This window comes from Microbacterium sp. NPDC089698 (assembly GCF_044749045.1).
Taxonomy (GTDB): Bacteria; Actinomycetota; Actinomycetes; order Actinomycetales; family Microbacteriaceae; genus Microbacterium.
Map to the genome: position 1 here is coordinate 57,672 of NZ_JBIVHE010000001.1, position 111,447 is coordinate 169,118.

At 70.9% G+C, this 111,447-nt stretch carries 104 protein-coding genes, 3 tRNA genes and 1 pseudogene (2 of these 108 running past the window's edge); 61 read left to right on the forward strand and 47 right to left on the reverse strand.

Features of this window, described 5'->3' with window-relative positions; translation table 11 throughout:
* Together ACIPY5_RS00255 and ACIPY5_RS00260 are read left to right on the forward strand one after the other, a co-directional pair.
* A protein-coding gene (locus tag ACIPY5_RS00255) for a ComEC/Rec2 family competence protein (protein WP_400968410.1) crosses the window boundary here: on the forward strand, positions 1-100 show its final stretch. The gene continues 809 nt to the left of window position 1, outside the view; 100 of the gene's 909 nt are visible here — the last part of the coding sequence; the start codon falls outside the window, past its left edge; it ends in the stop codon at positions 98-100.
* A gap of 84 nt (positions 101-184) precedes the next feature.
* A complete protein-coding gene (locus ACIPY5_RS00260; RefSeq protein WP_400965317.1) occupies positions 185-649 on the forward strand; it encodes a MarR family winged helix-turn-helix transcriptional regulator in 465 nt (154 codons plus the stop codon).
* Between the two features lie 74 nt (positions 650-723).
* On the opposite strand, the gene ACIPY5_RS00265 is transcribed toward ACIPY5_RS00260, so the two are convergent.
* A complete protein-coding gene (locus tag ACIPY5_RS00265; protein ID WP_400968413.1) occupies positions 724-2,124 on the reverse strand; it encodes an aminomethyl transferase family protein in 1,401 nt (466 codons plus the stop codon).
* 233 nt (positions 2,125-2,357) lie between these two features.
* Between ACIPY5_RS00265 and ACIPY5_RS00270 the strand changes: the two genes are divergently transcribed.
* From ACIPY5_RS00270 to ACIPY5_RS00285, 4 genes are read left to right on the forward strand one after another with little or no spacing between them, the layout of a single operon-like run.
* Entirely contained in the window at positions 2,358-3,113 is a 756-nt protein-coding gene (locus ACIPY5_RS00270; protein WP_400965320.1) for a PIG-L deacetylase family protein, read from the forward strand.
* The gene (locus tag ACIPY5_RS00275) at positions 3,110-3,808 is read left to right on the forward strand and encodes a 4-carboxy-4-hydroxy-2-oxoadipate aldolase/oxaloacetate decarboxylase (RefSeq protein ID WP_400965322.1); all 699 of its coding nucleotides are present in this window, start codon (positions 3,110-3,112) and stop codon (positions 3,806-3,808) included. The genes ACIPY5_RS00270 and ACIPY5_RS00275 overlap by 4 nt, the downstream gene beginning before the upstream one ends.
* Positions 3,798-4,889, forward strand: coding sequence for a PrpF domain-containing protein (locus tag ACIPY5_RS00280; RefSeq protein ID WP_400965325.1), 1,092 nt, complete (start codon positions 3,798-3,800; stop codon positions 4,887-4,889). The genes ACIPY5_RS00275 and ACIPY5_RS00280 overlap by 11 nt, the downstream gene beginning before the upstream one ends.
* Positions 4,890-4,926: 37 nt before the next feature.
* The gene (locus ACIPY5_RS00285) at positions 4,927-5,922 is read left to right on the forward strand and encodes a VOC family protein (RefSeq protein ID WP_400965328.1); all 996 of its coding nucleotides are present in this window, start codon (positions 4,927-4,929) and stop codon (positions 5,920-5,922) included.
* Positions 5,923-5,935: 13 nt separating this feature from the next.
* Here ACIPY5_RS00285 and ACIPY5_RS00290 read toward each other — a convergent pair whose 3' ends face one another.
* From ACIPY5_RS00290 to ACIPY5_RS00305, 4 genes are read right to left on the reverse strand one after another with little or no spacing between them, the layout of a single operon-like run.
* On the reverse strand, positions 5,936-6,517 hold the full coding sequence (locus tag ACIPY5_RS00290; protein WP_400965331.1) for a PadR family transcriptional regulator: 582 nt from the start codon (positions 6,515-6,517) through the stop codon (positions 5,936-5,938).
* A gap of 42 nt (positions 6,518-6,559) precedes the next feature.
* Positions 6,560-7,960, reverse strand: coding sequence for an aminomethyl transferase family protein (locus ACIPY5_RS00295; RefSeq protein WP_400965334.1), 1,401 nt, complete (start codon positions 7,958-7,960; stop codon positions 6,560-6,562).
* Positions 7,961-7,995: 35 nt separating this feature from the next.
* A complete protein-coding gene (gene purU / locus ACIPY5_RS00300; protein ID WP_400965337.1) occupies positions 7,996-8,880 on the reverse strand; it encodes a formyltetrahydrofolate deformylase in 885 nt (294 codons plus the stop codon).
* A 10-nt stretch (positions 8,881-8,890) separates the two neighbouring features.
* The gene (locus ACIPY5_RS00305) at positions 8,891-9,697 is read right to left on the reverse strand and encodes a methylenetetrahydrofolate reductase (RefSeq protein WP_400968416.1); all 807 of its coding nucleotides are present in this window, start codon (positions 9,695-9,697) and stop codon (positions 8,891-8,893) included.
* A 286-nt stretch (positions 9,698-9,983) separates the two neighbouring features.
* Between ACIPY5_RS00305 and ACIPY5_RS00310 the strand changes: the two genes are divergently transcribed.
* Positions 9,984-10,280, forward strand: coding sequence for a hypothetical protein (locus ACIPY5_RS00310; protein ID WP_400965340.1), 297 nt, complete (start codon positions 9,984-9,986; stop codon positions 10,278-10,280).
* Positions 10,281-10,301: 21 nt separating this feature from the next.
* Here the strand turns inward: ACIPY5_RS00310 and ACIPY5_RS00315 are convergent, their stop codons facing one another.
* Positions 10,302-11,414 carry a 5-methyltetrahydropteroyltriglutamate--homocysteine S-methyltransferase gene (locus tag ACIPY5_RS00315; RefSeq protein ID WP_400965342.1) on the reverse strand — a complete coding sequence of 371 codons (1,113 nt, stop codon included), beginning with the start codon at positions 11,412-11,414 and terminating at the stop codon, positions 10,302-10,304.
* A 177-nt stretch (positions 11,415-11,591) separates the two neighbouring features.
* Between ACIPY5_RS00315 and ACIPY5_RS00320 the strand changes: the two genes are divergently transcribed.
* Together ACIPY5_RS00320 and ACIPY5_RS00325 are read left to right on the forward strand one after the other, a co-directional pair.
* On the forward strand, positions 11,592-12,002 hold the full coding sequence (locus tag ACIPY5_RS00320; RefSeq protein ID WP_309342331.1) for a DUF4383 domain-containing protein: 411 nt from the start codon (positions 11,592-11,594) through the stop codon (positions 12,000-12,002).
* Between the two features lie 7 nt (positions 12,003-12,009).
* Positions 12,010-12,534: a hypothetical protein gene (locus ACIPY5_RS00325; protein WP_400965345.1), complete on the forward strand. Its 525-nt coding sequence runs from the start codon at positions 12,010-12,012 to the stop codon at positions 12,532-12,534.
* Between the two features lie 72 nt (positions 12,535-12,606).
* Here ACIPY5_RS00325 and ACIPY5_RS00330 read toward each other — a convergent pair whose 3' ends face one another.
* Both ACIPY5_RS00330 and ACIPY5_RS00335 read right to left on the reverse strand, forming a co-directional pair.
* Positions 12,607-13,530 carry a peptidoglycan DD-metalloendopeptidase family protein gene (locus ACIPY5_RS00330; RefSeq protein ID WP_400965348.1) on the reverse strand — a complete coding sequence of 308 codons (924 nt, stop codon included), beginning with the start codon at positions 13,528-13,530 and terminating at the stop codon, positions 12,607-12,609.
* 250 nt (positions 13,531-13,780) lie between these two features.
* Positions 13,781-16,318, reverse strand: a complete 2,538-nt coding sequence (locus tag ACIPY5_RS00335; protein WP_400965350.1) for a bifunctional lysylphosphatidylglycerol flippase/synthetase MprF — start codon at positions 16,316-16,318, stop codon at positions 13,781-13,783.
* A 209-nt stretch (positions 16,319-16,527) separates the two neighbouring features.
* Between ACIPY5_RS00335 and ACIPY5_RS00340 the strand changes: the two genes are divergently transcribed.
* Positions 16,528-16,782 (forward strand): hypothetical protein, encoded by a 255-nt coding sequence (locus tag ACIPY5_RS00340; RefSeq protein WP_400965353.1) that lies wholly within the window; start codon positions 16,528-16,530, stop codon positions 16,780-16,782.
* Positions 16,783-16,796: 14 nt separating this feature from the next.
* Here the strand turns inward: ACIPY5_RS00340 and ACIPY5_RS00345 are convergent, their stop codons facing one another.
* Positions 16,797-17,273: an Lrp/AsnC family transcriptional regulator gene (locus ACIPY5_RS00345; protein ID WP_309342323.1), complete on the reverse strand. Its 477-nt coding sequence runs from the start codon at positions 17,271-17,273 to the stop codon at positions 16,797-16,799.
* A 113-nt stretch (positions 17,274-17,386) separates the two neighbouring features.
* On the opposite strand from ACIPY5_RS00345, the gene ACIPY5_RS00350 reads away from it, so the two are divergent.
* From ACIPY5_RS00350 to ACIPY5_RS00375, 6 genes are all read left to right on the forward strand, one after another.
* On the forward strand, positions 17,387-18,592 hold the full coding sequence (locus ACIPY5_RS00350; protein WP_400965356.1) for a trans-sulfuration enzyme family protein: 1,206 nt from the start codon (positions 17,387-17,389) through the stop codon (positions 18,590-18,592).
* A 70-nt stretch (positions 18,593-18,662) separates the two neighbouring features.
* The gene (locus ACIPY5_RS00355) at positions 18,663-19,928 is read left to right on the forward strand and encodes an MFS transporter (RefSeq protein ID WP_309342351.1); all 1,266 of its coding nucleotides are present in this window, start codon (positions 18,663-18,665) and stop codon (positions 19,926-19,928) included.
* Between the two features lie 99 nt (positions 19,929-20,027).
* Positions 20,028-20,192 (forward strand): hypothetical protein, encoded by a 165-nt coding sequence (locus ACIPY5_RS00360; RefSeq protein ID WP_400965359.1) that lies wholly within the window; start codon positions 20,028-20,030, stop codon positions 20,190-20,192.
* Between the two features lie 80 nt (positions 20,193-20,272).
* The gene (locus ACIPY5_RS00365) at positions 20,273-20,860 is read left to right on the forward strand and encodes a helix-turn-helix domain-containing protein (protein WP_400965362.1); all 588 of its coding nucleotides are present in this window, start codon (positions 20,273-20,275) and stop codon (positions 20,858-20,860) included.
* On the forward strand, positions 20,857-22,155 hold the full coding sequence (locus ACIPY5_RS00370) for an MFS transporter (protein ID WP_400965364.1): 1,299 nt from the start codon (positions 20,857-20,859) through the stop codon (positions 22,153-22,155). The genes ACIPY5_RS00365 and ACIPY5_RS00370 overlap by 4 nt, the downstream gene beginning before the upstream one ends.
* Positions 22,156-22,212: 57 nt before the next feature.
* Entirely contained in the window at positions 22,213-24,639 is a 2,427-nt protein-coding gene (locus tag ACIPY5_RS00375; protein WP_400965367.1) for an HAD-IC family P-type ATPase, read from the forward strand.
* 93 nt (positions 24,640-24,732) lie between these two features.
* Here the strand turns inward: ACIPY5_RS00375 and ACIPY5_RS00380 are convergent, their stop codons facing one another.
* Together ACIPY5_RS00380 and ACIPY5_RS00385 are read right to left on the reverse strand one after the other, a co-directional pair.
* Complete coding sequence (locus ACIPY5_RS00380) at positions 24,733-25,890, reverse strand: acyltransferase family protein (RefSeq protein WP_400965370.1); 1,158 nt, start codon at positions 25,888-25,890, stop codon at positions 24,733-24,735.
* A gap of 69 nt (positions 25,891-25,959) precedes the next feature.
* Positions 25,960-26,451, reverse strand: coding sequence for a YbaK/EbsC family protein (locus ACIPY5_RS00385; RefSeq protein WP_309342306.1), 492 nt, complete (start codon positions 26,449-26,451; stop codon positions 25,960-25,962).
* 121 nt (positions 26,452-26,572) lie between these two features.
* Between ACIPY5_RS00385 and pepN (ACIPY5_RS00390) the strand changes: the two genes are divergently transcribed.
* Together pepN (ACIPY5_RS00390) and ACIPY5_RS00395 are read left to right on the forward strand one after the other, a co-directional pair.
* Positions 26,573-29,074 (forward strand): aminopeptidase N, encoded by a 2,502-nt coding sequence (pepN, locus tag ACIPY5_RS00390; RefSeq protein WP_400965374.1) that lies wholly within the window; start codon positions 26,573-26,575, stop codon positions 29,072-29,074.
* 73 nt (positions 29,075-29,147) lie between these two features.
* Positions 29,148-30,320 carry a cation:proton antiporter gene (locus tag ACIPY5_RS00395; RefSeq protein WP_400965377.1) on the forward strand — a complete coding sequence of 391 codons (1,173 nt, stop codon included), beginning with the start codon at positions 29,148-29,150 and terminating at the stop codon, positions 30,318-30,320.
* Here ACIPY5_RS00395 and ACIPY5_RS00400 read toward each other — a convergent pair.
* A complete protein-coding gene (locus tag ACIPY5_RS00400) occupies positions 30,289-30,825 on the reverse strand; it encodes a GNAT family N-acetyltransferase (protein ID WP_400965380.1) in 537 nt (178 codons plus the stop codon). The genes ACIPY5_RS00395 and ACIPY5_RS00400 overlap by 32 nt on opposite strands.
* 1 nt (position 30,826) lies before the next feature.
* Positions 30,827-31,465: an MBL fold metallo-hydrolase gene (locus tag ACIPY5_RS00405; protein WP_400965383.1), complete on the reverse strand. Its 639-nt coding sequence runs from the start codon at positions 31,463-31,465 to the stop codon at positions 30,827-30,829.
* 128 nt (positions 31,466-31,593) lie between these two features.
* Here ACIPY5_RS00405 and ACIPY5_RS00410 point away from each other — a divergent pair.
* From ACIPY5_RS00410 to ACIPY5_RS00440, 7 genes are all read left to right on the forward strand, one after another.
* Positions 31,594-31,666, forward strand: a tRNA-Glu gene (locus tag ACIPY5_RS00410).
* Positions 31,667-31,833: 167 nt separating this feature from the next.
* A complete protein-coding gene (locus ACIPY5_RS00415) occupies positions 31,834-32,574 on the forward strand; it encodes a DUF1684 domain-containing protein (RefSeq protein WP_400965386.1) in 741 nt (246 codons plus the stop codon).
* Positions 32,575-32,624: 50 nt separating this feature from the next.
* Entirely contained in the window at positions 32,625-34,130 is a 1,506-nt protein-coding gene (locus tag ACIPY5_RS00420; RefSeq protein ID WP_400965389.1) for an ABC transporter substrate-binding protein, read from the forward strand.
* Between the two features lie 37 nt (positions 34,131-34,167).
* A complete protein-coding gene (locus tag ACIPY5_RS00425) occupies positions 34,168-35,139 on the forward strand; it encodes an ABC transporter permease (RefSeq protein ID WP_309342296.1) in 972 nt (323 codons plus the stop codon).
* Positions 35,136-35,963 (forward strand): ABC transporter permease, encoded by an 828-nt coding sequence (locus ACIPY5_RS00430; RefSeq protein WP_400965392.1) that lies wholly within the window; start codon positions 35,136-35,138, stop codon positions 35,961-35,963. Before ACIPY5_RS00425 ends, ACIPY5_RS00430 begins: the two co-directional genes overlap by 4 nt.
* The gene (locus ACIPY5_RS00435; RefSeq protein ID WP_400965395.1) at positions 35,963-36,784 is read left to right on the forward strand and encodes an ATP-binding cassette domain-containing protein; all 822 of its coding nucleotides are present in this window, start codon (positions 35,963-35,965) and stop codon (positions 36,782-36,784) included. The genes ACIPY5_RS00430 and ACIPY5_RS00435 overlap by 1 nt, the downstream gene beginning before the upstream one ends.
* Entirely contained in the window at positions 36,781-37,569 is a 789-nt protein-coding gene (locus ACIPY5_RS00440; RefSeq protein WP_400965398.1) for an ABC transporter ATP-binding protein, read from the forward strand. The genes ACIPY5_RS00435 and ACIPY5_RS00440 overlap by 4 nt, the downstream gene beginning before the upstream one ends.
* Here ACIPY5_RS00440 and ACIPY5_RS00445 read toward each other — a convergent pair.
* The gene (locus ACIPY5_RS00445) at positions 37,535-38,875 is read right to left on the reverse strand and encodes an acyltransferase (protein ID WP_400965401.1); all 1,341 of its coding nucleotides are present in this window, start codon (positions 38,873-38,875) and stop codon (positions 37,535-37,537) included. The genes ACIPY5_RS00440 and ACIPY5_RS00445 overlap by 35 nt on opposite strands.
* A gap of 229 nt (positions 38,876-39,104) precedes the next feature.
* Between ACIPY5_RS00445 and trpS the strand changes: the two genes are divergently transcribed.
* Complete coding sequence (trpS, locus tag ACIPY5_RS00450) at positions 39,105-40,145, forward strand: tryptophan--tRNA ligase (RefSeq protein WP_400965403.1); 1,041 nt, start codon at positions 39,105-39,107, stop codon at positions 40,143-40,145.
* Here the strand turns inward: trpS and ACIPY5_RS00455 are convergent.
* The 5 genes from ACIPY5_RS00455 to glgX all read right to left on the reverse strand — a co-directional run bounded on the left by ACIPY5_RS00455 (position 40,133) and on the right by glgX (position 48,316).
* A complete protein-coding gene (locus ACIPY5_RS00455; protein WP_400965406.1) occupies positions 40,133-41,281 on the reverse strand; it encodes a DUF4349 domain-containing protein in 1,149 nt (382 codons plus the stop codon). The genes trpS and ACIPY5_RS00455 overlap by 13 nt on opposite strands.
* Positions 41,278-41,838: an RNA polymerase sigma factor gene (locus ACIPY5_RS00460; RefSeq protein WP_400965409.1), complete on the reverse strand. Its 561-nt coding sequence runs from the start codon at positions 41,836-41,838 to the stop codon at positions 41,278-41,280. Before ACIPY5_RS00460 ends, ACIPY5_RS00455 begins: the two co-directional genes overlap by 4 nt.
* A 55-nt stretch (positions 41,839-41,893) precedes the next feature.
* Positions 41,894-44,092 carry a 1,4-alpha-glucan branching protein GlgB gene (glgB, locus tag ACIPY5_RS00465; RefSeq protein ID WP_400965412.1) on the reverse strand — a complete coding sequence of 733 codons (2,199 nt, stop codon included), beginning with the start codon at positions 44,090-44,092 and terminating at the stop codon, positions 41,894-41,896.
* Positions 44,089-46,107 carry an alpha-1,4-glucan--maltose-1-phosphate maltosyltransferase gene (locus tag ACIPY5_RS00470; RefSeq protein ID WP_400968420.1) on the reverse strand — a complete coding sequence of 673 codons (2,019 nt, stop codon included), beginning with the start codon at positions 46,105-46,107 and terminating at the stop codon, positions 44,089-44,091. The genes glgB and ACIPY5_RS00470 overlap by 4 nt, the downstream gene beginning before the upstream one ends.
* Before the next feature lie 109 nt (positions 46,108-46,216).
* On the reverse strand, positions 46,217-48,316 hold the full coding sequence (gene glgX, locus ACIPY5_RS00475; RefSeq protein ID WP_400965415.1) for a glycogen debranching protein GlgX: 2,100 nt from the start codon (positions 48,314-48,316) through the stop codon (positions 46,217-46,219).
* Between the two features lie 100 nt (positions 48,317-48,416).
* Between glgX and ACIPY5_RS00480 the strand changes: the two genes are divergently transcribed.
* From ACIPY5_RS00480 to ACIPY5_RS00490, 3 genes are all read left to right on the forward strand, one after another.
* Positions 48,417-49,589 (forward strand): cysteine desulfurase family protein, encoded by a 1,173-nt coding sequence (locus tag ACIPY5_RS00480; RefSeq protein WP_400965418.1) that lies wholly within the window; start codon positions 48,417-48,419, stop codon positions 49,587-49,589.
* Positions 49,590-49,663: 74 nt separating this feature from the next.
* A complete protein-coding gene (gene mnmA, locus ACIPY5_RS00485) occupies positions 49,664-50,761 on the forward strand; it encodes a tRNA 2-thiouridine(34) synthase MnmA (RefSeq protein ID WP_309356929.1) in 1,098 nt (365 codons plus the stop codon).
* A gap of 86 nt (positions 50,762-50,847) precedes the next feature.
* Entirely contained in the window at positions 50,848-52,119 is a 1,272-nt protein-coding gene (locus tag ACIPY5_RS00490; protein WP_400965421.1) for an ATP-binding protein, read from the forward strand.
* A gap of 56 nt (positions 52,120-52,175) precedes the next feature.
* Here ACIPY5_RS00490 and ACIPY5_RS00495 read toward each other — a convergent pair whose 3' ends face one another.
* Together ACIPY5_RS00495 and ACIPY5_RS00500 are read right to left on the reverse strand one after the other, a co-directional pair.
* Entirely contained in the window at positions 52,176-52,820 is a 645-nt protein-coding gene (locus ACIPY5_RS00495; RefSeq protein WP_400965424.1) for a response regulator transcription factor, read from the reverse strand.
* Positions 52,801-54,099 (reverse strand): sensor histidine kinase, encoded by a 1,299-nt coding sequence (locus ACIPY5_RS00500; RefSeq protein WP_400965426.1) that lies wholly within the window; start codon positions 54,097-54,099, stop codon positions 52,801-52,803. The genes ACIPY5_RS00495 and ACIPY5_RS00500 overlap by 20 nt, the downstream gene beginning before the upstream one ends.
* A 124-nt stretch (positions 54,100-54,223) precedes the next feature.
* Here ACIPY5_RS00500 and ACIPY5_RS00505 point away from each other — a divergent pair, with 124 nt between their 5' ends.
* From ACIPY5_RS00505 to ACIPY5_RS00520, 4 genes are read left to right on the forward strand one after another with little or no spacing between them, the layout of a single operon-like run.
* Entirely contained in the window at positions 54,224-55,003 is a 780-nt protein-coding gene (locus tag ACIPY5_RS00505) for an ABC transporter ATP-binding protein (protein ID WP_400965429.1), read from the forward strand.
* Positions 55,000-56,370, forward strand: a complete 1,371-nt coding sequence (locus tag ACIPY5_RS00510; protein ID WP_400965431.1) for an FtsX-like permease family protein — start codon at positions 55,000-55,002, stop codon at positions 56,368-56,370. Before ACIPY5_RS00505 ends, ACIPY5_RS00510 begins: the two co-directional genes overlap by 4 nt.
* A gap of 54 nt (positions 56,371-56,424) precedes the next feature.
* Positions 56,425-58,743 carry an NAD-dependent DNA ligase LigA gene (ligA, locus tag ACIPY5_RS00515; protein ID WP_400965433.1) on the forward strand — a complete coding sequence of 773 codons (2,319 nt, stop codon included), beginning with the start codon at positions 56,425-56,427 and terminating at the stop codon, positions 58,741-58,743.
* 27 nt (positions 58,744-58,770) lie between these two features.
* Entirely contained in the window at positions 58,771-59,520 is a 750-nt protein-coding gene (locus ACIPY5_RS00520; RefSeq protein WP_309341182.1) for an ABC transporter permease, read from the forward strand.
* A 338-nt stretch (positions 59,521-59,858) separates the two neighbouring features.
* Here the strand turns inward: ACIPY5_RS00520 and ACIPY5_RS00525 are convergent, their stop codons facing one another.
* The 6 genes from ACIPY5_RS00525 to ACIPY5_RS00550 form a co-directional block, all read right to left on the reverse strand.
* Entirely contained in the window at positions 59,859-61,772 is a 1,914-nt protein-coding gene (locus ACIPY5_RS00525) for a DEAD/DEAH box helicase (RefSeq protein ID WP_400968423.1), read from the reverse strand.
* A 144-nt stretch (positions 61,773-61,916) separates the two neighbouring features.
* Positions 61,917-63,617, reverse strand: a complete 1,701-nt coding sequence (locus tag ACIPY5_RS00530; protein ID WP_400965436.1) for a long-chain-fatty-acid--CoA ligase — start codon at positions 63,615-63,617, stop codon at positions 61,917-61,919.
* Positions 63,618-63,689: 72 nt separating this feature from the next.
* Complete coding sequence (locus ACIPY5_RS00535) at positions 63,690-64,490, reverse strand: ABC transporter permease (RefSeq protein WP_400965438.1); 801 nt, start codon at positions 64,488-64,490, stop codon at positions 63,690-63,692.
* A gap of 8 nt (positions 64,491-64,498) precedes the next feature.
* Positions 64,499-65,425: an ABC transporter permease gene (locus ACIPY5_RS00540; RefSeq protein WP_400965440.1), complete on the reverse strand. Its 927-nt coding sequence runs from the start codon at positions 65,423-65,425 to the stop codon at positions 64,499-64,501.
* Between the two features lie 64 nt (positions 65,426-65,489).
* Positions 65,490-66,668 carry an ABC transporter substrate-binding protein gene (locus ACIPY5_RS00545; RefSeq protein ID WP_309337664.1) on the reverse strand — a complete coding sequence of 393 codons (1,179 nt, stop codon included), beginning with the start codon at positions 66,666-66,668 and terminating at the stop codon, positions 65,490-65,492.
* Positions 66,669-66,715: 47 nt separating this feature from the next.
* Positions 66,716-67,798, reverse strand: coding sequence for an ABC transporter ATP-binding protein (locus tag ACIPY5_RS00550; protein WP_400965443.1), 1,083 nt, complete (start codon positions 67,796-67,798; stop codon positions 66,716-66,718).
* A gap of 120 nt (positions 67,799-67,918) precedes the next feature.
* Here ACIPY5_RS00550 and ACIPY5_RS00555 point away from each other — a divergent pair, with 120 nt between their 5' ends.
* From ACIPY5_RS00555 to gatB, 5 genes are read left to right on the forward strand one after another with little or no spacing between them, the layout of a single operon-like run.
* A complete protein-coding gene (locus tag ACIPY5_RS00555; protein ID WP_309337658.1) occupies positions 67,919-68,695 on the forward strand; it encodes a GntR family transcriptional regulator in 777 nt (258 codons plus the stop codon).
* A gap of 26 nt (positions 68,696-68,721) precedes the next feature.
* Positions 68,722-69,510, forward strand: coding sequence for a hypothetical protein (locus ACIPY5_RS00560; RefSeq protein WP_400965447.1), 789 nt, complete (start codon positions 68,722-68,724; stop codon positions 69,508-69,510).
* Positions 69,511-69,564: 54 nt separating this feature from the next.
* Positions 69,565-69,864: an Asp-tRNA(Asn)/Glu-tRNA(Gln) amidotransferase subunit GatC gene (gene gatC / locus ACIPY5_RS00565; protein WP_091735313.1), complete on the forward strand. Its 300-nt coding sequence runs from the start codon at positions 69,565-69,567 to the stop codon at positions 69,862-69,864.
* Positions 69,861-71,375 carry an Asp-tRNA(Asn)/Glu-tRNA(Gln) amidotransferase subunit GatA gene (gene gatA, locus ACIPY5_RS00570; RefSeq protein WP_309337653.1) on the forward strand — a complete coding sequence of 505 codons (1,515 nt, stop codon included), beginning with the start codon at positions 69,861-69,863 and terminating at the stop codon, positions 71,373-71,375. Before gatC ends, gatA begins: the two co-directional genes overlap by 4 nt.
* A complete protein-coding gene (gatB, locus tag ACIPY5_RS00575) occupies positions 71,375-72,889 on the forward strand; it encodes an Asp-tRNA(Asn)/Glu-tRNA(Gln) amidotransferase subunit GatB (protein ID WP_400965451.1) in 1,515 nt (504 codons plus the stop codon). Before gatA ends, gatB begins: the two co-directional genes overlap by 1 nt.
* 37 nt (positions 72,890-72,926) lie before the next feature.
* Here gatB and ACIPY5_RS00580 read toward each other — a convergent pair whose 3' ends face one another.
* The gene (locus ACIPY5_RS00580; RefSeq protein WP_400965454.1) at positions 72,927-73,547 is read right to left on the reverse strand and encodes a TetR/AcrR family transcriptional regulator; all 621 of its coding nucleotides are present in this window, start codon (positions 73,545-73,547) and stop codon (positions 72,927-72,929) included.
* 67 nt (positions 73,548-73,614) lie between these two features.
* Entirely contained in the window at positions 73,615-73,989 is a 375-nt protein-coding gene (locus tag ACIPY5_RS00585; protein WP_309337645.1) for an SPW repeat protein, read from the reverse strand.
* Between the two features lie 124 nt (positions 73,990-74,113).
* Here ACIPY5_RS00585 and dinB point away from each other — a divergent pair, with 124 nt between their 5' ends.
* From dinB to ACIPY5_RS00600, 3 genes are all read left to right on the forward strand, one after another.
* A complete protein-coding gene (gene dinB / locus ACIPY5_RS00590; protein ID WP_400965458.1) occupies positions 74,114-75,367 on the forward strand; it encodes a DNA polymerase IV in 1,254 nt (417 codons plus the stop codon).
* A 76-nt stretch (positions 75,368-75,443) separates the two neighbouring features.
* Entirely contained in the window at positions 75,444-75,776 is a 333-nt protein-coding gene (locus tag ACIPY5_RS00595) for a hypothetical protein (RefSeq protein ID WP_105688804.1), read from the forward strand.
* Positions 75,760-76,341, forward strand: coding sequence for a hypothetical protein (locus ACIPY5_RS00600; protein WP_309337639.1), 582 nt, complete (start codon positions 75,760-75,762; stop codon positions 76,339-76,341). The genes ACIPY5_RS00595 and ACIPY5_RS00600 overlap by 17 nt, the downstream gene beginning before the upstream one ends.
* A gap of 4 nt (positions 76,342-76,345) precedes the next feature.
* On the opposite strand, the gene ACIPY5_RS00605 is transcribed toward ACIPY5_RS00600, so the two are convergent.
* The 5 genes and pseudogenes from ACIPY5_RS00605 to ACIPY5_RS00625 all read right to left on the reverse strand — a co-directional run bounded on the left by ACIPY5_RS00605 (position 76,346) and on the right by ACIPY5_RS00625 (position 78,645).
* A complete protein-coding gene (locus tag ACIPY5_RS00605; RefSeq protein WP_400965461.1) occupies positions 76,346-76,816 on the reverse strand; it encodes a DUF2017 family protein in 471 nt (156 codons plus the stop codon).
* Between the two features lie 5 nt (positions 76,817-76,821).
* Positions 76,822-77,118 carry an ATP-dependent Clp protease adapter ClpS gene (gene clpS / locus ACIPY5_RS00610; RefSeq protein ID WP_400965464.1) on the reverse strand — a complete coding sequence of 99 codons (297 nt, stop codon included), beginning with the start codon at positions 77,116-77,118 and terminating at the stop codon, positions 76,822-76,824.
* Positions 77,115-77,462 carry a metallopeptidase family protein gene (locus ACIPY5_RS00615; protein ID WP_309337679.1) on the reverse strand — a complete coding sequence of 116 codons (348 nt, stop codon included), beginning with the start codon at positions 77,460-77,462 and terminating at the stop codon, positions 77,115-77,117. The genes clpS and ACIPY5_RS00615 overlap by 4 nt, the downstream gene beginning before the upstream one ends.
* Positions 77,463-77,579: 117 nt before the next feature.
* A pseudogene (locus ACIPY5_RS00620) lies at positions 77,580-77,975 on the reverse strand (GNAT family N-acetyltransferase); the annotation flags it as partial.
* Between the two features lie 73 nt (positions 77,976-78,048).
* Positions 78,049-78,645, reverse strand: a complete 597-nt coding sequence (locus ACIPY5_RS00625) for a TetR/AcrR family transcriptional regulator (RefSeq protein ID WP_400965467.1) — start codon at positions 78,643-78,645, stop codon at positions 78,049-78,051.
* 170 nt (positions 78,646-78,815) lie between these two features.
* Between ACIPY5_RS00625 and pdhA the strand changes: the two genes are divergently transcribed.
* The 4 genes from pdhA (at position 78,816) to ACIPY5_RS00645 (ending at position 83,059) form a co-directional block, all read left to right on the forward strand.
* Positions 78,816-79,943 carry a pyruvate dehydrogenase (acetyl-transferring) E1 component subunit alpha gene (gene pdhA, locus ACIPY5_RS00630; protein WP_400965470.1) on the forward strand — a complete coding sequence of 376 codons (1,128 nt, stop codon included), beginning with the start codon at positions 78,816-78,818 and terminating at the stop codon, positions 79,941-79,943.
* Positions 79,940-80,932 (forward strand): alpha-ketoacid dehydrogenase subunit beta, encoded by a 993-nt coding sequence (locus ACIPY5_RS00635; protein ID WP_400965473.1) that lies wholly within the window; start codon positions 79,940-79,942, stop codon positions 80,930-80,932. Before pdhA ends, ACIPY5_RS00635 begins: the two co-directional genes overlap by 4 nt.
* A gap of 11 nt (positions 80,933-80,943) precedes the next feature.
* Positions 80,944-82,230: a dihydrolipoamide acetyltransferase family protein gene (locus ACIPY5_RS00640; RefSeq protein ID WP_400965476.1), complete on the forward strand. Its 1,287-nt coding sequence runs from the start codon at positions 80,944-80,946 to the stop codon at positions 82,228-82,230.
* A 199-nt stretch (positions 82,231-82,429) separates the two neighbouring features.
* Positions 82,430-83,059 carry a LysE family translocator gene (locus ACIPY5_RS00645; protein WP_400965479.1) on the forward strand — a complete coding sequence of 210 codons (630 nt, stop codon included), beginning with the start codon at positions 82,430-82,432 and terminating at the stop codon, positions 83,057-83,059.
* Positions 83,060-83,074: 15 nt separating this feature from the next.
* Here ACIPY5_RS00645 and ACIPY5_RS00650 read toward each other — a convergent pair whose 3' ends face one another.
* The 3 genes from ACIPY5_RS00650 to orn all read right to left on the reverse strand — a co-directional run bounded on the left by ACIPY5_RS00650 (position 83,075) and on the right by orn (position 85,304).
* A complete protein-coding gene (locus ACIPY5_RS00650; RefSeq protein ID WP_400965482.1) occupies positions 83,075-84,451 on the reverse strand; it encodes a PLP-dependent aminotransferase family protein in 1,377 nt (458 codons plus the stop codon).
* A 114-nt stretch (positions 84,452-84,565) separates the two neighbouring features.
* Positions 84,566-84,641, reverse strand: a tRNA-His gene (locus ACIPY5_RS00655).
* Between the two features lie 36 nt (positions 84,642-84,677).
* Complete coding sequence (gene orn, locus ACIPY5_RS00660; protein WP_309337613.1) at positions 84,678-85,304, reverse strand: oligoribonuclease; 627 nt, start codon at positions 85,302-85,304, stop codon at positions 84,678-84,680.
* A gap of 45 nt (positions 85,305-85,349) precedes the next feature.
* Here orn and ACIPY5_RS00665 point away from each other — a divergent pair.
* Positions 85,350-85,422: transfer RNA gene (locus ACIPY5_RS00665), tRNA-Arg, on the forward strand.
* A 16-nt stretch (positions 85,423-85,438) separates the two neighbouring features.
* Here the strand turns inward: ACIPY5_RS00665 and ACIPY5_RS00670 are convergent.
* Positions 85,439-86,134 (reverse strand): phosphatase PAP2 family protein, encoded by a 696-nt coding sequence (locus ACIPY5_RS00670; RefSeq protein WP_400965485.1) that lies wholly within the window; start codon positions 86,132-86,134, stop codon positions 85,439-85,441.
* 149 nt (positions 86,135-86,283) lie between these two features.
* The gene (locus tag ACIPY5_RS00675) at positions 86,284-86,547 is read right to left on the reverse strand and encodes a hypothetical protein (protein WP_309337608.1); all 264 of its coding nucleotides are present in this window, start codon (positions 86,545-86,547) and stop codon (positions 86,284-86,286) included.
* Positions 86,548-86,641: 94 nt separating this feature from the next.
* Here ACIPY5_RS00675 and ACIPY5_RS00680 point away from each other — a divergent pair, with 94 nt between their 5' ends.
* The 5 genes from ACIPY5_RS00680 to ACIPY5_RS00700 all read left to right on the forward strand — a co-directional run bounded on the left by ACIPY5_RS00680 (position 86,642) and on the right by ACIPY5_RS00700 (position 90,876).
* Positions 86,642-87,268, forward strand: a complete 627-nt coding sequence (locus ACIPY5_RS00680) for a LysE family transporter (RefSeq protein WP_400965489.1) — start codon at positions 86,642-86,644, stop codon at positions 87,266-87,268.
* 182 nt (positions 87,269-87,450) lie between these two features.
* Complete coding sequence (locus ACIPY5_RS00685) at positions 87,451-87,975, forward strand: single-stranded DNA-binding protein (protein ID WP_400965492.1); 525 nt, start codon at positions 87,451-87,453, stop codon at positions 87,973-87,975.
* Positions 87,976-88,051: 76 nt separating this feature from the next.
* Positions 88,052-88,555: a DUF6993 domain-containing protein gene (locus tag ACIPY5_RS00690; protein WP_400965494.1), complete on the forward strand. Its 504-nt coding sequence runs from the start codon at positions 88,052-88,054 to the stop codon at positions 88,553-88,555.
* Positions 88,556-88,673: 118 nt separating this feature from the next.
* Complete coding sequence (gene ettA, locus ACIPY5_RS00695) at positions 88,674-90,353, forward strand: energy-dependent translational throttle protein EttA (protein ID WP_309337597.1); 1,680 nt, start codon at positions 88,674-88,676, stop codon at positions 90,351-90,353.
* A gap of 1 nt (position 90,354) precedes the next feature.
* A complete protein-coding gene (locus tag ACIPY5_RS00700) occupies positions 90,355-90,876 on the forward strand; it encodes an acyl-CoA thioesterase (protein ID WP_400968426.1) in 522 nt (173 codons plus the stop codon).
* Positions 90,877-90,922: 46 nt separating this feature from the next.
* On the opposite strand, the gene ACIPY5_RS00705 is transcribed toward ACIPY5_RS00700, so the two are convergent.
* A complete protein-coding gene (locus ACIPY5_RS00705; RefSeq protein ID WP_400965497.1) occupies positions 90,923-91,807 on the reverse strand; it encodes an acyl-CoA thioesterase in 885 nt (294 codons plus the stop codon).
* 68 nt (positions 91,808-91,875) lie between these two features.
* Between ACIPY5_RS00705 and ACIPY5_RS00710 the strand changes: the two genes are divergently transcribed.
* The gene (locus ACIPY5_RS00710) at positions 91,876-92,541 is read left to right on the forward strand and encodes a hypothetical protein (protein WP_400965500.1); all 666 of its coding nucleotides are present in this window, start codon (positions 91,876-91,878) and stop codon (positions 92,539-92,541) included.
* A gap of 25 nt (positions 92,542-92,566) precedes the next feature.
* On the opposite strand, the gene ACIPY5_RS00715 is transcribed toward ACIPY5_RS00710, so the two are convergent.
* From ACIPY5_RS00715 to pepN (ACIPY5_RS00735), 5 genes are all read right to left on the reverse strand, one after another.
* Positions 92,567-93,082: an OsmC family protein gene (locus tag ACIPY5_RS00715; protein WP_400965503.1), complete on the reverse strand. Its 516-nt coding sequence runs from the start codon at positions 93,080-93,082 to the stop codon at positions 92,567-92,569.
* 49 nt (positions 93,083-93,131) lie between these two features.
* A complete protein-coding gene (locus ACIPY5_RS00720) occupies positions 93,132-94,799 on the reverse strand; it encodes an FAD-binding dehydrogenase (RefSeq protein WP_400965506.1) in 1,668 nt (555 codons plus the stop codon).
* A gap of 37 nt (positions 94,800-94,836) precedes the next feature.
* A complete protein-coding gene (locus ACIPY5_RS00725) occupies positions 94,837-95,274 on the reverse strand; it encodes a globin (protein WP_309337580.1) in 438 nt (145 codons plus the stop codon).
* The gene (locus tag ACIPY5_RS00730; RefSeq protein ID WP_400965509.1) at positions 95,271-96,491 is read right to left on the reverse strand and encodes a mechanosensitive ion channel domain-containing protein; all 1,221 of its coding nucleotides are present in this window, start codon (positions 96,489-96,491) and stop codon (positions 95,271-95,273) included. The genes ACIPY5_RS00725 and ACIPY5_RS00730 overlap by 4 nt, the downstream gene beginning before the upstream one ends.
* Positions 96,492-96,618: 127 nt before the next feature.
* The gene (gene pepN / locus ACIPY5_RS00735) at positions 96,619-99,222 is read right to left on the reverse strand and encodes an aminopeptidase N (RefSeq protein WP_400965512.1); all 2,604 of its coding nucleotides are present in this window, start codon (positions 99,220-99,222) and stop codon (positions 96,619-96,621) included.
* A 180-nt stretch (positions 99,223-99,402) separates the two neighbouring features.
* Between pepN (ACIPY5_RS00735) and ACIPY5_RS00740 the strand changes: the two genes are divergently transcribed.
* From ACIPY5_RS00740 to ACIPY5_RS00750, 3 genes are all read left to right on the forward strand, one after another.
* Positions 99,403-100,593 carry a ferrochelatase gene (locus ACIPY5_RS00740; RefSeq protein WP_400965515.1) on the forward strand — a complete coding sequence of 397 codons (1,191 nt, stop codon included), beginning with the start codon at positions 99,403-99,405 and terminating at the stop codon, positions 100,591-100,593.
* Between the two features lie 62 nt (positions 100,594-100,655).
* On the forward strand, positions 100,656-101,141 hold the full coding sequence (locus ACIPY5_RS00745) for a ribose-5-phosphate isomerase (RefSeq protein ID WP_309337571.1): 486 nt from the start codon (positions 100,656-100,658) through the stop codon (positions 101,139-101,141).
* Positions 101,141-102,142, forward strand: a complete 1,002-nt coding sequence (locus ACIPY5_RS00750) for an Fpg/Nei family DNA glycosylase (protein WP_400965519.1) — start codon at positions 101,141-101,143, stop codon at positions 102,140-102,142. Before ACIPY5_RS00745 ends, ACIPY5_RS00750 begins: the two co-directional genes overlap by 1 nt.
* A gap of 113 nt (positions 102,143-102,255) precedes the next feature.
* Here the strand turns inward: ACIPY5_RS00750 and ACIPY5_RS00755 are convergent, their stop codons facing one another.
* Positions 102,256-103,734, reverse strand: a complete 1,479-nt coding sequence (locus ACIPY5_RS00755; RefSeq protein WP_400965522.1) for a DUF222 domain-containing protein — start codon at positions 103,732-103,734, stop codon at positions 102,256-102,258.
* 180 nt (positions 103,735-103,914) lie between these two features.
* Between ACIPY5_RS00755 and ACIPY5_RS00760 the strand changes: the two genes are divergently transcribed.
* The 4 genes from ACIPY5_RS00760 (at position 103,915) to ACIPY5_RS00775 (ending at position 108,286) form a co-directional block, all read left to right on the forward strand.
* Positions 103,915-104,565 carry an FMN-binding negative transcriptional regulator gene (locus ACIPY5_RS00760; protein WP_400965525.1) on the forward strand — a complete coding sequence of 217 codons (651 nt, stop codon included), beginning with the start codon at positions 103,915-103,917 and terminating at the stop codon, positions 104,563-104,565.
* Positions 104,565-106,070 (forward strand): amidohydrolase, encoded by a 1,506-nt coding sequence (locus tag ACIPY5_RS00765; RefSeq protein WP_400968429.1) that lies wholly within the window; start codon positions 104,565-104,567, stop codon positions 106,068-106,070. The genes ACIPY5_RS00760 and ACIPY5_RS00765 overlap by 1 nt, the downstream gene beginning before the upstream one ends.
* Positions 106,071-106,178: 108 nt before the next feature.
* Positions 106,179-107,543: a sensor histidine kinase gene (locus ACIPY5_RS00770; RefSeq protein WP_400965528.1), complete on the forward strand. Its 1,365-nt coding sequence runs from the start codon at positions 106,179-106,181 to the stop codon at positions 107,541-107,543.
* 71 nt (positions 107,544-107,614) lie between these two features.
* Positions 107,615-108,286, forward strand: coding sequence for a response regulator transcription factor (locus ACIPY5_RS00775; RefSeq protein ID WP_309340312.1), 672 nt, complete (start codon positions 107,615-107,617; stop codon positions 108,284-108,286).
* Between the two features lie 28 nt (positions 108,287-108,314).
* Here ACIPY5_RS00775 and ACIPY5_RS00780 read toward each other — a convergent pair whose 3' ends face one another.
* Positions 108,315-108,800, reverse strand: coding sequence for a DNA starvation/stationary phase protection protein (locus ACIPY5_RS00780; protein ID WP_309340311.1), 486 nt, complete (start codon positions 108,798-108,800; stop codon positions 108,315-108,317).
* Between the two features lie 205 nt (positions 108,801-109,005).
* Between ACIPY5_RS00780 and ACIPY5_RS00785 the strand changes: the two genes are divergently transcribed.
* On the forward strand, positions 109,006-111,129 hold the full coding sequence (locus ACIPY5_RS00785) for an acyltransferase family protein (protein WP_400965532.1): 2,124 nt from the start codon (positions 109,006-109,008) through the stop codon (positions 111,127-111,129).
* Positions 111,130-111,169: 40 nt separating this feature from the next.
* Positions 111,170-111,447 carry the 5' portion of a gamma carbonic anhydrase family protein gene (locus ACIPY5_RS00790; RefSeq protein ID WP_309340307.1) on the forward strand. It continues 253 nt past the right edge of the window, so 278 of the gene's 531 nt are visible here — the first part of the coding sequence; it begins with the start codon at positions 111,170-111,172; the stop codon falls past the right edge of the window.

Below are 111,447 nucleotides of genomic sequence, written 5' to 3' on the forward strand. Positions count from 1 at the left end.
CCAGCGCGGCACGATCCTGGTGACTCAAGAAGACGGCGCTCTGCACGTCTGGGCCGAGCGTGATGCTCCGGCGGATGGTCCGCCGAGCCGCCCGCCCTGATCGGCGCCCGGAGGCCCGGAGCGGCGCATGCGCGGCGGTCGCGCGAAAGCTAGCCTGTATCCGGGGTCGCGAGGAAAGGTCTTGATGGAAGGCACGAACTTCACATATGTCATCAAGCAGCTCGAGCTCGCGCTCCGTCCCTATTTCGAGGAGGTCTGCGCTCAGGCCGGCATGACGATCGCGCAGTTCACGGCGCTCACGGTGCTGGAGCGGCGTCCGGGCATCACCAGCTCCGAGCTCGCGCGACGGTCGTTCGTCCGCGCCCAGACGATGGCGCAGACCATGGATCCGCTCCTCGACGCGGGTCTGGTGCGACGGGAGCGCGATCCGGGCCACGCTCGGCGGCTGCTGCTCTTCCTCACCGAGGAGGGCGCGGCGGCGGTGGCCCGCACCGCGCCGCGGCTGGCCGAGTTGGAGCGGCTGCTGACGACGGGCTTCGCAGAAGAGGAGACCGCGGCCTTGGCGGACTACCTCCGCCGTGCGCGCCGCACGCTCGAATCGCACACCCTCTCCGAGTTCCGGGCGGGCGCCACGGACCTCGTGCCCTGAGCGGGGCGTGACTCCGCGGGCTGTATCTCTCCGGGGCCGCGATCCCCGCGCCCTCGTGATGCCGTCGCCGAAGGTCAGGTCCCGGTCGTGCGCCACCCGCCCTGGTACTCGGTGCGCGCCGTCGCCGCGTACGGCACCGGGCTGACCACGGCGCGCACGGCGAACTGCTCGTGCGGTTCGACGGTGGTCTTCTGTGAACCGCCGTCAGGTTCGCCCCAGACGACTCGCACCTCGGCGCCGATCGGGACATCGTGGTCGACGGTCGCGAGGGAGAGGCCCCGCCGCTCGTTCGCGGTGACGCCGGTGAACAGCGAGAGCCCCACGGTCCGGCCGTCCGCGTCGATCACCGCGTCGTAGTTCGAGGATCCGTAGTTCGCGTTCGGGAGGTCGAAGAACTGGTAGCCGGGACCGGTCCGGTCGATCGTGCTCGCGAGGATCTTCCCGAGATCCTCGTCGTTCCAGGCGAGCGTCACCTTCTTGCGCTGCGTCGCGGGGTCGATCTTCTCGAGCGCGTCGCGGCCGATGAAGTCGTGGTCGAACTTCACGAAGGATCCGTAACCGAGCTCCCAGGGGTTGAGGTAGTAGTCCTCGATGTCCTCGGACACGAACGACCCCGCCACGGCGTTGATGGCCTCATAGGCGGTCGCCGGCAACCACTCCCGGTAGGCGCGCTCCGCCTCACCCGTGTAGATGGCCGGAAGCGGAGAGGGGATCCATCCCGACTCCAGGGTGTTCGAGGAGTACGCACGGGATCCGCAGGGCTCGATGCCGAACTCGCGGCCGGCCTCGAGGATGGCGTCGCGGATCTTCCCGTGCTGCGCATACGGGCCCCAGAGCTCGAGGCCCGGTGCTCCCGCCATGCCGTGCCGGAGCGTGCGCACCTGCTCGCCGGCGATCGTCATGCGCCCCATCCGGAAGAAGCGCACCGGCTCCACGGGACCACCGGCGAGCTTCTCGATGATCGCCCAGGCGTTCGGCCCCTGAATCTGGAAGCGGTAGTACTCGCGATGCACGGCCTGGCCGTAGGGGCGCGACGGCGACCGGTCGTCGTAGCGGGATTCGACGTCGTAGCCGCCCGTCTCCGCATGGAACTGCAGCCAGTTGGCGCCGGGAGCGCGACCGACATACACGTAGTCCTGCTCGGCCTCGTGGAACAGGATGCCGTCGCCGATCACGCCTCCATGGGACGCGGTGGGGACGAACTGCTTCGCGGTGTCGACGGGGAAGTTCGCGAACGAGTTGATGCCGGTCTCCGAAAGCAGGCGCAGCGCGTCAGGGCCCGAGACGAAGAAGTTCACCATGTGGTGCGTCTGGTCGTAGAGCACAGCGGTCTCCCGCCACGCCTTCTGCTCGCGCCGCCAGTTCGTGAACTCGGCCGGCACGACCGGATAGATGTACGTGCCGAGGGGCGAGTCGCGCAGCATCCGGACCGCATCGCCCTTCTCGTCGAGCAGTTCCTGCAGGGTGCTGGCCATGGTGTCTCCCTTGACGTCGATCCGGCTGATCGTGGCCTTCTTCAGCCCGATCTGAGGCCCGATGGTACGGAAAACCATTCCCTCTGTCCATAGGTAAAGCGAAGAGGGAAATAATAGTCGACAAAATTGGCGACAATCCTTGACCCCAGAGGAGACGCTGTGCTTGTGTGGGGGCCGGCGCAGCGACGAGCGGCGCCGGCCGGCCCGATCCGGCGCGGAACCCGAGGAGCCCCATGTCGCAGCGCACGCCCTGTCTGGTGGTGGTCAGTGCGCACGCGGGCGACTTCGTGTGGCGGGCCGGGGGCGCGATCGCGCTCGCCGCGATGCGCGGCGAGCGCGCGGTCGTGATCTGCCTGTCCTACGGGGAGCGCGGGGAGTCCGCGAGTCAGTGGCTTGCCGGCAAGGGGCTCGATGAGATCAAGGCGATCCGGCGGGCGGAGGCCACGGAGGCCGCGCAGGCGCTCGGGGCCGAGATCGAGTTCCTCGACCTCGGCGACTATCCGCTGCGGGAGTCGGCGGAGGCGGTCACGGCTCTGGTCGACGCGTTCCGGCGCCTGCAGCCGACGGTGCTGCTGACTCATCCCCTCGCGGATCCGTACAACGGCGACCATCCGGCGGCGGCTCGGATGGCCCTGGAGGCGAGAGTCCTCGCGCAGGCGATCGGCGTCGCGAACGCGGATGGCGGCTATCCGGGACCGGGCGACGTCATCGGCGCCCCGCCGGTCTTCTTCTTCGAGCCGCATCAGAGCGAGCAGTCCGGCTTCACGCCCGGCGTGCTGCTGGACATCACCACCGCGTTCCCACGCAAGCGGGCGGCGATGGAGCGCCTTCCCGCCCAGCAGCACATGTGGGCGTACTACACCGATCTCGCCGTGCGACGCGGTGTTCAGCTGAAGCGCAACGCGGGCCCCAACCTCGGCCTCGCCCACGAGACGCTAGCCGAGGCGTACATGCGCTATTACCCCCAAGTCACGGACGTGCTGGCGTGAGCCCCGTCATCGTCACAGACATCGACCGCGCCGAGCGTGCACTCGTCGATGCACTCGCCGCATTCGGATCCGCGACGGTGCACGAAGCCCTGGGCCGGATCGGCTGCGCAGGGGCGCGGATCCGGCCGATCCAGGAGGGCGTCGTGGTCTCCGGCAGTGCGATCACCGTGCTCCCTGCCGTGGGCGACAACCTGATGGTGCATGCCGCGATCGAGCAGGCGCGGGAGGGCGACATCATCGTCGTGGCGCCGGCGTCCGAGTCGCCGCACGGCTTCATCGGTGAGCTCATGGCGACCCAGATGCAGGTTCGAGGGGTGGGCGGCTACGTCACCTCCGCCGGGGTGCGCGACGTCGCAGAGCTGCGGGCCATGCGGTTCCCCGTGTGGACGGCGCACATCACCGCGCAGGGCACCGTGAAGGAGACAGCCGGATCGGTGAACGTGCCGATCGTGCTGGACGGCGTCGTGGTCGAGCCGGGTGACATCGTGGTCGCCGACGACGACGGCGTCACGATCGTCCCGCGCGCGCGTGCGGCCGAGGCGCTGGATGCGTCGCGGCGGCGAGCGGAGCGCGAGGCGGCGGCGCGGGAGCGCTATCGGGCGGGCGAGATCTCGATGGACGTCGGGGGCCTGCGGGCGGTGCTCGACCGTCTCGGCATCGAGCGCGTCGCCCGGCGGAGCGGCGATGGGCGCTGACGAGACTGCCCGGAGCGCCCACCCCGAAGGCATCCGCTGCATGCTGTTGCGCGGCGGGACGTCGAAGGGGGCCTTCTTCCTCGCCTCCGACGTACCGGCCGATCCCGAGGAGCGTGATGACCTGATGCTCCGGCTCCTGGGCAGCCCGGATCCACGCCAGATCGACGGCCTCGGGGGCGGGCACCCGCTGACCTCCAAAGCCGCCATCGTGTCCGTCTCCGAGGATCGGGACGCGGATCTCGACTACCTCTTCCTTCAGGTCGGCGTCGACCGTGCCACGGTGGGCGCCGCGCAGACCTGCGGCAACCTCCTCGCCGCGGTGGGACCCTTCGCCGTCGAGCGCGGGCTCCTGCCGGCCGGCGTTGACGGAATGACCACGGCGCGCATCCGGCTGCGCAACACGGGCGGCGTGGCGACGGCCACGTTCGCGACGCCGGCCGGGATCTCCGATTACGACGGCGACGTGGCGATCGACGGCGTTCCCGGCACGGCAGGAGCAATCGAGCTCCGGCTCGGCGCCGGTGCAGGTCCCGTGCTCCCGACCGGCCTGGCGGCGCAGGAGCTCGCCGGACGCCGCGTGACACTGGTCGACAACGGCATGCCCGTCGTGCTCGTGGATGCCGCGTCGCTCGGTGTGTCGGGGGACGAGGATCCGGGCGCACTCGAGGCGGATGCTCGGCTGTGCGCGGCCGTCGAGGAGATCCGCCGCGAAGCCGGACCGCTGTTCGGCCTGGGCGACGTGAGGGAGCAGACCGTGCCCAAGGTGGTGCTGCTCTCGCCGCCCCGGCACGGCGGGACGATCTCCACGCAGGCGTTCATCCCCTTCCGCGTGCACGCGTCGATCGGTGTCCTGATGGCGGCCTCGGTCGCTGCGGGCATCCGGATCCCCGGCGCCGTCGGACACGACCTCGCCCGGCTGCCCGCAGGACCGGAGCACGACATCGAGCACCCCGCCGGGGTGCTCCGCACCCGCGTCGACGTCTCACGCGGGGACGACGGTGCGTGGCGGGCGTCGTCCCGGTCGATGCGCACCGCGCGCAAGATCTTCGACGGCATCGTCTTCCCGCGTCCGCGGCGCTGACGACGGACCTCACACGACCAGAGCAAGGACGGATCCCATGGCGACCAGCGACAACTTCGATCTCGCCCACCTCGGCGCGATCGAACTGCACACCCCTCGGTTCGAGGAGAGCCTGCACTTCTTCCGGGACATCTGCGCGATGCGCGAGGTCGCCCGGATCGGCGACTCCGCGTACCTGCGCTGCTGGGACGAGTACCAGCGCTACACGCTCAAGCTCACGGCATCCGACACCAACGGGGTCGGGCGCACGCTCTTCCGCACGACCAGCCAGGAGGCGCTCGAGCGCCGGGTGGCCGCGATCGAGGCGACCGGACTCGGGCACGGCTGGCGCGAACCCGAGGTCGGCGTCGGTCCCTTCTACGAGTTCGAAGATCCGGACGGGCACCTCATGGCGCTGCACTACGAGACGGAGCTCTACGTGCCGGACGACGAGGACCGGCCCGCGCTGAAGAACCAGGCCTCCGCGTATCCCGGACGCGGCATCAATGCCCGCCGCATGGACCACATCAACTACCTCGCGAGCGACGTCACCGCCGCAGGGGAGTTCTGGGCCGAGGTCATGCGCGCGCGGGAGTCCGAGCGGGTGCGCCAGGACGACGGCCGCTACGCCGCGCGATGGTTCCGGTTCCATCAGAAGTCCTACGACGTCGTCTACTCCGCGGACTGGACGGGCAGCCGAGGCCGCTTCCATCACTTCGCGTTCGCGCCGGACTCCCGCGAGGACATCCTGAAGGCCGCCGACATCTGCCTCGAGAACGGGATCCACATCGAGTACGGGCCCTACAAGCACGCGATCAACCAGACCTTCTTCCTCTACGTCTGGGAGCCGGGCGGCAACCGCATCGAGTTCGCGAACGCGCAGGCCAGGCTCCTGCTGGATCCCGACTGGCCGGTCGTCGAGTGGAGCCAGGCCGAGCGTGCCAAGGGCCAGGCCTGGGGCATGAAGACGGTCGCCACCTTCCACACGCACGGCACGCCGTACGTGGAGAACCAGGAGGAGATCGATCGCGAGGCGCTCGCCGGATCCCGGTGAGCGCGGGCGCCGGCTACTCGCCGAGCCGGTCGACGAGGTCGAGGCCGCGCCGGGCCCAGGCGATCTCAAGCCGCGCCCGCTCGACCAGGCCCTCGTAGGCGAACCTCTTGTACGCGATCGTGCGCTCGCGCTCACTGCCCGGAGTGACGTTCAGCCGGCGCGTCAGCATCGGGTTGCTGAGGTTCTCGATGTGGGTGAGCTCGCCCTCCCACTGCTCCAGCTCGCCCTCCCACTGCGCGATGTGGCGGCGCAGGAAGTCGCGCGCCGCGTCCGGCGTGGTGTTCTCCAGATAGGCGGCGCGCAGGTGCGCGGGATCGCGGACGCGCTGGTAGTCCAGGGGCGTCTGCATCCACGCGAGGTAGTCGGCGTCGCCGGCAGGGGTCACCGTGTACATGCGCCGGGTGCCGCGCTGACCACGGGCCTGCTCCTCGCCCTCGATGAGCCCGGCGGCCTCCATCTTGCGCAGCTCCGGATAGATCTGCGAGTCCGGGGCATGCCAGACGTGGCCCACGGATTGCGAGAACTGCTTCTGCAGGTCGTATCCCGACAGCGGCCCGACGCGCAGGATCGCCAGGATTGCGTAGCGCAGACTCATGCGGTTCCTCCCGCGTCGAGCCTACTGCCGGGATGACGGTCTTCAGCTCCGGTAGCCGGTGCGCCACCCGCCCTGGTAGGTCTGCCGGGCGACCGAGGAGTACGGTGTCGGGCTGACGACCGCGCGGACCGCCAGCTGCTCGTGCGGCTCGACGGTCGCCTTCGCGGTGTTCGGCCCCTCGCCCCAGAGCACACGGATCTCCGCGCCCTCGGGGACGTCCGGGGCGACGGTCGCGAGCGAGAGCGCCCGGCGCTCGTTCGCGCTGTAGCCGGTGAACATGGAGAATCCGACGACGTTGCCGTCGGCGTCCACGACCGAGTCGTAGTTGGCGGAGCCGTAGTTCGCGAGCGGCAGGTCGAAGAACTTGTAACTGGGGCCGTCCACGTCGAACAGCGAGCCGAAGATCTTGGTCATGTCCTCGGCGTCCCAGGCGAGCGTGACCTTCCGGCGCTGCGTCGCCGGGTCGATCTTCTCGAGCGCGTCGCGGCCGATGAAGTCATGATCGAACTTCACGAAGGATCCGTAGCCGAGCTCCCAGGGCGTGAGGTAGTAGTCCTCGATGTCGGAGGACGCGAACGAGCCGGCCAGCGTGCCGGTGGCCTCGTAGCTGTCCGCGCCGAGCCACTCCCGGTAGCCGCGCTCGGCCTCGCCGGTGTAGATCGCGGGGAGGGGCGAGGGGATCCAGCCCGACTCGAGGGTGTTGGACGGGTAGGCGCGGGATCCGACCGGCAGCAGTCCGAATTCGGCGCCGGCCGTGACGATCGCATCGCGGACGCGGTCATGGTCCTCGTAGGGGCCCCAGACCTCGAGGCCGGGGGCGCCGGCCATGCCATGGCGCAGCGTGCGCACCTGCGCGCCCTCGATCGCCATCGTGGACATGCTGAAGAACCGCAGCTCCTCGAGCGGGCCGCCGTTGAGCTTCTCGATGACCTGCCAGGCCTTGGGCCCCTGGATCTGGAAGCGGTAGTAACGACGCGAGACCGGATGTCCGTAGGGGCGGGAGGGCGAACGCCGGTCGACGGTCACCTCGAGGTTCGCGTAGCCGCCGGTCTCGCCGTGGTACATCAGCCAGTTCGAGGCCGGGGCCCGGCCGACGTAGACGTACTCGTCCTCGGCCTCGCGGAACAGGATCCCGTCGCCGATGACGTGGCCCGAGGCGGTGGTCGGCACGTACTGCTTCGCCCGGTCGACGGGGAAGTTCGCGACCGAGTTGATCGCGGTGTCGCTGATCAGGCGGATCGCGTCCGAGCCCCTCAGGAACACGTTGTCCATGTGATGGGACTGGTCGTAGAGCACCGCGGTGTCGCGCCAGGCCCGCTGCTCCTTGATCCAGCTGCTGAAGTCGGCGGGCACGACCGGGTAGATGTACGACCCGATCTGAGAGTTGCGCAGGAGTTCGACGGGGTTGGTCTCGTCGATCAGCTGCTGGAGGTTGTCGGCCATGGAAGCCCTCTCTTGTTCTTTCGTGGTGGTCGGGGTCAGGGACGGTCGGTGAAGACGACGGTCTGATTGCCGTTGCGGATCACCCGGTCCTCGGCGTGCCACTGCACCGCGCGGGAGAGCACGGCGCGTTCGACATAGGCACCGCGGGCCTGCAAGCCGGCCGCGCTCATCGAGTGGTCCACGCGCGCGACGTCCTGCTCGATGATCGGGCCCTCGTCGAGGACCTTGGTGACGTAGTGGCTGGTCGCGCCGATGAGCTTCACGCCGCGCTCCTTGGCCTTGCGGTAGGGGGCCGCGCCGATGAACGCCGGCAGGAAGGAGTGGTGGATGTTGATGACGGGCACGTCGACCTCGTCGAGGAACTCCTCGGAGATGATCTGCATGTACCGGGCCAGAACGAGGAAGTCGACGTTGCCCTTCACGAGCTCGAGGATCCTGGCCTCCGCCGCGGACTTGTCCGGTCCCTGCGACGGCACGTGGAAGAAGGGGATGCCGAAGGAGCGGACGTCTTCGGCGACGTTCGTGTGGTTGCTGATCACCATCGGGATCGTCACCGGCAGCTCGCCGCGCCGGTGCCGCCAGAGGAGTTCGAGCAGGCAGTGGTCGCTCGTGGAGGCGAGCACTGCCATCCGCTTCGGCACGGACCGGTCGGTGAGGCGCCAGGTCAGGCCGAGCGGTCCGAGCGTGGCGGCGAGGTCGGCCTCGAGATCGGGGATCGCCGCGGACAGGTCGTCCCGGTGGAACACCACGCGCTGGAAGAACTCCCCGCCCTGAGGATCGTCGGTGTACTGGTCGAGCGACACGATGTTGCCGCGGTTGCGGGTGATCAGCGCGCTGACCGCCGAGACGATCCCCGGCTGGTCCGGGCCGTGCACGATCAGGCAGGCGTCGTCGCGCAGCCCCTCGACGTGGATGGTCATCCCGGCCTCCTCAGACGCGGGGGGCGACGAAGTCGCGCGCCCACGCCGACGTGGCGAGCAGGCCGCCGAACGTGTAGAAGTGCAGCTTGACGGCGCCGGTCCCCGGGTCGGCGGCGAGCAGCGCGGACAGATCGGAGACGAACGCATCCGGTCCCGCCGTCCCCATGAGGTTCGTGAGGGAGAAGCCGTACTTCTTCACGATCATCGCGTTCGCCCCGATGCCGAAGCGGCGGGCGAATCCGAGGAGGCGCTTGACCCCGGCGGGTCCCGGCGTTCCCACCCTGATCTCGGAGGCGATACCGCGTGCGCGCACCTGGTCGATCCAGGCCAGGACCGGATCCGTGTCGAAGGCGAATTGGCTGAGGATCACGGCGTCCAGCCCCTGCTCCGCGAGCACCGCCGACTTGCTCTCGAGGTGGCGCCACAGCTCGTCATCGGCGATGTCGGGGTGCCCCTCGGGGTAGCCGGCGATCGAGACCTCGCGCACGCCGTAGTCGAGCAGGAGGCCGGTGTAGATGACATCGAAGGCGGAGGCGTAGGGCCCGTCCGGCGAGGCGGGATCCCCTCCGACGACGAACACGTGCTCGGTGGCGCCCACGTCCTGCAGCCGGGTGAGGAACTCCTCGAGCTGCGCGCGCGACCGCAGGCGGCGGGCGGAGATGTGAGGGACCGGCACGAAGCCCAGATCCCGGACCGCCTGGGCGGCGGCCACGCGCATCTCGAGATCCTCGTTGCCGAGGAACGTGACGTTGATCTTCGTCCCGGCGGGGATCGTGTCGCGGGCCTCCTCCAGTCCGGGGACGTCCTTCCCGGTCATCTCGAGCGAGAAGTCGTCGACGAGTGCGCGCGCCGCGATCGGGTTCGCGACGGGTGTGGTGCGTGACACGGATCGGCATCCTTTCGGCGGGTCCGCACGCGGCACTGCGGGCGGAGCGTTCCGGCCCTGCTCGACGATGAGCCAGCCTGCGGTCAGAATACCTATGGCAATAGGTAATGACAAGAGGTAAATTCAGAACACTCTGACCCCTACCTTCCGCGTCGTCCCTGTCAGCGCACGCCAGGGGGTCCGCTGGCGGGGACGACTCGGAGGTGGGGGCGACGGAGTGGCGGGGCGGGGTGACCGGGAAGGGCAGGGGAGGGGGTCAGGCGGCGGTGCGATCGACATCCCCGGCATCGTCCGCGATGCGCTCGACGCCCGCTATCAGGGCCGCTGGGGCGTCGAGGCGTTCTCGCGGTCGGTCCTCGCCCCGGAAGGCGCCACGGGGCTCTCCATCTGGCGCGACGTCTACGACGACGGCACGGAGCTCGCGCGGGACGCGATGCGGGTGATCCGGGCAGGCTGGGCGACCAGCACGGTCGGCCGGCGGGCGAGCCGATTGTCGCGGATCACGTCGGCCTGACGCCGCAGGGCGAGGATCCGCTCAGCGCCACACGTCGGCGGCGATGTCCACGACGGAGCGGATCTTCGCCCACTGCTCGTCCTCGGTGAGCACGTTGCCCTCCTCGGTCGAGGCGAAGCCGCACTGCGGGCTCAGTGCGAGCTGCTCGAGCGGCGCGAACGCGGCGGCCTCGTCGATGCGGCGCTTGACGGCGGCGGGATCCTCCGGTTCGCCGCTCTTCGACGTCACCAGCCCCAGCACCACGGTCTTGTCGCCCTGCGGCAGGTACCGCAGCGGCTCGAACCCGCCGGCGCGGTCGCTGTCGTACTCGAGGAAGTAGCCGTCGTAGTCGACGGCGTCCAGGAGCTGCTCGGCGACGGGTTCGTAACCTCCCGAGGAGATCCAGGTGGAGCGGAAGTTGCCGCGGCACACGTGGGTGGTGACGACGAGGTCGTCCGGCTTGCCCGCGAGCACGCGGTTGAGGACGTCGGCGTACCGCTCGGCGATGCCGCCGGTCACGATGCCGCGCTCGCGGGCCTTGGCCAGCTCGGTCTCGGAGCACAGATACGCCCAGGCCGTGTCGTCGAGCTGGAGATAGCGGGCGCCGGCGTCGTAGAAGGCGGCCAGGGCGTCGCGATAGGCCTGCACGAGGTCGTCCACGATCGCGTCCCTGCCGTCGTACTCCTTCGCGATGATGTGGTCGGGCTCGAGGCGGAAATCGAGCACGGTCGGCGCCGGGATCGTGAACTTCGGGACGGCTCCCGTCGAACCGCCGACGGCCTCCTGCAGTGCGGAGTAGTGCGCGAGGAAGGGGTGGGCGGGATCGAAGCGGATCGGGCCGGAGATCTCGACGCCGCGCGGCTTGGTCTGCACTCCGCGGAACTGGATCCCGTGGTCCAGCTCGACGATGTCGACGCCCTCGAGGAAGTCGAAGAAGTCGAAGTGCCACCAGGAACGGCGGAACTCCCCGTCCGTCGCGGGGAGCAGGCCGGCATCCGCCTGCTTCGTCACGAGGTCAGCGACGGCGGCGTCCTCGGCGGCCCTCAGCCCGGCGGCGTCGAGCCGGCCGTCCGCGTGGCTCTGCCGGGCGGCCTTCAAGGCCGCGGGACGGAGGAAGCTGCCGACGATGTCCGCACGGAAGGGGCGAGTGCTCATCGCTCGATGATAGGGGCGGGAGGCCGCGTATGACAGGATCCCTGACACATGACGACATCCGGCGCGATCGGTGGCGGGATCCGGTCGTCGACGGCCGGGGCGCGGAGCGTCCCATCCGATCGGCGGAGCACTCCGAACAGAGGGTGAGCGGCATCGGGCCGCACTCGAGGAGGAGAAATGCGCTCGTCACCCAACCGTCTGATCGGCGTCGTCTTCGGCGCCGTGTACATCGTCGTCGGCGCGCTCGGCTTCGCCGTCACCGGAGGAGTGTCCTTCTTGGCCACCCAGGGCGGAATGCTGCTCGGCATCTTCATGGTCAATCCGCTGCACAACGTCGCGCACCTGCTCATCGGCGCAGCGCTGCTCGTGGCGGGCCTCGTCTCCACCCGGGCGGCGAAGGGCGCCAACACCGTCGTGGGCGCGGCCTACCTGCTGCTCGGCATCGTCGGGTTCTTCCTGGTCGGGACGGCGGCGAACATCCTCGCCCTGAACACGTTCGATCATTTCCTGCACCTCGCGAGCGCGCTGCTGCTGCTCGCGGTCGGGATCGGGGTCGAGCGCGACACGCCGCGCAGGGCGATGGCCTGAGGTCGTCGTGCTGCGCAGCTGGCCCGCGCTCCTCGCCTGGGGCGCGGGCCTGATCCACCTCGCGATCGGCGCCTCTGTCACCGGTGCCGGCGGGACCGCGGTCGTGCTGCTGGCGCCCATGCTGATCCTCGGCGTCGCGGAGCTCGGCTGGGGCATCGCGGTCCTCCGCGCGGGGCGCATCAGGCGGGGGAGAGGCGCAGCGGTCGGCGCGATCATCGCGGTGGTCCTGGGGGCGGGGGCTCTCCTCGGCGGAGCGCCGGTCATCGCGATCGCTGCCGCCACCGTGCTCGTCGTCGCATCGGGAGCGATGGCGGCACGGTCGGGGGCGGAGGGGGACGCCGGGGCCGATGGCGGGGAGGCCACGGTCCGGGGGTCCCGTACGAGGGCGGCGGGCACGGTCCTGGGGGCCGTGCTCGTCGCCGCGCTCGTCACGCCGGGCCTGGCGCAGACGGACGCCGGGGCGAACGGGGGCGTGCACGATCACGGCGGAGGCGCCGACCTGCCGCTCGTGGATCCGCACGCGCACCATTGACCGGCGGATCGGCCGGGGAAAGACGATGAGGCCCCCGCCGGAGCGGGGGCCTCGTCGCGATCCGGCGTCGGATCAGAAGACGTTGGACTCGAGCCAGGCGAGCGGATCGATCGCGCTGTCGTTGATGTGCACCTCGAAGTGCAGGCAGGAACCGACCGTCCAGCCGGTGTCGCCGACACGGCCGATGAACTGACCGGCCGTGACGCACTCACCGGCCTGGACCGCGCGGCTGCCGTAGGTCATGTGCCCGTAGAGGGTCGAGACGGCGTTGCTGCCGCTCAGCGCGGGGTGGGCGATCTCGACCGTGACGCCGTAGCCCTGGTAGCTCTCCGAGGAGAGCGTGACGCAGCCGTCCGCGGCCGCGTAGATGGGGGTGCCGATGGGTGCGGCGAAGTCCTGTCCCATGTGGCTGCGGCCCGTGCGCGCCGCGCCGAAGCCGTCGGTCAGCGTGTAGGAACCCGCCGCCATCGGATAGATGACCTGGCCGGGCTTGGCGATCGAGGCCACGCCGGAGCGCTCGGCGGCGGCCGTCGCGGCCTGCATCGCACTGAGCTCGGACGGCGTGGTGGCGGTGAACGTGCCGTGCACCTGGACGTCGGGGAGCACGCCGTTGGCGGCCGTGAACGACTGGGCGCGGATGTCCGCGGCTGCGCTGGTCGCGGGCTTGGCGTCGCTCGCGCGGACCATTCCGAGGGCGGGGAGCGCCGTGCCGACCACGAGTGCGGAGATCGCGAGCGCGGCGCCCGTGCTGCGGCTGAGGTTCTTGGCACCGCGGCGGCGGCGCTTGCCGGCCGGGACGACATGCGCCGGCAGCTGCTCGGGGGCTGCGGAGCGGGTCGTGGGCTGGGGGGCACGAGGAGGCGCGGGGAGGTGCGCCTGAGGCGTCGTGGGGGAGAACCGCGGGGAGGCTGCGGGCTCGGCGGGGGTCCGGGAGAAGGCGGAGGCGCCGGCGGTCTGCGCGGGGGCGGACGACTGTGCGGCGGCCTGTTCCCTCATCTCGCGTCGCGAACGGGGCGCGGGGGTGCCGGCGGTCGCAGACGGGGACTCTGGCGTGCGGGCAGGGGTGTGCGCAGTTTCGGGGGCTCGCGAACTGATGATGTGCTCCTCGGGCAGCGGAGAGGGTGTGACGTCTCCGCCATCGGGGGAACGGAGTGGTGTTACAACTCCGTAATAATACGGATCGTTCCTGAGAGTTCCATACATTGGCCGCAAAACGCGGTCCCGGCGTGGCGCGATCCGCGGGTCCTCAGCGGTCGCCCCCGCGGTTGGTGATCGTCTGCACGAGCGCCAGATACTCCTTCGGTGTGGCCTCGGGAAGGTAGGCGCTGCCGATGGCCATGCCGATCCTCGCGAGCTGCGCCGGATCCGCGTAGGCCATGTAGATCGTCTCGTAGCGGGGGTTGAACTTGCTCTTGAACCGGAACAGCGAGGTGAATCCGTACGCCGGCTCCAGCATCTCCCCGAGCCAGCCGAGCAGACGGTCCATGACGCCCGGCTCCGCGGGCTCCTCGCCGGGCTTGGTCGCGAGCGGAGCGCCGGAGAGGCTCAGGACCTGGACGCCCTGCTCCTTCATGTGCAGGGCGGCCGAGGCGATGATGAACTCCATGATGCCGGGCATGGATCCGTCGCTGCGGCGCATGAAGTCGATGGTCCAGCCGGTGACCCTGCCGTCCGTCCAGGTCGGCAGCCAGCTGGTCGTGGCCTCGATCCCGCCGTCCTTGTTGATCGCGAGGAAGATCCCTACGTCGGAATCCTTGAGCTCCTCCATGCCGCCGAGCGTGAACCCCATCTCCGGCAGCTTCTTGTGCGCCACCCACTCCTCGCTGACCGCGGTGATCTCCCTCGAGTAGCGGGTCGGCAGGTCGTGCCACGTCGACCACAGCGTGGTGATGCCCTCGCGCTCGCCGCGGTTCAGGGGCTGGCGCACCTTCTGCCACGCCTTGCCCGCGAGTTCGAACCCGGCCAGATCGATCACGGTCTCCTCGCCCACGGACATGTGCTGCCATCCGAAGGACTGGAAGACCGGCAGGAAGCGCTCGTGGAAGCTGTAGAAGCACGCCGACCAGCCCTGCGACTCGCAGTACGCGATGAACGCCTCGACGGTCTCCCGCTCCCTGCCCTCGGCGCAGACCGGATCCGACATCGTCAGGGCGACCTTGCGGATGACACGGTAGGCGACGGCTCCCTCGCCGTCATCGGTGAACCAGTAGCTGTTGCCGGCCCAGGTGCCCATGAACCCGAGGGTTCCGCCGCCGCCTTCGCGCAGCAGCGCGCGGAACCGCGCCTCCTCGATCACGTGCCGGTCCACCTGCGTGGCCCGGAACAGCCGCACGGTCGCGACGATGAAGACGATCCAGAAGGGCACGCCGATCCACTGGTAGACGAAGAGCGCGGCGCCGTCGACCGGGATCCCCGCATCGGCGATGGCGGGCAGCAACCCGCTCGAGACGAACGGGCGCACCAGGTCCCCGAGCAGCTCGCCGATCGACGGCTGGCCGTCCAGATAGTTGTCGCCGTCGATCAGCCCGATCACGAGATAGGCGCCGGCGAACACCACGAAGGCCCCGACGACGGTGATCGTGAAGCGCCGCACGGCGGCCCGCGGCGCGATCACCCGGAAGTGGCGTCGGGTGAACAGCAGGAGGGCGATCACGCCGATCGGCACGAGCACGGCCAGGACCATCGCGATGCCGTCCTCGATCAGCAGGGCGCCGCGGCTCTTGTCGTCGAGAAGATCGTTGATGCCGACCGACGTGCCGGTCAGCAGGGCGATCACGGCGTTGACGACGAGCGCCATGATCCAGGCCGCACGGCGGCCGGTGCGAAGCCCCCAGGCGGCGAGAAGCGTGAGCAGCAGTGGCACGAGGCTCACCAGGAACGGTCCGGGACCGGAGTTCAGGATCGCGTCGGCCTGGCGCACGCAGTCGGCGGTGAAGTCCTGCACGCAGGACGCGGGCATCGGCGCCGCCTCGATCGGCGAGAAGCCCGAGACGACGAGCCCGAGCGGTGCGTACCAGGCGCCGGAGATGAGCACGATGAACGGGCCGAGCCCGGTCGCGGCCACGATCGCCGCGACCAGCGTGCGCACCTCGCGGTGCGAGCTGCGGTGCCACGTCGCCCGCACCGTGCCCCGCGCCAGCAGGAGGCCGAGCAGCAGGCCCAGCACGCCCGAGATCAGGCGGAACACGCTGTCGCTGTCCGCGGCGTACAGCGCGAACATCACCAGCAGGGTGAAGCCGACGACGCGGATCCGGCGCTGCCACAGCGCCGGGGCGAAGGCGCTCGCGGCCATCAGCATGCCGACCGTGCCGATCGTGGGGTCCGCGACGGCGTCGTAGCTCGCGAGCAGGCCCCATTGTGAACCCCAGGAGACCATCAGCCCTTGCGCGCTCAGCCCGATCACCATCGCGACGATCCCGGTCAGGAAGAAGGTCCACGCGGCGCGGACGCTGCCGAGCTTGCGCTCCGCGTAGGCGCCGGCCGTGAGGATCAGGGCGATCGCCAGCACTCCGCCGATCACCGAGTCCCCGAACAGCAGCGCGGTGAGCGGCGTCCACCAGTCGCCGTCCTCGATCGTCGTGCTCACCGAGGCGGCGAACTCCTGCGGGAAGCGCCCGAGGAACGTGCCGGTGACGAACCCCGCGGCCAGCACGACCACGGCGAGCATCGCACTGAACGGATTGCGGAGCAGATAGGTCCCGACCGCGCGGATCCAGCGCGGCGTGTCACGCGGCGTCGGCGCCGGGGGGACGAGGCCGGCAGGGGCGTTGTCGGAGGCGGTCATGCGCTGCTCTCTCTGCGATGAGCGCACGGTTCGCTCCGGATCCGTGCGGTGGTGCGGCACCACTCTTTCAGAGTGGCGAACGTCAGCGGCGTTGTACAGACGCCATGCCCGACAGGGTGCTTTCCGTCCTGTGCGGATCCGTGCCTTCCTGAGCCCGCGGACGTACCCTGGAAGGGAGAGATGCGCCATCTCCCGATGGGAGGATCAGCATGGGCCGCGAAGAGCGCCCGCAGGACGTCGGCGATCCGCGCGACGGCCTCGAAGGCACGTACACCGAGATCGACGGGGAGCCCCAGCCCCAGCCCGAGCGCACCGTGCACGGGCAGTACACGCGCACCGAGCGCGGCGCTCCCGACCCCGAGGACGAGGGCGCCTACGCCGACGCCGAGCACGGCGGCGGTGCGGAGCCCTCGCCGCATTCCGCGCACGATCGGCACGGCAAGTACACGCGGCGCGATCAGTGAGCCGCGAGGCCGGGTCAGCGCGGCGCGGCGACGCCCGCACCGTCCCGGCGCTCGAACACGAGCTGCGTCTCCGTGGCGCGGACCACGTCGTGCACCGTGATGCGCTCGAGCACGATGTCGCGGAGCGCCGCGGCGTCGGCGACCGCGACATGCACGAGGAAGTCGTCGGCGCCCGCGATGTGGAACACCTGCAGCACGCCCTCCGTCGCCTCGAGCGCGTCGAACAGCGCCTCCACACCGGTCTTGCTGTGGTTGCCGAGGCGGACCCGGATCACGGCCTGCACCGGGCGGCCGAGCGCGGCGGGATCGAGCTGCAGCCGCAGTCCCTGGATCACCCCGCGCGAGCGCAGCGAGCGGAGCCGGAAGGCGCACGTGGAGGCGGGGATCCCGAGCGCCGCGGCCAGCTGCTTGATCGGAACATCGGGCTGCGCGGAGAGCGCGGTCAGGATGCGCAGGTCGAGGGCGTCGACCCCTGGCTGTTCTGCGATCAAGATGCGCTCCTCACGACGTCCGGATGTTGCGCGTGGAACAAGTCTTGCATCGGATCCGGATCCCTGCAGCAATAGATCTGGCGTTCGGCTGTGCCCAGACGGATCCTGAGAGCATGATCGACGACGATTCCCTGCGTGACGCGCCCCTGCGACCCGAGACCGTGGCGGTGCACGCCGGCCGGGCCGACCTCGCCGCCCTCGGCGTGCACGCCGCGCCGATCGACCTCTCCTCGACCAACCCGCTGCCCGACATCGTGCACGGCGGCGACTCCTACGAGTCGATGGCGACCGGCGGGCACCCCCTGCCCGACGGCGGCAACGTGTACGCCCGGCTGTGGAACCCGACGGTCGCCCGGTTCGAGGAGGGCCTCGCCGAACTCGAGCACGCCGAGGCCGCGGTCGCGTTCTCGAGCGGCATGGCGGCGATGACGGCGGCGATCCTGTCGCACACGACGGCGATGGGCAAGCACCACGTCCTGGCGGTGCGTCCGCTCTACGGAGGCACGGATCACCTGCTCGACTCGGGGCTGCTGGGCGCCGAGGCGACCTTCTGCGCGGAGGACGAGGTGCGCGCGCACCTGCGCCCCGACACCGGCCTCGTGGTCGTCGAGACTCCGGGCAACCCCACGCTGGACATGGTCGACATCGCTGCGGTCGTCGCGCAGGCGGGGGAGGTGCCGGTGCTCGTGGACAACACGTTCGCCACGCCGCTGCTGCAGAACCCGCTGGACCTGGGCGCGCGGATGTCGCTGCACAGCGCGACCAAGTACATCGGCGGACACGGCGACGTGATCGCCGGCGTCATCGCGTGCTCCGAGGAGACCGCGCAGGCGCTGCGGCGCGTGCGCGCGATCACGGGCGCGCTGCTGCACCCGCTCGGCGCCTACCTGCTGCACCGCGGCCTCGCGACGCTCCCGGTGCGCATGGAACGGCAGCAGCGCTCGGCGGAGCGCGTCGTCGCGTGGCTCGCGGAGCATCCGGCCGTGGCCGAGGTGTTCTACCCGGGGATCGGTGACGAGCGCGGCCTCATCCCGCGGCAGATGCGCGGCGGCGGGGCGATGATCGCCGTGCGCTTGCGGGACGGCTACGCGGCCGCCGAGGCCCTGACCGGATCCGTGCGGCTGTTCACGCACGCGGTGTCGCTCGGCGGCGTCGACTCCCTGGTGCAGCATCCCGCGGCCCTCACCCACCGGCCGGTCGCGGCGGAGGCCCGACCCGGCGCCGACATCGTGCGGCTCTCGATCGGTCTGGAGGATCCGGAGGACCTGATCGGCGACCTCGCGCAGGCTCTCGCGCGGATCGGCGTCGCCGTGCGCTGAGAGAGACGCGCGGGGGGCGCGCGGGAACGGGAATGTCCGTGGTCACCGGCAGACTTGTGCGGTGACCGGAATGAGAACCTTCTGGGCCGCGCTCCCCACGACGGGGCGCTGGCTGCTGTCCACCGTCGCCATCCAGACGCTCGGACGCGGCCTGACCCTGCCCTTCACGATCATCTACCTCCACGAGGTGCGCGGCTTCGACCTGGGCGTCTCCGGTGCGCTGATGAGCGTCATCGCCATCACCGGCCTCGTCGTGACGGGGCCCGGCGGCACGCTGATCGACCGCTATGGCGCGCGGCGGGTGCTGCTGGCCGGCCTCTCGGCGATGATCGCGGGCTGCACGCTCCTCGCCTTCGCCACCTCGCCCGCGGTCGCCGCCATCGCCCTCGTGCTGATCGGCGTGAACTTCGGCGTCTCCTGGCCGGGCTTCAACGCGCTGATCGCCACGATCGTCGCGGGGGAGGTGCGCCAGCAGTACTTCGGCGTGAACTTCGCCCTGGTGAACCTCGGCATCGGCGTGGGCGGGATCATCGGCGGCTTCTTCATCGACGTGCACCGGCCGGAGACCTTCACCGCGATCTTCCTCATCGACGCGGCGAGCTCGCTCATCCCGATGGCGCTGCTGCTCGGCCCCCTGCGGCATGTGCGCACTCACGCGGATCCCTCCGCGGAGCACGAGACCGAGGCGGAGGGATACCGGCAGATCCTGCGCAGACCGGCCGTGCTGTGGCTGACCCTGCTCACGTTCCTCGCGGTGTTCATCGGCTACGGGCAGATGGAGGGAGGCTTCCCGGCGTTCGCCCGGCAGGTGTCGGGGGTGTCGACGCAGGTCATCGGGTTCGCCTTCGCGGTGAACACCGCCGTCATCGTGCTGCTCCAGTTCGCCGTCCTGAAGCTCATCGCCGGGCGCCGCCGCACCAGGGTGATGCAGGTGATGACCCTCATCTGGGGACTCTCCTGGGTGCTCCTCGGTCTCACCGGCCTGCTGCCGGAATCGATCGCGGCAGCGATCGGCGTGCTGCTGTTCATGGGGGTCTTCGCCTTCGGGGAGACCATGCTGCAGCCGACGGTCCCCGCGATCTGCAACGATCTGGCCTCCGACCGCAGTCGCGGGCGGTACAACGCGATCAACGCGGCCGCGTTCCAGGGCGGGGCGATCGCCGGACCGATCGCGGCCGGACTGCTGCTCGGCGAGGGGCGCCAGGTGTGGTTCATCGTCGCCATGGTGGCGGGCTCCGTGCTGATCTGCGTGCTCGCGATCGCGCTCGAACGGAGGCTGCCGGCGGCGGCCAACGGAGTGGCGACCCCGGTCGCGGCCGAGGCCGCCGGCAGCTGAGCAGACCTCTCGAAGCCGATTCACAGAACGCGCAAGGAAAACGTTGCGCGGCCGTCTCGGTGCACCGCGCAGCTGGACAGCGAGACCGGTGCGCAGATCATGGACCTCATCGCGGGTCTCGTGCACGAGCGGGGCACGGCCGCGGTCGTGGCGACGCACGATGCGGCCATGCTCACGCGCGCCGATCGAGTGCTCGACCTGCACGACGGCGTGCTGCACGAGCTCGTCCCCCGTGCGCTCGCGGCGAAGACGGGGCATCGCTGAGCTTCCGTCGCGGACGATTGCATGCATAGATTCTGTGCATAAGACTTGTGCACAGAATCTATGCATGTCAGAGTGGGGGTATGGACACCCCGGAGCCCCCCGTCGGCATGAGCCTCGACGAGCGCGCGGTGCGCGTGCTCGCCCACCCGCTGCGCTCGCGCCTCCTCAGCCAGCTGCGGGTGCACGGCCCCGCGACCGCGACGCAGCTGGCCGCCGCGCTGAGCACGAACACGGGGGCGACGAGCTATCACCTGCGCGCCCTGGAGGAGGTCGGCCTGGTCGCCGACACGGGCGAGGGCGCGGGCAAGAAGCGGATCTGGCGTGCGAGCACCGACTATCACTCCTGGACCAATTCCGCCTTCGCGGATGATGAGGACGCGCAGACCGCGCTGGGCTGGCTTCGTCGCGACTACGTGCGGCAGTTCGCCGCGCGGGCCGAGCGCTGGCTCGACGCGGAGGCCTCGTGGCCCGCCGCCTGGGTCGATCGGCTCGGTCTCGACGATGTGCTGCTCACCGTGACGCCGGATCAGCTCGCCGCCTTCCACGGGGAGGTCGACGCGCTGGCGGAGAAGTACCGGCGTCTGGGCGAGGGGGATCCTGCCGCGCGACGCGTCCACGTGGCCGTGCAGGTCACCCCGGTCGATCTCGAACCGCCGGCGGAGTCATGAGCGCTGAGACGGCGAGCACCGAAGCGGCGCTCGCGATCTCGGCGGCGCAGCGCCGCCTGCTCCTGCTCACGGCGCTGCGCTGGCTGCCGGTCGGCGTGACCCTCGGGGTGACGGTGCTGCTTCCGCTCGAACGCGGGCTCTCCATCGCCGAGGTCGGCTCGATCCTCGCGATCCAGGGCTTCGTGGCACTCGCCCTGGAGCTGCCCACGGGGGCCCTCTCCGACACGCTCGGTCGCCGCCCGGTGCTCGCCGCTTCGGGAGTGCTCGCGGTCGCCGCGAGCGTGCTGTTCCTGCTCGCCGACTCCTATGCGCTCTTCGCCGTGTCGCTGCTCCTGCAGGGCGTCTTCCGCGTGCTGGACTCCGGCTCGCTCGAGGCGTGGTTCGTCGACGCCGTGCACGGGCACGACCCGCAGGCCGAGGTCGCGCGCCCCCTCGCGAGGGCCGGCACGGCGCTCGGCGTGGCGATCGCGGGCGGAGCGCTCCTCGGCGGCCTGCTGGTCGCATGGCATCCCTTCTCCGCGCTGTCCGCACTCCTGCTGCCGCTGATCGTGGCGATCGGCCTCTACGTCGGCTACACGGTGCTCGTCGTCGTGCTGGTGCGGGACAGCCCTCAGGAGGGAACGGCACCCGCCCGTGCGCTCCCGACCATGCTGCACGCTGCGCGGCAGACCCCGCGGACGATCGTCGACGGCCTGCGCCGGGCGGCGAGTTCCCGGGTGCTCGCGGGCCTCGTGCTCGTCGAGGTGTTCTGGTCGGTCGCGATGATCGGCTTCGAGACGCTGACCCCGGTGCAGCTCGAGGGGATGCTCGGCGGCGAGGCCGCGGCCGCCGCGGTGTTCGGCCCCGCATCGGCCGCCGCGTGGGGGCTGTTCGCGGTCGGATCCCTACTCGCGAGCAGGCTGAGCGGCGTGATCGGCGTGACCTGGACGGCGATCCTGAGCCGGATCCTGAACGGCGCCTTCGTGGTCGTCATGGGGCTGTCCTCGGGGGTCGTCGGCCTGCTCATCGGGTACGGGCTGACCTATCTCGCGCACGGCGCCGCCGGACCCATGCACTCCGCGCTGCTTCATCGCGAGGCGGATCGGTCCACCCGGGCGACCGTGCTCTCGCTCAATTCGATGGTCTCCGGAGGCGCGTACAGCATCGGGCTGCTCGTGCTCACCGCGTTCGCCGGGGCGACCTCGGCGGCGACCGCGACGATCGTCGCCGGGGCGTTCAGCATCCTGGGTGCGGCCTGCTATCTGCCGGCGCTGCGCCAGGAGCGCCGCCGGAAGACGGCGCTGCACATCGCATGACGGGTCGGCGCGGGGCGGTCACGGCCCGGGCCGACCTCGCGCTGTTACGGTGATCGCATGACACCTGGAAGCCCCGCCCAGGCGACCCGTGCCCCGTTGACCGCCGCGCAGGTGGCCGAGCGGATCTCACGCGGCGAGAGCAACACCATCGAGTCGCGCACGAGCCGCAGCTTCGGGGAGATCTTCCGGGCGAACGCCTTCACCCGCGTGAACGCGATCTACCTCGTGATGTTCCTCCTCATCCTGAGCACGGGGTACTTCATCGACGGGCTGTTCGGGCTGCTCATCATCGTGAACAGCGTCGTCGGAATGGTGCAGGAGGTGCGTGCCAAGCGCACCCTGGACCGGCTCGCTCTGCTCAGCAAGGCCCCCGCCCGCGTCGAGCGCGCCGAGGGCGTCGCCGAGGTCGACGTGGAGCAGCTCGTGCTCGACGACGTCGTCCTCATCGCCGCCGGCGATCAGATCCCGGTCGACGGCGAGGTGCTCGACGCGACGGGCCTCGAGGTGGACGAGTCGCTGCTGACCGGGGAGTCCGAGCCAGTCCTCGCCGGGCCCGGATACGAGCTCAAGTCCGGCAGCTTCGTCGCCGCGGGATCCGCGAGCTTCCGCGCCACGGCCGTCGGCGAGCACGCGTACGCGGCCCGCCTCGCCAAGGAGGCCTCCGAGTTCCGCAAGCCGTCCTCGCAGCTGCGCGCGGGCATCGATCAGATCCTCAAGTACGTCACGTGGGCGCTGATCCCGGTCGGCGTGCTCACGATCGTCAACCAGATCTGGGGACGCGCGGAGGACTGGCGCAAGGCGGTGCAGGGCCTCGTCGCGGCGCTCGTGCCGATGGTGCCGGAGGGCCTGGTGCTCATGACGAGCGTCGCGATGGCCGTCGGCGTGATCCGCCTCGGCCGCCGGAACTGCCTCGTGCAGGACCTGCCGGCCATCGAGCAGCTCGCCCGTGTCGACGTGGTGTGCACGGACAAGACGGGGACGCTGACCGAGGACGGCATGCGGGTCGGCGCCGTGGAGCGTCTCGGCGTGGACGACGACCGCATCGAGGCGGCGCTCGCCGCGATCGGCCGCGCCGAGGGCAAGCCCAACGCCAGCATGGCGGCGATCCTCGAGCATGTCGGCGACGAGCCCGCCCTGGCGACGCAGACGTCGATCGCGTTCTCCTCGTCGCGCAAGTGGGCCGCGATGCAGACGGCGGACTCTGCGACCGGCGCCGTGGAGAGCTGGGTGCTCGGCGCCCCTGACGTGCTGCTCGCGGTCGGCGATGCCGCCCGCACCCGCTCCGATGCGCTCGCCTCCGAGGGGCTGCGCGTGCTCGCGCTCGCCCGCGGCGACGGAGCGCTGCCGGATCCCGAGGCGCCCGGCGACGGGCTCCCTGCAGGGCTCGTCGCGACGGCGCTCGTGATCCTGGACCAGCGCCTTCGCGCCGAGGCGCCCGGCGCGATCGCGTACTTCGCCGAGCAGGACGTCGACATCAAGGTCATCTCCGGCGACAACGCGGCCGCGGTCGGCGCGATCGCGGCCGAGGCCGGCGTCCCCCACGGGCGCAACGCCGTCGATGCGCGCAGCCTGGATCCGGACTCGGAGCGCTTCGGCGGCGAGGTGCGGGACCGCACCGCGTTCGGCCGGGTGACCCCGACCCAGAAGCGCGCGATGGTGCACGCGCTGCAGGAGGACGGGCGCGTCGTCGCGATGACGGGCGACGGCGTCAACGACGTGCTCGCGCTGAAGGACGCCGATGTCGGCGTGGCGATGGGATCCGGCTCTCCGGCGGCCCGCGCCGTGTCGCGCATCGTGCTGCTGGACAACTCCTTCGCCACGCTGCCGCACGTGGTCGCGGAGGGGCGCCGGGTGATCGGCAACATCGAGCGGGTTGCGACCCTGTTCCTCACCAAGACCCTGTACTCGATCCTGCTCGCGCTGCTGGTCGCGGTCACTGCGGTGCCGTTCCCGTTCCTGCCGCGCCACGTCACGCTCATCGCGTGGTTCACGATCGGGATCCCGGCGTTCTTCCTCGCCCTCGCCCCGAACACGGCCCGCGCCCAGGACGGCTTCGTGCGCCGGGTGCTCGATGCGGCCGTACCCGGGGGCATCGGTGCGGCGCTGGCCTCCTACGGCGCGTACCTGACCGCACGCGCGGTGTTCGGCGCAGATCACGCCCATCGCGTGCTGAACGCGTCGACCGGATTCCTCGCACTGGTGATCGTGGCGTTCTTCGTGCTGATCACGGTGGCCAGGCCCTTCCGGCCGTGGAAGGTCGGCCTCGTGGGAGCGATGATCGGCGGCATGCTCGTCGTGATCCTCACCCCGTTCGGATCCAAGGCGTTCGAAGTCGACCTGCACGATCCGCGCGCGGTGCTGATCGCGTGCGCGTTCGGCGCGGCCGGGATCGCGGTGCGCTTCGGTGCCCGCGCCGTCCTGCGCGCGATCTACGCCGCAGTCTCGCGCCGTCGCCAGCGCCGCACCCTCCTCCCGCGCCCCTGAGCCGGCCCCCCCCTACTTTCGCCTCGTCCCCACCAGCGGACGCTATAGGCGCCGCTGACGGGGACGAGGCGAAGGTAGGGGGAGGGGAAGGGGCTACTGGGCTCGGGCGAGGGCGACGCGGCGCGCGGCGCGGACGCGGCGCACCTGGACGCGCTCCGCGAGGGCGGCGCCGATCGTGCCGGCCTGGCGGGCGAGATCCTGCGCCTGCCGCTCGACGAGCGCATGGAACACCCGGGCGACCACGAGGCTCAGCGGGATCCCGATCAGGCATGCGAGCCACCACTGCTCGGCGCCGAGCAGGTAGCAGAGCGAGGCGAGGATCGGTGCGTGCACGAGGTAGAGGCTGAACGACACGCGTCCCAGCCACTGCATCGGACGAGCATCGAGCACCCGATGCGCCCCCGGCCACACGAGCGCGAGGACGACGAGCAGCGCCGCGCCGGCGCCCGCGAGAGCCCAGAGCACATCGGCCGCGATCGTGCCCGCCGTGATCGGCCGCGCGAGCCAGCTCGCGATGAGCAGGGTGCCGGCGACGCCCGCGAGCCAGGGGAGCGCGCGGCGCACGCGCGGACGCTCCGCCCAGGCCTGCAGGTCCGCGAACCTCACCGCGAGCAGGGTGCCGAGCAGGAACACCGGCAGATAGGCGAGTGCGGACTCCCCGGTCGTGCGTCCCACGAACATGAGGATCACCGCGAGCACGGCGGCAGGGATCGCGAAGCGGCGGATCCGCAGTGCGGCCCAGAGATAGAGCGGCAGCAGCAGGGAGAAGAACAGCTCCCAGCGCAACGACCACAGCACGTTGTCGATCGGATAGTTCGGCCGCAGGAGCGTCATCTGGGACAGCACGTCCCCGGCGGAGACGCTCGTGGCCTGCGCGTCCTGCATCCAGGAGTTCTCGGGCATGGTGGACGCGTCGCGCGGGATCAGCTGGACGAGGAGAGACGCGGCTCCCAGCGCGGCGATCACCGGCACGTACAGTCGGATCAGGCGGGCCGGGTAGTACCGCGCCCACGAGAAGCCCGGCCGCAGCGCGGGCAGCGCGACCACCATGCCGGACAGCACGAAGAAGACCATGACCGCTTCGGATCCGGCCAGCAGCAGCTTGAGCGGCGACTGCGTGAGGAGCGCCCAGCCGGCCGGGTCCATCCACGGCTCCGCGATCAGGGACGCGTGATGGATGAGCACGATCCCCGCGGCGAGCCCGCGGAGCCCGTCGAGGGAACCGATCCTGCCGTTACCGTTCTGTGACATCCCTTTCCACGGTAGGGACCGAGTCTGGACGCCTCCTGGACTGCGCCCCGGGATCCGCGAAGGACGACGTCAGTCCGCGGCGACCACGATGATCTCGCCGCCGGTGAGCGCGACGAGCTCGTCGAAGGTCATCGGCATGACGGTGTGCGGGGTTCCGCCGGCGGTCCAGACCACGGCGTAGTCGCGGAGCGCCGCATCGACGACGGTCCGCACCGGGGCGGGATGGCCGACCGGGGCCACGCCGCCGATCGCCTGTCCCGTCACCTCGCGGACGGTCGCCGCGGGGGCCATCGAGACCGTCTCGGCACCCACCGCCGCGGTGAGCAGGTCGACGTCGACTCTGTGCCGGCCGCTCGTCATCACGAGCAGCGGCTCGCCGTCCGCGAGGAAGAGCAGGCTGGATCCGATCGCGCCCACTTCGCAGTCCAGTGCCGCGGCGGCCTCGACGGCGGTGCGCGCGGAATCGGGCAGCTCCCGCACCAGCGAGGAGAGACCCGCGGCGCGCACGTGCTCCTGCACGATCCTGCTGCGCTCGGGGAGGGAGGCGGTCTGCTCTGTCATGCGACCATGCTGGCACAGCGTTCCAGGCACAGCGCTCCAGGCGCAGCGCTCCTGCCACCGGGCTCCGGCCGCCGGGCGTCCATCCGTCCGGCGCACGTGCAGAGCATGGAACGATGGATCCATGACCTCCGCCAACCTCACCCGCACCGAGACCGCCGCGCGAGCGGAGAGCGTCGACCTGCACCGCATCCGGCTCGAGCTCGATGTCACCGGCGCCGCCGACCCGGCGAACACGGGCTTCCCCGTGACCTCGACGCTGGAGTTCGATGCGCGCACGACGGAGACCTGGGCCGACTTCCTCGGCGAGGCCGTGCACGAGGTCGAGGTGAACGGGCAGCAGCAGGAGGTCGAGTGGGACGGCGCTCGGATCCGCCTCGTCGGTCTCGCCGCGCACAACACCGTGGTCATCCGCGCCACCGGCGCCTACAGCCGCTCCGGCGAGGGCCTGCACCGCTTCGCCGATCCCGTGGACGGGGGCGTGTACCTCTACACCCATGACGAGCCGGCCGACGCCCGCCGTTTCATGGCGTGCTTCGAGCAGCCGGACATGAAGGCGGCGATCACGGTCGTGGTGACGGCTCCCGAGGGCTGGGAGGTGCTGTCGAACCAGTCGCCCGCGGCGACGAGCACCCGAGGCGGCGCGCAGACCGTCGAGTTCGCACCGACGCTGCCGCTGTCGAGCTATCTGACCTGCATCGCGGCGGGTCCCTATGCGCGTGTGTCCGCGGAGTGGCGGCGTGGCGATCTCGTGGTGCCCCTCTCGGTGCTGAGCCGTGCCTCGATGGCGGAGCACCTCGCGGCCGACGAGATCCTCGAGGTCACCCGCCAGGGTCTCGATTTCTTCGCGGAGGCCTTCGCCTTCCCGTACCCGTGGGGGAAGTACGACCAGATCTTCGTGCCCGAGTACAACATCGGCGCCATGGAGAACCCGGGCCTGGTGACCTTCACCGAGTCGTATCTGTATCGGGGGGCCGCGACGCGCGCCCAGCGGCAGGCGCGCGCGAACACGATCCTGCACGAGATGGCGCACATGTGGTTCGGCGACCTGGTCACGATGACCTGGTGGGACGACCTCTGGCTCAAGGAGTCGTTCGCCGACTACATGGGTTCGCACGCCTCCGCCGTCGCGACCGAGTTCGCCGAGGCCTGGGTCGCGTTCGCGAACCGGCGCAAGGCCTGGGCGTACACCCAGGACCAGTTGCCCAGCACCCATCCGATCGTCGCGGACATCGCCGACCTCGAGGCGGCGAAGCTGAACTTCGACGGCATCACCTACGCCAAGGGCGCGGCCGTGCTCAAGCAGCTCGTGGCGTTCGCGGGGGAGGACGCGTTCTTCGAGGGCGCCCGCCGCTACTTCGCGCGGCACGCCTACGGCAACACCACGCTCGAGGACCTGCTGGTCGAGCTCGAGCAGGCCTCCGGACGCGACATGCGCGCCTGGGCGCAGGCGTGGCTGCAGACCACCGGCATGAGCACGCTGAGCCTCGAGCGGGGAGAGGGCGACACCGCTGTCCTCGTTCAGACGGACCCGCGTCCGCACCGGCTGCAGATCGGCCTGTACGATCTGCAGGACGACGCGCTGGTGCTCCGCGAGCGGATCCCCGTCGACCTCGCCGAGGAGCGCACTCCCGTGGCGCTGCCCGATGCCGATCTCGTCCTGCTCAACGACGGCGACCTCACGTACGCCAAGGCGCGGCTCGACCCGCGCTCGCTGGCGGCAGTCGAGCGGGGGCTGTCCTCGCTCTCCGATCCGCTCGCCCGAGCGCTGCTCTGGTCGGCGCTGTGGAACGCGACGCGGGACGGCGAGCTCGCCGTCGAGCGCTACCTCGGGATCGTCGCGGCGCACGCACCCGCCGAGACGGACAGCGCGCTGCTCGGCGGCGTCGTGCTGAACGCGCCGTTCGCGATCGGGCACTACCTGCCGGAGGCCGCCGTCGCCGAGGCGCGGGCCGCGTGGCTGGACGCGACGTGGGCGGCACTCGGCGACGCTGTCCACGGCAGCGATGCGCAGCTCATCTGGGCGCGGGCGTTCGCCGCCGCCGCCGCCTTCGACGACCGCCGGCGTCTCGACGTCTCGACGCTGCTGATCGAATCAGGGCCCGAAGGCCTCCCGATGGACGCCGACCTGCGCTGGGAGCTGCTCACCGCTCTCGTCGCCACCGGTCATGCCGGCGCGGAGGAGATCACCGAGGAGCAGCTGCGCGACCACACCGCGAGCGGTCGGACCGCCGCGCTCGCGGCTGCGGCCTCGACGCCGAGCGCCGCGGTGCGGGCCGCCGACTGGCGCGCCGCATGGGGCGATCTGACGCTCACGAACGACCACCTCGACGCCACGATCCGCGGCTTCGGGGCGGGCGGGCGACGCGATTTCATCGCCGGTTTCGACGCCGAGTACTTCTCGCGCATCGAGGCGGCGTGGGCGGACCGGTCGATCGAGATCGCCCGGCGCCTGGTGATCGGGCTGTATCCGGACACGGAGACGACGGATCTCGTCGATGCCTGGCTCGATGCACATCCGGACGCCCCCGCCGCGCTCCGCCGGCTCGTGATCGAGCAGCGCGACCACCAGCAGCGCGCGATCCGGGTGCGCGGGGCGCAGGAGGGCCTCGCCCGCCGAGCCTGAGGCGCAGGTCCGGCACGGATCCGTGGGTCCCGGGTTCCGGGCCTGCGCGGACCGGCGGATCTAGAGTGTGCGCATGACGTTCGCGACCCTGGCGCTGCTGGTGCTGGTGGGACTGGCCGGCCCCGCGCTCTCCGCCCGGCGCGCCTGGAGGATCCCCGTGATCGCCGGAGAGCTCGGAGCGGGCCTCGCGATCGGATCGACCGGGTTCGGCTGGGTGGACGCGGCCGAGCCGACGTTCACGCTGCTCGCACAGCTCGGGTTCGGGCTCATCATGCTCGTGATCGGCTCGCACATCCCGATCCGGGACGCCGCCGTCCGCGCCGCCGTGGGGCGCGGGGCGGCGGGCGCCGGGATCGTGGCCGCGGTCTCCGTCGCACTCGGCGTCGGCACGGCTCTGCTGTTCGGAACCTCGCACGGGGCGGTCTACTCGGTGCTCATCGCGTCCTCCTCGGCCGCGCTCGTGCTGCCCATGCTGCGGTCCCTGGACGTCTCGGCCGATTCCGCCGCCCAGCTCATCGCTCAGATCGCGATCGCCGATGTGGCGTGCATCGTCGCGCTCCCGCTCGTGCTGCAGCCCGAGCGCGTGCCGCTCGTCGCGCTCGGCGGGATCGGCATCGCCGCGGTGGGCGTGGTGCTCGTGCTGGTGCTGCGCCGTGTGGGCGCCCATCGGCTGCGTGTTCTGCACGAGGTGTCGGAGTCACGGCAGTTCGCGCTCGAACTGCGGTTCAGCCTGCTGGCATTGTTCGGGCTGGCGGGGATCGCCCAGTTCACGCACGTCTCGGTCATGATGGCGGGCTTCACGCTCGGGCTGGTGCTCTCCGCGATCGGTCAGCCGCGACGGCTCGCGCATCAGCTGTTCGGGATGACCGAGGGCTTCTTCGGGCCCCTGTTCTTCGTCTGGCTGGGCGCCTCGATCAACCTGCGCGATCTGGGAACGCATCCCGAGATGATCCTGCTCGGGCTCGTGCTGGGCGCGGCGGCGGTGGTCGCGCACCTCGCGGGCCGCATCACCGGCCTGCCGTGGTCGCAGGCGGTGGCGTCGGCGGGGCAGCTCGGCGTGCCCGTCGCGGCGGTGGCGCTGGGGGTCGAGACCAAGGCGCTCCTGCCCGGGGAGGGGGCTGCGATCCTGCTCGGAGCGCTCGTCGCCGTGGTCGCGTCCTCGGCCGCCGTCGCCGTCGTGTCCCGGCGCAGTGCCGCATCGTCGCCACCGCCCGCTAGCGCTGGGGGCTCACCTGCATCCCCATGACCGTGCGGACGATCCACGGATGCGCGTGATCGTCGGCGATGCGCGTCATCCCGAGCTTGGCCGCCACCCGCAGTGACGCGGCGTTCTGCGGATGGATGATCGCGGTCAATGTTGTCGGAGCGAACTCGCGACGAACGACGTCGACGCAGGCCTGTGCGGCCTCGGTCGCCAGTCCCTCACCCTGCCGGTCTGCGCGCACGTGGTAGCCGACCTCGCGGACGGGGATCCCGTTGTACGTCTGCCAGGTGATCCCGCAGTCGCCCAGGAACTCGCCTTCGGGGGTTTCGATGATCCAGAGGCCGTGACCGTCCTGCTCATAGCGACGGCGCTGGTTCGCGATCCACTCGGCGCTCTCGTTCCGGGACTTCGGGGAAGGATAGAACGCCATGACCTCGGGGTCCCCGAGGAGGGCGGCCATCGCACCGAGGTCGCCGTCCTCCATCTCGCGGAAGCGCAGGCGGGGCGTCGGCGCGGGCAGGAGCCGCGCCACGGGGGAGTCCGCCACTTCAGACCTCGAGGACGTCGCCGGGATCCACCTCGAAGAACTCCCCGCCGTTCTGCTCGGCGGCCCACTTCAGGCGTCCGCGGTGCATGTTCGAGCCGATCACCGAGAGCGTCATGTCGTGCGTGCCGAACGCGCGGCGAGGCTTCACCGCGAGCACGAAGTCGATCGCCTCGCCGATCTTCAGCCACGGGGCGCCGAGAGGCGCGGCGAGCGTCCCCACCTCGACGCCCTCCGGCACGGCATAGGAGTCGCCGGGGTAGTAGAGCTCGTCGTCGACGAGCACGCCGACGTTGTCGATGAGCGGGATCGAGGAGTGGATCTCCGCATGCACGCCCCCGAAGAATCGCAGCGTGAAGTCGCCCGCCGTGACGGTGTCGCCGGGGGCGACCTCGGTGATCTCGTACCCCGCGGCGGCGCGGACGACTCCGGCCGGGGCGAAGATCGGGGTGCCGGCGGCCGCGCGCAGGATGCGGTCCAGGTGCTCCGGCGTCCAGTGATCCGCGTGCTCGTGGGTGATCACGACGCCCACGAGGCGGTGCAGATCGTCGAGCGGAAGCGTGAAGCTCCCCGGATCGATGAGCAGGGTCTGGCCGTGGTCCTCGACGCGGAGCGCCGCGTGCTCATGCTTGGTGATGCGCATTCCTCGAGGGTAATCCTGACGGGCGCGACACACCCGGGGTTCGCGTCGAGCCGGGCTCGATTTGGCGGCCGCTGGGGGTCATGTCATACTTGAACGGTTGTCGCGAGACGGAAACGGATCGCCAAGACGGCCCCATCGTATAGCGGCCTAGTACGCCGCCCTCTCACGGCGGTAACGCGGGTTCGAATCCCGCTGGGGTCACAGACAACACACGAAAGCCCTCGGTTCGCCGGGGGCTTTCGTCGTCCCGGGACGACGCGGCCGGAGATCGGCGTGCGTCGTGCCGGGACGACACGCGCGATCGGGGAATACGACGAAGGATGACGCGCGTTGAGGAGCGGGGGAAACCCTCGACCTAGGCTGGAGAGATGCCCGTGAACGCCACACCCGACGCCGATCCCACGGCGGCGCACGCCGCCCATGACGCGTGGAAGGCCGGCCGGCTCGCCGCGGTGACCGCACCGCAGGGCAACCTCGCCCTCATCGAGACCCGTTGGCTGGACCCCGAGGACGCCACGACGCTCGAAGAGGCGTCCGCGGGCCTGCCCGATACGGTCGTCGTGACCGAGCTGACCCGCCGCCACCTCACCACGGGGGAGCCGGAGCGGGGGTTCCGGTTCTGGGACGCGGCGTCCGCGCGCAATCGGGAGTTCGAAGGCATCGCGACCTTCGACTACGACCCCTCCTGGCGCCTGATCGGGACGTTCACCCCGGTCGACGGCGGGCGTGCCGTGCCCTATGAGCACCTGCGCGACAACGGCCTCAGCCGCGAGCTGCCCGTACCCGGCGATCTGGCCGTCACGATCGACGGCACCGACTACTCGCTCGACGCCTTCGACGACGGCGGCACGCTGTTGCTCGTGTTCGCGGATCCGACAAACCGCACCGAGGATCCCGAGACACGCACCTACGGGCCCGGACGGTTCCTGTTCGTCCAGGACGACTCGGGTCTCGAGGGGACGCGCGACGTGGTGCTCGACTTCAACCGCGCCTTCGTGCCGCCCTGCGGCTTCTCCGACCAGTACAACTGCCCGCTGCCGCCGCTCTCCAACCGGCTCACGACGCCGGTGCGCGCGGGCGAGCGTCTCCCTCTTCCCGACCCGCACTGAAGCCAGCCCCACAGCACCGAAGCCTCCCGAACAGCCCTGAAGGACCATCCATGAAGTTCTCCCGCATCGCGGCGCTCGCCGCCTCTCTGACCGTGGTCGCCGTGCTCGCCACGGCGTGCTCCGGCGGCGCCGGATCGGCCGGCGGCACGCCCGACGCGAACGCGACCATCCGGATCGGCTCGCTCTCGGCACCGCTGAACCTCTCCAACGTCGACGCCGGCGGTCAGGGCGTCACCGAGGCGCTGAACGGCAACGTGTACGAGGGCCTGTTCCAGCTCACGGACGACGGCAAGGTCGTCAACCGCCTCGCCACCGACTACTCGGTCAGCCCCGACGGGCTCGCGTACACCGTGAAGCTGCGCAGCGGAGTGACCTTCCACTCCGGCAAGGCGCTGACCAGCGCCGATGTGAAGTCCTCTCTCGAGCGCGTGCTCGCCGACAGCTCGCAGTCCGCCCGCAAGTCGCAGCTCGCCGTCGTCGACAGCGTCGAGACGCCCGACCCGCAGACCGTCGTCTTCCACCTGAAGTCGCGGTCGATCTCCTTCCCGTACAACCTCACCTACGTGTGGATCGTGAACACGGACGCGAAGGATCTGAAGACCGCGGAGGACGGCACGGGCCCGTACACGGTCGATCAGTTCAAGCGCGGCTCCTCGCTCACGCTCAAGCGCTTCCCGGGCTACTGGGGGACCGCGGCGAAGAGCAAGGAGGTGGACTTCACCTACTTCACCGACGCCTCCGCGCTCTCCAACGCGCTGCTGACCAACGCGGTCGACATCGTCACCCAGGTGCAGAGCCCCGACGCGCTCAAGCAGTTCACGGGCAACAAGGACTTCACGGTCTCGGAGAACACGTCCACGACGAAGGAGCTGCTGGCCTTCAACGACAAGGTCGCGCCGTTCGACGACAAGCGCGTGCGCAAGGCGATCACGCAGGCGATCGACAACAAGAAGCTGCTGGACTCGATCTGGGACGGCCGCGGCACGCTCATCGGATCCATGGTCCCGCCCACCGACCCCTGGTACGAGGATCTCACCTCGGTGAACCCGTACGACCCCGCGGCGGCGAAGTCGCTGCTCGCCGAGGCCGGGCAGTCGAACCTCTCCTTCACGCTCGACACCCCGTCCTACGACCCGCACCCGGCGGTCGCGGAGTTCATCAAGTCGGAGCTGGCCAAGGTCGGCGTCACGGTCAAGATCAACACGATCTCCGAGGACCAGTGGTACACGAACGTCTTCCAGAAGAAGGACTTCGCCGCGACGCTGCAGGAGCACGTCAACGACCGCGACCTGGTCTGGTACGGCAACCCGAACTTCTACTGGGGCTACGACAACCCGCAGGTCGTGCAGTGGGTGGCCGACGCCGAGCAGGCGAGCAGCACCGACGAGCAGACCGCGATCCTCAAGAAGGTCAACACACAGATCGCGGAGGACGCGGCGAGCGACTGGCTGTTCCTGGCCCCGCAGATCGTGGTCGCGTCGAGCGCGGTCAAGGGCTACCCGGTGCACGGCCTGAACTCGCAGTTCTTCGTGGCGGACATCGAGAAGACGTCGTGATCGCGGCCGTCCGGCCGATGCGACGGACAGGGGTGCGGTGACCCGATACCTCGTCCGCCGCCTGCTCTTCCTGGTGCTCTCGTTCCTGGTGGGGATGCTCGTCGTCTTCCTGCTGCTGCGGGTGCTCCCTGGTGACCCGGCGAACGCGCTCATCTCGGTGAACGCGACGCCCGAGCAGATCGCGGCCGCGAGGGCGCAGGTCGGATCCGACCAGCCGGTGCTCGTGCAGCTGGGATCGTGGCTCTCCGGCCTGCTCCGAGGCGATCTGGGCACGTCGTTCACCTCGGGGGCTCCCGTCGCGGACGACATCGCCTCCCGGCTCGCGGTGACGCTGCCGCTCGCGCTCATCTCGTTCGTGATCGCGACCGTGCTCGGGTCGGTGATCGGAGTGGTCGCGGCGGCGCGGGCCAGGACCTGGTACGGCGCGCTGCTGGGCGCGATCACGCAGCTGGGCATCGCGGTGCCGGTGTTCTGGGTCGGACTCCTGGTGGTCTGGCTGTTCGCGCTGACCCTGCGGCTGCTGCCCTCCGGCGGCTTCCCGCGCGACGACTGGGCGGATCCCGGTGCGGCGCTCAGCGCTCTCGCACTGCCGGTCCTCACGATCGTGATCGTGATGAGCGCCTCGCTCGCGCGCTACGTGCGCTCGGCGACGCTGGACGTCCTCGACTCCGACTACCTGCGCACGGCCCGTGCGCTGGGGGAGAGCAGAGCCGGTGCGTTCTTCGCGCATGGCGTGCGCAACGCGGCCGTCCCGGTGATCTCGATCCTCGGCATCGAACTCGCATCGACCCTGCTCGGCGCGGTGGTCGTCGAGTCGGTCTTCACCCTCCCGGGCCTCGGCGCACTGCTGGTCAAGGCCGTCGGCGAGCACGATTACCCGAGCATCCAGGGCGTGCTCGTGGTCACGACCGCCCTGGTGCTGCTCATCGGCTTCCTCGCCGACGTCGCCCAGCGCCTCGTCGACCCGCGCCTGCGGGGCAGCATCTCCGCGAGAGGGGGCCGGGCATGACCCGCACGCTCCCGCGCCGGGACGTCACGCTCACGATCGGGATCGTGATCCTCGCGGTGCTCGCCCTCGCGGCGGTGGTCTCGGTGTTCTGGACGCCGTTCCCGCTCGACGACACCTCCGGCGGGCGGCTCGCGCCGCCCGGAGGCGCCCACCTGTTCGGCACGGACAAGCTCGGGCGGGATCTGTTCAGCCAGGTGCTCGCCGGCACCCGGATCGCGTTGCTGGTCGGCCTCGGCGCCGTCGCCCTCGCCGCTGTCATCGGCTTCGTGATCGGCACGGCCGCGGCGCTGCTGCCGGGATGGGTGGACGACGCGGTCTCCTCGCTCCTGGACGTGCTGATCGCCTTCCCGACCCTTCTGCTCGCGATGCTGATCGTGGCGGCGCGGGGTCCCGGCCTCGACACCGCGATCGTCGCGATCGGGATCGCCGGATCCGCGATCGTCTCGCGCTTCACCAGGATCCTCGTCAAGAACGTGCTGTCGCGGAGCTTCGTGACGGCGGCGCGAACCTCCGGTGCGCCCGTCTGGGGCGTGCTGGCCCGGCACGTGCTGCCGAACATCTGGCCGGCGCTGGTGGTGAACCTCGCGGTCCTCTTCGGTGCCGCGATCATGGCGGAGGCGTCCCTGTCCTATCTCGGACTCGGCGTGCCGCCGCCCAACTCCTCCCTCGGGCGCCTGCTGCAGGAGGCGCAGGGCACCGTGCTGACCTCGCCCTGGGGCGCGGTCATCCCCGGGGCCGTGATCGCCCTGCTCGTGCTCGGCGCGAACGCGGTCGCGGACGGGCTTCGCGAGCGGTTCGATCCGACCAGACGGGGGAGGAGCTGATGGGCGCGGCACTGCAGGTGCGGGGACTCCGCATCCTCACGAACGACGGAGCGGAGCTCGTCCGCGACCTCGACCTCGATCTCGCCCCGGGCGAGCGGCTGGGACTCGTCGGCGAATCCGGATCGGGCAAGACCCTCACCGGGCTCGCGCTCCTCGGCCTGCTGCCGTCCGGGCTCACGGCCACCGGTTCGATCCGGCTCGACGACACGGAGCTGCTCGGCGCCGGCGAGCGGGTGCTGCAGCGGGTGCGCGGATCGCGGATCGCCGCCGTGTTCCAGGATCCGTCATCCGCGCTCGACCCGCTCATGCGGGTGGGCGACCAGATCGCCCGGCCCCTTCGGCGGCACCGGGGTCTGCAGGGCGCGTCGCTGCGCTCCGCCGTGCGCGCGGCCGCGGAAGAGGTGCGCCTGCCGGATCCCGAGCGGCTGCTGCAGCGGTATCCCTTCGAGCTCTCGGGAGGACAGCGCCAGCGCGTCGCGATCGCGATGGCCCTGGCGTGCCGTCCCGACGTGCTCCTCGCGGATGAGCCGACCACCGCCCTCGACGTGACCGTCCAGGCCACCGTCCTGGAGCTGCTCGACGACGCAGTGCGCCGGCACGGGACCTCGCTCGTGTTCGTCTCGCACGACCTCGCCGTGGTCGCCGGGATCGCCGAGCGCGCGATCGTGCTGCGCCGCGGCGAGGCCGTCGAGGAAGGCACGGCACAGCGCATCGTGACCGCTCCCGAGCACGAGTACACGCGTCGCCTGGTGGCGGCGGCCCGCGAGCTGGAGTCGGCGCTCGACCGGCTGCGCGGCGGCGGAGAGGGAGGCCGCGCATGAGCGCACTGTTCACGCTCGACGGGGTCTCCCACCACTACCGTCGATCCGCTCCCGCAGCCCTGCAGGATGTGACGTTCTCGGTCGAGCAGGGCCGCAGCCTGGGGCTGGTCGGCGAGTCCGGATCCGGCAAGACCACCGCGCTCTCGCTCCTGCTGGGCCTCCGGCGCCCGAGCGCGGGAACGGTGCTGTTCGAAGGCGCGGCGCCGGCGTCCGGCACCCGTGGTGCGGTGCAGGCGTTCCGGCGTGCGGTGCAGCCCGTCTACCAGGACCCCTTCGCCTCGCTGGATCCGCGCCAGCGCGTCGACTCCGTCCTCGCCGAGCCGCTGCGGTGGCTCGGCGATCCGGACGCGCGGGGCGACCGGTCGGGAGCACACGAGCGCCGGGACCGGCTGGTCGAGGCGCTGCGGGACGTCGAGCTCGACGAGGACGCCCTCCTGCGCTATCCGCACGAGTTCTCCGGAGGCCAGCGGCAGCGCATCGCGATCGCGCGCGCCCTGATCACGCGCCCTCGGGCGCTGCTCGCAGACGAGCCGGTGAGCGCGCTGGACCTCTCGACCCGACTCGACATCGTGCGACTGCTCGCGCGCCTCCAGGCCGAGCACGGCATGACGCTCGTCATGGTCTCGCACGACCTCTCGATCGTCGCCGAGCTGTGCGCGGACGTCGTGGTGCTGAAGGGGGGCCGCGTGGTCGACGCCGGGCGGACCTCCGAGGTGCTCGCGGATCCGCGGAGCGCCTACACGCGCTCCCTCATCGACGCGGTGCCGCGGCTCCCGCAGTCCTGAGCGGGGAACGGTACGCGCCGACGAACCACAGCGCGAGCAGCGACGCGAGCAGGGCGCAGACGGCGAGCGTCAGATCCACGCCATAGGCGGTGATCGCGAGGATCGGCAGGATGAAGACGACGACGGCCGTGACCGTCGCACCGCGGGAAGGCTTCCCGCTCATCCTCGGCGCCTTCTCGAAGCGCACGAGCCAGAGCGACAGCAGCCACACGGCCGCGAGCACGACGATCAGGAACGGCACCCGCGTCCACCACCAGAGCGCGCTGCCGGGCGCGGGCATGGGCACGGGGAGCAGCAGCTCCAGGCCGATGAGCACCATGATCAGGGGAAGGTGCCAGAGGTACACCGTCATGAGGCGCGAACCGATCAGCAACACCGCTCCCTGCGCCGCGCGGGTGCGCATGAGGGCGGTGAGCGGGCGGTGCAGCGCGGTGAGCGCTGCGGCTTGGACGACGGCGAGGATCGCGAGAGGCGTCGTCGGCGGCCACTGATTGCTGAGCATGTTCCAGGAGTATCCACCGAGGGACACCAGACCCCAGATCGCGAGGTACCCGGCGGCGATGAGGGCGAGCAGCTGCCAGAATCTGCGACGCGAGAACCAGCCGTCGAAGAGGAGGAAGCCGATCTGCTGGGCGAACAGCCATACGAACGCCACATTCGGGATTCCGAAGAGCTCCGCGCCGATGCCGTAGCCGGTCGAGGGGACGTGGCCGAGACCGAGCAGCCCGCCGGCGACGAGGAAGCGGAGCGCATCGGTCGCTGCGGCGCCCGCCAGCAGCACGAGCGGCACGCACATGCCGAAACGGGCATGCAAGCCGATCATCCACGGAGCCAGGGCCTGCACCAGCAGATATGCGGCGAGGAACCACAGCGGTGAGCCGACGCCGATCGCGATCGTGTCGACGAGCGCGGGATCGATCCCGAGCAGGCGTGCCGCGGCCAGGGCGACGGCGAAGAAGAGGAACACGGGGATCGCCGGGCGGGCCAGCCGCGCCAGGCGCAGGCGGACGAAGCCGATGCCGTCGTCGCCGCGGCGCTGTGCGGACCGCCAGCCCGCGCGGGCCGCATAGCCGCCGACGACGAAGAACAACGGCATGATGTTCAGGATCCAGCTCACCGCGTCGAACCAGCTCTGACCCTCGACCGTGCGCTCGATGAGCAGCGAGCCGTCGGGGCGCCGGCCGACGCCCGTGAACAGGATGTGCACGAACACGACCAGGACGACGCACGCGACGCGCGTCAGATCCAGGGTCAGATCCCGCCCTTCGCGGACGACGCTGGCGGCGGAGACGGCGGCGTTGCTCATGGCGACGACCCTAGCGGCGCCCGCGTGCCGCACGTGGCATCGATCGAGGTCGGAGAGTCGTGGTCGGGGACGGGCGTACGATGGTCCTATGCGCGCGACGAACTCCTGGTGGTGGCTGCTCTAGCAGCCGCACGCGCACGAAAGACCTCTCATTCACGCGGGCTGCATGGCGGCCCGCGTTCTCCGTACGCGCAGTGCATCCGTGCGGCTCCCGACCCCTGGAGCAGACATGGACACCTTCACCGCGACGACCGCCCGCATGACGCGGCTGCGATCCGAGATCGCCGCGCACCCCGAGCAGCATCGGATCCTGACGGGGGAGCGGCCCACCGGACGACTGCATCTCGGCCACCTGTTCGGCACGATCCTCGAGCGCGTGCGCCTGCAGACCGCGGGCGTCGAGACCTTCGTCGTGCTCGCCGACTATCAGGTGATCACGGACCGGGACAGCCCGGGTGAGGTCAGGGGGAACATCCTCGAGGCGGTCCGCGACAACCTCGCGGCGGGTCTCGATCCGGAGCGCACGGTGTTCTTCACGCACTCGTCGATCCCCGAACTGAACCAGCTGCTGCTGCCGTTCCTCAGCCTCGTGAGCGAAGCCGAACTGCACCGCAACCCCACGGTCAAGGCGGAGGCGCAGGACTCCGGGCGAGCGCTCGGCGGCCTGCTGCTGACCTATCCGGTGCATCAGGCGGCCGACATCCTGTTCTGCAAGGGGACGCTCGTGCCGGTCGGCAAGGACAATCTCCCGCATGTCGAGATGACCCGCACGGTGGCACGGCGCTTCAACGAGCGGTACGGCGCCGTCTTCCCGGTGCCGGAGGGGCTCGTGACGGACTCGCCCGAACTACCGGGGCTCGACGGCCGGAAGATGTCGAAGAGCCACGGGAACGGGATCGCGCTCGGCATGAGCGAGGAGGAGACGGCGCTCGCGATCCGTCGCGCACGGACGGACTCGGAGCGGCTCATCGCGTACGACCCCGTGCACCGGCCTGGCGTCGCGGGCCTGCTCACGACGGCCGCCACCTGCCTCGGCGTCGCTCCGGAGGAGGTGGCGGAGCGGGTCGGCTCGGGAGGGGCGGCCGAGCTCAAGCGCGTGACCGCGACCGCCGTCAACGACTTCCTGCGCGACCACAGGGAGCGCCGTGCGCGGATCACGCCCGAGGACGCCGCCGCGGTGATCCGCGCGGGCAACGCCCGCGCCCGGGGGATCGCCGCGGAGACGCTCGACGAGGTCCGCGCCGCGATGGGCATGAGCTACGGCTTCTGAGTCTCGGAGTCGGAGTCGGAGTCGGAACTGGAGTCGGAGCCGGCGTCCTGCCGGCGCTCGGCGGTCGCCGCGCGCGTGCGCCGGGATCGGCGCGCCCGGACGATCGCCCAGACGATGAGCACCACGACGAGCGCGAGCGCCAGCCACGGCAGGAGGAAGCCGAGCGCGATCACGACGGCGTTGAGGGAGACGATGAGCCCCTTCCAGCCCGCGGCGAGACCGTCGCCGAAGCCCGCCGGATCCGCCGCCGCCGGCGCCTCCCGCACGAGCGTCACCTGCACGGAGGACATCGCCACCTGGGATTCGAGGTCCTTCAGCTGCTGCTGCGCCGACTGCAGCTGCGACTGACGGTCGGTGAGCGCGGTCTCGGCCGTCAGCAGATCGGCCACCGAGGTCGCCTGCGACATGAGCTGGGTGAGGCGCGTGACCGACGCCGTCAGCGAGTCGATCTGCGCACGCAGATCGGTCGTCGCCGTGGTCACGTCGTTCGTGCCGAGCGAGGTCGCCAGCACCGTGCCCTGAGCGCGCAGCGCATCCATCACGGCGTCGAGGTCGGAGACCGGGACGCGCAGCGTCACCCAGCCGTCACCGGAGGGCGGCGGGACCATCCCGCCATCGGTCGCCACGGGACCCTGCGCGGAGCCGATCTGCTGACTCTCCACGAAACCGCCGTACTTCTTCGCGAGCGCGGCCAGCGCGTCGGCGGCCTTGCGCACGTCGTCGACCTGGACGGTGGCGGATCCGGTGCGGATCACGTCCCGCGCCGTGCTCGCCGATGAGGAGGATCCGCCCGCGGAGGACGCGGCGCCGCCGGCGCTCTGCGACATGTCCTTCGCGATCCCGGAGAGCGCGTGCGGTGTCGCGGTCGTGCCCTCGGGCGCGGCCGCGACCGAGGATCCCGAGGACGAGACCCCGGTGGCGTTGAGGATCGCCGGCGTCACCAGCACCCCGACGACGAACGCGGCGGCGACGCCGCCCGCGGTCAGCCAGCCGCGTCGGCGCGCGCGACGGCGGGTGAGTGCGGTGTGGGCGCGCTCGGAGTCGCGCTCCTCGGCGATCTGCGCGAAGACGGCCTCCTCGATGCGGTCGACCGCCTCATCGCTCAGCGGGGGCAGGCCCGTGGGGGTCGTGGTCATGATGCGGGCTCCGTTTCGGTCACAGCGCCGCGCAGGCGGGTGCGCACGCGGGAGAGACGGTTGCGGACGACGCCGTGCCCGACGCCGAGTTCGGCGGCCGCGGCCCGGTAGTCCCAGCCCTCGGTCGCGCAGAGTCGGAAGATCTCGCGGTCGAGCACGGTCATCCCGTCGAGCTCGGCGGCGATCCTGTCGGCGAGCTCGGCGGCGATCACCTGCTGCTCGACGTCGATCAGTGCGGGGAGCAGCTCGTCCACGCCCTCGGCGGTGTGCGCCGCGTCGCGCTGACGGCGGCGCAGCCGGTTGGCCGCCTGGAACCGGCAGATCGTCGCGAGCCAGGGCAGCAGCGAGTCGCTCGCGAGCTCCAGGCCCGGGAGCTTCCGCCAGGCGACCACGAAGGCCTCCTGCGTCACGTCCTCGGCGTCACCGGCATCCCTGAGGATGCCGTACGCGATCCAGTAGACCGGGCGCACGTAGGCGCGATACAGCGTGCGGAAGGCGCTCTCGCTCCCCGCCGCCGCGCGCGCGACGAGCGTCCTGTCCTGTGACTCGTGTGCCATGCCGGCTCCGTTCGGTGTCTCTCACCCTAGGAGTGTCGGCACCGGCGGAATCGTCTCAGCCCTTGCTGACGATCGGCACGTGCGGATCCTTCTGGTGCCGCAGCCAGATCGTGGACAGCGCGGGGATGGTCAGGGTCGCGCGGGGCGAGCCGTTCTCGACATCGGTCGCGTAGACGAGACCGAGGTTGCCCTCGCCGTGCCCGCCGAACTCGGCCGCATCGGTGTTCAGCACTTCGGTCCAACCGCCCGCGAGCGGCAGATCGAGGCTGACGCCGTGCCGCGTAGCGCCGGCGAAGTTGCTGATGACCGCGAGGTGCCCGCCGTGCGCATCGCGGCGCACGAAGGCGACGATGTTCGGATCCCAGTCCGGTGCGCCGATGCGCGTGAACGAGCTGCTGTCGTGATCCCGTTCCCACAGCGGCGCGTTCTGCCGGTAGGTGCCGTTCAGCGCGCCGACGAACTCCTGCAACTGCCGGTGCGACGGCTGGTCGAGGAGCCACCAGTCCAGGCCGCGGTCCACCGACCACTCGGAGAGCTGGCCGAACTCCTGGCCCATGAACAGGAGGTTCTTGCCGGGGTGCCCCCACATGTAGCCGAGGTAGGCCCGCACGTTCGCGAGCTTCGCGGCGTGGTCGCCCGGCATCTTCGAGAGCAGGCTGCCCTTGCCGTGCACGACTTCGTCGTGGCTGATCGGCAGGATGTAGTTCTCGCCGAACGCGTACACGAAGGAGAAGGTCATCTCGCCCTGGTGATGCGAGCGGTAGAGCGGATCGCGCTCGATGTAGACGAGCGAGTCGTTCATCCAGCCCATGTTCCACTTGAACCCGAAGCCGAGCCCGTTGTGGTCGGTGGGCGCCGTCACACCCGGGAAGCTCGTCGACTCCTCGGCGACCATGACGATGCCGGGGTGCTTCCGGTACGCGGTGGCGTTGACCTCCTGCAGGAAGCGGATCGCCTCCAGGTTCTCGCGCCCGCCGTGCACGTTGGGCTCCCACTCGCCGTCGTCACGCGAGTAGTCGAGGTAGAGCATCGAGGCGACGGCGTCGACGCGCAGGCCGTCGGCGTGGAACTCGTCCAGCCAGAACAGCGCGTTCGCGACGAGGAAGTTGCGCACCTCGTTGCGGCCGTAGTCGAAGATGAGCGTGCCCCAGTCGCGGTGTTCGCCGCGGCGCGGATCCGGATGCTCGTAGACGGCTTCGCCGTCGAAGCGCGCGAGGGCGAAGGCGTCCTTCGGGAAGTGCCCGGGCACCCAGTCGATGATCACGCCGATGCCGGCCTGGTGCAGCCGGTCGATGAGGTGCTTCAGGTCGTCGGGCTCGCCGTAGCGATGCGTCGCCGCGTAGTAGCCGGTCACCTGGTAGCCCCAGGATCCGGTGAAGGGGTGCTCGGCCACGGGCATGAACTCCACGTGCGTGAACCCGGTGGCGGTGACGTGCTCGATGAGCTCGTCCGCGATGTCCCGGTAGCCGAGACCCGGGCGCCAGGAGCCGAGGTGCAGCTCGTAGACGCTCATCGGCTGTGCGACCGCATGCGTCGCGGCACGGCGCGTCATCCAGGCGCCGTCGCCCCAGGAGTACTCCGACCGCGTGACGATCGAGGCCGTCGCGGGCGGGACCTCGGCGAGCTGGGCCATCGGATCCGCCTTGAGGATCCAGGTGCCGTGCGGGGTGAGGATCTCGTACTTGTAGTGCGCTCCGACGCCCACGCCGGGCACGAACAGCTCCCACACGCCGCTCGAGCCCATGGAGCGCATCGCGTCCAGCCGGCCGTCCCAGCCGTTGTGGTCGCCGACGACGCGCACGGCCTTCGCGTGCGGTGCCCAGACGGCGAACGCGGTGCCCTGGTCGCCGTCGACGAACCGCGGGTGCGCGCCGAGCGCCTCCCAGAGGCGCTCGTGGCGGCCCTCGCGGATGAGGTGCAGGTCGAGCTCGCCGATGGTGGGGGCGTGCCGGTACGGATCGGGGGAGATCCAGTCGGGGGCGTCGCCGTACGTCGCCTTGATCCGGTAGGCGCCCGCGGGTCCGGTGACCTCGCCCTCCCAGATGCCCTCGGCGAGATGGGTCAGGGGTACCTCGACACCGCCGTCGAGCAGCACCGAGACGCCCTTCGCGAGCGGTCGCAGCGCGCGCACGATCGTCACGCGTCTGCCGCCCGACTCGGGCTGCGGATGCGCTCCGAGGACGGAGTGCGGGTCGTGGTGCGAGCCCGAGGCCACGGCCTCGAGCACAGCCGGGTCGATCGCAGTGGTGATCATGGCTGCCCCTTCACATGGAGGATGTGCACCGGCTCCGTGAAGGCGTCCAGGCGCACGAAATTGTGATCCGTCCAGGTCCAGACGGATCCGGTGACGAGGTCCTCGACCTCGTACGCCGTCCCGGGCTCGACGCCCCATGCGAGGGTGTCGAGATGCACGGTGGTCTGCCGCACCGAGTGCGGGTCGACGTTGGCGACCACGATGATCGTGTCGCCGGAGTCCGTGCCGGTGAAGGGCGCGTCCAGATGCTTGGAGAACACCAGGATCGCGTCGTCGTCGCTCCAGTGCAGCTGCAGATTGCGCAGCTGCCGGAGCGCCGGGTGCGCGCGGCGGATCTCGTTGAGGCGGGTGAGGTAGGGGGCGAGCGAGCGCCCCTCCGCCTCGGCCTTCGCCCAGTCGCGCAGCTTGTACTCGTACTTCTCGTTGTCGATGTTCTCCTCGGAACCAGGACGGGCCACGTTCTCGAACAGTTCGTAGCCGGCGTAGACGCCGTACAGCGGCGCGCCGGTCGCGGCGATCGCGGCCCGGATCCGGTACGCCGCGCGACCACCGAACTGCAGATACTCGGTGAGGATGTCGGGGGTGTTCACGAACAGGTTCGGGCGCATGTAGTCGGCCGTCTCCTGCGAGACCGAGAGCAGGAACTCCTCGAGCTCCGCCTTGGTGTTGCGCCAGGTGAAGTAGCTGTAGCTCTGCTGGAAGCCGACCGCCGCGAGCCCCCGCATCGGCGCGGGGCGGGTGAACGCCTCCGCCAGGAAGACCACGTCGGGGTGCTTGGTGTTGACGGTGCGGATCAGCCACTCCCAGAACCGCAGCGGCTTGGTGTGCGGGTTGTCGACCCGGAAGATCGACACGCCCTGAGCGATCCAGTGCTCGACGATCCGCAGCACCTCGGTGTAGAGGCCCACCGGATCCCGGTCGAAGTTCAGCGGGTAGATGTCCTGGTACTTCTTCGGGGGGTTCTCGGCATAGGCGATCGTGCCGTCCGGGAGTTCCGTGAACCACTCCGGGTGCGCGGTGACCCAGGGGTGGTCCGGGGCGGCCTGCAGCGCGAGGTCGAGGGCCACCTCGAGGCCGAGCGCGTTCGCCTTCTTCACGAAGGCGCGGAAGTCGGCGAGGGTGCCGAGGTCTGGATGCACGGCGTCGTGCCCGCCCTCCGCGGCGCCGACCGCCCACGGCGATCCGGGATCGGCGGGCCCGGCGGTGAGCGTGTTGTTCGGCCCCTTGCGGTTGAGGCGCCCGATCGGGTGGATCGGCGGGAGGTAGAGCACGTCGAAGCCCATCGCGGCGACCGCGGGAAGGCGCTCCGCGGCGGTCGCGAAGGTGCCGCTCGCGATCGTGCCGTCGGTCTCGCGCACCGCGCCCTCCGAGCGCGGGAAGAATTCGTACCAGGCCGCGGCGCCGGCGATCGTGCGCTCGACCAGGACCGTCTGCCACGGTGTGGCCGAGTCGAGCGCGGTGAGCGGGCGGTCCGCGAAGAGGGCGGCGAGCTCCGGGTCCGTGGCGATGACGAGAGCGTCCTCTGCGGTCCCGTCGGGGGAGCGCAGCTGCTCCGCGACCGCCGCGAGCCGCTTGCGCTCCGGCTTCGGGCGGGTCTTGTCCTTCGCGGCCCGTCCGAGCAGCCCCGCACCGAGTGCGCGCATCACCTCGACGTCCACGCCCGCCGCGATCTTCAGCTCGGCCGCGTGCGCCCAGGTGGCGAACTCGTCCGCGAACGCCTCGAAGCGGAACGTCCAGGCGTTCGTCTCGTCGAGCGCGACGTCGACCTGCCAGCGGTCGGTGCCGTCGCCGAGCGGGGTGAGCCGGTGCAGGCTCTCCTGATGGTTCGGGGTGCGCAACCGCAGATGCACGCCGATGAGGTCGTGCCCCTCGCGGAACGCCACGACCCGGAACGGGATCACCTCGCCGGAGAAGGCCTTCGGATGGAAGCCCTCGGGCGCCGCGGGGGACGGATCCGCGAGGGGGATGCGGGTGGTCTGAGCGTCCGCCGCATCGATGTCGGGCAGTGCGCGCACGGGGATCTGCGCGGTGCTGCGGAGAGCATCGGACGAGGACTGTGCGGCAGTTCGTTCGGACACACCCTGAACCTACCGCGCTCCGAGGTCGGAAGAGGTAACGGGCGGGTCACTCCGCGCGGAACAGTCTCATCGAGGTGCCGGGAAGGGCGAGCACGTCGCCCGGCTTGTGCACCGTCTCGACGGGCGAGGGCCGCTCCTCCGCGCTCGACCACAGCGCGACGTAGCGCGACACGCCGTCGATCACCGGAAGCCGGATGTCGATCGGCGACTCGGTGCCGTGCACGACGAGCAGGATCCGGTTGAACGCCTCCTTGTCGGGCGTGGACGATGCGACGTACTGCAGGGTGCGGTTGCGGGGGTCGTTCCACTGCTCGACCTCCATCGTGTCGCCGTCCTGGTCGTACCAGTCCATGACCGAGGCGTTCGGGATGTGCTCCCCGAGGCGGGCGTAGCGGAGCGGGCGCAGGGCCGGGTTCTCCTCGCGCAGCCGGGTCAGGAGCGAGGCGTGCGCGAACAGGTCCTGCTGCCACGGCTCGTGATCCCAGTTGAGCCAGCTGATCGCCGAGTCCTGGCAGTAGGCGTTGTTGTTGCCGCGCTGGGTGCGCCCGAACTCGTCGCCGGCGGTGAGCATCGGCACGCCGGCGGAGAACAGGAGCGTGCCGAGCAGGTTGCGCATCGCCTTGCGGCGCGCGGCGAGGATGACCGGATCGTCGGTGGGGCCCTCGGCGCCGTGGTTGAACGAGCGGTTCATGTCGGCGCCGTCGTGGTTGCCCTCGCCGTTCGCCTCGTTGTGCTTGACGTCGTAGGACACGAGGTCGTTCAGCGTGAAGCCGTCGTGCGCGGTGACGAAGTTGATGCTCGCGAGCGGACCGCGCTCATCGCTGAACGTGTTCGCCGAACCGGCGAGGCGGTTCGCGAACCCGCCGATGCCGGTCGGGGCGGAGGCGCGGCGGGCGTAGTCGATGTCACTGAGCCAGAAGTTGCGGACGCGGTCGCGGTAGCGGTCGTTCCACTCGCTCCACCCGGTCGGGAAGTTCCCGGTCTGCCAGCCGCCGAAGCCCACGTCCCAGGGCTCGGCGATGATCTTCGCGTCGGCGAGGGCCGGATCCGTCCTGATCGCGTGCAGCAGCGGATGCTGCGGGTCGTAGGTGCTCGTGTCGTCGCGCCCGAGTGCGGTGGCGAGATCGAAACGGAATCCGTCGATCTGCATCTCCGTGGTCCAGTAGCGCAGCGAATCCAGCACGAGACGCGCCGCCGCGGGCGTCGCGGTGTCCAGGGTGTTCCCGCAGCCCGTGGTATCGATGTAGCTGCCGTCCTCCTGCTGGCGGTAGTACAGGGCGTTGTCGATCCCTCGCAGGCTCGTGCGGGGGCCGCCGATGCCCTCCTCGTTCGTGTGGTTGTACACGACGTCGAGGATCACCTCGATGCCCGCCTCGTGGAGCAGCTTCACCATGCCCTTGAACTCGCGCAGGATCGCCTCGGGACCCTCCTTGCGCGAATCCTCGGTCGCGTAGGCGGCATGAGGCGTGAAGAAGTTCAGGGTGTTGTAGCCCCAGTAGTTCGACAGTCCGCGGTCCAGCAGTCGCGGCTCGGAGGCGAAGGCCTGCACCGGCAGCAGCTCGACCGCCGTGATCCCGAGCTCGCGGTAGTACTCGATCATCGCCGGGTGCGCGACGCCGGCGTACGTGCCGTGCAGGGCCGGGGGCACCCCGGGGTGGCGCTTGGTGAGCCCCTTGATGTGGCCCTCGTAGATGACCGTGCGGTCGAGGGGCGTCAGGGGCTTCGCGACCCCGCCCCAGTCGAAGCCGTCCTCGATGACGACCGAGCGCCATTCCTCGTAGCCGTCGCCCTGGGCGAGGCCGCGGGCATAGGGGTCCAGCAGCAGGGTCTCGGGGTTGAACGTGTTGCCGGGGCTGTGCGCCCCGTCGACGCGCAACGCGTACCTGGTCCCCGGCTGGAGCAGGTCGGTGGTGATCTCCCACACGCCGCCGGGGCGGCGCTCGAGCGCGAGCTGCGCGGTCTCCCAGTCCAGGTCGGTCTCATCGAAGATCACGAGCTCGATCGACGAGGCGTTCTGCGACCAGACGCGCAGCGTGGCGGCCCCGTCGTGAAGGCGGACGCCCAGCGCGTCGAGGGACGGGCTGCACAGGGCGCAGGCGTCGCCGTCGGGTACCGGCGTCTCGACCTCTATCGCGTGCGGACACATGAGGGAAAGAATATCGCGGCAGCGGCGGCCCGGGCTGCCACGGCGTACCGCGATCCGTGCCACCGAGTCCCATCCCAGGGCGAAGTGCGAGAGTGGTGGAGTGCACTACCTGGATCACGCGGCGACGACCGACCTGCGGCCCGAGGCCGCCGAGGAGTGGCTGCGTGTCGCCGGGGCGACCGGCAACGCCTCCTCCACGCACGGGGCGGGGCAGCAGGCGCGCCGGATCCTGGAGGAGTCCAGGGAACGTCTCGCGGCGGTGCTGGGGTGCGAGCCCATCGAGGTCGTCCTGACCTCGGGCGGCACCGAATCGGTGAACCTCGCCGTGCAGGGACTGTGGCGCTCCCGGCCGGAGGGGAGCGATGCGATCCTGCTGCCCGACGGGGAGCACCACGCGACGCTCGACACGGTCGCCGCGCTCGCCGCGGACGGCGCCCGGATCGTGCCGGTGGCGCTGGATGCCGTGGGGCGCATCCCCGTGGACGCCTTCGCGGCGGGGCTGGCAGCGGACGGTGTGGCCGTGGCCACCGCGCTGATGGCGAACAACGAGGTCGGCACGATCAACGACGCCCGCGCGCTCGCCGCATCCGCAGCCGCGGCGCGCGTTCCCCTGCACCTGGACGCCGTCGCCGCCTTCGGGCACCTGCCGCTGTCGTTCGCGGCGCTCCGCGGCGAGGCGGCGGCCGGTGCGGGACTCGTCGCGCTCAGCGTCGCGGGGCACAAGATCGGCGCCCCCACCGGCACGGGGGCGCTCGTCGTCGGCCGCACCGCGCGCCTCTCGCCCCTGCTGCACGGCGGCGGTCAGCAGCGCGGACTCCGCTCCGGCACGCAGGACGTCGCGGGTGCCGCCGCGTTCGCGGTCGCCGCGGAACTCGCCGCGGCCGAGCAGATCGCGGAGGCGGCACGACTGGGCGCGCTGCGCGACCGCCTCGTCGCGGGGGTCCGGGAGCGGGTGCCCTCCGCGGAACTCCTCGGGGATCCGGATGCCTCCGGTCGCCTGCCGGGCAATGCGCACCTGCTGTTCCCCGGCGCACCGAGCGAGAGCCTGCTGTTCCTCCTCGACGTCGCCGGGGTCTCCGCGTCCGCCGGATCCGCGTGCCAGGCCGGGATCGCAGAGCCCTCGCACGTGGTGCAGGCGCTCGGCCGCAGCGAGACCGAGGCGCGCAGCGTGATCCGGTTCACGCTCGGGCGCACCTCGGACGACGCCGACGTGGATGCCGTGCTCGCGGTGGTCGGCGACGCGTACGCGCGGGCCTCCGGCGCCGCCCGCTGACGCGCGGTGCCTGTCGAGGCCCTGCCTCCGTCTCGCCCTGCGCCCGTCCAGCCGCGCGCTCGTACACTGGATCCATGCGTGTTCTGGCGGCGATGAGCGGGGGAGTGGACTCCGCCGTGGCTGCGGCGCGCGCGGTAGAGGCCGGCCACGATGTCGTGGGCGTGCATCTCGCGCTCTCGCGGGCCGGTGGCACGCTGCGCACCGGGAGCCGCGGCTGCTGCACGATCGAGGACGCGATGGACGCGCGCCGCGCCGCGGACCTGCTCGGGATCCCGTTCTACGTCTGGGACTTCTCCGAGCGCTTCCGCGAGGACGTGATCGAGGACTTCGTCTCGGAATACCGGGCCGGACGCACGCCGAACCCGTGTCTGCGCTGCAACGAGAAGATCAAGTTCGCCGCCCTCCTGGAGCGCGCGATCGAACTCGGCTTCGACGCGGTGTGCACCGGGCACTACGCGACGCTCGTCGATGGCGAGGGCGGGCTGGAACTGCACCGCGCCTCGGACGCCGCGAAGGATCAGTCCTACGTGCTCGGGGTGCTGAACGCCGAGCAGCTCGCGCACACCTACTTCCCGCTCGGATCCACGCCCTCCAAGGCGCTCGTGCGCGCGGAGGCGGCGGAGCGCGGGCTGAGCGTCGCGCAGAAGCCGGACAGTCACGACATCTGCTTCATCCCCGACGGCGACACCCGCGGCTGGCTCGCGGAGAAGGTCGGCGCCGAGCAGGGCGAGATCCTCGACCGCAACGGCGAGGTCGTCGGCACGCACGACGGCGCGCACGCGTTCACGGTCGGCCAGCGCCGGGGCCTGCGGCTCGGCGTGCCCGCCCCCGACGGCAAGCCCCGGTTCGTGCTCGAGGTCCGCCCGGTCTCGAACACGGTCGTCGTCGGTCCCAAGGAGGCGCTCGCGATCGCCGAGATCTCCGGAGAGCGTCGCTCATGGGCCGGAGCGGCGCCCGCCGCGGAGGAGTTCGCCTGCGAGGTGCAGATCCGCGCTCATGCCGATCCGGTCCCCGCGCGCGCCTTCGTCGCGGAGGACGGCGTGAGAGTCGTCCCCGATGCGCCGCTCGACGGCGTCGCACCGGGCCAGAGCGCGGTGCTGTACGTCGGCACGCGGGTGCTCGGCCAGTTCACGATCGACCGCACGGTCTCGGCGGTGCCGGCCGGGGTCTGAGCCCCGCTCCGTCGTGGAGCGTCATGTCGTCGGCGGCCGCCCCGCGCTCTGTGATGATGGGTGCACGGTCCGACGGAGGAGGCGCCATGACGAGGACGTACATCCGCGATTTCCACGGGGACGATCTGGATCAGATCGTCCGGCTGTGGGGGCAGGTCACGCGCGAGAACGAGTGGCCCATCTACTCGCTCGCCGAGGTGATCGCCTCCTGCCAGCAGGACCACGCCGTCGTCGCCGTCCAGGGCGAGCTGCTCGTGGGTGCTGCGGTCGGCCGCGGCGCGCACGCGCAGGGATGGATCGTGTTCTTCGGGACGATCGACGACGCCGGATCCGAGGTGAGCTCATCGCTCCTTCACGCGCTGGAGCGCAAGATGGCACCGCTCGGCCTCGCGAAGCTCTCGGTGCTGATCCCCGAGGCCGAGGGGCTGGGCGCGTTCACCGAGAACGGGTTCCACGTGCATCATTCCGTCCGGTACCTCGAGCGCGCGATGCCCATCCAGCGGCGCGAGATCGATGCGCTCAAGGAGGTGGGCGGCCGCATCCTCCCGCCGCACCTGTGGGATCGCGTGGCAGGGATGACGCATGAGAAGACGCTCCTCGAGGAGCGTCTGGTGACGCCGCTCGCCCGCCCGGAGCTCGCCGAGCGGTTCGGGGTCGTGCCTCCGCGCGCCGTCATGCTGTTCGGCCCGCCCGGTACGGGCAAGACCACGTTCGCACGAGCCGTCGCCTCGCGGCTCGACTGGCCCTTCGTCGAGCTCTTCCCTTCGCGCCTCGCGGACGGCGGTTCCGGACTCGCCGGCGGGCTGCGCGCGTCCTTCGAGACGATCGACGAGCTCGAGCACGCGGTCGTCTTCATCGACGAGGTCGAGGAGATCGCCTCCCGCCGCGGCGGGACGCCGCCCTCGCCCACGCAGGGCGTCACGAACGAGCTGCTGAAGCTCGTCGCCGACTTCCGCGACCGGGAGGGCCGGATCCTCATCTGCGCGACGAACTTCGTGCGGGCGCTCGACGCGGCGTTCCTCCGACACGGGCGCTTCGACTACGTCATCCCGATCGGCCTGCCCGACGCCGATGCCCGCCGGGCGATCTGGGCGCGGTACATCCCGGCCGAGTCGGCCGGCGACGTGGATCTGGACCGCCTGGTCGCGGCGAGCGAGGGCCTGACCCCGGCGGACATCGAGTACGCCGCGCGACGCGCATCCCAGGAGGCCCTCGCGCGGGCGCTGAGCGACGGGGAGCCGGCGTCCGCGCTCGACACGGAAGACTACGCGCGGGCTCTCGGAAGCACGCGAGCGACCGTGTCGGCGGACGAGATCGCCGAGTTCCGGGCGGACATCGAGACCATCGCCCGGCTCTGAGGGATCGAGGCGGCGGGCTGATCCGGAGGTTCGACGTCCATCGGGACCGCGGCGGCTCACCTCTGCAGGAAGAGCAGGATCGCCCTGACGCGGCGGTTCTCCTGGGCAGGAGACAGCCCCAGGCCCGTGAAGATGTTGCCGACGTGCTTGCGCACGGCGGCATCGCTGAGGTGCAGCGCGCGGGAGATGTCGCCGTTCGACGCGCCCTCGGCCATGAGCCCGAGCACCTCCCGCTCGCGGGGAGTGAGGGCGTCCAGCACGTCGGGCCCGCCGCTGCGCAGCAGGTGGCGCGCGACCTCCGGGTCGATCACGGTCCCGCCGCCCGCGATCGCGCCCAGTGCGCGTTCGAAGTCGGAGATCCGGTTGACCCGGTCCTTCAGCAGATAGCCGATCCCGCCCTCGGGCAGCGTCAGCAGCTCGCGGGCGTAGTGGTCGGCGACGTACTGCGAGAGCACCAGGACGGGCTGCGCCGGACGCGCGCGCCGTATCGCGAGCGCCGCCCGCAGTCCGTCATCCGTCCCGTCCGGCGGCATGCGCACGTCCGTCATCACCAGGTCGGGCGCGGGCGTGGCGGCGGCGAAGAGCGCCCGGAGCTCATCCGCATCCGCGGCGGTGCCGACGATCTCGTGTCCGAGTCGCACGAGCAGGGCCGTGAACGCCTCGCGGAGCAGCGCCGAGTCCTCAGCGAGCAGGATGCGCATGCGCGACCTCCTCGAGCCCGCGCGGCGCGGTCAGGGCGATCGTGGTGGGACCGCCCGCGGGGGAGTCGATCTCGAGAGCGCCGTCGAGTGCGGCCGCGCGCGCGATGAGGCCGGTGAGCCCCGTGCCCGCGGACGGGTCGGCGCCGCCGCGCCCGTCATCCCGCACGAGCACTTCGAGTGACGTGCCGTCCGTGCGTGCGATCACCTCGACGCGCGTGGCGTCCGTGTGCTTGACCGCGTTCGTGAGTGCTTCGCGCACCACGAAGTAGGCCGCGGCCTCGACGGCGGGGTCGGCGTGGCCGAGCTCGTCGCACCGCAGCGCCACCCGGAGCGGCGATCGCCCCGCGAGCTCCTCGAGAGCGGCGCCGAGGCCGCGGTCGGCGAGCACCGCGGGATGGATCCCGCGGACGGACTCCCGCAGCGCCGCGGAGGCGCGGTCGGCCTGGTCCTGAGCGGCGACCAGCGAGCGGCGGGCGGGACCTGCCTCGTCGCCGAGGAGCGCCAGGTCGAGCTCGAGCGCACCGAGGCGGGTCGCGAGCACGACGAGCTCCTGCTGCACGCCGTCGTGCAGGTCTCGTTCGATGCGCCGGCGCTCTTCCTCGTGCGCGGTCACGATCGCCGCGCGGGAGCGGGTGAGCCGTTCCATCCGCTGTGCGATCTCGGCTCCGCGCGGGGAGAGCAGCCAGGAGATCGTGAGGCTCTGCGCGGTGGCCAGGCCGAGGTTGAGGTACCCCGCGACGATCAGCACGACCGCGAGGGCTACGGGAGGGAGCCACCACGTGCCGGCGTCGAGCCGGATCCTGGCATCCCCGAAGAGCAGGATCTCGGGGGCGCCGCGGGTGAACGCGTGGATCGGCACGCCGACGACCACGATCAGGGCCATCGCCTCGAAGAACAGCAGCCCGAGCGAGAGGAGCCCCGCGATCAGGTCCAGCAGCAGCACGAGCACCTCGCGCCAGGTCGCGGGTTCGGTGAGCCGGATGTTCAGCCAGTTGTGCCGGTCCTCGCGGGCGACCCTGATGTGCCCGGTGGGAATCGTCGCGAATCCGAGGAGCCTCTGCCGTCGACGTTCGAGAACGCCGATCGCGATGCCCCAGATCGGCAGCAGCAGAAGAGTGAGAGGGAGGAGCACCAGCAGCAGAGGGCCGAGCAGCGCCGAGATCAGGAGATAGCCGAGCGCACGCCACGGCCACCACGAGGCCAGGACGACCCAGGGAGCCCGCTGCAGGACCTGCGTCACCGTGCGCGCACGACGCGGAGAAGAGGGGCGCGTGCTCATGCGGTCAGTCTAGGGAGGAGGCGGATCCGCAACCCCCGGCAGCGGCGAAGAGTAGACCTGGCGCTACCGGCCACGTCGCTCGCGGCCTCCTGCGCGCACGACCGGAACCGGCTGGACTGGGCGCATGGAAGAGATCCTGGTGGCCGAGGGCCTCAAGAAGCACTACAGGGCGGGCCGCGAGCCGGTGCCAGTGCTGCGCGGCATCGACCTGTCGGTGGGGGCGGGGGAGATGGTGAGCATCGTCGGCCCGAGCGGATCCGGCAAGTCGACGCTGCTGTACTGCCTCGCGGGGCTCGAGCGCGCCGACCGGGGGACGATCAGAGTGCTCGGGGAGGAGCTGGCGGAGGCGTCCGCATCGAGGCTGGCCGTCCTGCGGCGCGATCGGATCGGCTTCGTCTTCCAGTCGTACAACCTGATCCCGTCGCTCTCCGTCAGGGAGAACGTCGCGCTGCCCGCCCGGCTGGCCCGTCGCGCGGCCCCGGACGTCGATGGTGCGCTCGCCGCGGTCGGGCTGGCGGAGCACGGAGCCAGGCGTCCAGGGCAGCTCTCCGGGGGGCAGCAGCAGCGCGTGGCGGTCGCGCGGGTGATCGCCGCGCAACCCGCGATGCTGTTCGCCGACGAGCCGACGGGAGCGCTGGACTCCGTGGCCGGCGGGGCCGTGCTCGATCTGCTGCGCGGATATGCGGAGGGGGAGCGGTCGGTGGTGCTCGTGACGCACGACCTGGACGCCGCAGCGCGTGCCGATCGCACGATCGTGCTCCGGGACGGGCTGGTCGTGGCCGAGCTGCGGCGACCGAGCGCCGCGCAGATCCTCACGGCGCAGCACGCCTCGGGCGAGGGGTCGTCGGAGGCGGAGCCCGCCGCGGGGGGCAGGGTGCTCCGCACGGCCGAGGCCGGCGCATGATCCGCCTGCTGCTCGGCGAGCTCAGGGCCGACTGGCGCTCCTGGGCGGGCCTCGTGCTCATCGCTGCCGTGGCGGGCCTTGCGATCGGGATCGGCGGATCCTTCCTCGAGACCGGCATCCACGTGGGCGGGAGGCGGGGAACCGGGATCGGAGGCGTGTCGTCGATGATCCTGGTCTTCAGCGGCGTGAGTGCGATCGCGGTCACGAGCGCCGTGACCCGTCTCGCGGTCGACCTCGGCAGATCGGGCTATGCACGATGGCAGCTCAGCGGCGTCAGCCCGCGGCAGACCGCGGTGGTCGTGCTCGGGCAGGTGGTGGTCCTGAGCCTGACCGGGGCGGCCATCGGACTCGGGGCGACCGCACTGCTCGCCTCCTTCGTCCTGCGGCTCGCCTTCCAGGGGGCCTCCGGAGGCTACGACACGACGATCGCGGTCGTCGGCCCGCTGACGGCGGTCCTGGTGGCCGTGGGCGTGCTGCTCGTGGCACTGCTCGGCGGACTGCCCGCTGCGCGCCGGGCCGCCCGCACCCCCGCGCTCGAGGCGCTGCGCGAGTCGGAGCCCCGCGGTGCGGCGATGCGGTGGTGGCGGTGGGCGCTGTTCGCCGTCATGGTCGCAGGCATGGTCGCCGTGGTGCAGGCCTGGATCTCCTCGGCGGTCACGGCGACTCCGGAGGATCGCAGCACCCTGATCTCGCAGACACCGCTCATCGCGCCGCTCCTCACGGTCGTGATCGTGGCGGGAGGTCCGGTCCTGTACGCGCCTCTCCTCCGGGCCTGGACGGCGCTCGTTCCGGCGGCGGCATCGTCGGCGTGGTTCCTCGCCCGGCATCAGGCGCGCTACCACCTCGGGCGCAGCACGGCCTCGATCACCCCGCTCCTCACGGGGACGGCGATGCTCGGCGGCCTCTACACGGTCACGACGACCTGGGGTGCGGCGGCGCGGTCCGCCGGCGAGCCCTTCGAAGGGCTCAAGCTGGGCCAGGTGGTGGTCCTGCTCGGCGGACCGCTGCTGCTCGCAGGGGTGGGCGCGGCCGTCGTCGTGTTCATGAGCAACCGCACCCAGGCGCGCGAGCAGGCGCTGCTGTCGGCGAGCGGGGCGACCGCGAGCGTGATCGTCCGCGCCGCGGTGCTGCAGGCGCTCATCCACGTCTGCACCGCCGCGCTGCTGTCCGTCGCCGTGATCGTCGCGACCGGCCTGCTCACGACGGCGATGCTCCGTCCGTTCTATCCCGCCGTCACGCCGCACTTCGACCTCGGATCCGCCGGGTTCCTTCTCGTCGCGGGCGCGCTGCTCACCGGGGCGGCCGTGCTGATCCCCGTGCTGTCACGGCTGCGGGCATCGGTGGCGACGGCGCTCAGCGCGGTGTGAGCCCCACCCGGGTGCCGCCCCGCGGATGTCGGCAGCCGCTCGTAGACTTCAGGGGTGCCGGAGAACATCTCGCTGGAAGCCGCTCGTGTCGAGGCCGAGGAGCTGACGACCCGCATTCTGGAGGCGAAGGACGCGTATTACGGGCGCGACACCTCGCTCGTCGACGACGCCACCTACGACGGCTGGATGCACCGCCTCGAGGAGCTCGAGCGCGTGCACCCCGAGTTGCAGGGGCAGGACTCGCCGACCCAGATGGTGGGCGCGGCCGAGGCGACGGGCCTGCAGACCATCGAGCATGCCGAGCGCATGCTCAGCCTCGACAACGTGTTCTCGCTCGACGAGCTGCGCGAGTGGGCGGCCAAGACCCGCGCCGCGGCAGGTCGCGACGTCGCCTGGCTCACCGAGCTCAAGATCGACGGTCTCGCGATCAACCTGCGATACGAGCACGGCGTGCTCACCTCCGCCGCCACGCGCGGCGACGGCCGGGTCGGCGAGATCGTGACCGAGAACGCGCTGCGCGTCGCCGGCATCCCCGAGCGGCTCAGCGGATCCGGTCACCCGGCGATCGTCGAGGTGCGCGGAGAGGTCTTCATCCCGGTCGCCGCGTTCGAGCGCCTGAACGCCGCGCAGGCCGCGTTCCGCGACCGCGCCTACGCGGAGGCGCTGGAGCGCTTCCAGGCCCGCGGCGGCGCCAAGAAGCCCTTCGACGAGGAGAAAGCCCGCACGGCCGCGGCCCGGCGCTTCCCGTCCTTCGCGAACCCGCGCAACGCCGCGAGCGGAGGCCTGCGTCAGCAGCTGGACAAGAAGGACGGCATGGAGCTCGAGGCGGGGCTGCTCCGCGTCGACTCCCTCGCCCTCTACGTGCACGGCATCGGCGCGTGGCCGGATCCCCCCGTCTCCGCCCAGAGCGAGGTCTACGAGCAGCTGGCCGAGTGGGGTCTGCCCACGAGCCCGCATACGAAGGTCTGCGCCACGATCGACGAGGTCGCAGACTTCGTCGCGTACTTCGGCGAGCACCGGCACGACATCGAGCACGAGCTGGACGGCATCGTCGTGAAGGTCGACGAGCTCGACCTGCACGCCGAGCTCGGCGCCACGAGCCGCGCGCCGCGCTGGGCGATCGCCTACAAGTACCCGCCCGAGGAGGTGCAGACGACCCTTCTCGACATCGTCGTCTCCGTCGGCCGCACCGGGCGCGCCACGCCGTTCGCCGTCATGGCCCCGGCCCACGTCGCCGGGAGCGTCGTGCGCCAGGCCACCCTGCACAACAAGGACGTGGTCAAGGCGAAGGGCGTGCTCATCGGCGACACGGTCGTGCTGCGCAAGGCGGGCGACGTGATCCCCGAGGTCCTCGGGCCGGTGGTCGAGCGGCGCGACGGTTCGGAGCGCGAGTTCGTGATGCCGGAGCGCTGCCCCGAGTGCGGCTCGATCCTGGCTCCCGCGAAGGAGGGCGACATCGACCTGCGGTGCCCGAACACGCGATCCTGCCCGGCGCAGGTGCGGGGCAGGATCGAGCACATCGGATCCCGCGGCGCCCTCGATGTCGAGGCGCTCGGCGAGGTCACCGCGGCTGCGCTCACGCAGCCGAGTCACCCTGCCGTGCCGCCGCTCGAGACCGAGGCGGGGCTGTTCACCCTCACGCTCGAGCAGCTCGTGCCCATCGAGGTCGTCGTGCGCGACGCGGAGACGGGGCTGCCGAAGGAGGACGAGGACGGGATCGTGAAGACCCGCGCCCCGTTCCGCCGCAACCCGACCGCGGCGGAGAAGAAGGAGGGCGTCAACGCGTCCCAGCCGTCCTCCCAGGCCGTCAAGCTGCTCGCCGAGTTGGAGAAGGCGAAGACCAAGGACCTGTGGCGCCTGCTGGTCGCGCTCAACATCCGCCACGTGGGGCCGGTCGCCGCGCGCGCACTGGCGCAGTGGTTCGGATCCCTGGATGCGATCCGTGCCGCGTCCCGCGAGGAGCTCGCCGCGGTCGAGGGAGTCGGCGGGATCATCGCCGACTCGCTCCTGGACTGGTTCACGGTCGACTGGCATCAGGACATCGTGCAGCGCTGGGCCGACGCCGGCGTGCAGTGGGCGACGCCAGGGCACCCCGGTCCGGGAGCGGCGGCCGCGGAGGGCGGAGTCCTCGACGGGCTCACCGTCGTCGCGACGGGATCCCTCGACGGCTACACCCGCGAGGGGGCGCAGGAGGCGATCATCAAGGCTGGAGGCAAGGCCGCGTCGAGCGTCTCGAAGAAGACCGACTTCGTGGCCGCGGGGCCCGGCGCCGGATCCAAGCTCGCCAAGGCGGAGGAGCTGGGCCTGCGGATCCTCGACGCCGCGCAGTTCCACGTGCTCGTGACCCAGGGGCCCGACGCGCTCGACTCCTGAGCGCGCGACGGTCGGGAGGAGCGGGCGATGACGGCGGAGATCGATCTGCTGCCGACGGTGATCGGCGTGCTCGTCCTCGCCGCGATCGCGACGGCCGCCCTGATCGCGTTCCGGGTGCCGGGACGGTGGACTCCGGCGCTCGCCGTCCTGCGCGGCGCCGTGCAGCTCGCGGTGATCAGCCTGATCCTGACCGGGATCGTCGCGCAGCCCGCATGGATCGGGGTCGCGCTGCTCGTCATGTTCGGCATCGCCACGGGCGTGGCCGTGCGTCGGACGGGCGGTGGCGCCCACATGGTCCTCGTGATGGCGACGTCGATCGGCGCGGGCGCGGTCGTGTCGATCGGCACGGTGTTCGCGACCGGCGCCCTGCAGCCGACGCCGCGCTATCTCCTCGCGATCGGTGCGATCCTCATCGGCAACTCCATGAGCATCGCCACACTGGCCGGGCGACGGTTCACCGCATCGGTGGTCGATCGGTGGGAGGAGGTCGAGGGCTGGCTCGCCCTCGGCGCGACCCCGCGCCGCTCCACGCTCGACCTCGCACGCAGGGCGGTGCGCGAGGCCCTGATCCCGTCGATCGATCAGACCAAGACGACCGGGCTCGTGGTGCTCCCGGGAGCATTCGTCGGGGCGATCTTCGGCGGCCTGTCGCCGCTCGACGCCGGGCGCTTCCAGATCGTCGTCCTCGCCGCGATCATGGCGGCCGGATCCGTCACTGCGGTCCTGATCGCGACCTGGCTCGGCCCCGTCCGCACGAAGCCGGTCATCGCGGCCTGACGACTGGTCCGCCGGGTGCGCGGGTCGCGTCGAGCGCACGGGAAGCTGCCGAGTGCACGGGGGCTGCGCGTCGACTTCGAGTGCACTCGGCAACAGGCCGTGCACTCACTCAGGCGGCACGCGGAGTTCCGGTTCGCTCGGCAGCAAGCCGTGCACTCGGCAACGTTCGTGTCCGGATCCCGTCGAGCGCACGGGAACAACGCGAGAGCACGGCTTCTCCGCGCCGCGTTCCCGTGCACTCGGCAGCTAACTGCGCACTCGGCAACGCGCGTGTCGGCTTCCCGTGCGCTCGGGGGAAAGCCGTACGCCCGGCGCAAGGGCCGGGCGTACGGGCGGACTCAGTCCTTGTGGCGCGGCTTGCGCGGCGGACGGTCGTCGGTGCGGCGGTCGTCGCGCGGGGCGTCGTCGCGACGCGAACGGTCGCCGTAGCCGCGGTCTCCGGATCCGCCGTCGTATGAGCGGCGCGGACGGTCGCCGTAGCCGCGGTCGTCACGACCCCGGTCGTCGCGTCGCGGACCGCGGTTCGGGCGGCCGGAGTCGCGCTGGATCTCGATGAGACGGCCCGAGATGCGGGTGTCGCGCAGGCGGTCCAGCACCGAGGAGTCCAGGTTGGCGGGGAGCTCGACGATCGAGAAGTCCGGACGGATCGTGATCGCGCCGAAGTCGTCGCGGCCGAGGCCGCCCTCGTTCGCGAGCGCGCCGACGATCTGTCGCGGCTCGACGCGGTGGCGGCGGCCGACCTCGATCCGGTAGGGCGTGTAGTCGCCGCGGCTGCGGCGCTCCGGACGGGCTCCGCGGTCGTCTCGACCGCCGTCGCGCCCGCCCGAGCGCTCGGTGCGCTCGCGCGGCGGACGGTTGTCGGCGGCGATCGCGGCCGACAGAGCGTCGTTCGCGGGATCCAGCAGCAGCGGGGTGTCGCCCTGGGCGACCACCGCGAGTGCTGCGGCCACATCGGCCTCCGGCACGTCGTGGTTGCGCACGTAGTGGGCGATGATGTCGCGGAAGCCCTCGATCCGGCGGGTCTCCTCGAGCGCGGCAGTGATCGCGTCGTCGAAGCGCGCCAGGCGGGTGCTGTTCACGTCCTCGGTCGTCGGCAGCTGCATCTGGGCGGGCTGCTGGCGCGTGGCGCGCTCGATGTGCTTGAGCAGGTAGCGCTCGCGCGGGGTGATGAAGCTGATCGCGTCGCCGGAGCGGCCGGCGCGCCCGGTGCGCCCGATGCGGTGCACGTAGGACTCGGTGTCGGTGGGGATGTCGAAGTTGACGACGTGGCTGATCCGCTCGACGTCGAGGCCGCGCGCGGCGACGTCGGTCGCGACGAGGATGTCGAGCTTGCCGTCCTTGAGCTGGCCGACCGTGCGCTCGCGCATCGGCTGCGGGATGTCGCCGTTGATCGCGGCGGCGGAGTATCCGCGGGCGCGCAGCTTCTCGGCGAGCGTCTCGGTCTCGTTCTTGGTGCGGACGAAGACGATCATGCCCTCGAAGTTCTCCACCTCGAGGATCCGGGTGAGCGCATCCACCTTCTGCGCGTAGGACACCACGAGGTAGCGCTGGGTGATGTTCGCGTTGGTCGTGGTCTTGCCCTTGACCGAGATCTCCTCGGGGTCGTGCAGGTACTGCTGTGCGAGCCGGCGGATCGTGGCGGGCATGGTCGCTGAGAACAGTGCGACCTGCTTGTCCTCCGGCGTCTGCGCGAGGATCTGCTCGACGTCCTCCGCGAAGCCCATCTTGAGCATCTCGTCGGCCTCGTCCAGCACGAGGTTCTTCAGCTCGGACAGATCGAGGGTGCCCTTGGCGAGGTGGTCCATGATGCGGCCGGGGGTGCCGACGACGATGTGCACGCCGCGGCGGAGCGCGGACAGCTGCACGCCGTAGCCCTGGCCGCCGTAGACCGGCAGCAGGTGCACGCCCGGCATCTGCGCGGCGTAGGCCTCGAACGCCTCGGCGACCTGCAGCGCGAGCTCGCGGGTCGGGGCCAGCACGAGCGCCTGCGGCTTCTGCTGCTGCAGATCCAGGTTCTCCAGGATCGGGAGGGCGAACGCGGCGGTCTTCCCGGTGCCGGTCTGCGCGGTGCCGAGCACGTCGCGCCCGCCGAGGAGCAGGGGGATGGTCTCGCGCTGGATCGCGGAGGGGGTCTCGTAGCCGAGCGCCTTGATCGCGGCGAGGACGGGCCCGCTGATGCCGAGCTCCTCGAAGCCGGGACCGGCCGGCGCTTCCGTTCCGGTCGCTCCGTCGCCCTCCGCAGCGGGGTCGATAGGGGTCTCGGTCGGCGTCGCGTCGTCTCGGGTCACAACTCAGAGTACCGTCCCGGGCCTGGGAGCTCCCCGTCCACCGCGCGCGAACGGCTCCATCCGAGACCGGAATCGAGCCGATTGCGCGCTCTGAATCAGGGGGACGGGTCAGCTTCCCGACGTCAGGGCGACGAGGCGCTCCTTGACCTGACGGCGCAGCACCTTGCCGATGAGCGAAGTCGGCAGCTCGTCGACGACGAAGATGCGGCGCGGGACCTTGTAGGGCGTGAGGATCCCGCGGGCGAACTCGCGGATCGCCTCGACGTCGACGTTCGTCCCCGGATCCACGACGATCGCGGCCACGACCTCCTCGCCGGAGTGCTCGCTGGGAAGCCCCACGACCGCCGCGTCGATCACGTCCGGGTGCTGGCGCAGCGCGCCCTCGACCTCGGTGGGGGCCACGTTGAAGCCGCCGGTGATGATGAGCTCCTTGATCCGGTCGACGATCCGGACGAATCCGCCCTCGTCGATCGTGACGATGTCGCCGGTGCGGAACCATCCGTCGGCGAACACGGCCTCGGTCTCCTCCGGCTTGCCGTAGTAGCCGGAGAACACCTGCGGCCCGCGGACGACGAGCTCGCCGGGCTGCCCCGGTTCGACGTCCTTCGTCGGCTCATCCGGATCCACCACGCGGCACTCGGTGCCGGGCAGGGGCAGGCCCACGGTGCCCGGCACGCGGTTGTCCGCGACGGGGTTGGCCATGAGCACGGGCGAGCATTCGCTGAGGCCGTACCCCTCGACGAGATAGCCGCCCGTCGCCTCCTCGAACGGGACGACGAGCTCGTGCGGCAGCGCCATCGCGCCCGAGATCGCGACCTCGATGCCGGCGAGCGACACGCCCTTCGCGGTCGCGGCCTTGAGCAGCCTGTCCGCGATCGGCGGCACGAGCGGGAGGAACGTCGCGGGGTACTTCTTCACGACGTCGAGAACGAGATCGGGATCGAACTTCGGGAACAGCACGAGGCGCGCCCCCATCGACATCGCGAACGTGAGGCACAGCGTGAGTCCGTAGGCGTGGAACATCGGCAGCACGGCGTAGACGACGCAGCCGTTCCCGCGCGTGATCGACGGGACCCAGGCCTGGGCCTGCGCGGCGTTGGCGAGCAGGTTGCGGTGCGTCAGGGAGGCGCCCTTCGGGGTGCCCGTGGTGCCGGACGTGTACTGGATGATCGCCAGGTCGTCGGTCGAGGGGCGCGGGTGCGAGGAGGGGAGCGGGGAGTACCCCACGACGGACTCCCAGGTCACGGTGCCGCGCACCCGGGTGGTGAGCGCCTCCCTGGACTCGCGCGCCTTCGCGACCGGCAGGCGCAGCGCGAAGCGCGTGAGCGCGGGCATCGCGCGCGTGACGTCGACCGAGACGAGGTTCGTCACGGCGAGATCCGCGGGGAACTCCTGCACGGATGCGACGACCTTGTTCCAGACGATCGCGTGCTTCGCGCCGTGATCCTCGAACTGCTTGCGCAGCTCGCGCGGCGTGTACAGCGGGTTGTGCTCCACGGCCACGGCGCCCAGGCGCAGCACGGCGTAGAACGCGACGATGTGCTGCGGGCAGTTCGGCAGCACGATCGCCACCGGATCCCCGGCCTTCACGCCGAGCGCTTTCAGTCCTGCCGCCGCACGGTCGATCGCGGCCTGCAGATCGCGGTAGGACGTGGTCCGCCCGAAGAACTGCAGCGCGGGGGCATCCGGGTAGTCGCGTGCCGACGCCTCGACGATGTCGACGAGGGACCCGGTGACCTCCGCGAGATCCTCCGGCACCCCCTCGGCGTAGCTGGCGGTCCAGGGGCGCGGAGGAACGAACGTCGTCACCTGCTCAGCCTATGCCGCCAGTGGCGGTTCATGTTCCGGGCGGCGCCACCCCTCCGCGCCGCCCGGACCACCTCACCGGCGCTGCTGTTCGCTGCCGGAGAGCTTCTGCGCCAGCGCGATCGGCACGATCGAGACCACGACCAGGACCACGGCGATCACCGAGACGATCGGCGCCTGGTTGGGGCGCGCGACGTTGTCGATGATGAACATCGGGAGTGTCCGCACCCCGGATCCGGCTGTGAAGGTGGTCACCACGATCTCGTCGAAGGACAGCGCGAAGGCGAGCAGTCCGCCGGTGAGGAGGGCCGAGCGCAGCTGAGGGAAGGTGACGAGGCGGAACGTCGTCCAGATGCCGGCTCCGAGGTCGGCCGAGGCCTCCTCCAGCGACGTCCCCATGCGCCGCAGTCGGGCGACCGCGTTGTTGAAGACCGTGACGATGCAGAACGTGGTGTGCGCGATGATCACCGTCCAGATCGACAGCGGCACCCCGAGGATCGTGCGGAACAGGTTGTTCAGCGCGATGCCGGTGATGATGCCGGGAAGTGCGATCGGGAGGATCACGAGCAGGTTCACGGTGTTGCGGCCGAAGAACGAGAACCGCTGCAGCGCGAAGGAGAGCATGGTGCCGAGGATGAGCGCGAGGGCCGATGAGATCAGCGCGACCAGGGCGCTGGTGCCGACGGCCTCGAGAGCCCCGTCGCTGCGGAACGCCCGGCCCCACCACTCCAGTGTGAAGCCGGGCGGCGGCCAGGTGAGCGAGGAGGACGTGGAGAACGAGTTGACGAGCACGACCAGGAGCGGCACGTACACGACCGCGAGGATCGCGGTCGTGAGGACGCCGAGGGTGATCCTGGTTCCGAGGGAGATGCGCACGGTGACTCCTACAGGTTGTCCAGGGCGCCGGTGCGACGCACGAGGAACAGGTAGCCGAAGATGATGACGATGGGGATGAGGGCGATCGCGCTCGCGAGCGGGAGGTTGTTCGCCGCGCCGATGTCCTGATACACGAGCGTGCCGAGCATCTGCGCACCTCCGCCGACGATGCCGATCGTGATGTAGTCGCCGAGCGACAGCGAGAAGCTGAAGATCGTGCCCGCGATGATCGCGGGAAGGGCCATCGGCCACACCACCAGCCGCAGCGTCGCCCAGCTGCGCCCGCCCAGGTCGCCGGAGGCCTCGAGCAGCGAGCTCGGCACGCGCTCCAGTCCGGCGTAGATGGGCAGGATGACGTAGGGCAGCCACAGGTACGACAGCGTGATGATCGTCGCCGTGATGCCGTAACCGGGTGTGCTCCCGCCGAAGGGGCGCAGCAGCCAGTCCAGGATCCCGTCGCTGGAGAGGACGGAGCGCCAGGCGAAGGCCTTGACGAGGTACGACGCCCAGAGCGGGGTCAGCACGAGCACGACGAGCGCGCGCTGCAGCGCGGGGGAGGCCACCATCGCCATGAAGTAGGCGATCGGCAGCGCGAGGGCGACGTCGATGAGGGTCACGGCGAGGGCGATCCCGACCGTGCGCACCGTGATGCCCTGGTAGAACGCGTCCGTCACGACGGCCACCACGTTGTCGAGGGTGAACTCGGTGCGGATCTGGCCCGTATAGGTGTCGGTGGTCCAGAACGCCGTCACGAGCAGCAGGGCCAGCGCGACGACGTAGACCGCCCCGAGCCAGAACAGCGGGGCCGACAGCAGCAGGGCGAGACGGGCGCGCGGGTGCGCGGAGAGATAGACGGATCCGCGTCGCGCCGCAGAGCGACGCGGGGAGGGGATCGAGGTGCGCGGCGGCGTCTTCGCCGGTGCGATGGTGGTCATGACGGGCCTTTCGAATCCCGGTCCCGGCCGCCCGGAGCACGAGGCCCCGGGCGGCCGGATCCGATCAGTTCCGGATCTGCTGCCAGGCCGTGGTCCAGCCCGCGTAGTCGATGCAGGTCACATCGGTGCGGCCGTCCAAGCACTTCGCGATCGGGGTGGTCCAGTACCAGATCTTCTTCGCGTAGTCGGCGTCCCCCGCGTGGTAGGAGGCGCAGTCGTCGCGGTAGTCGCACGCCTTCTCGCTCGAGGGCGCCTCGCCGAAGAACGCGGTGGCCTGGGCGTTCGCCTTCGGACTGGAGATGTAGTCCAGCCACGCGTAGGCGCAGTTCGGGTTCTTCGCCTTCGAGGAGATCATCCAGGTGTCGCTCCAGCCGGTGGCTCCCTCGCTCGGCAGCACGACTGCGGTCTTGGCGCCTTCGCCCTCGAGCGTGTTCTGGATCACCTGCCAGGTGGTGCCGGCCACGCTGTCGCCGGACTGGAACGACTGCACCTCCTTGAGGTAGTCGCCCCAGTACTCGCTGATATTCGGACGCTGCTCCTTGAGCAGGGAGACGGCGGCGTCGAACTGCTTCTGGTCCAGCGCATACGGGTTGGTGATCTTGAGCTCGGGCTTGTGGGCCATGAGGTAGACCGCCGCGTCGGCGATGTAGATGGGCGAGTCGTAGGCGGTGATCTTGCCCTGGTGCGCCGACGCCTTGTCGAACACGACGTCCCACGAGGTGGGCGCGGTCGGGAAGGCCTCGGTGTTGTACATCAGCAGGTTGGCGCCGTAGCCGTGGGGGACGCCGTAGTGCTTCCCGTCGACCGTGTTCCAGGCCCGGTCCTTGAGGAACGGGAAGATCCCGTCGTAGTTCTTGAGCAGCTTCGTGTTGACCTCGGCCACGTCGCCCGATGCGATGAGGCGCAGCGAGGCGTCGCCCGACGCGGAGACCACGTCGTAGTCGCCGGTCTTCATGAGGTTCAGCGCCTCATCCGAGGTTCCGAACGTCTTGGCCTCGACCTTGCAGCCGGTCGCCTTCGTGAATTCGGAGACCCAGTCGACGTTGGGGTCGTTCGACCCGTTCTCCACGTAGCCCGGCCAGGCGAGGATCTTGACGGCGCCCTCGGTCTTGCCGAGCTTGTCGATCGGGCCGGCCGCGGAACCGCCGCCGCCGGATCCTGCGGTACCGCAGCCCGTGAGCGCGACGATCACCGCCGAGGTCAGGCCGAGGGCCGCGAGGGCCGTGAGGGTTCTCTTTCGCATGGGATACTCCTTCGTTCTTCTGCGTGCGTGGGGGAGAGGGATGACGGTCAGCGGGTGCCGACCGTGCGGATGGTGCGGGAGGGGGTGTCGTTCTGCGCGGCGATCGGCGCATCGCCGAGGGGGACCGCATCCGCCTCCCGCCAGGAGACGAAGACGCGGTCGCCGTGGTCGCCGTGCGCGTGGCCGCCGACGTTCTGCTGGAGGACCGTGACGCGCGGGCCCTGGTCGAGGTCGACGACGAGGCGCACCCCGGAGCCGAGGTAGATGGCCTCCGCGACGACGCCCGCCGCCGAGCGGGAGCCGGGCTCCGCGGAAGGGCTGGGGGAGACCACGAGCTTCTCCGGGCGGAGCGAGTGATGGCCGGCGCGGCCGAGCACGAGCTCGCTCGTGACGTCGTCGAACAGGTTCGAGGTGCCCACGAAGTCCGCGACGAACCGTGACACGGGCTTCTCGTAGAGCTCGAACGGGGTGCCCAGCTGCTCGATCCGGCCTGCGCTGAACACCGCGATGCGGTCGGAGAGCGTGAGCGCCTCCTCCTGATCGTGGGTGACGAAGATGAACGTGATGCCGAGATCGCGCTGGATCTGCTTGAGCTCGACCTGCATCTGCTCGCGCAGCTTCAGATCCAGCGCTCCCAAGGGCTCGTCGAGCAGCAGCACCTTGGGCTCGACGACCGTGGCGCGGGCGAGCGCGACGCGCTGGCGCTGACCTCCGGACAGCTGGCTGGGCTTGCGATCGGCGACGTGTTCGAGACGCACGCTCGCGAGCGCCCTCCGCGCGCGCTCGCGGCGTTCCTTCGTGCGGACGCCACGCACCCGCAGTCCGTACGCGACGTTGTCGAGCACAGACATGTGCGGGAACAGCGCATAGTCCTGGAACACCGTGTTGACGTCCCGGTCGAACGGCGCCCTGGTCGTCACGTCCTCCCCGAACAGCTCGACCGTGCCGGCCGTGGGCTGCTCGAAGCCGGCGATGAGGCGCAGGACGGTGGTCTTCCCGGATCCGGAGGGGCCGAGCATGGAGAAGAACTCTCCCTCGGCGATCTCCAGATCCACGCCGTCGACGGCGGTGACGGATCCGAATGCTCGGGTGAGTCCGGTGAGTCTGATCGCGACGGGCTTGTCTGCCATCACATCTCCTTCGATGCGAGGACTAATCCTCTGTTAGTAGATGTTTGGAATCATATGGGAACAGAGGATTTTGTCAACAACCGTGTTACCGTCGTCTCACAGCCCCGAGAGGAGAGCGGCGTGGCACAGGTGTCGGCAGGTGTGGATCCCGCGCGGTCGGCCGTCTTCGCGCCCCTGTCCGACATCGGCCGTGCCGAGATCGTGGAGCGCCGGCTGCAGGACGCGATCACCTCCGGCGTCCTGCACGACGGCGAGAGGCTGCCCAGTGAATCGCAGCTGGGGCGTCGGCTCGGCGTCGCCGTGGTCACCGCGCGAGAGGCTCTCGAAGCACTGCGCGATGCCGGCCTGATCGAGACCCGGCGCGGCCGCGACGGCGGCAGTTTCGTCACCTTCGATCCCGACACCGCGCGCCGCTTCACGGATGAGCGCATCAGGGCCGTCAGCCGGGTCGAGCTGAGGGATGCGTCCACGCACTACGCGGCGATCGCGGGCATGGCCGCCGAACTCGCGGCCGATCGTGCCGGGGAGGACGACGTGCAGGGGCTGCGCGAGCTCGAGGAGCAGGAGGACCTCTCCACGGCGGGCGGGGCGCGACGCGCCGTCGCCCGGTTCCAGCTCGAGGTCGCGGCGCTCAGCCAGTCGCCGCGGCTGGTGCGCGAAGAGCTCCGCCTGCAGGCGGAGATCGGGTCGCTGATCTGGCTGGGGCTGCGCGAGGACGAGAACCGCGTACGCAGCCGCACCGCGCGGCAGGCGGAGGTCGACGCGATCGCCGCCGCCGACACCGAGGCCGCGCGCGCGATCGCGGTCCGCCGCATCGCGGGCGGCGTCGAGTGGCTGCTGGATGAGAAGTCCCGGCTGGAGACGGCGGCCGAGGCCGTCGCCACCGCACGGGCGTGAGATCGAACACACAGAAGGAGCGCGAGATGACCGGCACCGTCGCCGAGCATGACGCACACATCACCGACCGCATCGAGGGCACGTTCGCGCCCCTCTTCGCGCTCGTCGAGGACTGGCGCACCGCGGTGCAGGGCGAGTTCCGCGCCTTCGCGGAGCAGGGGGCCGCCCCCGCCGCCGCCGTTCTGGATCCCTTCATGGAGTCGCTGGCGAGACCCGCCCTGGAGGCGCCCGGCGGGCTCGTGACCGGAGCCGGGTTCGTCGCGACCCCCGGCGTCTTCGCCGACGCGCCCTGGCATCTGGCCTGGTGGCTGCGCGAGATCCACGGCCTGGACCGCGGCGATCGCGGCGGAGTGCGCCGGCTGGAAGCCGTGAACGATCCCGACTCGGACCAGTTCCGCGACTACCGCCAGCTGGAGTGGTGGAAGGTTCCGGAGCGCACCGGCGAGCGTCACGTCACCGGTCCCTACGTCGACTACCTGTGCACCGACGACTACACGGTCACCGTGACGACCCCGGTCGCGCACGAGGGGCGGATGGTCGGCGTCGTCGGCATCGACGTGCACGTGTCGCGACTGGAGCGCGTGATCCTGCCGATCCTGCGCGAGGCCGCGGGCACCGGCACCATCGTGAACGCGTCGGGGCGGGTGGTCGCCTCGAGCGACTCGCATCGCGTGACGGGGACGCTGCTGCGCGGGGAGGACGTGCAGAGCGCGCTTACCGCCCTGCGCGAGGGAGGCGGGCCCGTGGGTGGTGCGGACGGCACGCGCGTCTCGCGCTGCGGCGACACCGCGCTGATCCTCGTGCTGCAGGACTGAGGGCCGGAGCGACGCCGGACAGGGGAGCGACAGCCCGCTGGCTAGACTGTCCTGGTGTCTGAAATCACCCCTGATCTCGTACGCCATCTCGGCGTGCTCGCGCGCATCCAGCTCTCCGACGACGAGGTGACGCAGCTGACCGGTCAGCTGGACGCCATCGTCGACAACATCGCGAAGGTCTCGGAGGTGGCGACGCCCGACGTCGTCGCGACGAGCCACCCGATCGCGATGCACAACGTCTTCCGCGAGGACGTCGTGGGCCAGACCCTCACCACCGCGCAGGCGCTGCAGAATGCGCCGGACGCCGACGGCGACCGCTTCCGCGTGACCGCGATCCTGGGAGAAGAGCAGTGAGCGAGATCATCCGCTGGACCGCCGCCGAACTCGGCGCCAAGCTGGCCGCGGGCGAGGTGTCGAGCGTCGAGGCGACGCAGGCCCACCTCGACCGCATCGCCGCCGTCGACGGGGACGTGCACGCCTTCCTACACGTCAACGAGCACGCGCTCGACGCGGCCGCCGACATCGACCGTCGCCGCGCGGCGGGGGAGAGCCTGGGCGAACTGGCCGGCGTGCCGCTCGCGATCAAGGACGTCCTCGTCACGACCGACCAGCCCTCCACGAGCGGCTCCCGGATCCTCGAGGGCTATCGCTCGCCGTTCGACGCGACCGTCGTCGCCCGCACGCGCGCCGCGGGCCTCGTCGGCATCGGCAAGACCAACATGGACGAGTTCGCGATGGGCTCCTCCACCGAGCACTCCGCGTACGGTCCGACGCACAACCCCTGGGACCTGGACCGGATCCCCGGAGGCTCTGGCGGAGGCTCGGCGGCGGCCGTCGCCGCCTTCGAGGCACCGCTCGCCCTCGGCTCCGACACGGGCGGATCCATCCGTCAGCCCGCGCACGTCACCGGCACGGTCGGGATCAAGCCGACCTACGGCGGCGTCAGCCGCTACGGCGCGATCGCGCTCGCCTCGAGCCTCGACCAGGTCGGCCCCGTGAGCCGCACGGTCCTCGACGCGGGTCTGCTGCACGACGTGATCGGCGGTCACGACCCGAAGGACTCGACGTCCCTCCCCGACGCCTGGCCCTCCTTCGCCGAGGCGGCGCGTGAGGGCGCGACCGGAGAGGTCCTCAAGGGCCTCAAGGTGGGCGTCATCAAGGAGCTGCCGGACTCGGGCTTCCAGGCGGGGGTCGCGAGCTCGTTCCACGCCGCTCTGCAGCGGATGGAGGCGCAGGGCGCGGAGATCGTCGAGATCTCGGCCCCGCACTTCGAGTACGGCGTCGCCGCGTACTACCTGATCCTGCCCGCCGAGGCGTCCAGCAACCTGGCGAAGTTCGACTCGGTGCGCTTCGGCCTGCGCGTCACGCCCGACGGCGGCGGCACGGTCGAGGACGTCATGTCGCTCACCCGTGAGGTCGGCTTCGGACCCGAGGTGAAGCGCCGCATCATCCTCGGCACCTACGCCCTGTCGGCCGGCTACTACGACGCCTACTACGGCAGCGCGCAGAAGGTGCGCACACTCATCCAGCAGGACTTCGACGCCGCGTTCGCGCAGGTCGACGTCATCGCGACGCCCTCCGCGCCGACCACGGCGTTCAAGCTGGGCGAGAAGATCGACGACCCGCTGCAGATGTACCTCAACGACCTCACCACGATCCCGGCGAACCTCGCCGGCGTGCCGGGGATCTCGATCCCGTCGGGTCTGGCGGAGGAGGACGGCCTGCCGGTCGGCATCCAGTTCCTCGCCCCCGCGCGCGAGGACGCCCGCCTGTACCGGGTCGGCGCCGCACTCGAGACGCTGCTCGTCGACGCGTGGGGCGGGCCGCTGCTCGACCGCGCCCCGATCCTGGGAGGGACCCGCTGATGGCTGCCGTGAAGCTCATGGACTTCGACAAGGCGCTCGAGCTGTTCGAGCCCGTGCTCGGCTTCGAGGTGCACGTCGAGCTCAACACCGAGACCAAGATGTTCTCCGACGCCCCGAACCCGGCGAACGAGCGCAACCACGACGCAGAGCCGAACACGCTCATCGCGCCGGTCGATCTGGGACTTCCCGGATCCCTCCCGGTCGTGAACGAGACGGCCGTGCGCTCGTCGATCAGCCTCGGCCTCGCACTCGGCTGCTCGATCGCCGAGTCGTGCCGGTTCGCACGGAAGAACTACTTCTACCCCGACCTCGGCAAGAACTATCAGATCTCCCAGTACGACGAGCCGATCGCGTTCGAAGGATCCGTGGAGGTCGAGCTCGAGGACGGGACGCTCGTGACGATCCCGATCGAGCGCGCGCACATGGAGGAGGACGCCGGCAAGCTGACCCACATGGGCGGTGCGACCGGTCGCATCCAGGGCGCGGAGTACTCGCTCGTCGACTACAACCGCGCCGGCGTGCCGCTCGTCGAGATCGTCACCAAGCCGATCTTCGGCGCCGAGCACCGCGCCCCCGAGATCGCGAAGGCGTATGTCGCGACGATCCGCGACATCGTGCGGGGCCTGGGCATCTCCGAGGCCCGCCTCGAGCGCGGCAACCTGCGCTGCGACGCGAACGTGTCCCTGCGCCCGCGCGGTCAGGAGAAGCTCGGCACCCGCACCGAGACGAAGAACGTCAACTCGATGCGCTCCGTCGAGCGCGCCGTGCGCTACGAGATCCAGCGGCAGGCGGCGATCCTCGCCGACGGCGGCTCGATCACGCAGGAGACCCGGCACTGGCACGAGGACACCGGCACCACATCGCCCGGACGTCCGAAGTCCGATGCGGACGACTACCGGTACTTCCCGGAGCCCGACCTGCTGCCCGTGCGGCCGGCCCGTGAGCTCGTCGAGGAACTGCGCACGGCCCTGCCCGAGCAGCCCGTCGCCCGCCGCCGCCGCCTCAAGGCGGACTGGGGCTTCGGCGACATCGAGTTCCAGGGCGTCGTGAACGCCGGCCTCCTCGACGAGGTCGAGGCGACCATCGCCGCGGGCACGACCGCCGACGCCGCACGCAAGTGGTGGACCGGCGAGATCAGCCGCATCGCGAACGAGCGCGAGGTCGACGCGGCGTCTCTCATCGCCCCGGCATCCGTCGCCGCGCTGCAGCAGCTCGTCGACGCCGGCACGCTCACGGACAAGCTCGCCCGCCAGGTGCTCGAGGGCGTCATCGCTGGCGAGGGCACCCCGCAGCAGGTCGTCGACGCCCGAGGGCTCGCGGTCGTCTCCGACGACGGCGCACTCATCGCCGCGATCGACGAGGCTCTGGCCGCCCAGCCCGACGTGATGGCCAAGATCAAGGACGGCAAGGTGCAGGCCGCCGGCGCCGTGATCGGCGCCGTGATGAAGGCGATGAAGGGGCAGGCGGATGCCGCCCGCGTGCGCGAACTCATCCTGGAGCGCGCCGCGCAGTAACGACGACCCGCTCAGGACACGCTCAAGGGCGCCGCACTCAGAGTGCGGCGCCCTTGAGCGTTGCGGCTTGAAGGCCGGCGCCGAGCACGCGCGCGATCGCCCGCAGGCTGGCCGGCTCGTGCAGCGGGCGCCGCTGCTCCTCGGTACCCTCCTCGGCCGCCGCCTCGAAGGGGCGGGCGGTGATCGTCGCCGACCAGGCGTCGGCGGCGGCCCGGACCGCGCCTCGATCCGTTCCGGTGGGCAGGCAGGCCGTCAGTGCGCGCTCGACCGTGTCGTGCAGCGCGCGGCGATAGCGGGAGAGCGCTCGTGCGACCTCGGGGCGCACGTGGGATTCATGCCAGAGGATCTCGCGCAGGACGTCGGACGCCTCGCGGTCGCGCAGAACCCGCTCGCCCACGTTCATCAGCGTCTGAACGGGGTCTCCGCGCACCGCGAGCGGCCCCGCATCGAGGGCGGCGGTGCGGAGGCGTTCATCGATGAGCGCCGCGAGGATGTCGGGCTTGGCCGGGAAGTAGTAGAAGAGCAGGCCCTTGGGCACGGCGGCGGCATGCGCGATCCGGGCCGTGGAGGTGCCGTCGAAGCCATGGCGGGCGAACAGCGCCTCGGCGGCGTCGAGGATCCGGGTACGGGCGTCGCCGGCATCGGGGTTCTCGGTCATCGCGCCTCCTCACGACGGTGCGGGACGGGGTGATCCCCGCGTCCCGCACCCTGTGCGACCGTGCAGGTCACGCGTGAGCCGCCGTGGGGCCGCCGTGCGAAGCGCGGTGGGCCTTCTCGGCGGGCACGAGCGCCCAGAGCCCTGCGGCCGCGCACACGGCTCCGCAGATCCACGAGGTCCAGGCGGGCCCCGCATCTCCGGCGTAGGAGCCGATCCAGGGGGAGATGAACAGCAGCGCGCCGATCGCGGCGAGGATCCACTCCATCGACACGAGACCGGGGGCTGCCAGGCTCCATACCCCGGCAGCGATCATCAGGACGCCCAGGACGATCATCATGGCCATCGACATGCCCATGCCGGGCGTCATCATGATGCCCGCCACGACCGCGACCAGCCCGGCGGCGACGGCCACCCAGTCCTGCCAGCGTGTCCACTTCTTCATAGAACTCATCCTCCTTGCAGTCAGATGGCTCCCGAATGGGGGTCGCCACGATTCTACCGCGTTGATTGACCGACCGGTCAAAGCGTGAGAATCCGATGTCGGCGGCCTCCGCGAGAATGGATGCATGGGACGAGGCGACGGATCAGGGCGGATCGTCTCGGCGCCCGGCGCCGACGACAGCGGGACGGGGATCCTGCACGTCGACATGGACGCGTTCTACGCCGCCGTCGAGGTACTGCACGACCCCTCGCTGCGGGGGCTCCCGCTGATCATCGGGGCTCCCGACGGGCGCTCCGTGGTCTCGAGCGCCTCCTATGAGGCGCGGCGCTACGGCGTGCGCTCGGCGATGCCGGTCGCGCAGGCGATCCGGCTGTGCCCGACGGCGCGGATCGTGCCGCCCGACTTCACGAAGTACCGCGACGTGTCGCAGAAGGTCATGACGATCTTCGAGCAGGTCACGCCCCTGGTCGAACCGCTCTCGATCGACGAGGCCTTCCTCGACGTGCGGGGCGTGCGACGGCTCTGGGGGAGCCCGGGCCGGATCGGCGCGATGATCCGGGAGCGCGTGCAGGACGAGGTGGGCATCAGCTGCAGCGTCGGCGTCGCCGCCACCAAGCACGTCGCCAAGATGGCCTCGACCATGGCGAAGCCGGACGGCCTGCTCGTCGTCGCCGCCGCCGACACGCTCGATTTCCTCGCCACGAAGCCCGTGCGCGCGATGTGGGGCGTCGGCCCCAAGACCGCGGAGTCCCTGGAGTCGCGCGGCATCCGCTTGATCCGCGACATCCGGGCCACCCCGGCGTCCGCGCTGGAGCGGTCGGTCGGCCCTGCGCTCGCGCAGCGCCTGAGCGAGCTCGCCCAGGGGCGGGATCCACGGGCCATCGAGACGAATCGCGTGGAGAAGAGCGTCGGGCACGAGGAGACCTTCGACATCGACGTGTCCGACCGTGAGGCCCTCCGCGCCGAGCTGCTGCGCCTCGCCGACCGGGTCGCCGCGCGCCTGCGGAGGGCGGGCTGGGAGGCCGGGACGGTGGCGATCAAGATCCGCTTCTCCGACTTCACGACGGTGAGCCGTTCCCAGACCCTTCCCGAGCCGACCTCGGTCGGTCAGCGCATCGGCGAGGTAGCTCGCACGCTCTTCGAGGCGATCGACCGGCGCGACCCGGTCCGGCTGGTGGGCGTGCGCGCCGAGCGGCTGACCGACGCCGGCGGGGCGCTGGCGCTGTGGGACGACGACGCGGAGTGGCGTCGGGTGGAGGACGCGCTCGACAGCGCACAGGCGAAGTTCGGATCCGGGATGGTCACGCGCGCCCGCCATCTCGGCGCACGGGCCGGACGAGGGGCGGCGCCGCATCCGCGCGCGCACGGGCTGGACTGATCCGGCGCGATGCCGGCGACGACGCCCTGCGCGGCGGCCGGTGGTCGAGGTCGCGCGGGTGGGCTAGCGTGGACGCATGCCGCACATCGCACTCGAGCTTGGCAAGAACTCCGCGTCCTTCGGCGTCAAGAGCGCCTACGGTGAGACGCAGGAGGTGGACGGCGCGTCGTTCACCCCGGTCGCCCTGACCTTCTCCGGATTCGGCGGAGGCTCCGGCGGTGCCGAGGGCACGGCCGAGGGCGAGGGTGGCGGTGGCGGCGGGATCGCGATCCCGCTCGGCGTGTACGTGCGGCGCGAGGAGGGGCTGCGGTTCGAGCCGAACCTCGTCTCCCTGCTGGCCGTGGCGGTGCCCTTCGTCTGGGTGGCCGGGCGCGCGATCTCCCGCATCATCCGTGCCCTCAAGAAGTGACGATCCGGTCGCACTCGCGCTGAGCCAGGCGGTCTCCCGGATCGCCGACGCGGTGCGCGCCGTCCAGGCATCGAATCCGGTGGTGCTCGTGGACGGGCGCAGCGGCGCGGGGAAGTCCACCCTCGCCCGACTGCTGGCGGAGCACTGGCCGCTGCGCACGGATCCGCAGCTGATCGCGCTCGACTCGATCTATCCGGGCTGGGACGGCATGGATGCCGGCGCCGAGCGCGCCTATGAGCAGATCCTGAGACCGCACGGACGCGACCTCGTCGGCACGTGGCAGCGCTACGACTGGGACGCCGGCGAGTACGCGGAGAGCTACGCGGTGGACCCTTCGCGCGGCGTGATCCTGGAGGGCTGCGGGGCGCTCACGCCCAGGGCGGCGCGCATCGCCGATGTCCGGGTGTGGGTGGAATCGCCCGAGACGAGTCGCAAGCGCCGCGCGCTGGACAGGGACGGCGAGCTCTTCCGGCCCCACTGGGAGCGCTGGGCCAGGCAGGAGGTGGCGCACATCCGCCGGGACGACCCGATCGGCTTCGCCACCCTCGTCGTCTCGATCCCGTGATCGGTCAGATGTCGAGCTCGTCGGCCGCTTCGACGAGCAGTTCCAGGCGATAGCCCAGCCACTCGTAGACGCCCAGCCGGGGATCCTCCGGATCGGGAGCCGGGTCGTCCTCGATGCCGAGCCGCGAGGCGATGACGAGCCGCAGCGCGGCGAGCGTGCGCAGCCAGGCATCCGCCTCCGAGGGCGTGAGCACCAGCTCGTCCCTCCCGTCCGTCGCCTCGCCCAGAGAGCCGAGTCCGTTCTGCACCACGCGGGCGTCGGCGGCGCGCCGGTCCAGCAGATCGGCGCTGGTCGCCTCCGCGAACTCGGCCGACGCCTCGGCGTCCTCCGGATACACCGCGGGGGTGAGGCGGCTCAGTGCGGCGTCCGCGCCCCGCTCCGTCTCGCGCAGCAGGTCGAGGAACTGCTCGACGAGCTCGGCGAGATGCTGGGCCTCGACCTGCTGCATCGGCACATGGATCCCGGTTCCGGCCATCCCGCTCACTCTCCCGACCGCCGCACGGTCGCCCACAGCCCGTAGTCGTGCATCGCCTGCGCGTGCACCTCCATGGTCTCGCGCGGACCGGTGGCGACCACGGCGTGGCCCTCGTTGTGCACCGCCATCATGAGGCGGGTCGCCCGATCCTTCGGATAGCCGAAGTAGGTGCGGAACACCCGCACCACATAACTCATGAGGTTGACCGGGTCGTCCCAGACGACGAGCTCCCAGGGCACGGCAGGTGCGGCCTGCAGATCGAGCTGCTCGTCGACATCGGGAGTGAGGAGAGGAGCGCTCATGCCCACCCCAGCTCGTGAAGCTGCGCGTCGTCGATCCCGTAGTAGTGGGCGATCTCGTGCACGAGGGTGGTGTGCACCTCGTCGCGGAGCTCGTCCTCGTCGCCGCACTGGGCGAGGTGCGGCTCGCGGTAGACGATGATCCGGTCGGGAAGCTCGCCCATGCCGTAGTTCCCGCGCTCCGTGACCGCGAGGCCGTCGTAGAGCCCGAGCAGGTCGAGGGAGCCGTCCTCCGGTCGATCCTCCACGACGAAGACCAGGTTCTCGAGTCCCTCGACCATCTCGTCCGGCAGGCGGTCCAGTTCCTCCGCGACGAGCTCTTCGAACGCCTCGGGATCCATCTCCATGCCACCGGCGAGATCGAACGTCATGTGCACGCGTCGTCCCAGATCGTTCAGCCCGATCCGCTCCTCGGTGTCGAGGAGTGCGCGATAGAACGGATGATCGGGGGACTCCTCCTCGGTGAATCCGAGCGACGCGTAGAACGGCGCGTTCCACGGCACATCGGCGAAGGTGCGCAGCGTGACCACGCGGTATCCGCGGTCGGCCGCCTCGTCGAGGGCCGCCTCTACCAGCTCGCGTCCGTGGCCGCGGCGCGCATGCGAGGGCAGCACGGAGAGCTGCTCGAGGTGCGCGTGCCCGTCCTCCTCCAGCACGTGCACGAAGCCCACCGGCGCGCCGTCCTCCTCCTCCGCGATGACGAGGACGAAGCCGGGCTCCGCTGCCCGAGCGGCGCCGGAGGGGGCGTCGCCCGCGAGCGCGGCGCCGAACAGCGGGGTGAAGACGGCGTCGGCCTCGTCCTCGATCCCCGCCAGCTTCGCGAGGTCGGCATCGGTCGCGGTGCGGACGAAAGAAGCCATGCCTCGATGCTATCCGGCCTCCGGGAGCGGTCGGCCGCGACGGCCGAGCTCGCGGATCCGCGCCGCGGAGCCTTCAGCGCGTCGAGGGGGCGAGGCCGAGGCTGTGCAGCGCGGCGCGCGCGTGTTCCGCGGCCGTCGCGGCATCCGGTGCGGGGATGAGGCCCAGCAGGCGCCGGCGGTGCGGCTCCCCGAGGAGCAGGGAGAAGAGCGCGGTCGCCGTGCCTGGGTCCGCACCGGGGATGAGCCCGGCCAATGCGCGGATGTACGCCTCAGGACCCTCGTCGTAGAACCTGCGGGCGAGTGCGGGAAAGGCTCGCGCCTCGACGACCATGAGCCGGTGCAGGCCGATCGCCTCGTCGGAGTGCAGCGCCTCGACGATGCGGATGGAGAGCTCCTCGAGGGTCTCGCCGGCCACGGGGGCGGGGACCGTGCGGTCGCGGAGGCGCTCGACGCTCGCGAGGAAGACGTCGGTGCGGTCGCCGAGGTGCGCGTAGATCGTGCGCTTGGTCACGCGGGCCGCTGCCGCGATCTCATCGACCGACACCTGGGCGAGACCCCGCTCGGAGAACAGGCGGATCGCCGCGTCCAGCACGTCATCGAGCCGCTGCGCACGCTCGGCCATCGTCGGACGGCCGCGCTTGCGTGGTGCGGAGTCCTCTTCGGCGCTCATCGCGTTCCCTTCCCTCGACCGCTCTGTGGCACCATCCTATAATGATACGTAGAGCGTTTCATTAATAATCCGGGTCGGCCGATACGCGGCCGACGCCGACCGCCTGCCCGCATCCGCACGCCGATCCCGCGTGTCGCGGATGCCGTATCTCCCGTACGAGAGGAGCTCCCATGCCCACCAGTTCGAAGGCCCCGCGCCGACCATCTCGGCGTCCCGGAACAGATGAGTCCGGCGCGCCGGCGCAGCAGAGCGATCGATCGCTCGCGCCGGAGCGGATGCTGGCGTTCTACCGGCAGATGATGCTGATCCGCCGGTTCGAGGAGAGGGCTGCACGCGCGTACACCGAGGCGGAGGTCGGTGGATACTGCCACCTGAATCTGGGCGAGGAGGCCACCGTCACCGGGGTGACCGCGGCTCTCGACGCCGGCGACTACGTCTATGCGAACTACCGCGAGCACGGCTACGCCCTGGCCCGCGGCATCGCGCCCGGCCGGCTGATGGCGGAGCTGTACGGCCGCCAGGACGGAGTGTCCCGAGGGTGGGGCGGGTCGATGCACATGTTCGACCTCGATGCGCGCTTCATGGGCGGCTACGGGATCGTCGGCGGCCAGGTGCCGCTCGCGACGGGGACCGCGCTCGCGATCGACTACCGCGGCGGGCCGGAGGCGGTGGTCTGCCTCATGGGCGACGGCACGACGAACATCGGCGCCTTTCACGAATCGCTCAACATCGCGGCCCTCTGGGGTCTGCCGGTCGTCTACGTCGTGAACAACAACGGCCTCGGCATGGGCACCGCCGTCGAGCAGTCCTCCGCCGAGCCGGAGCTGTACAAGCGTGCGGCGTCGTACCGGATGCCGTCCGCCCGCGTCGACGGCAACGATCCGGTGGCGGTCTTCCAGGCCATGCGGATCGCGCTGGCCAGCGCGAGGGAGGGGAGGCCGTACCTCCTCGAGGCCATGACCGGTCGCATGAAGGGCCACTCCGTGGTCGACCCCGCGCGATACCGGAGCCGAGAGGAGGCGGAGGCCGTGAAGGCCGCCGATCCGGTCGCCGCCTATGCGGTGCGGCTGCACGGGCTGGGCATCCTGACCGACGACCTCATCGTCTCGATCGACGCCGACGCGATGGCCGTCGTGGCGGAAGCGGTGGCGTTCGCGGAGGCCAGCCCGCCGCCGGACGTGGCCACGCTGTTCGACTACACCTACGCGACCCCGGTGCCGAACGACACGCGGCGTCTGCCCGGGGCCGCGCTGTACCCCGCGGCCCCCCGCCCGGTCCTCACGGAGGTCTCCGCATGAGCGTCATCAGCTATCGTCAAGCCCTGCACGACGCCCTTCGCGAGGAGATGCTGCGAGACGACGAGGTCTTCCTCATCGGGGAGGAGATCGGCGTGTTCGAGGGCTCCTACAAGATCACCGCCGGAATGCTCGCGGAGTTCGGACCTCGGCGCGTCCGCGATACCCCGATCGCCGAGGAGGGGTTCACCGGCGCCGCGATCGGTGCGGCGATGGTCGGGCTGAGACCTGTCGTCGAGATCATGACGATCAACTTCTCCCTGCTGGCGCTGGACCAGATCGTCAATCACGCGGCCAAGATCTACGGGATGTTCGGCGGGCAGGCCCGCGTTCCGCTCGTCATCCGGACACCCGGCGGCGGCGGCCAGCAGCTCGGCGCGACCCACTCCCAGAACATCGAGCTGTACTACGCGTTCGTGCCGGGCATGAAGGTCGTCGCCCCCTCCACCCCGGCGGATGCGAAGGCCCTTCTGCTCGCCGCGATCCGCGATGACGATCCCGTCCTCGTACTGGAGAACCTCGCCCTCTACAACACCACCGGCGACGTCCCCGATGACCTCGAGCCCGCGGAGATCGGGCGTGCCAGGATCTCCCGCGAAGGCGCGGACATCACCGTTGTCTCGTACTCGCGGATGGCGACCGTCGCCCTCCGCGCGGCGGAGCAGCTCGCGGCGGAAGGCATCGACGTCGAGGTGATCGACCTCAGGAGCCTGCGCCCGCTCGACCGGCCCACGATCATCGCCTCGGTGCGGAAGACCGGCTGCGCGGTGATCCTGGAGGACGACTGGCTCACCTACGGGATCGGCGCGGAGATCGCCGCGACGATCTCGGACGGCGCGTTCGACTGGCTCGATGCGCCGGTGCGCCGCGTGGCGATGGCGGAGGTGCCGATGCCGTACGCGAAGTCCCTGGAGGCGGCGGCCCTGCCCTCCCTCGAAGATGCGGTGAACGCGATCCGCGAAACGTTGGACGCCGTCGCCCTGCGTCGATGAAAGGAACCACGATGATCGACATCCTGATGCCGCGCCTCTCGGACACGATGACCGAGGGGGCCATCGCCGCCTGGCACCGGCGGCCCGGAGACGCGATCGCCGCGGGCGATGTGCTCGTGGAGATCGAGACCGACAAGGCCGTGATGGAGCAGGAGTCCTACGAGTCCGGGACCCTCGCGGAGATCCTGGTCGACGTGGGCGAGACCGTCGCGATCGGCACGCCCATCGCACGGCTCGACGACGGGAGCGGGAGCGCTCCGAAGCGCGCGGTCCGCTCGGCCCGCTCGGCCCGCGCGGACTCCTCGCCGACCCCCGATGCCCCGGCGGCAGCGCTGATCGCCGACGCTCCGGCGGCTGCGTCCGCGGCCATCGCGCCGAATGCACGGCCGGAACCGCCGCGCGAGGCCGCCGAGCGCCTGATCGCGACGCCGCTGGTCCGCAGACTCGCGAGGGAGCGCGGGGCCGACCTCTCCGCCGTCAAGGGCAGCGGTCCCGGCGGACGCATCGTCCGTGCCGATCTCGACGCTCTTCCGAGGGGAGGATCAGCCCCGCTCGCCCTGGCGGCGCGGGCCGTCATGGCCGCCGGAGACGGCCGCGGATCCGCGACCGTGCCGTTCGATGCGATCCGGCACACGGTCGCCTCGCGGCTGACCGAGAGCGCGACGACCACTCCGACGTTCACCGCGACGGCCTCGGCCGATGTCGACGACCTGCTCGCGCTGCGTGCGCAGATCAACGCGGCGATCGCCGACGCGGATGCGACGAGGAAGGTCACGCTGAACGACCTCTTCGTCCGGGCCGTCGGTCTCGCGCTCCGTGCCCACCCGGGGGTGAACGCGTCGTACTCTCCGGAGGGTCGCGGGCAGACGCTCGTGCATGCCCGGGTGAACGTCGGCATCGCGGTGGCGTCGCCCGCGGGGCTCGTGGTCCCCGTCGTGCGCGATGCCGATCGCGCAGCGGTGTCCGTGATCGCCGGCACGACGAAGGAGCTCATCGGGAAGGCATCCGAGCGCCGCCTCAGTGCGGAGGAGCTGTCCGAGGGGACCTTCACGATCAGCAATCTCGGGATGTACGGTGTCGAGCACTTCACGGCGATCATCAACCCTCCGCAGGGCGCGATCCTGGCGATCGGCGGCGCCCGCGACGAGCTCGCGCTGATCGAGGGGGCGGTCGCGACTCGCACCCGGGTGCGATACACGCTCACGGCGGACCACAGGATCATCGATGGGGCGTTGGCGGCGCAGTTCCTCGCGACGCTCACCGGGCTGATCCAGAACCCGATCCGCATCGTGGCATAGCGGCCCGTGCGGAGCGGCCCCGCCCTGCTTCCCGTGGCGGGGCCGCTTCCCGTGGCGGGAGCGCTTTCCGTGGTGGGCCCTCGTGGTGCACGATCGCCGCGATCAGGAGTGAGGAGACGAAGCGAGGCGAGATTTGGACCTCGACACTCGCCCATTCTTGGATCTTCTGCCCGGTCCAGACAGCCTCCAGGCTGAGGGCATGGACACGAGCTTCCTGGTGACTTCGATCGTGATCACGGCGACTCCGGGCAGCGGGGCGCTGTTCACGATCGCGGCGGGGCTGTCCCGGGGCGTCCGCGCCGGGATCATCGCTGCGGTCGGATGCACGCTGGGCATCGTGCCGCACCTCGCGCTGGCGCTGTCCGGCGCTGCGGCCGTGATGGCGGCGAACCCCGTGCTGTTCGACGTCATCCGATGGGCGGGGGTGGTGTATCTCCTCTCCATGGCCTGGGGGATGTGGCGGGACGATCGCGGACTCGCAGCGTCCACCGAGACGGAGGACGGCTCCGCCGCGCCGGGGATGTCGTTCGGGCGGGTGATCCGCGACGCGGTCCTCGTCAACCTGCTGAACCCGAAGCTCACGATCTTCTTCTTCGTGTTCCTGCCGATGTTCGTGGACGTCGACGCGGAAGACGGCGTGCTGCGGATGGCGGGTCTCGGCGCCGCGTTCATGGGCATCACTTTCGTGATCTTCGCGGCCTATGGTGCCGGTGCCGCACGGGTGCGGGACTTCGTGCGGGCGCGCCCGGCGGTGAACCGGTTCCTCGGCCGCGGCTTCGCGCTGACCTTCGTGGCGCTCGCGGTGCTCCTCGCGATCACTCCCCGATGAGCGCGCCGATCGGGTTCAGAGCAGGCGGCCGAGCGTCGCGATCGCGGCCGCGAGCCGCGCGGTCGAGTGAGGGCCGTATCCGATCACGAGGCCCGGAGGGCCGGGGGAGAAGCGGTAGGCCGAGAGCGGCTTGACGGCGATCCCCTCGGATGCCGCCCGCCGCGCGACGTCGGCATCGTCGGCCCCCTCCGGCAGCATCACCTGGATGTGGAGTCCGGCGGCGATGCCCTCGACGCGGCAGCCCGGCAGGTGGTCGCGGATCGCGGCGACTGCGGCGTCGCGGCGCTGCCGGTGCCGCAAGCGGAGGCGCCGCACCTGGCGCTCGAGCACGCCGCTGCCGATGAGTTCGGCGAGGACGAGCTGGGGCAGCGCGGGAGAGCCGAGATCCGTCGCCCAGCGTCTGCGGATGAGATCGTCGGACCAGCTCTCGGGAGCGATCAACCAGCCGATCCGCAGGGCAGGGGCGAGCACTTTGGACAGGCTCGAGATGTGCAGGATCCGCTCCGGCGTACTCGCCTGCAGAGCGGGGACGGGGGCGCGATCGTAGCGGTACTCCGAGTCGTAGTCGTCCTCGATGATCACGCCGTCCACGCGCTCCGCCCAGGCGATGAGCTCCCGGCGGCGCGTGGGGGAGAGCACGACGCCGGTGGGGAACTGGTGCGCGGGCGTCGCCAGCACGACCCGGACGCCGCTCGCCTGCAGCGCTGCGATGTCGATGCCCTCGTGATCCACGGGAATGGGGCACAGCTCGTCCAGCCAGTAGTCGAGGATGCGACGATTCCCGTCCGCACTGGGATCCTCGACCCCGCACGTCGTCAGGCCCCGCTCGCGCATGGTCTGAGCGATCAGGCTGAGGGCGCCGGTCACGCCCGCCGTGACGAGGATGCGCTCCGGCGGCACATGGATGCCGCGACGGCGAGCCAGCCATCCGGCCAGTGCCTCGCGGAGCGCGGGCACGCCCCGCGGATCCGCGTACCCGAGGTCGCGAGCGGTCGCGGTCGCGAGAACTCGCCGCTCTGCCTGCAGCCAGGCGGCGCGGGGGAACGCGCTCAGGTCCGGTGCGCCCTCGGAGATCTGGAGCGGCTCCACGGCCTCGAGAGGTTCGGGGAGCCGGAGCGGCTGCGCGGCCGGAGGAACCACCTGCGCGATCCGTGTGCCCGCTCCCCGGTTCGTGACGAGCAGGCCCTCCTCCGTCAGACGCCGGTAGGCCTCGACGACCACGCCGCGGGAGAACGACAGTTCCTCGGCGAGCTCCCGACTCGGCGGCACCCGTGCGTCGGCGCTCAGGGTGGTGTCTGCGACGGCCGCGCGGATCTGCGCGGTGAGCCACGCGGTGCGTCCGCGGGACGGCGCGTCGCGCGGGTCCAGTCGGAGGAAATCGGATCCGGTCATCTGACTGGGGAGCCTATCGGGCGTGTCGCGCCGCTCGCGACCTGCTCGTCCCGACGGACGAGGTGCCGGAGACGGCGAAGAGGCCCGGATCCATGCGGATCCGGGCCTCTTCGATGGGGTGGCTAACGGGGCTTGAACCCGCGACCCCCGCGACCACAACGCGGTGCTCTACCAACTGAGCTATAGCCACCATGTGCCTGCCGGAGCGGGCAACCTCACCAGTGTATTACAGGTTTGAGGCGAACTCTGACACGACGGCGTCCGACGTCGCCTGGACCTCTTCCGTCGTCGGTCCCGGCTGGTCGATGAACACCGCACGGCGGTAGTACTCGAGCTCGCGGATCGACTCCAGGATGTCGGCGAGGGCGCGGTGCCCGCCGTCCTTGGCCGGAGCGTGGAAGAACACCCGCGGGTACCAGCGACGCGAGAGCTCCTTGATGCTGGAGACGTCGACGTTGCGGTAGTGCAGGTACTGGTCGACATCGGGCATGTACTTCGCGAGGAACATGCGGTCGGTGCCGATCGTGTTGCCGGCCAGTGGAGCCTTGCGCTCCTGCGGCACGAACCGTCGGATGTAGGCGAGCGTCTGCTCCTGAGCCTCGGCGAGGGGGACGCCGGTCGGGATCTCCTCGAACAGGCCGGAGGTGCGGTGCATGTTCGTGACGAAATCGTTCATCTGGTCCAGCGCGGCGTCACTCGCGCGGATGACCACCTGGAACCCGGGATCCACCAGGCGCAACTCGAAGTCGGTGATCACGACGGCGATCTCCACGAGTTCATCGATCGCGAGATCGAGCCCCGTCATCTCGCAGTCGATCCAGACCAGACGATCGTTCTCGGACGAAGAAACCATGCGGCCATCCTACTGAGCGGCACCGACGCGCTAGCCTGGAGGGGCGCCTCCTTAGCTCAGTGGATAGAGCAACGGCCTTCTAATCCGTCGGTCGCAGGTTCGAATCCTGCAGGGGGCACTTGTTCTGCGCCGGTTCAGGCCGCGGATCGGCGCCCGATCCGCGAGGCGATCACGTCGACCACGAGCCAGCGCACGGCGGCGGCCGTGGTCAACGCCCAGACGATGGATCCGAGCACGTCGGTGGGGAAGTGCAGGCCGTCGCTCACCACGGCGAGCCCGATCACGGCGGTGCCGATGACGCCGAGCACGATGGGCAGCCAGGCGTACCGCGTGTCGCGGAGCAGGAACCAGAACGCGATCGCCAGGGCGACGACATAGGCGGTGTGACCGCTCGGGAAGGAACCGTCGGTCTGCAGCGGCGAGAACGGATGCGCGAGCAGAGAGGCATCCGGACGCGGGCGGTCGACGAGGATCTTGACCGCCGCGACGGGCAGCCAGGTGAAGGCGACGGTGAGCCCGAACAGGATCGCGGTGCGCAGGGAGCGGGAGACCGCCCACACGATCCCGGCGATCACGAGCGTGATCACCACGGCGGGGACCGGCTCGATGCCGCGATAGATCGCGCTGCCGATCGTGCCCCACAGACCCGTGTGCGTGGTGTTCAGGGCGACGACGAGGCCCTGGTCGGCCTGCGTCGCCTTCATCGCGAACCCGAGCGCAGTCACGGCCACGGCGCCGATGACCGCGACGACGACGGCGACCACGGGACGTCGTGTGGTGCGTTCGATTCCGGTGAGCGGGCGGGTGCGGGTGCGTCGCAGCTCGGTCATGGGGGATCCTCATCCTTCGCGTTCCTCGCGATGGCGGCATCGGAGGCGGGCGTCCGCGGGATCGCGTGCGCCGGATCCATGTTCCGATGCGTCGCCTAAGGATTGGCCAAGAAACGCGAGGTTCGTCGAAGCGCGGTGCGGCGGTGCGATCAGAAGCGCAGCGCGGCGACGGCGTCGTCGGCGCTCCAGAAGTCCCCGACGATATGGAACATGCCGGAGGCGAGGTGCAGACGCTCGGCGCGGTAGCGCAGGCCGAGATCGTGCGGCATGATCCGCAGGTGTCCGCGGATCGCGCCGCGGCGGTCCAGCACGCGCCAGAGGCGCTCGCCGGCGGGCTGCAGCGTCTCGACGGAGCGGGTGAGAACCGGCGTCGCCCAGCGGATGGTCGGTGCGGGGGTGATGTTCGTGGTCATTGTTCCTCCTTCTCCTTCGAACATAAGGACGGCCACCGACATTCGTCCGCCGCGCCGGAGATCCGGGTGCCCGGATAGTCCCTACACTGTGCTGGTGACCGTGACCGTATGGCTCTCGCTGGTGGTGGCGTGCCTGGTGATCAGCCTCACGCCGGGCGCAGGCGCGATCAACACCATGACCAACTCCCTGAACGAGGGATGGCGGCGTTCGATCTGGGGGATCGTCGGGCAGCAGCTCGCCCTCGTCGTGCACGTCGCGATCGTCGCCGCCGGAGTGGGCCTGCTCGTGGCCCGTGTGCCGTGGCTGTTCGAGACGGTGCGGTACGTCGGCGCGGCGTACCTCGTCTACCTCGGCATCAGGCTGATCATCGCGCGAGTCCCCGAGCCGGTCGCGGATGCCGAGACCCTGCGTCCCGCCGAGGGCCGATGGCCGATGCTGCGGCGCGGCTTCTGGGTCAACCTGCTCAACCCGAAGGCGATCGTCTTCTTCCTCGCCTTCGTCCCGCAGTTCATCCGCCTCGATCGCGATCCCTGGCCGCAGTATCTGATCCTCGTCGGGACGACGGTGGTCATCGACGTGTTCGTGATGTGGTTCGTGTTCGCCGCGACGGCGCAGAGCTTCCGACGACTCACCTCCAGCGCGCGGGGACAGCGCACGCTCAACATCGTCTTCGGCTCGCTGTTCATCGCGGTCGCGGCGCTTCTGCTGTTCGTGCACTGATCCGCCGGGCGGGTCCCGGACTCGTCGGCACGCGGGCCCGTCGGCGTCCGGGCTCGTCGGCGTCCGGTCGTCCTCCACAGGCGGGCGCGCGGACGGGTTCGGCACGGATTGCGCATCCCCGCCTCCGCGACCTCGGCCGGGGCGCGACGCTGTCTGCAGGAACGGAGCGCTTCGAGCTCCGCATGAGCAGAGAAGAGCAGATCATGGCCGACACCATCACCGTCCTGGGGAACGTCGCGTCCGACCCGGACCGGGGCGCCACCGCCACCGGCATCCCCACCCTGAGCTTCCGGATGGCCACGAACCACCGCCGTCCCGACGGCGCCGGCGGCTGGATCGACGCGGGGACGAACTGGTTCGAGATCAGGGCATACCGCGCGCTGGCCGAGAACGCGGAGGCGTCTCTGACGAAGGGCGACGCGGTCGTGGTCGTGGGGCGGCTGAAGCTGCGCGAATGGGAAGGCAAGGACGGCAAGCGGTTGAACGTCGAGATCGAGGCCGAGAGCATCGGGCCGGATCTGCGTCGAGGGCGCAGCGTGTATCACCGGGTGTCGCATCAGGCGCCGCCCCGTGGCGAGGGCGCGGCGGGCGGCGACAGGGGAACGTCGGGCGCCAGCGCCGGCGCAGGCCCGGGGAGCGGGGACCAGGACGCGGACACGGCGGTCGACAGCTGGGCGATGCCGGGCGGCGATGCCACGCCGTTCTGAGCCGCGTCCCGGACGGGCGGGACGGCGTATCGGCCGCGGGCGGTCGCCGCAGGTGTGCGCCGCCTAGACTCGTGGGGTGCGTGGATCCCAGGCTGTGCTCGTCCGAACACCGGCGATCCGAGCGCTCGCGCCCTTGGCGCTGGTCGCGGCACTCGTCCTGAGCGGCTGTTCGGCGGGATCGCCGGCGCCGTCGGAATCGCCCTCTGCCGCGGCGAGCAGCGGGACCGCAACGCCGGCCGCTGCACCCGTGCTGCACCCCGACGGCTCCGCCGAGGACAACCTCCCGTTGTTCGCGGCCGTCGTGGCGCGGGTCTGGGCGGGGGAGAGCCGCGTCAAGGGCGGGGCGTACATCGACGCGCTCACCGCCGCCGGGTTCACCCGGGCCGACATGCAGGTCACCGCAGACGAGTCGACGGTGGGCAACCCCGCCGAGAGCATCCAGTTCTCGGTGCGATGGGGGCAGGACCAATGCCTGGTCGGTCAGGTCGGGCCGTCCACCGGGGATCCGGTCACGTCGGTGCTGCCCCAGGTCGACGGCGGCAGATGCCTCATCGGCAAGACCATGCCGATCGGACCGTAGGTCCGGGGAGGAAGAGCGCGCGCCCCGGGTAGGCTGGAGTGTCGATCCCGCGGCAAGCCGCCGGAGAGCGACCCGCAGCCCTCGCAACCGTCGTCACGACGACAGAAGGAGCGCCCTCGTGGCCGAATACATCTACTCCATGGTCCGCGCCCGCAAGGCCGTGGGCGACAAGCTCATCCTCGACGACGTCACCATGGCCTTCCTGCCCGGCGCGAAGATCGGCATGGTCGGCCCGAACGGCGCCGGAAAGTCCACGATCCTGAAGATCATGGCGGGCCTGGACACCCCCTCCAACGGTGAGGCCAAGCTCACCCCCGGCTTCAGCGTGGGCATCCTCATGCAGGAGCCCGAGCTCGACGAGACCAAGACCGTCCTGGAGAACATCCAGGAGGGCGTGGCGATCAAGGCCAAGGTCGACCGCTTCAACGAGATCTCCGCCCTGATGGCCGACCCCGACGCCGACTTCGACGCCCTGCTCGCCGAGATGGGCGTGCTCCAGGAGGAGATCGACGCCGCGGACGGCTGGGACCTCGACTCCCAGCTCGAGCAGGCCATGGACGCGCTGCGCACCCCGCCGGCCGACGCCCCCGTGACCAACCTCTCGGGCGGTGAGAAGCGTCGCGTCGCCCTCGCCAAGCTGCTGCTGCAGAAGCCCGACCTGCTCCTCCTCGACGAGCCCACCAACCACCTCGACGCCGAGAGCGTGCTGTGGCTGGAGAAGCACCTCCAGGCCTACAAGGGCGCGGTGATCGCGATCACCCACGACCGGTACTTCCTCGACAACATGGCGGAGTGGATCGCCGAGGTCGACCGCGGCCGCCTCATCGGCTACGAGGGCAACTACTCGACGTACCTCGAGAAGAAGGCCGAGCGGCTCGACATCCAGGGCAAGAAGGACGCGAAGCTCGCCAAGCGCCTCAAGGACGAGCTGGAGTGGGTGCGCTCGAGCGCCAAGGGACGCCAGACCAAGTCGAAGGCGCGCCTCGCCCGCTACGAGGAGATGGCAGCGGAGGCGGAGCGGACGCGGAAGCTCGACTTCGAGGAGATCACGATCCCCGCGGGCCCGCGCCTGGGCAGCGTCGTGATCGAGGCGAAGAAGCTGCAGAAGGGCTTCGACGGGCGCTCGCTCATCGACGGCCTGAGCTTCAGCCTGCCGCCGAACGGCATCGTCGGCGTGATCGGCCCGAACGGTGTCGGAAAGACCACGCTGTTCAAGACGATCGTCGGCCTCGAGCCCCTCGACGGCGGCGACCTGAAGGTGGGCGAGACGGTCAAGATCAGTTACGTCGACCAGTCCCGCGCCAGCATCGACCCCGACAAGACCCTGTGGGAGGTCGTCTCCGACGGCCTGGACATCATGATGGTCGGCAAGACCGAGATCCCGTCCCGAGCCTACGTCTCGAAGTTCGGGTTCAAGGGTCCGGACCAGCAGAAGAAGGCCGGCGTGCTCTCCGGTGGTGAGCGCAACCGCCTGAACCTCGCCCTCACGCTCAAGGAGGGCGGCAACCTGCTGCTCCTCGACGAGCCGACCAACGACCTGGACGTCGAGACGCTGAGCTCCCTCGAGAACGCGCTGCTGGAGTTCCCCGGCTGCGCCGTGGTCATCACGCACGACCGGTGGTTCCTGGACCGGATCGCGACGCACATCCTCGCCTACGAGGGCACCGACGAGAACCCCGATCAGTGGTACTGGTTCGAGGGCAACTTCGACGCCTACGAGCGCAACAAGATCGAGCGTCTCGGCGCGGATGCGGCCAACCCGCACCGCTCGACGCACCGCAGGCTCACGCGTGACTGAGATCGCCGGTTCCGGTGCTCCCGACGCCGCGGCCCCCGACGGGGCCGCGGCGGGGGAGCGCCTGCACATCCCGATCCACCTGCGCTGGGGCGACCTCGACGCCTTCAACCATGTGAACAACACCTCGATGCTGAAGCTGCTCGAGGAGGCGCGCGTGCGCGCGTTCTGGCGGCCGGGCGAGGGAGAGCACGGTCCGAGCACTGCCGTGCTGAGTTCGGGGATCGACGCGGGCGTGCTGACGCTCGTCGCGCGGCAGGAGATCGAGTACCTGGCGCCCGTGCCCTACCAGCGGCACCCGCTCGAGGTGCAGATGTGGTTCGGCAAGCTCGGCGGATCCAGCATCGAGGTCTGCTACGAGGTCTACAACGACGCGGCGTTCGAGGAGCGCGTGCTCTATGCGCGCTCGACCGCGGTCATCGTGCTGGTCGACGCGGCCACGGGCCGTCCCACGCGGATCGGCCCCGAGATGCGCGACGCCTGGTCGCCGTACTCCGGACCGTCGATCGTCTACGCGCACCGCTGAGCGGCACTGCCGCGGATCCGCTTCCGTCGCCGGACGCGGGGCGGGATCAGGCTTCCGGGACCCGGATCGTGATCTCCTGCGCGACGCTCGCCACGAGGCTGCCGCTGCGATCGTAGATCCGTCCGGTCGCGAGCCCGCGCCCCCCGCGTGCGTTCGGCGACTCCTGCACGTACAGCAGCCAGTCGTCCACGCGCCCGGGCCGGTGCCACCACATCGCGTGGTCCAGGCTCGCGACCTTGAGGCCCGGCACATTCCAGCTCAGGCCGTGCGCGCGCAGGATCGATTCCTGGATCGACATGTCGCTGAGGTACGCCAGTGCCGCGCGGTGCAGGGCCGGGTCGTCGGGGAAGGGGGCGCGCAGCCGCATCCACACCGCCTGGCGCGCGGACTTCTCCGCGCCCGCCTCGCCGAACAGCGGCCCCTCCACGTGCCGCATGTCGACAGGACGGTCGACGAGCATGCGCTTCGACAGCGGGTGGATCCCGTCGGAAATCTCCTCGTCGGGAGCGAGCTCCTCCGGCCCGGGGATCCCTTCCGGCATCGGCTCGGCGTGCTCGATGCCGGGGTTCTCGTCCTGGAACGAGGCGATCATCGAGAAGATCGGCACGCCGTTCTGGTACGCCTGCGCTCGTCGGGTGGAGAAGGAACGGCCGTCGTGGATGCGGTCCACCGCGAACGTCAGCCCCTGCGAGGCGTCCCCGGCGCGGAGGAAATAGCCGTGCATCGAGTGCGGGACGCGTCCGTCCGGCATCGTCCGCTCCGCCGCGATGATGGACTGGCCGAGCACCTGCCCGCCGTAGATCCGTCCGGTCGGCATCGGATGCGAGACGCCCGTGAAGATGTCCTCGGTCGTGCGCGCATCGGAGGAGTCGAGATCGAGGATCCCCCGCAGCATCTCGACCGATCGGCGGGCGTGCTCGTCGTGCGTCATGGGATCCTCTCGGCGGCTGCTGCGACACACCGGGGGACCTGTCGCGACCGGTTGCTAGTTTAGAGGGCGTGCCCACGCCCCTGATCCTCGCCGATGCCGACACCGCGCGCGACGCGCTCACCTTCGTCTCCCGGGCCGGCCGCGCCGGTGATGAAGGCGTCAGGCTGCAGGCCGACGGAGGAGTGCTTGCGATGACGGCCGCGGCGCTCGTGCCGCAGACGCTCTTCGACGCGACGCCGACGATCCTCGCGATGCGGATCGTCCGGGCCGACCCGGAGTTGCGCTGCGACATCGTGATCGACGAGCTCACGACGACCGACGATCCGCGCGCACTCGCGCTGCCGGACACCGGCCGCAGCCCCTCCTGGGCCGGGATCGCGCCGCCGCGGGGAGGATGGACGCCGAGCGGGGAGCTCGGCGCCGACATCATCGCCCAGCGCGCCCAGTGGGGCATCTCGGCCGTCGCGCACGGATCCCCGGCCGGTGCGGGCGAGGACGCCGTCCGCGCTCTGCGCGCGGCGATCTGGGGCGAACCCGACGAGGACCTCCTCGGTCTGCCCCGCGGCGTGGCCTTCGCGGCGCACGCCTTCGGCTTCATCTCCGGCGCCGAGCAGGTGTCGATCACGACAGCGGGGCGATGGACGCGTCTCGCGTTCGCGCGCGGGCATGTGCTCAGTCGGGGCCCCGCAGCGGTGGGGCTGACCGCGGTGCGGGCGACGGGAACCGCGGGCTGAGCCGTGACCGGCCTGAGGCGCGCACTCAGGCCGGGGCACCACGGCGGACGACGGTGATCCTGGGCGGCGACGCGAGGCTCTGCCCGACCACGCAGTAGCGCTCGGTCGAGGTGGCGATCCGCTCCAGGCGGCCGTCGTCGGCGTCGCTGTCGATCGTGATCGTGACGGAGATCTCGCCGACTCCGACCGGCGCCTCCCGGTCGAGCCCGAGCGTCCCGCGCGCGTCCCAGTGGCACTCCGCGGAGAGGCGGACGTTGTCGACCGTCACGCCCATCGCAGTCGTGACGGCGCGGAACGTCACTCCGACGCAGCCCAGCAGCGCCTGCATGAGGAGGTCTGCCGAGCACGCATCGGATCCGTCCCCGCCGGTCGCGGGATGCTGCCCCGCACGGACCGGGCCCGCCCAGCCCTCGATCGTCGTCGTGATGCCCGGATCCCGGTAGTCGCCGATCGCCCCCGAGACGACGCGCGCGAGGCTCTGATCCTGCCGGTAGCGCTCCTTGAGCGGCGCCTGGCGCGCTCTCAGCTCTTCTGCGTCCATGCACGCGATCCTGGCACTCGGACCGGGGAGGGTCCAGGGCGCCGGGGTGTCAGACCGCCCGCGCCGCCGCGCGTCCGGCCTGGCAGCCCGAGAACAGGCATCCGCCGAGGAAGGTGCCCTCCAGGGCGCGGTACCCGTGCACGCCGCCCCCTCCGAAACCGCTCGCCTCTCCCGCGGCGTACAGCCCGGGCACGGCCTGTCCATCGGCGTCCAGCGCGCGGCCGTCCAGATCCGTCTCGATGCCGCCGAGCGACTTGCGGGTGATCACCCGCAACCGCACCGCGACCAGGGGACCTGCGGAAGGATCCTGCAGGCGGTGCGGCGTCGCGGTGCGGATCAGCCGGTCTCCGCGATAGGCGCGTGCCGAGCGCAGCATCGCGACCTGCGCATCCTTCGTGAAGTCGTTGCCGATCTCGCGGTCGCGCGCGACGACCTCCTCGCGCACCCGGTCGGGATCCAGGGCGTCGCCGCCCGGGAGCTCCTGCATCCGGGAGATCAGCCGGCCGAGGTCGTCCTCGACGACGAAGTCCTCGCCCTTGTCCAGGAACGCCTGCACCGGGTCCGTGGGGCCCTTCGCGAGCCGGGAGCGCACCAGGAGCGGCACGTCCTTGCCGGTGAGGTCCGGGTTCTGCTCGCTGCCAGACAGCGCGAACTCCTTCTCCACGATCTGCCGCGTCGTCACGAACCAGGAATGATCGTGCCCGGTCGCACGCAGGTGGGCCAGGGTCCCGAGCGTGTCGAAGCCGGGGAACAGCGGCACGGGGAGCCGCGCGCCGGTCGCATCCAGCCACAGCGACGAGGGGCCGGGGAGGATCCTGATGCCGTGGCCGGGCCAGACCGGATCCCAGTTGCGGATGCCTTCGACGTAGTGCCACATGCGGTCGCCGTTGATGAGTCGCGCCCCGGCGGCCGCCGACACGGCCTGCATCGAGCCGTCGACATAGGCCGGCACACCGGTGAGCATCTCCGCGGGCGGCGTGCCGAGGCGCTCCGGCCACGCGGCGCGCACGAGGTCGTGATTGCCGCCGATGCCGCCCGAGGTCACGATCGTCGATCCGGCGGTGATCTCGAACGTGCCGACAGGCTCCCGGTCGCTCTGCACGCCGCGCGCCGCCGCGGACGACGCGAGGATGTCGCCCTGCGCGCCCGTGACGACGCCGTTCTCGGTCCTGAGCGCCGTCACGCGATGCCGCGGGAGCACCACCAGGTGCCCGGTCTTCTCGGCCTGCTCGAGTGCGGCCTGGAACGGTGCGACGATGCCCGGGCCCGTGCCCCAGGTGATGTGGAAGCGGGGGACCGAGTTGCCGGGACCGATCGCGCCGTAGCCGCCGCGCTCGGCCCAGCCCACGACGGGGAAGAAGCCCACCCCGCGCTCCCGGAGCCAGGCCCGCTTCTCGCCGCTCGCGAACTGGAGGTACGCCTCGGCCCAGCGTCGCGGCCAGGCATCCTCCTCCCGGTCGAACCCCGCGTTCCCGAACCAGTCCTGCCGGGCGAGCTCGTACGAGTCCGTGATGCCCATGCGGCGCTGTTCCGGAGAGTCGACGAGGAACAACCCGCCGAACGACCACCAGGCCTGCCCGCCCAGGTTCGTGCGCGGCTCCTGATCCAGGATGATCACGCGTCGGCCTGCGGCGGTCGCCTCCGCGGCCGCGACGAGGCCGGACAAGCCCCAGCCGATGACGAGGACGTCGGTGGTGCGGGTGGTGGTCGCGGTCATGAGATCTCCGTCGAACTCGGTGTGCGTGCGGTGCCGGCTAGAGGACGGGGCGCCCGTCGGGGGTCGGGGCGCCCGCCGCGCTCGCGCGGCTCGGCTCGAATGTATTCACCATCGCATGCGCGGCGCGCTCGAGGTAGTCCCAGAGCGTCGCCTCGTGGATCGGGGAGAGCTGTGCATCGTCGACCGCCGTGCGCATGCACCGCAGCCAGCGATCGCGCGCGTCCGGATCGACGTGGAAGGGCATGTGCCGCATCCGCAGGCGCGGGTGGCCGCGCTGCTCGCCGTAGGTCGTGGGGCCGCCCCAGTACTGCTCCAGGAACATGCGGAGCCGATCCTCGGCCGGTCCGAGGTCCTCCTCGGGGTACATGGGCTTCAGCACCGGATCGAGGGCGACCTCGCGGTAGAAGACCTCGACGAGACGCTGGAACGTCGCGTGGCCGCCGACCTCGTCGTAGAAGGACACCGGCTCGGTCATCGTTCGTCTCCAGGGTTCTGCGGATCCTGCGGGCTCTGCGGATCGGGGAGGGGCGGGAGAGGAAGGCTCTGCGGCGCCGAGGGAGGCGTCTTCGGCTTCTCGCTCTTCTTCGGCGCGGGCGCGGTCGGAGCCGGCTTGGTGCGCGGCGGGGGCGTGACCGTGGCGGGCTTCTCGTCCTCGGTCTTCTTCTTGCGCCAGAACCCGCGCTCCGGGACCGTGGGGGTGCTCGCCACGGGGTTGGGGCGGGTGCGCGGCGGGTTCGCACCGTGCACGCGGCGGGCGCCTTCGGGGCCGGCCAGCTGCACGGTGGCCATGCTCGGCACGGTCAGGTCCATTCCGAGCACGGTGTCGCGCAGCCGCATCCGCAGCTCCTGGGCGACGTCGTCCATCGCGTTCGTGCGCGTCTTCATCACGACCCGGATCACGAGAGCGTCGCCGTCGACCGATTCCAGCCCCCAGATCTCGGGCTTCTCGATGATGCGGGTGCGCCACTTCGGGTCCTTCGCGAGCCCCTGAGCGGTGGTGAGCAGTGCCTCCTCGACGGCGGGGACGTCCGCGTCGGCCGGCACGCCCAGGTCGATGATCGCGCGGGCCCAGCCCTGCGACATGTTGCCGATCCGGGTGATCTCGCCGTTGCGGACGTACCAGAGCGTGCCGTTCGCGTCGCGCACCTGGGTGATGCGCACGCTCACGTATTCGACGACGCCGGAGGCGAGGCCCAGGTCGACCACGTCGCCGATGCCCACCTGATCCTCGGCGACCAGGAACATGCCGTTGAGCACGTCCTTCACGATATTCTGGGCGCCGAAGCCGAGACCGGCGCCGACCGCGGCGGTGAGCAGCGTCAGGGATCCCAGCAGGGTGGGTTCGATGATGTTCACGATCAGCACGACCGCGACGACGACGAGGATCACGTTGACGATGTTCTGCAGGATCGTGCCGAGCGTCCTGGTGCGCTGCACGAGCCGCATGTCCGCGAGGGGGGAGCGCTCGAGCGCTCTCGTGTCCGTCACCTCGGCCTTGGACTTCGCGCCGGCGACGATCCGCCGCACGACGCGACGGATCACGAAACGGAGCGCGTAGGCGATCACGGCGCACACGACGATCGTCACGACGCTCCAGAGCGCCTTCATGCCGATGTCGCCGAGGACGGTGAGGATCTGGGTCCAGGTGTCGACGGCCTTATCTGCCTGAGTTGCGAGGGGCACGATATTCATCGTTCACGATCCTATGACCGGGGCCTTGGCGGGTTCTGAACAGCCACGGCGCTTCACGCGGAGAACGCCGCAGGGCCGGAGGGAGCGAACTCCCTCCGGCCCTGCGGTTCGTCGCGAGGGGCCCGCGTCAGCTCTGCGCGTCGGCGGCGACGGTCTCGGCGTCGCGGGCCTGGGCGGCCAGCGCCCGCTCGACGTCGGCGAGGTTCTCGAAAACGAGGCGGCGGAGCGCCGGCGCGGCGTCCTGGTGAGCGGAGAGCCAGGCGCGGGTGGCGTCACGCAGGGCGACGTTCGCGAGCGCCTTCGGGTACAGGCCCACGATCAGGTAGTTCGCGACCTGGAACGTGCGGCCCTCCCAGATCGAGAGCAGGGCATCGAAGTACTGCGCGACGAACGGCTCCAGCAGCGCGACCCCGGCCGGGTGCGTGAAGCCGAGCGCCGCAGAGCGGACGATCGTGTTCGACAGGTCGTCGTGGTCGACGAGGGAGGACCACGCGGCCTGCTTGTCCTCGGGGGTCGGCAGCGCGGCGCGAGCCTGTGCGGCGAACTCCCCGCCCTTGGCGGTGTTGTCGCCCTCCAGCGCGGCATCGATCGCGGCGCCGTCGACGGCGCCGACCGTGGCGAGGCCGACGAGCAGCTGCCAGGAGAGGTCGGTGTCGATCGTGAGCCCGTCGAGCGTCAGGGCGCCGTCGCGCAGGCGGCGGACGACGTCGGCGTGCTCCGGCGTCGTGAGCGAGTTCGCGAAGGCGGTGACGAACTGCAGCTGGCTGTCGGAGGCGGCCTCCGCGCCCTGGGCGAGCGCCCACAGGCCGTCCGCCACGCGCGTGCGGGCCGCGGAGCGGTGCTCCGGCACGACGTACAGCGCGGCGGCGGTCTGCAGCTGGCTGAGCGTGGTGCGGACCGTGGTCGACTCGGTCTCGCGACCGATGTTGCCGAGCACGAGATCGATGTAGTCGCTCGCGGCGCTCTCGGCGTCGCGGGTCTGGTCCCAGGCCGCGCCCCACACGAGAGAGCGGGCGAGCGGGTCGCTGATGTCGGCGAGGTGCGCGACCGCGGTGGCCAGGGAGCGCTCGTCGAGACGGATCTTCGCGTAGGCGAGGTCCTCGTCGTTGAGCAGCACGAGGTCCGGGCGCTTCAGGCCCTGCAGCTCCGGGATCTCGGTGCGGTCGCCGTCGACGTCCACCTCGACGTGGTGGGTGCGCACGAGGGAGCCCGCGGCGTCCAGGTTGTAGAAGCCGATGCCGAGGCGGTGCGGGCGGATCGTCGGATAGTCGGCGGGGGCGGTCTGCGTGACGGCGAAGCGCGAGATGGTGCCGTCGCCGGCTTCGGCGATGACCGGTGCGAGCGTGTTCACGCCCGCGGTCTCCAGCCACTTCTTCGACCAGACCGTGAGGTCGCGGCCGCTCGTCTTCTCCAGCTCGACGAGCAGGTCGCTGAGCTCGGTGTTCTGCCAGGAGTGCTTCTTGAAGTACTCGGACACGCCGGCGAAGAACGCCTCGATGCCCACCCAGGCGGCGAGCTGCTTGAGGACGGATCCGCCCTTGGCGTAGGTGATGCCGTCGAAGTTCACCTGCACGTCGTCGAGGTCGTTGATCTCGGCGACGACGGGGTGGGTGGAGGGGAGCTGGTCCTGGCGGTAGGCCCAGGTCTTCTCCATGGCGTTGAAGGTCGTCCACGCCTCGGTCCACTCGGTGGCCTCGGCGGTCGCGATCGTCGACGCCCACTCGGCGAACGACTCGTTCAGCCAGAGGTCGTTCCACCACTTCATGGTGACCAGGTCGCCGAACCACATGTGCGCGAGCTCGTGCAGGATCGTGACGACGCGGCGCTCCTTGACGGCGTCGGTCACCTTGCTGCGGAAGACGTAGGTCTCGGTGAAGGTCACCGCGCCGGCGTTCTCCATGGCGCCGGCGTTGAACTCCGGCACGAACAGCTGGTCGTACTTCGCGAACGGGTAGGGGACGCCGAACTTCTCCTCGTAGTAGGCGAAGCCCTCGCGGGTCTTGTCGAAGATGTAGTCGGCGTCGAGGTGCTCCCAGAGGCTCTTGCGCCCGTAGACGCCGAGCGGGATCACGCGGCCGGATGCGCTCGTCAGCTCCGAGAAGGTCTCCTCGTAGGGGCCGGCGATGATCGCGGTGATGTACGACGAGATGCGCGGGGTGGGCTCGAAGCCCCAGGTGGCGACCGCGCCGGTCTCCTCCGACGCGGATCCGTTCGAGACGTCGTGGTGGATCGGCTCGGGGGTGGGGGAGTTCGAGACGACCTTCCACGCGGCGGGCGCGGTGATCGTGAACTGGAAGGTCGCCTTGAGGTCGGGCTGCTCGAACACGGCGAAGACGCGGCGCGAGTCGGGCACCTCGAACTGCGAGTAGAGGTAGACCTCGCCATCGACGGGGTCGACGAAGCGGTGGAGACCCTCGCCGGTGTTCGTGTATTCGCAGTCGGCGTCGACGACGAGCACGTTCTCCGCGGCCAGGCCGTCGAGCGCGATCCGCGAGTCGGCGAATGCCGAGGTCGGGTCGATCTGCTCGCCGTTCAGGGTGATCTCGCGCACCTCGCGCGCGATCAGGTCGATGAAGGTGGAGGATCCCTCGGTGGCGCTGAAGCGCACCACGCTGCGGGATCCGAACACCTCCGCACCCTTGGTCAGGTCGAGCGCGATCTCGTACGACTCGGTGTCGACGATCGCGCGGCGCTCCTGCGCCTCGATGCGGGTGAGGTTCTCTCCAGGCACTGCTCAGACTCCCAGGGGTGAGGGTTTCGGCCGCAAGATCCGCGCTGCTGGCGCCGGCGGCAACCGTCCCAGCCTACGCCAGAGCGCGTGTCGCGCGATTCCGCGGGCTTCGACGGACTTCGGCGGGGCGGCGATCCGGCGCTCGGCGGCGGCAAAGGAAGTTCAGGGGAAGATAGGAGGGTGAGTGCTCGAAATGTGACCGCAGCAACCGTTCCCTTCGCCTCCCAGCCTGCCGCGAGCGGGCCCGAGTTCGTCGAGACGCCCGTCGCGTACGACGGCATCCTACTCGCCGGGTTCGGCGGACCCGAGGGGCAGGAGGACGTGATCCCGTTCCTGCGCAACGTCACCCGCGGCCGCGGCATCCCGGACGAGCGCCTCGAGGAGGTCGCGCATCACTACCGGCACTTCGGCGGTGTGAGCCCGATCAACGCGCAGAATCGCGCTCTCAAGGCCGCGCTCGAGTCCGAGCTCGCGCGGCGCGGGATCGACCTTCCGGTGTACTGGGGCAATCGCAACTGGGCTCCGTATCTCTCCGACGCGGTGACCGAGGCGTCTGCGAGCGGCGACACGACGCTGCTGGCGTTCGCGACGAGCGCGTACAGCTCCTTCTCCAGCTGCCGTCAGTACCGCGAGGACTTCGCGCGCGTGCTGGACGAGACCGGTCTCGGCGAGACCGTGACGATCGACAAGATCCGTCCGTTCTACGACCACCCCGGTTTCGTCACGTCCTTCGTCGAGGGCGTGCGCGACGCGATCGAGGGATTCACCGCGGACGGCGCCGACGCCTCGACGATCCAGGTGCTGTTCACGACGCACAGCGTTCCGACCGACGACGCACTGCGCTCCGGCCCCCGCGACGTCGACTGGGGTCCTGGCGGAGCCTATGCCGCGCAGCACGAGGCCGTTGCGGCGTGGGTCATGAGCCGCGTGGCCGAACTCGTGCCGGCGGCGGCCGACGTGCCCTGGGAGCTCGTGTACCAGTCCCGTTCGGGCCCCGCCTCGCAGCCCTGGCTCGAGCCGGACATCTGCGACGTGATCGAGGAGCTGCCCGCCCGCGGGCGCACCGCGGTCGCGGTGGTCCCGCTCGGCTTCGTGAGCGACCACATGGAGGTTCTCTGGGACCTCGACACCGAGGCCAAGGACGCGGCCGCGGAGGCAGGCCTCGCCTTCGTGCGGACGCCGACGCCCGGCGTGTCGGACTCCTTCGTGGCGGGGATCGTCGATCTCATCCAGGAGCGGCTCGAGGGTCGCCCCGCGGCGGATCGTGCGCACGTCACGGCGCTCGGTCCTGCGTTCGACGTGTGCCGTCCCGGGTGCTGCGAGAACATCCGCGCGGGGTTCAAGCCCGCCGCGGCGGGGATCGCACCCTGATCGTCCCGCGGGGCCGCGTCACGCCGCCTCGCGGTGGCCGCGTCGCTCCGTAGGATTGAGCCATGCGCATCCACATCGCCACCGATCACGCCGGTCTCGAGTTCTCCACGCAGCTGCAGCACCATCTCGCCGAGGCGGGGCACGAGGTCGTGGACCACGGGCCCGTCGAGTACGACGCCCTGGACGACTACCCGGCGTTCTGCATCCGCGCGGCGCAGGCGACGATCGCTGACCAGCGCGCCGGTGTCGAGGCGCTCGGCGTGGTGTTCGGCGGATCCGGCAACGGCGAGCAGATCGCGGCGAACAAGGTCGAGGGCATCCGCGCCGCTCTGGTGTGGAGCATCGCGACCGCGGAGCTCGCGCGCGAGCACAACGACGCCAACGTGATCGCGATCGGTGCGCGCCAGCACACCTTCGACGAGGTCGCGGGTTTCATCGATCGCTTCATCGCGACGCCGTTCTCGAATGAGGAGCGGCACGTGCGACGCATTGCGCAGATCGCCGATTTCGAGCGCGACGGATCCCTGCTCCCGGACCCGCGCGCCTGATGCCCGAGGGCCATTCCGTCCACCGGATCGCGCGTCAGTTCGCGCGCAACTTCGTCGGCAAGCCGGTCGCCGCGTCGAGCCCGCAGGGGCGATTCGCCGAGGGCGCCTCGATGCTCGACGGTCGTGCCGTGGAGGCCGTGCAGGCCGTCGGCAAGCAGATGTTCCTCGAGACCGAGGGGGAACTGTGGCTGCGCGTGCACCTGGGGCTCTACGGCGCCTGGGACTTCTCCGGCGAGATCCTCGTGGATCCGACGATCGCTTCGGCGAACGGTCGGATGGGTCAGACGAACCAGCGCGGCACGGATCTCGACGAGGTGCCGATCCTCGATGACGCCGGCGAGAACTCGCTGGCGTCCATCGGCGCCCCGCGGAAGACCCGTGTGCACGTGCGCATGTCCGAGGCCACGAAGGGGCTGGCGGACGAGGGCGCCGAGTGGCCGCCGCCCGTCGTCGGGCAGGTGCGCCTGCGACTCATGACGGATTCGACGTGCGCGGATCTGCGCGGCCCGACCGCGTGCGTGCTGCAGACGCCGGACGAGATGCTGGCGACCGTGGCGAAGCTCGGCCCGGATCCGCTCGTGGGCGACGTGCATGAGGGTGAGGAGCGCTTCGTGGCCGCGGTGCGCCGCAGGGCGGTGCCGATCGCGCTTCTGCTCATGGATCAGTCCGTGGTCAGCGGGATCGGCAATGTGTATCGCGCCGAGCTGCTGTTCCGTGCGCAGCTGAACCCGCACACGCCGGGGCGGGATGTGCCGGAGGAGACGGTGCGCGCGCTCTGGCGGGATTGGGTGCGCCTGCTCGCGATCGGCGTCGAGACGGGTCAGATGATGACCATGGACGACCTCTCGGCCGATCAGTACCGCGCCGCGATGGCGCATCGTGACGACCGGCACTGGGTGTACCACCGCACGGGCCTGCCCTGCCGCGTGTGCGGCACCGACATCGTGCTCGAGGAGATCGGTGCCCGCAAGCTGTACTGGTGTCCGCGCTGTCAGGCGTGACGGGACTTCGCGGTCTCTGATCGACCGCATCGTGCCGGCCTCGGCCTCCGCAGGGAGGCGGCCGCCATCGTCACTGTCAGCGACGAGACCCCAGGTCCGCGGTGGGGTCGGGCTCAGGCGGTGGTGTGGGGTCGTTTCGGTGGCGGGTTGATGTCGCCCCAGGCGTAGCGGAGCGGGAGTCGCGGGTGCAGCACGGATTGTTCCCCGTCGGGGTGGTGGAGGACGAAGTCGTGTTTCCAGTCGCGGGTGATCTGCCATCGTCCGTGGTGGAGCTGCATGTGGTGGAACCGGCAGAGCAGGATCCCGCGGTCGATGTTCGTGTGTCCGTCGTCTCGGGCCCATTCGTCGATGTGGTGTGCTTCGCAATACGAGGCGGGTCGGTCGCAGCCGGTCCACCGGCATCCGCCGTCCCGGATCGCGAGGGCGATGCGTTGGGTCGGCGTGAAGAGCCGTGATTCGCGGCCCACATCGAGGGGGTTCCCGCAGGCGTCGACCGTGACGGGGATGGTTCCGGTTTCGCAGATCCGTCGTTCTGCGACTGCGGCGGGGATGGAGACCAGTCCGTCTTCGGTGACCGCGACCGGTGCCAGCGAACCGTCCACCGCGACCTGCTGCACGAGGCGGATGCCGGCCTGGCGGGTGCCGAATACGGTGGTCGGGTCGGCGAGGGTGCCGGTGCGGAGGAGGTCGAGGAGCAGGTCGTAGGAGAGCTGGTCGTTGGTGCGCGGGTCGGTGGCGAGGTCCGCGGCGGATGCCTTCTCGGTGGGGTCGACGAATCGGGGCCCGCCGCGGCGGGGCCGCAACGCGGCGTTGAAGATCGTGTCGAGGTAGGCGCCGCCTTCGTCATCGAACGCGATCGACGCCCGCCGCATCCCGTCCTGGTCGAACCAAGTGCGGAATGAACGTCGCTCGTATCGCGCCAGGAACCTCGCCTCTGCGCCCTCGGGGTCGAGGAGGTCACGGATCGTCCGTGCGGCGGTGGCGAGTTCTTCCACGGTCCGCCGCCCTGCTTCGTCGAGGAGTTGTGCGGCGGCGTGCGCCCACGCATCGCCGGCGTCGTCGGGTGGGTCGCCCAGTCCGCGGCGGATCGCGTCGAACTGCGCCGACGTCACCACCGCGGACCGCAACCCGTCCCGCAACACCTCCCGCCACTCCCGCACGACAGGCTCATCCGGTGCCGCGTCATCAGGGCTCCCGGGATCAGCATCGTTCCCGGCGCGGGTGCCGTCCGTGATCGTCTCGCCACCGGTGTCTTCGAGGAGTGCCTCCCCGACTCTTACCTGTCGGGCGGCTTCGGTCTTGCTCATCCCGCCGAGCTCCTGCACCAGGGAGGTCGCGGACCGGTATCCGCGCGCCTGCGCCAACCCGGAATGCCCTGCGTCCCGGGTGGAGCGGCGGGCGATCACTCCGGCGCAGATCACCTGCACCTGCTCCACGAGCCGGCCGACCTCACCCGCTTCACGGAGCACCGCCACCGCCCCGGCATCGTCCAGCCCCTCGATCACGCCTTGCACGTCCGACGCGCCCGCGCCCGCACCGATCCGCCCGGCCAGGGTCGGGATCAGCGCCGCGATCGCATCCAACGTCTTCATACCCCCATCCTCCCCGCCACCACCGACATTCGAACCCCAGATCAACCCCGTATTCCCAAACCGGGGACAACCCCACGCAACACCAGACTGTGGAGGACGAACGACGACCACAGTCAGCCCGACCACGACGGGCAGCCCGGCGCGAACCCGACCCCGTCCCGTCGTGAATAGCATGGTTCCATGCGCCAGAATCCGAGCTTCGCCATGACGGACGTCGCCGAGCTGCGGCGGATCATCGCCGCCAACCCGTGGGCGACCCTCGTGGGCCGCGACGAGAACGGCATGACCGCGTCGCACTACGCGGTGCTGCTCGATCCGGAGCGCGACGACCTCACGATCGTCGCCCATGTCGGCCGCCCCGACGACCTCGTCCTGGGGCTGGGGACGCAGGAGCTGATGGTGGTCTTCCAGGGGCCGCACGGCTACATCTCGCCCGGCTGGTACGGCGATGTCGCAGCGGTGCCGACGTGGAACTACGTCGCCGTGCACCTGTCCGGCGTGCCGGAGCTGCTCGACGGCGAGGAGAACCTGCGCGTGCTGGAACACCTCGTCGATCACTTCGAGGGAAGGCTCGCGGATCCGCGCGGCATGTGGACGCCGCCGAACGACGAGGCGTTCGTGCGCCGCCTCGAGGCGGGCACCGTCGGCTTCCGGCTCACTCCGACCCGCGTGACCGCCAAGCGCAAGCTCAGCCAGAACAAGCCCGACGACGTGATCGAGAACGTGATCCTCGAGCTGCGGGGCGACGGTGTGTACGCGAATCCGTCGCTGGCGGCCGAGATGCAGCGCGCTCACGACGCACGCCTCGCTGCGCGGGCGGACGCACGATGATGGCGGACGAGACCGGTGCGCCGCTCGATGCGATCCGCGCGGTGCGCATCGCCACCGCGGATCGCCGACTGCTCGCCGTGGACGGTCCGGTGGATGTCCTGCTCGAGGACGGCCGGATCGCCGACATCGCGCCGACCGGGGCTCTTCCGTTGCGCGGCCGTGTGCGGGAGGGCGACGGCGCTTGGATCGTCCCCGGCCTGTGGGACCACCACGTGCACACCGTGCAGTGGGCCCTCGCAGCGCAGCGCGAGGATCTCTCCGGCACGACGAGTGCTGTCGAAGCCGCCGCGCGCATGGCCCGAGCGCCGGAACTGGGCGACGGGCGGAGGGTCGGCACCGGCTTCCGCGATGTGCGCTGGCCGGACCATCCCGACCTGACGCTGCTCGATGAGCACACGGGCGAGATCCCGACCTACCTCATCAACGCCGACGTGCACAGCGTGTGGATGAACACGGCGGCCTTCCGTCGCGAGGGGTTCCCGGTCGTGGCGGACGGCGTGCTCCGCGAGGAGGACGCGTTCGAGATCTCCCGCCGACTGAACGCCGCAGATCCGGCGACGGCCGACGAGGCGGTGCTTGCGGCCTCACGACGAGCGGCGAGCCGTGGCGTGGTGGGACTGGTCGACTTCGACATGGCATGGAACGCCGAGGCCTGGATGCGCCGGCTCGGGCACGGCTTCGACGTGCACCGCGTCGAGTACGCCGTCTACCCGCACGACCTCGATCGCGCGATCTCGGAGCACCTGCACACGGGGCAGGTGATGGATCCTGACGCCGACGGACTCGTTCGCGCCGGCTCGCTCAAGATCATCTCCGATGGCTCTCTCGGCACGCGCACGGCCGCCTGCAGCCACGGCTACGCCGACGATCCGCACAATCACGGCGTGCTCACCGTGCCGCCCGCCGAGCTGCAGGACCTGCTGCTGCGCGCCACCGGTGCGGGGCTGGAGATCGCGCTGCACGCGATCGGCGACCTCGCGGTCACGGCGGCGCTGGACGCGTACGCCGCCACCGGTGCGCAGGGGACGATCGAGCACGCCCAGCTCGTGGGTCACGGAGACCTCGTCCGCTTCGGACGGCTCGGCGTCGCTGCGAGCGTGCAGCCGCAGCACGCTCTCGATGACCGGGACGCCGCGGATGCGCTCTGGGCCGGGCAGACCGCGATCTCGTACCCCCTCGCGTCGCTGTACCGCGCCGGGGCGACGCTGCGCTTCGGATCCGATGCGCCGGTCGCGGCCCTCGACCCCTGGCAGGCGATCTCCGCGGCGGTCTTCCGGACGGATGACGACCGGGCGCCCTGGCACCCCGAGGAGCGCCTCGATCTCGAGACCGCTCTCGCCGCGAGTGCGCGCGGTGGGACCGGCGGCGATGCCGGCATCCGCCCGGGGGCGGTAGCCGACCTGGCGCTGCTGGGCGCGGATCCCGCGACCGCCGACGCGAGTGGACTGAGGACGATGCCGGTGGCCGCGACGATCGTCGGCGGGCGGGTGACGTATGGGGGTTAACCCCCCGAAGGATCCGGCAGCCCGCACCCTGTCGGGCGCCGATCCGGTCCGGCATCGTGGAGGAAGGCGCTGATCCGCGCCTTCACCGGCAGGAACCAGGAGATCTCGATGACCACCGCCACGCGACCCCTCGACTCGCGCTTCTCGGCGCCGCCGACCGCACCCCGACGCGGATACGGGCACGCCTGGGCCGCGGCCCCCGGCAACGCGCTCTTCCTGGTCCTGCTGTCGGTGCCCCTCGCGATCGTGGCGATGGGCGTCACCTGGGTGGTCTTCGGCGTCGGCGTCGGATCCCTTCTGCTGGTGATCGGCGTGCCCGTGCTGGTGGGATCGCTGTATGTGGCGCGGGGCTTCGCCGAGGCGGAGCGGGCCCTGCTGCGGATCACCAGCAACCCTGCGATCCCGGCGCCGGACTGGCGCCGTGGCACGAAGGACGGGGGCATCTGGGTGCGTCTGACCCAGCCGCTGCGCAACGCGCACTACTGGATGGCGGTGCTCTCGAGCCTGCTCGTGCGTCCGATCGTGGCGATCGTCACGTTCGCCTTCGCCACCGTCTGGGTCGTGATGTCGCTCGGCGGGCCGACGTACTGGTTCTGGTCGCCGTTCATCCCCGACGGCAACGCGGAGAGCATCTGGGTGCCCTGGGCCGTGCAGCACATCTTCGGCGGGATCGACCCCTCGCCGGACCCGCATCGGTGGGCATCGATGCTCTATCTCGGCGTCGGGATCGTCTTCCTCCTCACCCTGCCTCTGGTCCTCCGCGGTCTCGTGCGCCTGCACGGGATGGTCGCGGCCGCGCTGACCGGACGGTGGGAGTCCGACGACCTCGCCGCCCAGGTCGTGGGCCTCGACGCCTCCCTCGGCGCGGCGGTGCAGGCCGAGGACGCCGGGCTGCGCCGGCTGGAGCGGGATCTGCACGACGGCCCGCAGCAGCGCCTGGTGCGTCTGCAGATGGACCTCGCCGCGCTGGAGCGCCGCGCGGCGGACGGCGACGCGGCGGCGGTGGCCGCGCTCGCACAGGAGTCCCGCGGACACGCGCAGGCCGCGCTCGACGAGCTCAGGGCGCTGGCCGGCGGTGTCGCGCCGCCGCTGCTGCAGGACCGCGGGATCGCCGAGGCGATCGCAGGGCTCGCCGCCGCAAGCGCGCTGCCGGTGCGCGCCGATGTCGCGCCCGAGATCACTGCGGCGCTGAGTCCGGAGGCGGCGCGGAACCTGTACTTCGTGGTCGCCGAACTGCTGACCAACGCCGCCAAGCACGGGGGAGCGGACGGCGCGTCCGTGACAGCGGTGCGGGAGGGACCCCTGGTGCGCGTGACCGTGCTGGACGACGGTCGCGGCGGAGCCGCTCCTCGGTCCGGGGGAGGGCTCGAGGGTCTTGCCCAGCGCGTGCAGGGTCTCCGCGGCTCGATGCACATCGACAGCCCCGAGGGCGGCCCGACCATCGTGACGGTCACGGTGCCGGTCTCCGCCTGACGGCCGCCTGACCCGACGGCGGACCGGGGGAGGAGCCGGGGCGCGATCGCCGGCCGCATAGTCTGAAGGGCGTGACCGATCAGCCGTCCCCGTTGCGCGTGATCCTCTTCGAGGACTCGATCCTGCTGCGCGAGGGGCTCGTGCGCCTGTTCGCCGAGGCCGGATTCGAGACCGTCGGCGCGCATGCCGACGCCGAAGACGTGGTGGAACGCACCGGAGCGGCGGCGGCGGAGGTCGCCGTGCTCGACGTGCGGATGCCTCCCACGTTCCGAGACGAGGGCATCCGCGCGGCGCTCGCGTTGCGGCAGGCGCTCCCGGAGGTGGGCATCCTCGTCCTCAGCCAGTACGTCGAGGGGATCTACGCCCGAGAGCTGCTCGGCGCGGGCGACGGCGGCGTCGGATACCTCCTCAAGGACAGGGTGACCTCGCTCGAGGAGCTGTCCGCGGCGGTCCGTCAGGTGAGCCGGGGCGGCACGGTGCTGGATCCGCGCGTGGTGCAGCAGCTGATGCGCACGGGACCGGATCCGGTCGGCGGTCTCACCCCGCGGGAGCGCGAGGTGCTCGAGGCGATGGCCGAGGGGCGCAGCAACGTCTCGATCGCCGCGGGCATGGGCGTCGGTGTGGGAGCGGTCGAGAAGAACGTCTCCGCGATCTTCGCCAAACTCGGCCTCGAGGACTCCGGCACGGATCACCGACGGGTGCTGGCCGTGCTCGCGTACCTGCAGAAAGACCCCCGTCCCTGAGCGGAACGGGGGCCTTTCGCTGCAGCGGTCAGGCCGCGATGTGCGACACGAGGAACCAGCGGTCCTTCTCGAGGCCGCGCTGGATCTCGATCGCGACGTCCTGGCTGGTGAGGTCGATCTCGTCGAGGCCTTCGACGGCGGCCTTGACGTTCACGAGGATCGCGTCGATGTCGGCGATCACGGCGCGGACGAGGTCGTCCGAACGGGTGAATCCGGCGGGCACCTGGGTGGCGCCGGCCTTCTCGGCGACGACCGCGGCGCGGGCGTCGATCGGCAGGCCGAGGGCGACGATGCGCTCCGCGGCGGTGTCGGCGAAGTCGCCGGCGTGGTCGACGATCACGTCGAGCAGTTCGTGCACGCCGACGAAGTTCGCGCCGCGCACGTGCCAGTGCGCCTGCTTGCCGTTCACGGTGAGGGCCTGCAGGCCCAGCACGACCGGGGTCAGGAACTGGGCGGCGCCGGCCGCGACGGTCGGGTCGACGGAGGTTGCGGTGATGGTCTCGGCGTTGCTCATGATGTCTCCTCGATGATCGTTCGGATCCGTGCGTGCTGATGTCTTGACCCCAACGCTACTCGGCTCAGATTGTTCCGCAAGCAAGCTGAGGCAACGCTAACCCGCAGGTCAAGAGGTATTTCGGCAAGGCTTGCCTTCCTCACGGATCCGCGGGTCCACCGCGTGGACGACGGGAGGTCACAGCGATCCGGGATACCTTCGTCAGGTGGCAACAGCTGGTACCTCCTCCCGTGCGGCCCTGCGCCGACTCCGCAGCTCCGATGCACAGGGCGCATCCGCCGCGCAGAAGGTCGGATCGAACTTCATCCCGCATGTGCAGGGTCTGCGTGCGATCGCGGTTCTCGCCGTCGTGCTCTATCACTTCTGGCCGGGACGGCTGAGCGGCGGCTACGTCGGCGTCGACATCTTCTTCGTGATCTCCGGCTTCCTGATCACGGCGCATCTCGCCCGCGAGCTGAACGCCACGGGGCGGGTGAATCTCGGCCAGTTCTGGGCGCGACGCGCCCGTCGTCTGCTGCCGGCCTCGTTGCTCGTGCTGCTGTTCTGCGCCATTGTCGCGGCGATCCCCGTGCTGTCGCCGCTGTCCCAGCTCCCCGCGGAGCTGCAGGAGATCGTCGCCTCCACCTTCTATGTGGAGAACTGGTTCCTCGCGCTGAACTCGGCCGACTACCTCGCCCACTCGGGCGATCCGACCATGGTGCAGCACTACTGGTCGCTCTCTCTCGAGGAGCAGTTCTACGTGCTCTGGCCGCTGATCATGCTGCTCGCGGCATGGATCGCGGTGAAGTACTTCCGTGGTTCCCGCCTGCGCGCGGCGGCCGTCGCGATCGGCGTCGTCTCGGTGGCCTCGTTCGTGTTCTGCGTGTGGTTCACCATCACGAACCCCGCACCCGCCTACTTCGTCACGTTCGGCCGCATGTGGCAGTTCGGCGTCGGCGCCGTGCTCGCCCTCGTCCCTCGTCTGCGCGTGAGCAATGCGATCGGCAGCTTCGTTCTGGGCTGGGGCGGCATCATCGTGCTGCTCGTCGTGATCTACCGCTTCGATGCGCAGACGCCGTTCCCCGGGTACATGGCCGCGATCCCCACGCTCGCGGCGGCGGCGATCATCGCCGCCTCGAACACCGAGCGCTGGTGGTACCCGACCCGCATCCTGGCGATCCGCCCGATGCGCTTCACGGGCGACATCTCGTACAGCCTGTATCTGTGGCACTGGCCGCTGATCATCATCGCGCCGTCCCTGCCGTTCTGGGGTCTCTCGATCTACCACCGCATCGCGCTGGTCGGCATCTGCTTCCTGCTCGCCTGGCTCACCAAGAAGTTCGTCGAGGATCCGTCGCGCACCTGGAAGCCGCTGACCTCGCGCAAACCCCGGCTGTCGCTGTGGGCGGCCCTCGCCGCGATGGTGATCGTCGCCGGCACCGCCGGCGCAGGCTGGGCCGCGAACGCGGGCACGTACCAGCAGGGCGTTCAGGCCATCGCCGAGCTCCGCGCGAACCCGCCCGCGTGCTTCGGGGCGGCGGCTGTCCTCGACGAGTCCTGCGCGGGCACCAAGACCGACCAGATCCTGCCCGCCCCCGGTTTCGCCGGGGTGGACCGCCCCGAGCAGTCGCAGTGCTTCGTGCAGCTCAACGACGCGCGCGCAGTCTCCTGTTCGTTCGGATCCAAGGACCCGAACGCCAAGCAGGTGGCTCTGATCGGCGACAGTCACGCCTATCAGCTGCTCACGACCTTCCAGGGCATCGCCGAGAAGGAGGGGTGGCATCTCACCACCTACTTCAAGGGCGCCTGCCCGTGGAACACCACGCCGCTGTCCACCGGAGGCGCGTTCGGCGACGCGTGCACGCAGTACCGCGCCGCGGTGGCGAAGCAGCTCGAGCAGAAGCACTTCGACGCGATCTTCACCGCGGCGCTCTCCACGACGCCGTACGCGGCGGGGGATCACGGATCCTCCTACGACGCGGCGGTCGCCGGATACCGCGAGGCATGGGCCACGCAGACCGCGAAGGGCACCCCCGTGATCACCGTGGTCGACAACCCGGTGTGGGAGACCGACCCGAACAAGTGCCTGCGCACGCGCGCGCAGAGCGCCTGCGACGGCGCGCGCTCCGACCTGCTCACCGAGAAGGATCCGCTGCGCGCGGCGGCGGACGGCCAGAAGGACGTCACGCTGCTGGACTTCACGAAGGTCTTCTGCGACGACGAGAACTGCCGCGCCGTCGTCGGCGGGGCGAACATCTACCGGGATCAGGACCACATCACCGTCACCTTCGCGAACTCGCTCGCGCCGCAGTACACGGCGGCGCTCAAGAGCGCGATGGGGATCGGCTGACCGGATCCGCGCGCGGGGACAGGGCGGATAGGGTCGCAGTATGAGCGACGACGCCACGATCCTGTCCCTGCCCGGCCGCACCCCCGCGATCGATCCGTCCGCGTTCCTCGCCGCCGGTGCGCGCGTGATCGGGGCTGTGACGCTCGGCGAGGGATCCAGCGTCTGGTACAACGCGGTGCTGCGCGCCGACTCCGACACGATCGCGATCGGGGCGGGCAGCAACGCGCAGGACAACGTCTCCGTGCACGTCGACGAGGGCCATCCGGTCGTGATCGGGGATGACGTCTCGATCGGGCACAACGCGGTCGTGCACGGCTG

Excerpts from the sequence above, each read along its gene's own strand:
- ACIPY5_RS00260 (WP_400965317.1), top strand. The coding sequence starts at position 185 with ATGGAAGGCACGAACTTCACATATGTCATCAAGCAGCTCGAGCTCGCG.
- ACIPY5_RS00265 (WP_400968413.1), bottom strand. The coding sequence starts at position 2,124 with ATGGCCAGCACCCTGCAGGAACTGCTCGACGAGAAGGGCGATGCGGTC.
- ACIPY5_RS00270 (WP_400965320.1), top strand. The coding sequence starts at position 2,358 with ATGTCGCAGCGCACGCCCTGTCTGGTGGTGGTCAGTGCGCACGCGGGC.
- ACIPY5_RS00280 (WP_400965325.1), top strand. The coding sequence starts at position 3,798 with ATGGGCGCTGACGAGACTGCCCGGAGCGCCCACCCCGAAGGCATCCGC.
- ACIPY5_RS00285 (WP_400965328.1), top strand. The coding sequence starts at position 4,927 with ATGGCGACCAGCGACAACTTCGATCTCGCCCACCTCGGCGCGATCGAA.
- ACIPY5_RS00290 (WP_400965331.1), bottom strand. The coding sequence starts at position 6,517 with ATGAGTCTGCGCTACGCAATCCTGGCGATCCTGCGCGTCGGGCCGCTG.
- ACIPY5_RS00295 (WP_400965334.1), bottom strand. The coding sequence starts at position 7,960 with ATGGCCGACAACCTCCAGCAGCTGATCGACGAGACCAACCCCGTCGAA.
- purU (WP_400965337.1), bottom strand. The coding sequence starts at position 8,880 with ATGACCATCCACGTCGAGGGGCTGCGCGACGACGCCTGCCTGATCGTG.
- ACIPY5_RS00305 (WP_400968416.1), bottom strand. The coding sequence starts at position 9,697 with ATGACCGGGAAGGACGTCCCCGGACTGGAGGAGGCCCGCGACACGATC.
- ACIPY5_RS00315 (WP_400965342.1), bottom strand. The coding sequence starts at position 11,414 with ATGAGCACTCGCCCCTTCCGTGCGGACATCGTCGGCAGCTTCCTCCGT.
- ACIPY5_RS00320 (WP_309342331.1), top strand. The coding sequence starts at position 11,592 with ATGCGCTCGTCACCCAACCGTCTGATCGGCGTCGTCTTCGGCGCCGTG.
- ACIPY5_RS00330 (WP_400965348.1), bottom strand. The coding sequence starts at position 13,530 with ATGAGGGAACAGGCCGCCGCACAGTCGTCCGCCCCCGCGCAGACCGCC.
- ACIPY5_RS00335 (WP_400965350.1), bottom strand. The coding sequence starts at position 16,318 with ATGACCGCCTCCGACAACGCCCCTGCCGGCCTCGTCCCCCCGGCGCCG.
- ACIPY5_RS00340 (WP_400965353.1), top strand. The coding sequence starts at position 16,528 with ATGGGCCGCGAAGAGCGCCCGCAGGACGTCGGCGATCCGCGCGACGGC.
- ACIPY5_RS00350 (WP_400965356.1), top strand. The coding sequence starts at position 17,387 with ATGATCGACGACGATTCCCTGCGTGACGCGCCCCTGCGACCCGAGACC.
- ACIPY5_RS00355 (WP_309342351.1), top strand. The coding sequence starts at position 18,663 with ATGAGAACCTTCTGGGCCGCGCTCCCCACGACGGGGCGCTGGCTGCTG.
- ACIPY5_RS00360 (WP_400965359.1), top strand. The coding sequence starts at position 20,028 with ATGGACCTCATCGCGGGTCTCGTGCACGAGCGGGGCACGGCCGCGGTC.
- ACIPY5_RS00365 (WP_400965362.1), top strand. The coding sequence starts at position 20,273 with ATGGACACCCCGGAGCCCCCCGTCGGCATGAGCCTCGACGAGCGCGCG.
- ACIPY5_RS00370 (WP_400965364.1), top strand. The coding sequence starts at position 20,857 with ATGAGCGCTGAGACGGCGAGCACCGAAGCGGCGCTCGCGATCTCGGCG.
- ACIPY5_RS00375 (WP_400965367.1), top strand. The coding sequence starts at position 22,213 with ATGACACCTGGAAGCCCCGCCCAGGCGACCCGTGCCCCGTTGACCGCC.
- ACIPY5_RS00380 (WP_400965370.1), bottom strand. The coding sequence starts at position 25,890 with ATGTCACAGAACGGTAACGGCAGGATCGGTTCCCTCGACGGGCTCCGC.
- ACIPY5_RS00385 (WP_309342306.1), bottom strand. The coding sequence starts at position 26,451 with ATGACAGAGCAGACCGCCTCCCTCCCCGAGCGCAGCAGGATCGTGCAG.
- pepN (WP_400965374.1), top strand. The coding sequence starts at position 26,573 with ATGACCTCCGCCAACCTCACCCGCACCGAGACCGCCGCGCGAGCGGAG.
- ACIPY5_RS00395 (WP_400965377.1), top strand. The coding sequence starts at position 29,148 with ATGACGTTCGCGACCCTGGCGCTGCTGGTGCTGGTGGGACTGGCCGGC.
- ACIPY5_RS00405 (WP_400965383.1), bottom strand. The coding sequence starts at position 31,465 with ATGCGCATCACCAAGCATGAGCACGCGGCGCTCCGCGTCGAGGACCAC.
- ACIPY5_RS00415 (WP_400965386.1), top strand. The coding sequence starts at position 31,834 with ATGCCCGTGAACGCCACACCCGACGCCGATCCCACGGCGGCGCACGCC.
- ACIPY5_RS00420 (WP_400965389.1), top strand. The coding sequence starts at position 32,625 with ATGAAGTTCTCCCGCATCGCGGCGCTCGCCGCCTCTCTGACCGTGGTC.
- ACIPY5_RS00430 (WP_400965392.1), top strand. The coding sequence starts at position 35,136 with ATGACCCGCACGCTCCCGCGCCGGGACGTCACGCTCACGATCGGGATC.
- ACIPY5_RS00435 (WP_400965395.1), top strand. The coding sequence starts at position 35,963 with ATGGGCGCGGCACTGCAGGTGCGGGGACTCCGCATCCTCACGAACGAC.
- ACIPY5_RS00440 (WP_400965398.1), top strand. The coding sequence starts at position 36,781 with ATGAGCGCACTGTTCACGCTCGACGGGGTCTCCCACCACTACCGTCGA.
- ACIPY5_RS00445 (WP_400965401.1), bottom strand. The coding sequence starts at position 38,875 with ATGAGCAACGCCGCCGTCTCCGCCGCCAGCGTCGTCCGCGAAGGGCGG.
- trpS (WP_400965403.1), top strand. The coding sequence starts at position 39,105 with ATGGACACCTTCACCGCGACGACCGCCCGCATGACGCGGCTGCGATCC.
- ACIPY5_RS00455 (WP_400965406.1), bottom strand. The coding sequence starts at position 41,281 with ATGACCACGACCCCCACGGGCCTGCCCCCGCTGAGCGATGAGGCGGTC.
- ACIPY5_RS00460 (WP_400965409.1), bottom strand. The coding sequence starts at position 41,838 with ATGGCACACGAGTCACAGGACAGGACGCTCGTCGCGCGCGCGGCGGCG.
- glgB (WP_400965412.1), bottom strand. The coding sequence starts at position 44,092 with ATGATCACCACTGCGATCGACCCGGCTGTGCTCGAGGCCGTGGCCTCG.
- glgX (WP_400965415.1), bottom strand. The coding sequence starts at position 48,316 with ATGTGTCCGCACGCGATAGAGGTCGAGACGCCGGTACCCGACGGCGAC.
- mnmA (WP_309356929.1), top strand. The coding sequence starts at position 49,664 with ATGCGTGTTCTGGCGGCGATGAGCGGGGGAGTGGACTCCGCCGTGGCT.
- ACIPY5_RS00490 (WP_400965421.1), top strand. The coding sequence starts at position 50,848 with ATGACGAGGACGTACATCCGCGATTTCCACGGGGACGATCTGGATCAG.
- ACIPY5_RS00495 (WP_400965424.1), bottom strand. The coding sequence starts at position 52,820 with ATGCGCATCCTGCTCGCTGAGGACTCGGCGCTGCTCCGCGAGGCGTTC.
- ACIPY5_RS00500 (WP_400965426.1), bottom strand. The coding sequence starts at position 54,099 with ATGAGCACGCGCCCCTCTTCTCCGCGTCGTGCGCGCACGGTGACGCAG.
- ACIPY5_RS00505 (WP_400965429.1), top strand. The coding sequence starts at position 54,224 with ATGGAAGAGATCCTGGTGGCCGAGGGCCTCAAGAAGCACTACAGGGCG.
- ACIPY5_RS00510 (WP_400965431.1), top strand. The coding sequence starts at position 55,000 with ATGATCCGCCTGCTGCTCGGCGAGCTCAGGGCCGACTGGCGCTCCTGG.
- ACIPY5_RS00520 (WP_309341182.1), top strand. The coding sequence starts at position 58,771 with ATGACGGCGGAGATCGATCTGCTGCCGACGGTGATCGGCGTGCTCGTC.
- ACIPY5_RS00540 (WP_400965440.1), bottom strand. The coding sequence starts at position 65,425 with ATGACCACCATCGCACCGGCGAAGACGCCGCCGCGCACCTCGATCCCC.
- ACIPY5_RS00545 (WP_309337664.1), bottom strand. The coding sequence starts at position 66,668 with ATGCGAAAGAGAACCCTCACGGCCCTCGCGGCCCTCGGCCTGACCTCG.
- ACIPY5_RS00550 (WP_400965443.1), bottom strand. The coding sequence starts at position 67,798 with ATGGCAGACAAGCCCGTCGCGATCAGACTCACCGGACTCACCCGAGCA.
- ACIPY5_RS00560 (WP_400965447.1), top strand. The coding sequence starts at position 68,722 with ATGACCGGCACCGTCGCCGAGCATGACGCACACATCACCGACCGCATC.
- gatB (WP_400965451.1), top strand. The coding sequence starts at position 71,375 with ATGGCTGCCGTGAAGCTCATGGACTTCGACAAGGCGCTCGAGCTGTTC.
- ACIPY5_RS00580 (WP_400965454.1), bottom strand. The coding sequence starts at position 73,547 with ATGACCGAGAACCCCGATGCCGGCGACGCCCGTACCCGGATCCTCGAC.
- ACIPY5_RS00585 (WP_309337645.1), bottom strand. The coding sequence starts at position 73,989 with ATGAAGAAGTGGACACGCTGGCAGGACTGGGTGGCCGTCGCCGCCGGG.
- dinB (WP_400965458.1), top strand. The coding sequence starts at position 74,114 with ATGGGACGAGGCGACGGATCAGGGCGGATCGTCTCGGCGCCCGGCGCC.
- ACIPY5_RS00595 (WP_105688804.1), top strand. The coding sequence starts at position 75,444 with ATGCCGCACATCGCACTCGAGCTTGGCAAGAACTCCGCGTCCTTCGGC.
- ACIPY5_RS00605 (WP_400965461.1), bottom strand. The coding sequence starts at position 76,816 with ATGGCCGGAACCGGGATCCATGTGCCGATGCAGCAGGTCGAGGCCCAG.
- clpS (WP_400965464.1), bottom strand. The coding sequence starts at position 77,118 with ATGAGCGCTCCTCTCCTCACTCCCGATGTCGACGAGCAGCTCGATCTG.
- ACIPY5_RS00615 (WP_309337679.1), bottom strand. The coding sequence starts at position 77,462 with ATGGAGATGGATCCCGAGGCGTTCGAAGAGCTCGTCGCGGAGGAACTG.
- ACIPY5_RS00625 (WP_400965467.1), bottom strand. The coding sequence starts at position 78,645 with ATGAGCGCCGAAGAGGACTCCGCACCACGCAAGCGCGGCCGTCCGACG.
- pdhA (WP_400965470.1), top strand. The coding sequence starts at position 78,816 with ATGCCCACCAGTTCGAAGGCCCCGCGCCGACCATCTCGGCGTCCCGGA.
- ACIPY5_RS00635 (WP_400965473.1), top strand. The coding sequence starts at position 79,940 with ATGAGCGTCATCAGCTATCGTCAAGCCCTGCACGACGCCCTTCGCGAG.
- ACIPY5_RS00640 (WP_400965476.1), top strand. The coding sequence starts at position 80,944 with ATGATCGACATCCTGATGCCGCGCCTCTCGGACACGATGACCGAGGGG.
- ACIPY5_RS00645 (WP_400965479.1), top strand. The coding sequence starts at position 82,430 with ATGGACACGAGCTTCCTGGTGACTTCGATCGTGATCACGGCGACTCCG.
- ACIPY5_RS00650 (WP_400965482.1), bottom strand. The coding sequence starts at position 84,451 with ATGACCGGATCCGATTTCCTCCGACTGGACCCGCGCGACGCGCCGTCC.
- orn (WP_309337613.1), bottom strand. The coding sequence starts at position 85,304 with ATGGTTTCTTCGTCCGAGAACGATCGTCTGGTCTGGATCGACTGCGAG.
- ACIPY5_RS00670 (WP_400965485.1), bottom strand. The coding sequence starts at position 86,134 with ATGACCGAGCTGCGACGCACCCGCACCCGCCCGCTCACCGGAATCGAA.
- ACIPY5_RS00675 (WP_309337608.1), bottom strand. The coding sequence starts at position 86,547 with ATGACCACGAACATCACCCCCGCACCGACCATCCGCTGGGCGACGCCG.
- ACIPY5_RS00685 (WP_400965492.1), top strand. The coding sequence starts at position 87,451 with ATGAGCAGAGAAGAGCAGATCATGGCCGACACCATCACCGTCCTGGGG.
- ACIPY5_RS00705 (WP_400965497.1), bottom strand. The coding sequence starts at position 91,807 with ATGACGCACGACGAGCACGCCCGCCGATCGGTCGAGATGCTGCGGGGG.
- ACIPY5_RS00715 (WP_400965503.1), bottom strand. The coding sequence starts at position 93,082 with ATGGACGCAGAAGAGCTGAGAGCGCGCCAGGCGCCGCTCAAGGAGCGC.
- ACIPY5_RS00720 (WP_400965506.1), bottom strand. The coding sequence starts at position 94,799 with ATGACCGCGACCACCACCCGCACCACCGACGTCCTCGTCATCGGCTGG.
- ACIPY5_RS00725 (WP_309337580.1), bottom strand. The coding sequence starts at position 95,274 with ATGACCGAGCCGGTGTCCTTCTACGACGAGGTCGGCGGCCACGCGACG.
- ACIPY5_RS00730 (WP_400965509.1), bottom strand. The coding sequence starts at position 96,491 with ATGAATATCGTGCCCCTCGCAACTCAGGCAGATAAGGCCGTCGACACC.
- ACIPY5_RS00745 (WP_309337571.1), top strand. The coding sequence starts at position 100,656 with ATGCGCATCCACATCGCCACCGATCACGCCGGTCTCGAGTTCTCCACG.
- ACIPY5_RS00750 (WP_400965519.1), top strand. The coding sequence starts at position 101,141 with ATGCCCGAGGGCCATTCCGTCCACCGGATCGCGCGTCAGTTCGCGCGC.
- ACIPY5_RS00755 (WP_400965522.1), bottom strand. The coding sequence starts at position 103,734 with ATGAAGACGTTGGATGCGATCGCGGCGCTGATCCCGACCCTGGCCGGG.
- ACIPY5_RS00760 (WP_400965525.1), top strand. The coding sequence starts at position 103,915 with ATGCGCCAGAATCCGAGCTTCGCCATGACGGACGTCGCCGAGCTGCGG.
- ACIPY5_RS00765 (WP_400968429.1), top strand. The coding sequence starts at position 104,565 with ATGGCGGACGAGACCGGTGCGCCGCTCGATGCGATCCGCGCGGTGCGC.
- ACIPY5_RS00770 (WP_400965528.1), top strand. The coding sequence starts at position 106,179 with ATGACCACCGCCACGCGACCCCTCGACTCGCGCTTCTCGGCGCCGCCG.
- ACIPY5_RS00780 (WP_309340311.1), bottom strand. The coding sequence starts at position 108,800 with ATGAGCAACGCCGAGACCATCACCGCAACCTCCGTCGACCCGACCGTC.